The organism is Acinetobacter nematophilus, assembly GCF_026344175.1.
Lineage (GTDB): Bacteria > Pseudomonadota > Gammaproteobacteria > Pseudomonadales > Moraxellaceae > Acinetobacter > Acinetobacter nematophilus.
Genome location: NZ_JAPKMY010000010.1, coordinates 1 through 115,343, shown reverse-complemented (window position 1 = coordinate 115,343; position 115,343 = coordinate 1). Strand labels below are relative to the sequence as shown.

Here is a 115,343-nt window from a genome sequence, read left to right as displayed (position 1 = left end):
ACATGTTTCACTTCACCTTCAGTTGGCTTGCCCGGTAAGCGATCATTAGAGCCTAACACAGCTTTGTAGAAAGCTTCACCAAAAGTTTTACCTACACCCATAACTTCACCAGTAGATTTCATCTCTGGCCCAAGAATTGGATCAACACCTGGGAATTTGTTGAATGGGAATACCGCTTCTTTTACTGCAAAATGAGTTGGGATAATTTCTTTTGTGAATCCTTGAGATTCTAAAGATTGACCCGCCATACAACGTGCAGCAACTTTTGCTAAAGATTCACCAATACATTTCGAAACAAATGGTACTGTACGAGATGCACGTGGGTTAACTTCAAGAATATAAACATCGTTGCCTTTTACAGCAAACTGCACGTTCATCAAACCAATAACGCCAAGCTCTTTCGCCATAGCTACTGTTTGACGGCGCATCTCGTCCTGAATCTCTTGGGAAAGAGAATATGGTGGAATCGAACATGCTGAGTCACCAGAGTGAATACCCGCTTGTTCAATGTGTTGCATGATTCCGCCAATCACAACATCTTTACCATCAGATACACAGTCAACATCTACTTCTGTTGCATCATCAAGGAAGTGATCGAGTAATACAGGTGCTTCGTTAGATGCTTGAACTGCATCACGTAAGTAGCGCTTGAGTTCATCGTCATTGTAGACGATTTCCATAGCACGGCCACCAAGTACATAAGAAGGACGTACCACCAATGGATAACCCACTTTAGATGCTTCAGCCATGCCTTCTTCAGCAGATTTTACAATGCTGTTGCTTGGTTGACGAAGATTTAAACGTTGAATCATTTGTTGGAAACGTTCACGGTCTTCTGCACGGTCAATTGCGTCAGGAGATGTACCAATAATTGGTGCACCAGCTTCTTCCAAAGCACGTGCCAATTTCAATGGTGTTTGACCGCCGTACTGTACAATAATGCCTTTAGGCTTTTCAGTACGCACGATTTCAAGTACATCTTCAAGTGTGATTGGTTCGAAGTATAAACGGTCAGATGTGTCATAGTCTGTTGAAACAGTTTCTGGATTACAGTTGACCATGATGGTTTCATAACCATCTTCACGCATTGCAAGTGCAGCGTGTACGCAGCAGTAATCGAACTCAATCCCTTGACCAATTCGGTTAGGACCACCACCGATAACCATGATCTTGTCTTTGCTAGACGGATTAGATTCACATTCTTCATCATAAGTTGAATACATATATGCTGTATCTGATTCAAACTCAGCAGCACAGGTATCAACGCGTTTATAAACTGGATATACACCCAAGTTCCAACGATGCTTACGGAATTGCTTTTGCGAAATACCCATTAAGTTTGCAATACGCAAATCAGATAAACCTTTACGTTTAAATGAACGGATATTGTCAGCATTTAAGTCACCAAAACCTAAAGTTTTGATTTGTTCTTCAGTTTTGATGATGTCTTCGATTTGGATCAAGAACCAACGATCAATATTGGTTGCGGCGAAGACTTCTTCTAAAGTGAAGCCATGGCGGAAGGCATCAGCAACATACCAAATACGATCTGGACCAGGTACTTTTAGCTCAACCAAGATTTTATCTTTTGCGCCTTCCGTACCTATAGCGATTTGTTCGTCGAAACCACAAGTACCAACTTCAAGACCGCGTAACGCTTTCTGTACAGACTCTTGGAAGTTACGACCAATCGCCATCACTTCTCCCACAGACTTCATCTGTGTTGTCAATGTTGCATCAGCTTGTGGGAATTTCTCGAAATTGAAACGAGGAATTTTAGTCACTACATAGTCAATAGCTGGCTCAAATGATGCTGGTGTGGTACCGCCTGTGATGTCATTTTTCAATTCGTCAAGGGTATAACCCACCGCGAGTTTCGCAGCAATTTTTGCAATAGGGAAACCAGTTGCTTTGGATGCAAGCGCAGAAGAGCGAGATACGCGAGGATTCATCTCGATCACTACCATACGTCCATCTTTCGGGTTAATACCGAATTGAACGTTGGAACCGCCAGTTTCTACACCAATTTCACGAAGTACAGCCAAAGATGCATTACGCAATAATTGGAATTCTTTGTCTGTCAGCGTTTGTGCAGGTGCAACGGTGATTGAATCGCCTGTGTGTACACCCATCGGATCAAAGTTTTCAATGGTACATACAATGATACAGTTGTCGTTTTTGTCACGAACAACTTCCATCTCGTATTCTTTCCAACCAATCAATGATTCATCAATCAATAATTGTTTAGTTGGTGAAAGATCGAAACCACGTTCACAAATTTCAATAAATTCTTCTTTATTGTACGCGATACCACCGCCTGAACCACCCATCGTAAATGATGGACGAATGATGACCGGGAAGCCAAAACGCGCTTGAATTTCAAGTGCATGTTCCATGCTTTCCGCAACATCGGCACGAGGACATTCTAAACCGATCTTACGCATTGCAATGTCGAACAATTTACGGTCTTCAGCTTTTTCAATTGCTTCTTTGGTTGCACCGATTAATTCAACATTATATTTTTCCAAGATACCGTTGGCATCAAGTGCAAGTGCGCAGTTCAATGCCGTTTGTCCACCCATTGTAGGAAGAACTGCATCTGGGCGTTCTTTCTCAATGATGGCTGCTACGGTCTGCCACGTAATTGGTTCAATATACGTTGCGTCTGCCATCGTTGGGTCTGTCATAATGGTGGCTGGGTTAGAGTTCACCAAAATCACACGATAACCTTCTTCACGAAGCGCTTTACATGCTTGTGCACCTGAGTAATCGAACTCACATGCTTGTCCGATTACAATCGGACCCGCACCAATAATTAAGATACTTTTAATGTCTGTACGTTTAGCCATGATCGCTTCCTTAATTACTTCTTAGATGCTTCAATAAGTTCGATAAAATGATCGAACAATGGGGCACAGTCATGTGGACCAGGGCTTGCTTCTGGGTGACCCTGGAAGCTAAACGCAGGTTTATCTGTACGATGAATCCCTTGTAGGGTTTGATCGAATAAAGATTTATGTGTTGCTTTAAGATTTGCAGGCAATGTCTCTGCATCTACAGCGAAGCCATGGTTTTGAGAAGTAATCATCACTGTACCGTGATGTTGACTTTGTGCGTCAATATTTTGTACAGGATGGTTTGCACCATGGTGACCATGTGGCATTTTCACCGTTTTAGCACCAGAAGCGAGCGCTAGAATTTGATGACCTAAACAAATACCGAATACAGGCAGGTTTGTTGTTTCAACAATGGTCTTAACCGCTTCAATGGCATAATCACATGCCGCTGGATCGCCAGGACCATTTGACAGGAACACGCCATCTGGATTAAGTGCCAATACTTTTTCTGCAGGAGTTTGAGCAGGAACTACAGTCAACTTGCAACCGCGATCTGCAAGCATACGTAAGATGTTGGTTTTGACACCATAATCGTATGCAACCACATGAAATTTAGTTTCAGGTTGAGAGAAGCCTTTGCCTAGTGTCCATGAGCCTTCAGTCCATTCAAAACCTTCAGGGTCACAACATTCTTTAGCTAAGTCTAAACCGTTTAAGCCACCAAAGGCACGTGCTTGGGCAATTGCTTCTTCTTCAGTGATGTTTTCACCTGCAAGAATACAACCGTTCTGTGCGCCTTTGTCACGTAAGATACGTGTTAATTTTCGTGTATCGATATCTGCAATGGCAACGACATTATGTTGTTCTAAATATTCGCCAAGAGATTGATTTGCGCGGAAATTGCTGTGTAATAAAGGAAGGTCACGAATGATGAGACCATTCGCCCAGACTTTATGAATTCGACCTGACTCAGTGTCTTCTTCATTACAACCAGTATTACCGATATGAGGATAAGTTAAAGTTACAAGTTGCTGTGCATAACTAGGATCGGTCAAAATTTCTTGATAACCAGTCATGGCAGTGTTAAAAACGACTTCACCAGTCGTACTTCCCGTAGCGCCGATCGATGTACCTTTAAAAACAGTACCGTCAGCAAGGGCTAAAATGGCGGGGGTGCTCAAACCAAAGCTCCTGAACTAAAACCACAAAAATAGGGCTGTAAAAAAGCGAGTAGACGAAAAAAAAGGAAGGCTTACTAAATCCTACCCTCCTTATGTCTGCTCGCTTGTAACTTAACAGCGCATTATACGCATGAACCCCTCACAAGTCTATTCTATTTGCGCAAATAACCTAAGATAAATACCTTGTTATTTATTGTTAAATCTGTTTCTAAAAAAATGAATTGTGTGAAATTGTAAGTATATTCTAATTGTTAGACAAACCAAAAATTGAAATTTATCTTTTCAGGGTATCTTATTGGCTCACATTCCAGGGGGAATCAATATGACTATATCTAAAGAAAGTGTGACAGAAAAAGTAACAAAAGACACAGCTGCTTTGAAAGAGGTTGCTGCTGAAACTGTGGAAAATTTAGAAAAACTGGGCAAAGACGCACAGCAAAAAGTAACGCAAGCTGTGGCTGATACTCAGAAAAAACTGGAAGCTGAAACAGATCATCTGAATGAACAGGTACAAGATCAAGTCCAAAACTTCAAACAAGATTTAGTACAACGTCTTGATGTGATTAAAACACAATTTTCAACATCACAAAAAGATTTGGTGGAATTGGCTGATTTCTTAAAGTCAGAACTCAGTCTTTTAGTGAAAGAGTTGACTGAAGTGGGCAAGGAAATTCGTGAAGATGTATCGCAAATTTCAACAAAGCACAAAGTACAGTTGACTGAAACTTTAAAGCGTTCTAAAGAGCATACTTTAGAGGTATGGAATAAAGTAACCACTAAGCAATAAGTCTTTGTAGATTTTGTCTGTATTTAAAGATGTAAATTAGATAAATAAAAAAGTGAGGCAACATGCCTCACTTTTTTATTTAAATGACAACTGAATTGAACAGTGACCATTAGAAGGTATGTAGCCAGTCACGTTTGTTGTGAAAGTCTGCTTGCTGTCCGCTATGTTGCATTGCGAAGAAATGCTGACCTTGCGTGGTATTCAAAACAGCACTTAGTCCAATAAATAAATCAGACCACTTTAGTTTATGTGCCAACATAAACTCAGTCAGGTCTAAACTAACATTCAATCCATAATGTGTGCGCTTAAGCTGATTTAACTCAATATCATACGCAGCAACAGGAGGCATGTTTTCAGGATAACGATATTCTTCAAATTGATAGGCTTGCCAAGCTTGAGAAGGGGAGAGATTTACTTCTCGGTATTGGTCTTCACCCTGCACACCAATGAAAACTTCAAAACAGGTATTTTCCCATAGAAAATCTTGACGCGGATGTGCTGCAACAGGTTCAGGATACACAATAAATTGATTGGGATCTCTTAACCAATACCCTACGTTTAAGGTATAGGGATTGACCTGCTCAATTGCACCCACTAAAGAGATACTTTGAAAACGACGATCAAAAGCATTAAGTTCGTAACTTGCCATGAAAATAAATCTTAATTAGAAAGATGAGCGTGACGAACCAAATTGGAAAGTTTTTGATTTTGTTTGGCTGCTTTTTTGTAAAGCAAAGCAATTTTACCGATAGTTTGAACTACCTCTGCGCCAGTGGTATCCGCTATTTCAGTGATCGTTGCTGTGCGTGCTTCACGATCTTCACCCGCAATTTTAACTTTAATTAGCTCATGATCATTTAAAGCACGGTTTAATTCTTCAACGACACTTTCAGTCAAGCCTTTATCACCTAGCATTACAACTGGGTTTAATGCATGTCCGATTTGACGTAAACGCTTACGTTCTTGGATAGATAGAGTCGCCATAAAAAATAACCTGATTTTAAAAACGGCTTAGTATAACAAAAGCCATATCGCTGCGCTGTAAATTCTGTAGAAATATTCGATGAAGCTTATTCAAAAAAACATATCAATATCTATCATCTATCGATTTTAATCCATATGAATACTGCAATGAGAATATTTTTCACGTACAATCACAGGTTAGTTATCCGTTTAGATCAAGAGAGTTATGGCTACACGCATTACCAACCAGAAGTTATCCAAAAGTAGTCGTGCGTGGATGAGAGAGCATTTAGATGATCCTTTTGTGAAAAAAGCACAAAAAGAAGGATATCGCGCTCGCGCAGCATATAAACTTCTTGAAATTCAAGAAAAATATAAAATGATTAAACCCGGAATGACTGTGGTTGACTTGGGGGCTGCGCCAGGAAGCTGGTCGCAAATCGCAGGAAAACTGGTCGGTGACAAGGGTTTAGTGATTGCTTCCGATATTTTGGAAATGGATGCTTTGCCTGATGTTACTTTTTTACAAGGTGATTTCAGAGAAGAAGAAGTTTTCGAAAAATTGTTAAATATTTTAAATGGACGCACTGTAGACGTTGTAATTTCAGATATGGCCCCCAATACATCAGGTAATAGGGCTGTAGATCAACCTCGCCAGATTTATTTGTGTGAACTTGCGCTAGATTTTGCCAATAAAGTTTTAGGACCGAAGGGGCAGTTTGTAGTCAAGGTTTTCCAAGGTAGTGGATTTGATGAGTTTCGAAAGCAAGTCGTGGACAGTTTTGATGTATTGAAAACAGCAAAACCTGCTGCTTCACGTGCACGTTCAAAAGAAGTTTTTTTAATTGGACAGGGTCGTAAAAAAGTTTCGCAATAGCGGGCATTTTTAAGGTATGTTCGTAGTTCGTAATGAATTGCCAACAAATGCTTGCCAAGTTGTTAAAAATTGTGCATTTTGTACTTTTTTAATCTTTATTGCGAAATTCATTACTCGCTTTTTGTTACGATCAAGCATGATTGAGCCTGATCAAAATAGTTATATATGGGAATAAAGCTTTGAGCGATTACTTCAAAAATGCCGTATTGTGGCTGGTCATACTGGGTGTGCTGATCTTAATCTTCAGCAATCTCAGTGACCGCAGTAAGCCTTCTGCGATGAATTATTCTGAATTCGTCACAGCGGTGAATGCTGGTCAAATTAGTAAAGTCACAATTGATGGTGAAAGAATAAGCGGCGAAAAAAAGAATGGTTCGAACTTTGAAAGTATTCGCCCAGCAGTTCAAGATCCTGAACTGATGCCTACACTCATCAAAAATAACGTTGTTGTTGAAGGTACTGCACCTCAACGTCAAGGTTTATTGATGCAACTTCTCATTGCAAGTTTCCCTGTACTCTTAATTATTTTATTGTTCATGTTCTTTATGCGTAACATGGGCGGTGGTGCAGGCGGTAAAAATGGTCCAATGAGTTTTGGTAAATCCAAGGCAAAAATGCTTTCTGAAGACCAAATCAAAGTGACATTTACTGATGTCGCAGGTTGTGATGAAGCAAAACAAGAAGTTGTAGAAATTGTAGATTTCTTAAAAGACCCTGCAAAATTCAAACGTCTAGGAGCAACAATTCCAAAAGGCGTATTGATGGTTGGTCCTCCAGGTACAGGTAAAACTTTACTTGCGAAGGCGATTGCTGGTGAAGCAAAAGTTCCTTTCTTTAGCATTTCAGGTTCTGACTTCGTTGAAATGTTTGTAGGTGTGGGTGCTTCACGTGTACGTGACATGTTTGAACAAGCAAAACGTCATGCACCTTGTATCATCTTTATTGATGAGATCGATGCTGTTGGTCGTCATCGTGGTTCAGGTACTGGTGGTGGTCATGATGAGCGTGAGCAAACATTGAACCAGATGTTGGTTGAAATGGATGGTTTCGAAGGTAACGAAGGTATTATCGTTATTGCTGCGACCAACCGTGCCGACGTACTCGATAAAGCACTGTTACGTCCTGGACGTTTTGACCGTCAAGTGATGGTGGGTCTTCCTGACATCAAAGGTCGTGAGCAGATTTTGGCAGTGCATTTAAAGAAACTTCCATCTGTAACAGGTGTTGATCTTAAAGTGCTTGCACGTGGTACGCCGGGCTTCTCTGGTGCGCAATTGGCAAACCTTGTCAATGAGGCAGCACTGTTTGCTGCGCGTCGCAACAAGAACACGGTCGATATGCATGACTTTGAAGATGCAAAAGACAAGATCTATATGGGACCTGAGCGTAAGTCGATGGTGATCCGTGAAGAAGAGCGTCGTGCGACAGCTTACCATGAAGCAGGTCATGCGATTGTTGCTGAGATTCTTCCAGGTACTGATCCTGTGCATAAAGTAACCATTATGCCGCGTGGTTGGGCGCTGGGTGTGACTTGGCAATTGCCTGAACATGACCAAACCAGTCATTATAAGTCTAAGATGTTAAATGAACTTTCTATCTTATTCGGCGGTCGTATAGCAGAAGAAGTGTTTATGAACCAGATGTCGACAGGTGCTTCCAACGACTTTGAGCGTGCAACTAAAATGGCACGTGCAATGGTGACCAAGTACGGTATGTCTGACAAAATGGGTGTAATGGTTTACGAAGATGAAAACCAAAATGGTTTCTTTGGAAACGTTGGTAGCCGAACTATTTCTGAAGCAACCCAACAACAAGTTGACCAAGAAGTACGTCGTATTCTTGATGAGCAGTACAAAGTTGCCCGTGATATCCTTGAAAATAACAAGGATATTGCCCATGCAATGGTGAAAGCTTTGATGGAATGGGAAACCATTGATCGTGATCAAATCCGTGACATTATGGAAGGTCGTGAGCCGCAGCCACCTAAGGTTTATGTTGCTGAGAACCCTGTAATCGATGTGACACCTACAGATGGTCCATCAACTCCGCCGCCATTACCGGCAACCTGATTGAAGTTAGGTCAAAAAGAGTCTCATGTGAGGCTCTTTTTTTATGCAAATAGACTTTATTGTTAAAAGAATTTATCTTGAAATAGTGTGTAATTGGTAAACTAAAAGGAATTCATCATGGAGAAGCGACATGCAAATGGTGTCACTGCCGAATAAAATCTTGCGTTGTGGACGTTTGAGTTTGGATTTATCACAAGCACATGTCATGGGGATACTCAATGTAACTCCAGATTCTTTTAGTGATGGTGGGCAGCATAATCAAAAAGATCAAGCCATTGCTTATGCCAAACAAATGATTGAAGCAGGTGCAACTGTGATTGATGTAGGTGGTGAATCTACTCGTCCTGGCGCTTCGATTGTAGAAATTGCAGAAGAAATCCGACGAGTGATTCCTGTGGTGGCTGAACTTGCTCAATATGATGTAGTGATCTCTGTAGATACCTCTCAACCGGAAGTCATCCGTGCCGCAGTTGATGCAGGTGCGCACATTTGGAATGACGTACGTGCATTAACACGTCCAAATGCATTGCAAACGGCGGCAGAATTGGATATTCCTGTGATTATCATGCATATGCGTGGTGAGCCAACCACAATGAATCAATTGGATCACTATCAGGATGTGACATTAGAGGTGATCGAAGAGTTACAACAGCGTATTGATGCTACATTGCAGGCAGGGGTAAAGCCTGAGAATATTCTGATTGACCCTGGGTTTGGATTTGCAAAAAATGCCCAGCAGAATTTAAAGTTGCTCAATGAGTTTTATAAGCTTCATTGCTTGGGATATCCTATTTTATCCGCATTGTCACGCAAGCGTTTCATAGGGGAGACACTGGGTGGTGTGGATGCACAAAATCGCGCGGTGGGTAGTGTTGCTGCGCATTTGATAAGTATTCAGCAAGGGGCATGCATGGTACGTGCACATGATGTAAAAGCAATGTCGGATGCGATTAAAGTTTGGCAGGCAATGCGTACTGCGATTTAACCATAAGTACTTTAAATTGGATGTAATTGTGGTTTTAAGAATCTTTCTTAAATGCATAAGTTTGGTGATTGGCGTGTATTCCTCTATCCAATGAGCAAACGACTTAAAAAAATATAGCTTTAAGAGCGCAAGTAGATTTGGCGAATTGTAGGGTTTGTGTTATATAAGCGCGTGAATTGCTGTTTTATTTTAGGTTGCTATGTTTAACGATCTACTTCTCCCAATGTTCGATGATGAATATTATCCCGATATTCTGGTTGCCGAAATAAAGCAACTCATTGAACAATTTGCTAAAAAGGTGGCTAAAACCAGCTTTAGCGATGCTGAAATTTATTCTTTGGCAAATCTGACTGTGACTGAAATTAATGAAATGAAGCCTCAGTTTGAAGACTTGGACTCCTCGCTAGATGATACTGCAGCAGATTATATTGCTGAAGCATTGATGATGGTGGTACAAGACCAAGGCTATCTCGATATTGAAATGGAAGAGCTGGTTGCAAATAGAGAGTGGTAAAACATTCTCTATTTATTGCTGGATCTGAATATTTAAAACATTAAAACGCTATGATTGCCATATTGTTTAATGGTTATAGAATAGCTTTGGTTGCTTGATTGTTTAAGTGCCATTTTATTGAAACACCTTCCATTAAAAAATTAAATCCTTGATTTAGAAAATATTCACTTGTCAGAGCTTGCCAGATCATTTGATTGCTTGAATGTGTCAATTCTCTAATGAAAACACAAATATGTATTAATTTTAAACATTTAAATATCAATTGTTTAAAGTGTGATCATTGGTTTATTTAAATGCTTGACGTAAGGTGTATAACTTTAGATAATGCGCACACAGTTTACGGCTATGTAGCTCAGTTGGTTAGAGCACCGCACTCATAATGCGGGGGTCACAGGTTCAAGTCCCGTCATAGCCACCATTTTTATAGACCATGCTCACCGCATGGTCTCTTTTTTTGTATCGTCAAATATTTAAGTCAAAACCATGTCGATCATATGAACTAAAAATAAAGGCAGGCAATGGGGCTGAACTCAATCAAAAGTGAAATTTTGAGTGCCACATAGACAGACCATCAATCTGTAGAAAGCGTATAAATTAAAATATAATTTGTTTTTAACTCACCAAATCCGTGATATGTCAATGTTACTTGAGGGAGTTAAGCTTTTATTGGCGTGCTTTATCGTGACGGTTTAAATTGGTTTGGAGACATTGTTGCTAAAAAGGTGATCCACTTTACTTCAATGCTATCCTTTCTCAGCAAGAAAACTTTCTATAAAGCGATGTGTTTGTGAATCTAGATAGAAGGGTGCAATCAAAGATTGGATGATACTGTCTAATAGGCCATGTTGGTCTAATGCACCTAATGTATGCGGAATAAATCGCGCTGCTTCAATGTATAAGTCATTTTTATCTAGACCTACAGAGTGCAATAATTCCTGCAGGCTATATTCACCAAAGTATTCATAAAATGCTTCTACAACATTAAGAATAACCTGCTGCATATATTCTTTTTCGCGAAGCTCTTTCCATGTTTCGTAAACGAGAATAAAGAATTCCTCAAAATCTATCGACTGCAGTTGAGAAAATGTTTCTTTTAACGAACGCTGTTTGATTTCAGACCAGATGTGGGTCGCAATATCTGCCAAATCCTCATTGGGAAGCATAATGATATTACTGAGTTGTTTGCGTATTGCTGCCGCAAGCTGGTTTTCTAATTTTAATTCAATATTCTGTTGTTGGTCTTGGATAAAGCTCACGACTTTGGAAGCAAGACGATTTTGTTTAACTGTGTAGTGGCGAAGCTGATCAAGCCAAGGTGTATTGCTTTCAACAATCTGATTGGCAAGCTGTAGGCTGACTTGCTGGATCTGCGGATTGTGTTGTAAGTTTTCTTGAAGGTAGTTGCGGAGTTGTTCAAGTTCTAAAATCTTGAACATCCATAATTCAAACGACTCATCAGAAAGTAAATCATTGATAACGGTTTGGCTACCAATTGCATATTGATGAATTTTTTGCGCAACGACACCAATAAACTCAAGAATATCAGCGCCCAAATTCAGTTCAAATGCATATTTTTGAACAACTGAAGATAGTTGTTCGAGTTGTATCACGTTTTTTAAAAGAATATTGTCAGCATTCTGATAAGTTTGAGAAATAAAATTTTGAATAAATTGAGGATTTTTTTGATCGAGTAATTGTTGTTTGGTATAGCGAACTTGCTCAAGCAAAAGTGCTTGAGCAAGTTCCTGAGCAAAGCTCGCTGGGAGTGAATTATTCACATTCACGAGGCTTATACACCAGGTTTCCAGCCGTTTACAATCGGATAGCGGCGTTCCCGACTGAATGCACGTGAACTGATACGCGGTCCAATTGAACCTTGACGGCGTTTGTATTCATTACGGTCAACAAGACGAATTACTTTTTCAACAACTTCACGCTCAAAACCTTTGGCGATGATGTCTTCTTGGCTTTGTTCTTCTTCGATATAGGCGTATAGAATGCCATCGAGTATATCGTAAGCAGGGAGTGAATCTTGATCTTTTTGATCTGGACGGAGTTCAGCTGATGGCGGACGAGTAATCACACGTTCAGGAATCACAGGCGTTTCTGAAATGCTGTTACGGTATTTCGCCAATTCAAACACAATGGTTTTATAAACATCTTTCAGTACCGCAAAACCGCCCACCATGTCACCATATAAAGTACAGTAACCTACAGAAAGTTCTGATTTATTGCCTGTTGAAAGCACTAAATTACCGAATTTATTGGATAAACCCATCAATAATGTACCACGTGCACGTGCTTGAAGATTTTCTTCTGTTGCATCAGCAGGTGAGTTGCCAAAGAATGGGTATAGTGTTTGCATGAAACTATTTACAATCGGGTGAATTTCAGCGATACCAAATGTAACCCCCATACGCTTGGCTTGTTCAGTGGCGTCTTCAACACTGATTTGAGAGGTATAGGTATACGGCATCATCACTGCTTGAACTTTATCCGCACCAATTGCATCAACAGCAATCGCAAGCGTTAAAGCAGAGTCGATACCGCCGGATAATCCAAGAATTACACCAGGAAAGCCTGAGCGTTGAACATAATCACGTGTTGCTAAAACTAGACCTTGGTAAATCTCGGCCATCGTACTTAAAGCAGGTGCAGATTCGACAACTTGATAACTTTTATTTTCAACTTGGTATTCTGCAAAGTAAAGATCTTCAGTGAAACTTGGTGCCTGTAATGCAACCTCACCTGATTGGTTAATCACAAAACTTGTGCCATCAAAAATAAGATCGTCCTGTCCACCCACTTGATTGACATAGACCAAGTGCAGATTCAATTGTTTTGCTAATTCCTTGAGCGTTACGATACGGTGCTGAGGTTTGCCAACTTCATAAGGTGAAGCATTCAGTACCAGTACGCTTTCGACATTCAGTTGAGCCAGCTGCTGAACTGTATTGAGCGACCAAACATCTTCACAGATCAATACACCAAACTTATGTCCCAAGTATTCAAAAACGAGATGTTGATGACCTTCGTTAAAATAACGTTTTTCGTCAAACACACTATAATTAGGTAAATTTTGTTTATTATAAATACCCAGTACTTGACCATCTTTCATGACAGCAGCAGCATTATAGCGTTGACCGTCTTCCGTAAGATTCACAAAGCCAAAGACCAAAACGATATCTTTGATCGCAGCTAATTTTTCAAAAGCCTGTGCTGTACGTTTAGCTAAGCTTGGGCGTAGAAATAAATCTTCAGCCGGATAACCGACAATAGAAAGTTCAGGAAAAACAATAATTTCAGCATTCTGTTTTTTTGCTTCATTGGCTTGCTCAATCATCTTTTGAACATTTGAATCAAGATCACCAATGAATGGAGAGAATTGCGCAAGAGCAATTTTAAAACTTTTCATTTAAACCAAATCCTATTCCAATAGGGTAATTTATATACATTTTGTTGATTTTTAAAATGTAGTTATTCAACGTATGTATATATAGACACAACAAAAACTGCCAAAGGGCGAAGCTATAAAATCATCAAAAAATCATCAAAAATCTTTATTTTTTTGCAAGGCAAAAATTTCAGACATTGAGTATTTTAACTAAAAAAATGTCAGAAGCTAGTGATTCATCAAGTTTATTCAGTACAGCATCAATGACATCATGAATTTAGAGTATTTTTTTTGTAGAAACTAGTGATTTTTCATTATTTTTTGGTTTTTATATCGGAATTGATATTCTTTTTGAAGAAATTATGAAATAGATCACAAAAAAGTTCGAATGAAACTAAAAGTTTCAAATTTTAGTTTGGATTTACTGCAAAATGATATTTTTGATCCGATTTAAATAGATATCTTTAGCGATGTCGCCTTGCTGTTCGATATTATAGTCAAAATAAGATTTTCCCTGAACCAAGGTATAGCGGTAAGGATTATATCGTCCAAAACTAAGATACATTGCAGACTGTAAAATTGCGCCTTTTAGCAGTACCTTTTCATGACGTTGATATTGATAGACGTGTGCCATTTCATGAATGAACACAGCTTGATAGGCTAAACTCATGCAGGAAAAATCTTCACAATAATCAGCATCTTTTAAATGTATATAGCCATTCGGTGCCATTAAGATGCCGACAGGTTGCCATGGCAAGTAGGGATGATTCATGATTTTAACCTGATCATAATCAATCAGGTCACCAAACACAGTCTGGCTAATTCGGATTTCCCCATCCGTCAATGGTCGATATTTAAACTGATCAATTTTGAGTAGTTTTGCCAAGCGCCAAAAATAATTCAACATTGTTATTGGAGATGATTAAAATAAAGTGAGCATCAGTTTAGCATTGAATACAGAGTAGCCAAATAGGAATTGCTTGTGAATCGATTCAAAATGTTTAACGGATATTAATTAAAGAGTAAACTTTTAACATAAATAACTTATTATTTTTTATAAGTTTCTACTCAATGTATTTAGAAGATTTATCTTAGTATCAAATATAAATTTTTTATGAAAATACTCACAACCTGCATCTTTAATTTTGTGAAATTTCAAGTATTTTTTTTGCTTTATTTAATTGTATAATAATTTGATCCTCATCTAATAAAAAATCTCCTCCACCTGGAACATATAAAGCTATCATTAAAATTAAATCATCAATTACTTCATTATCAATACCTAGGTTATTCAACAAGAAATCAATTTCTTGAGCATTTTTTATTGAAATATCTTTTTTTTCAATAAAGTTTTGAATTCTATCATTCAGTGTAGTTAGTTTCATATTATTTAGCTCTTGGATTTATCACAGTGATAATTCTATTACCTGTTTGGGCATCAACTACAACTTGAGGACTTCCTAACATATTTTTATTTTGAATAGTTAAAGTATCTCCATAAATATTGTAAGTCATCTTTCTAATATTAGTCGCTCCATCAAGTACGGCATCTATCTCTTTTGGAGACATTGGTATTCTTCCTTTGGGTGGATAAACCATTCTTTCAGCAGCATGAAAATTAATAGAGCGACCAGCAGGAGTTGTAGTTGTACCTAAAATCTGTCTAGTTGCATAAGCGCCATCCCATAAAATAGGGCTCGCCCCTTGTAATGCTGATGGAGTCAACCACACTACAGGTGAAATTGATGCACTATTCTGTACTATATTATAATAGCTTAATTCTGCAGTCGACATTGAAGCTAATCTTGCTGAGAATAGTAAGGAAGCTCCTCCATAACCAGCTATAGCAGCATCACCAATACCGCTAGGTGGTAAATTGTTTGCATTAGGTGTATCGGATCTAAGATTGTCAGCAATCCATAATACTAGTGGAACAAAAGCAAGTTGAGCAGCCTGACCACTAGGATCTTTAAAGCTATAACTGTCATTCCAGCCATATTGATAACGATTGGTCTGTCCATGCCCATTTATAATGAAAGTCACAGGATCAGGCTGATAAAATCGACCTAATACTGGGTTATAGTAGCGTTGCTGCAAATAAAACCAATCATTTGTATCTTGAATTCCCCCAACAAAAGCATTTGGATTCTTTAAATTACTTGGTTTTTTGTATTGCAGTTGTTGACCAAAAGGTGTGTATTGATAAGACTGGCTTACAACCCCTTGTTCATTAATCACTTTTAAAGTCGAACCATCAAAGTTTTGAACATGGTATTGAATTCTATCTTTAGCAAAAGATAAGGAGCTGAATATTAAGGTAATACTTATTATGATCAAATTAAATAAGTATCGATAATAATTTTTCACCATAATTTGCCTATATATTTTAATACTCAGTCTAATTATTTTTTATTTAAGATATCATAAATAGTGAATTTATCAATATTAAAAAAACTAGGTCAAAATGAATGATTAAAAATGTCCTTGCGGGTCATTATTTATCCGCAAATACACTTATTTAAGGCACTTGTCGGACACTTTGCTGAATAGTCATAAATTGCCAATCAAATGACCGTAAATGCTAATGGTCTTTCGATCATTATGTCTTAATTTCGCCAGTATAAAAGCATGGTTTTGACTTGAAATGTGAATTTGTACTGAATTTTTAGACAAAGCTTTGCGTCATAGATAAATAGATGAGGTTTTATATGTTGCTTGCTAAACCAGTCAAAAAGGTCTTTGCAAAAGTTTTTCCAAGCCCGTTGGTGGATTTAACTGAGCAGGTCGCTAATATTCCCATTCGTCACTTTGATTTCAAATTCAGCCCTGATGAGCTGGATGTTAAATTTTTTATGCAAAAAGAATGGGCGACAGCTTATTTTGCTGCGCTTTCCATTTTTTTGACCTATGGTGAAGAGCTGGTGATTGAAACTGCACGCCACCATCGTGACCAAATCAAAGATCCGATATTAAAACAGCGCTTAACCAGTTTGATTGGTCAAGAGGCGATTCATTCTAAAGTCCATGAAGAATACAATGAAACCATGATTCCTAATCACTTGCCTGTGCAATTGTATCGCTTTCTTGCAGAGCAAGTATTCAACAACACTTTCCTGAAATTCCCGCAGCCCTTAAAGCTTTCAATGATGGCTGGAATCGAGCATTTCACTGCTGTTTTTGCTCAATATGCAATGACACACCAAGACATTTTCAATCATTCTCTTGATGAAAAAACGCGTGCCTTATGGTTGTGGCACATGCTTGAAGAGTCAGAGCACAAAGATATCGCATACGATACCTATCAAGTTCTTTCTGCAAACTACAGCTTACGTATTTTAGGATTTTTTATTGCGTTGATTACGCTTGGGTTGGGAGTAGGTGCCGGCGCATTATTTTTACCGTTTTTACGGCGTCCGCAAAATACATTGAGCCTAAGTTTTTGGAGAGAAGCCAAGGGGAGTTGGGATTTGCTGTTTGGCTTAAAAGAGGGAGTATTTGGAAGTAGTATAGGGCATATTTTTGACTATCTACGTCCAAGCTTTCACCCCAATGACCATGATACCAGTGAGTTATTGGATTATTTCAAGAAAGAGTTACTTGACCCTGAAACAGGAACGTTGAGCCCTTATTTTATCAAAGAGTTTACGCCAGCGATCCGCAGTTAACTTACACACTAAATTACATACCCGCTCAAGAAGAGTAACTGAATTGTTGCTCTTCTTTTTATCTTTTAAACGCCTTTTTGATTCATTGTGATTTCTCAAGAAATTATAGGAATTGTCTTCAAAGGACATTTTCTATCCTCAAGTACAATGCTCAAATGTGATTGTCTGACAATATGGTCAGGTTGTCATAATTTGCTAATCGAATGTTTGCATATGCCAATGGTAATTGACTATGCATGTCGTAATTTTTATCTATCAAATTAGAGTTTTTACTCAAAAGGTGATTTATATCGTGTCTTTTAAAAAGTACATCAGATTATGAATTTCCAGATTAAATGAATAAAGAGTATTTGCTATGTTCGTGAAGCCGCTAAAAAAAGCCGTCGCTAAAGTTTTTGCTGCAGCGCCATTCAGTTTGGAAAATCAAACACCCATTATTCCTATTCGGCATATGAAGTTTGATTTTGATCCAGAAAAACTCGATCACAAATTCTATATGGATGCCGAATTGGCTAGTGCCTATTTCGCTTCATTGTCGATTTTTTTGACACGTGGTGAAGATTTGGTCATTGATACTGCTCGTTATCACCGAGATTTCATCACTGATCCTCTGCTCAAGCAACGTGTTACATCGTTAATTGGTCAAGAAGCCATTCATTCCAAAATGCATGAAGAGCTAAACGAAGCCTATTTAATTCGTGATTTACCTGTAAAGCTTTTCCGTACTTGGGCAGGGTGGGCATTTGAATATGGATTTGAACGTCTTCCTCAGCCAATGAAACTGTCATTGATGGCAGGAATTGAGCATTTTACTGCCGTTCTCGCCGAATATATGATGAACCATGAAGAAATTTTCTTCCGTTCTCAAGATGAAAAACAACGTGCAATCTGGATGTGGCATATGCTTGAAGAATCCGAGCATAAAGACATTGCCTTTGATGTTTTTCAAGAGCTATCAAATAGCTATTTACTGAGAATCGCTGGATTTTTTCCTGCTTTGATCACAATTCTTGTTTTGATTTCAGCTGCTTCATTTTTGGTTCCTTTCTATCGTAATCCAAAGAATTTAATCAGCTTACGTTACTGGAGGGAGATTCCTTATAATTTCGGTCTGATTTTTGGTCTAAAAGATGGTGTTTATGGCAGCAGCTTTAAGCATATTTTTGATTATCTACGCCCAGATTTTCATCCCAATGATCATGATACATCGGAATTTTTGGAGTATTACAAAGAGAAGTTATTGAATCCGGAGACGGGTATTCTAACGCCTTATTTGACCAAAGAATTTTATCCGACATTGCGTTCGTAAAAATAAAAAAACATATGGATTGAAGAGATATGGGATTTTTTTCTAAAAAAGTAAAACCTAGTCAAAACGCTTACGCAGTGGTGACTGGTGCAGGTAGTGGAATCGGACGTAGTTTTGCCATGGAACTTGCCAAGCGTGGTGGAACGATTGTTTGTGCCGATATTAATTTAGATGCTGCTCAAGAAACGGTAAATTTGATTGAGTCACAGACTTCAGGGAAAGCCTTTGCTGTGCAATGTGATGTCGGACTGAAAGAGCAGGTAAAGGCACTCTCTGAGCAGGCTGAAAAATTAATGAACCATCCTGTGAGTCTGGTCATTAATAATGCGGGTGTCGGTTTAGGCGGTAAGTTTGATGAGGTTTCTTTAGAGGATTGGCAATGGTGTATGCATGTCAATCTTTGGGGGGTGATTCACGGCTGTCATTACTTTGTTCCGAAGTTTAAACAACAGGGTCGAGGCGCAATTATTAATGTGGCTTCAGCTGCTGGTTATACCGCAGCACCGGAAATGACGGCTTATAACGTGACCAAATCAAGTGTGTTGGCTTTGTCGGAAACTTTATCCGCAGAACTCCGCAAAGACAATATACGTGTCAATGTTTTATGTCCAACGCTGGTCCCGACCAATATCATGAAAAATGGTCGTTTACCGGGGCATTATGCAGGGCTTGCAGATGATTTGCTAATGAATCATGCATTTACCACCAGTGATCAAGTTGCCATCAAGACCTTAAATAATTTGGATGCAAATAAGCTTTATACCATTCCGCAACCTGATGCAAAGCTGTTCTGGATCATGAAACGTGCTTCACCAGCATTGTATGCCAAGGTGTTGGGCATTGGTTATCCACTATTTAATAAATATGTAAAATAAGATTTGAGTAGACGAATATGACAACAGAAACGACTCTAGATACGCTTCCAGAAGATAAAAGCGTTAAAAAGACCACAACGCAAACAACGCTTGAAGAGATGAAACATGTGACTCAACCGAATAAGGCACAATCACAAAGCTCACAAGGTAAACAGGATGCATTAAAACCTGCTCAACGCTCGTCTACAGTAAAAAACGAGATTCAAACACCAGCTAAAGTTGCGGTTAAGTCTGCTCAACAAAAAGTTGCAACTCAAACAACCGTAAAATCAGCAAAGTCTGAGCAGCCTGATGAGAAAAAAGTAACCGATGCCCAGAAAAAACAGCCTGTACATACCTATGACACAATTGTGGTAGGTGCTGGTATTTCCGGGATTGCTGCGGCTTATCAAATGAATCAAGTGGGCTATCATGACTATGTAGTACTGGAAAAAGCCAGTCGTGTGGGCGGGACTTGGCGTGATAACAATTATCCAGGTTGCGGTTGTGATGTGCCATCTGCACTTTATTCTTTTTCATTCTCTCCTAGCCATAAATGGAGCCATCTGTTTGCCAAACAGCCAGAAATATTAAGCTATTTAGAAGAGGTGGTGGAAAAATACGACCTTGGTGAGAAAATTGAATTTAATAATGAATTGATCAGTGCTAAATGGGATGAAGTACAACATATTTGGCATTTAGAAACGTCTAAAGCTCAATATCAAGCCAAGACAGTGATTTTTACTACAGGCCCAATTACTGAACCTTCAATGCCTAAATTAAAAGGTATTGAAACATTCAAGGGCGAAATGTTTCACTCTGCACGTTGGAACCATGAGTGCGACTTAACGGGTAAGCGTGTGGCTGTTATCGGTACGGGTGCATCCGCAATTCAATTTATTCCACAAGTACAACCTTTAGCAAAACAATTGATCGTGTTTCAGCGCACGGCACCTTGGGTACTTCCTAAGGCTGATATGGAATTAAATGAAACCGCGAAAGGAATTATTTCTAGGTTTCCGGTCATTCAACAGACTTGGCGTAATAGTATTGCGCAGATTTTAAACGGGATTAACTTTGGCTTACGCAATCCGAAAGTACTGGAACCTGTGAATTTTTTGAGTAAACAATTACTTAAATTACAGATTAAAGATGAAAAACTACGTAAAGACGTAACGCCTAATTTTACCATTGGCTGTAAGCGTTTATTGTTTGCGAACAACTATTATCCTGCTTTGCAGCAAGACAATGTGAACCTTATTCCTCACGGTTTGGTGGAAATAGACGGCAATACGGTGATCGCCGCCAATGGTGAGCGTCATGAAGTGGATGTGATCATTTGGGGAACAGGTTTTGAGGTTTCTCATCCACCGATTGGTAAGCGTGTTTATGATGCCAATGGTCAGGTTCTTGCAGAACGATGGAAAAACAGTTCTCCAGAAGCATATTTGGGAGCAAGCATAGAACATGTTCCAAATGCATTCTTGGTCTTGGGACCCAATATTCTGGTCTATGATTCATTTATAGGAATTGCAGAAGCGCAAGTCGGCTATATTGTCGATGGTTTACTCAAAATGCGTGATCAGAAGTTCACCCGTTTTGAAATTAAAGGTGATGTAATCACACAACATAATAGACGTTTACAAAAGCATCTAAAAACAACGGTATTTAATGCTGGCGGCTGTAAGTCCTATTATTTGGATGAAAATGGACGAAACTTTGCGGCATGGCCTTGGTCATTGCAAGAGCTTCGTAATCAGTTAAAGCAACTTGACTTAAATCATTACACGGTGACTCGAAAAGAATAAAATATTGGTTAAACTGTATATGGTTATTCGAAAGCCCTAAATTTATTTAGGGCTTTTTTTGTTGGCGTGTAGATTTTAGATGCAACCAAATGACTATGATTTCTGCAATAATTAAGTTGATTACCCAAGCTAACCAAGATTCTAATTGATAGATATGTATAGGTGTCAGCCAATCAAAATAGGGCTGTAAGGTGTACAACCCCATTTTCCATGTTCTTAAACTCAGTGCAGAAAGGCTGAGTGCGAAGCTGCGAATCATCCAGTCACGATGTAGCATCCAGCGTTTTTTTAATAAAAAATATAAAGCCGATAATGTGGTGATTGCCCACAATAAGCTTAATAAAACAAAGCTGATTTGTGTAGAAAGACCTCCGGCTGCTGAAAAAGCCAAAATCAAGCCACTCGGCAAGGAGAACCCTAAAATGGTAATCAAATAGAGCCAACCGCTAACCCGATGAATTTTAGGATAACGTGTGTGAAAAATGCGAAAGAACTGTGTAAATCCAGCAATCAGTACCAAGCTACTAGTGACCACATGGATTTTAAAAGCCGATTGCCAAGGTTGAGTATTAACAACATCCTGCTTAAGCAACAAAAAATGCTGGTCTGTACGCCATGGAAAATACTGTATACATATTGCCACCATGAGGTAGCATAAATAGGCATAAATCAGCAGTGAAATTGCAGCTAGACTTATATAGATAAAGCTGTTTTTTGCTTTGGTCATTATTTCTTGTAATACAATGGGATTGAGAAATTATAATCAAAGATTGATTCAAGCACAGTGATTATATTTGGAGAGAATTTGATTATTTTTACATGGTAGTCCACCACAAAGCGTATAATTTGATTTAAAATTACCATGAAAATGAATCAAATACTGTCATAACAATAGGAATAACAATGAATAAGCGATTAATATCATGCGTAGGGTTAGCTGCAATTTTCACTCAAAGTAGCTATGCGCTGGATATCCAGCAATTACCAAAATCTTGGTCAGGAAAATACGATGAGCAAAAAATTGGTGTATTTATCCAATCCATAGATCGTAATCAGGTCAAAGGATATAGTGTTCTGGGTAAAAATAAACAAAGCTTCTCTGGTAAGGTGCAGACCACAGCGCAAGGCTATAAAATTACTGCAACAGAAAGTGGTCCGCCATCAAGCAGTGGTGTATTTAATTTTGTTGTAAACCATAATCAACCCAATGTACTGGAGTCGAGTTGGGAATCTTCAACGGCGAAAGTTAAGCCCAAATATTTTGATTTGAAACCACAGCAATGTCGCTATCAAAAAGATGTGGGCGATTATCCTGTTGCTTCTCAGCGTTTATTGAAAGATCAAGATATACAAATTCCTGCTGAAGAGTTGGATTGGATGCGTAATGAAATTTATGCACGACATGGCTATTCATTTGCTAATCGAGAAATTGCCAATCAATTTGCCGATCAAAGCTGGTATATGCCATGTAGTACCAATGTAGAAAACCAGTTAACTCAGATAGAAAAAACCAATATTCAACGCATTAAAAAAATACGTCCCTATATGGCTAAAATGGAATGGGGGCGTTAAGCACCCAATGAACCATAAAATCTGAGAATTTATCTTATGCATCATTTTTCTTCAGTTCGATGGAGTAGTGCGTTTTTTGTTCTATGTTCATCTGCCATGAGTTTTGCAGCAGCACCTACAGATCAAGCAGTGATCAACAGTATTACGAATTTGAACGATTCACAGGCGACACCAGCCAAAGCGATAATGATTGATCAGATGAAAGAGATCCATTTGTTTTCGGGAGAGCTGGCTTATCTGTCTGGTGTGACATTTGAAAATGCAGGGCGAAATTTTTGGGGCGGCTACATATTGACTCGCCCGAAGCTGAAACAATCACGAATACTTGAGTTCGGTGGTCAAGCCAATGATTTCACGGTACATACTGTGCAGTATCGGGCAAAACCAATCGATTTGGTTAAAATAGAATCCGCAGGTTCGGGGCAGGGGGAGGTTTCCCAAACGACCGATTTGGTCTATTTTGACGGGTGGAAAGCGAAAATTATTGCAACTGCTGAATCCTCGAGTGATCTTGGACGATTTAGTGAGCAGCTAGGTGAGGAAGATTGTAAAACAGGTCAAGAAATTGTCTCAAAGTTAAAGATTTTATCTGCGAGCAATGAAATTATTAAAACCATTCAATCATCGAATGCATGTAAAAATGCAAAAGTTACAACCAAAACGGAAAAAATTAAAATTGTGTTATGAGCCATTTATTGCAAACAAAGATACTGTCAAAAAGTATACTTTCTTGCGTTAATTATTTTAAATCAATGATATATCACTTTTAAAAAGCCAAATGGGAAAAAGATTTCTGTTTTTTTTCAAAGCGCTCAAAATCAAAAATTTTGAGCGCTTTGTTTGATATAAAATGTTAAATTGCTTGGGTATGCTCATTCAACCAGTTTAAAACATCACCTTGTAAGTGAGGTGCTAATCGCGCTCGAACAGTTTGATGGTATTGATTGAGCCATGCTTTTTCATCATCATTTAACAGCTCTAAAATAATACAGCTCAGGTTAATCGGGCACAGTGTCAGTGTTTCGAATTCCAAAAAATGACCATAAGTCGTATCTTCAAAATGCTTAATTTTATTGACGACAAGATTTTCAATTCGAATGCCATACTTTCCTTGATGGTATAAGCCTGGTTCATTAGAGCTAATCATACCTTCATGCATCTTGGTAAAAGATGTCGCTGGCGCATAATAAGAGATGACTTGAGGTCCCTCATGTACATTCAATGCATAGCCTACACCGTGACCTGTACCATGACGATAATCCAAACCATATTTCCACAGGGTTTGACGTGTGATCGAATCTAGAAGGGGTGATGCAATGCCTTCTGGGAAAACAGTTTGAGCAAGTGCAATATGACATTTTAATACAAGGGTATAATCACGTTTTTGTTCAATACTTGTGTTGCCGATAGGAACAACTCGGGTGATATCTGTCGTACCATCTGCGTATTGCGCACCTGAGTCGATGAGCAATAAACCATTACCTGCAATGTCACTAAAACTTTCTTCTGTTGCTCGATAATGTGGTAGCGCACCATTGGCATTAAAACCTGCAATCGTGGAAAAACTTAGTCCTAGAAAGCCTTGTTGCTGTGCACGGAATCCAGTGATCATTATGTCGATCGTCAACTCATTGATGGATTCACCATTTGTTGAGGCTGTATCGAGCCAATGAAAAAAATGGCACAACGCAACCCCATCTTTGATCATGGCGTGACGTATATGATGAATTTCCGAGGGGTGTTTTTGGGATTTAAATAAAGTGCTGGGATTGATATCTTGAATGAGTTGATTATGCTGCTCGATCGCCTGTGCATGGGAAATAGATACTTTATTTGAATCAATGAGGATTATTTGCTGTTGCAGATTGCTTAAATACTCAATTGTTTGGGCATAGGGCAAGAGTTCAATTTGTTCACTTTTTAACTGGTTTTTAAGTTCATCTGAGAGTTTGTGAGCATCCACAAAAATAGTGGTACGCTTAGCACTGATATATAAATGTGCTAAAAATACTGGATTATATTCCACATCACTGCCTCTGCAATTCAATATCCAAGCAATATCATCGAGTGCAGAAATAAAATGCCCCGTTGCTTTTTTCTGAATCAGTTTGTGACGGATCGCAGCTATTTTTTCTAAGCGTGTTTGCGCATTTAAATCATCTGCCATTTGCCAAATGGGTTGTAGAGGCAGTGTTGGGCGTTCAGTCCAAATTTCATCAATTAAATCCAAGTCTGTTTGAATGAAGAAACTGTGTTTTATTGCAAGTTCTGATAAAGCGCTGTATTGCTGAGTGGAAATGGTATTTCCATTGACTGAAATTTTTGCATCTTTGGTTAAATGTTGGGAAAGCCAAGACAGATGTGTTGAAGCCGGATCGGGTGTCTGCTTTTGTAAAACGTAACCTGTATTTTCCAGTTGCTGTTCAGCTTGTACCCAATATCGACCATCTACCCATAAACCTGCAAAGTTTTGAGTGACTACAATTGTGCCGACTGAACCCGTAAAGCCTGTCAGCCATTCACGTATCTTCCAATAATCAGGTAGATACTCTGACATATGTGGATCGGCACTCATGGCGATAAAAGCATCCTGCTGATATTTCTTCATGATTGTACGAAGGTTTTCTAATTTGTTGGCAGGTGACAAAGCATTCATACTTTTTCCAATTGCATATCAAGAGATTTTTGAGAGGAGGGTGTCTGATTGAGTAATTTACGAATTGGTTTCTTCATTAACCATAGAACGAGTGCACCAAGAAGTAAAGCGATGACACATCGCATAAACAAGAGGGGTAATTGGTCAACTTCATGGATAGAAACATGACCACCGATTAAACCTGCCATCAGGTTTCCTAAAGCAGATGCTGTAAACCAGAGTCCCATCACTTGTCCACGAATGATGGTTGGAGAAAGCTTAGTCATTGTTGAAAGACCAACAGGGCTTAAGCATAATTCACCGAGTGTTAACAGCAGCAGACTGGATGTAATCCACAATGCAGAAACAGTTCCGCCATTTTGGGTGATCAAGTAACAGGCAATGCTCATCACGAGGAAACCACCCGCAGCGAGCAGTAAGGCAATAATGAATAGCGGGTTAATCGACTGAAACCAAACGGCGGGTATTTCAAAGCCAAAGAATTGGCGGTTTGTAAAGTCTTGGGCGAAAAGATTGAAAGATGTTGGTTTTTGTTCAAATGCAGACCAGAAAAGTGCAGCGGTGATCAGTAAAATAAAACAGATGATGATTTGCTTTTTCTCCGTATTATTCAAACCGGCAAAGAGCAATAGATAGCAGAAATATAAGGCAATACACATACAAATCGTGATCGTGAAATATGTGGCGATCTGAATTGGATCGATGTTAATTATGCCAAGAGAAACTAGACTGATAATCAAGCCAACAACTGCAATAAAACCTATGATGATTTGGGGGGGCTTTAGGATGGTAATGAACAGGACGAGCCCAGTTATTTTCACCGCCTTGCCCATGATTAAATTGTTTTAACTGAGGCACAGTGATTAACTTAAAAATCAGCAAGGCGATTAACATTCCGACGCCACCGATTCCAAATCCCCAGTGCCAACCGTGTTCTTTAACCAATAAACCAGTCAAGAGTGGGGCAATCAATGAGCCTAGATTAATTCCCATATAAAAAATGGAAAATCCTGCATCACGCCGTGAATCTTGAGCCTGATATAATGTGCCAACAATGACGGAAATACAGATTTTAAATAGACCAGAACCGATCACAATCAACACTAAACCAAAATAAAAAAAGAAATGTCCAAATAAGGCTGCCAATGCAATGGATAAATGTCCGAATGCGATGATCAGTGAACCGTACCACACTGCGCGTTCCTGACCGAGATAATTGTCAGCAACCCATCCACCCAATACGGTCATCAAATACATACTGCCTGCAAATAAGCCGACGATTGCTGATGCTGTTGGGCGATCTAAGCCGAGTCCGCCATCAGCAACTAAAGCCGCCATATAGAGGATTAGTAAAGGGCGAATACCATAATAGGAAAAACGTTCCCAAAGCTCAGTAAAAAATAAACCTTTTAAGGGTTTGGGATGACCAAAAAAAGCTTGATCTTGGCCGTTTACTTGTTTGGATAAATGTTGGGGCATCTTCAATTCCTTTGAAAATGTATGATAAAAAATTTTTAAACAATATATAAAATAAAGTTATATGTTGGGGATTTTATAAAGTAGTGATTTGTAAGTTTTATAGGAAAACTATAAATCTCAGTTCTCTAGGCTTATTATTGATATTGTTATAACCTGATTTTAAATGAATTTTAAAATAAATGGATACTATACTAATTGATATGAATAGCCAATAAAAAAACCACCCCAAAGGGTGGTCTCTTGTTCGATCTGAACGCGTAACGAATTAACGTTTGATATCACGTTGAGTTTCGCCAGTATAAAGCTGACGAGGACGACCGATCTTGTACGGACCGCTGTGCATTTCTAACCAGTGGCTGATCCAACCAACAGTACGTGCAAGCGCAAAGATCACAGTAAACATTTCTGTTGGGATACCAATCGCTTTAAGGATGATACCTGAGTAGAAGTCTACGTTCGGATAAAGTTTACGTTCGATGAAGTACGGGTCGCTGAGCGCAATACGTTCAAGTTCCATTGCAAGCGCAAGTTGTGGATCATTGATACCAAGTGCACTTAACACTTCGTCGCAAGTCTCTTTCATCACTTTCGCACGTGGATCGAAGTTTTTATAAACTCGGTGACCGAAGCCCATCAGTTTAACTTCTTTGGTTTTAACTTTTTCCATGAACGGCGCAACATTTTCTACAGTGCCGATGTCATCAAGCATCTTAAGAACAGCTTCGTTCGCACCACCGTGAGCAGGTCCCCAAAGGGCAGCAATACCTGCAGCGATACAAGCGTATGGGTTAGCACCAGTAGAACCCGCTAAACGTACTGTAGACGTAGATGCATTTTGTTCATGGTCAGCATGAAGCGTAAAGATACGGTCCATTGCTTTTGCAAGAATAGGGTTAACTTTATAGTCACGATCTGCTGGAGTAGCAAACATCATGTACAAGAAGTTTTCAGCATAGCTTAAATCGTTACGTGGATATACGAACGGTTGACCGATTGTATACTTGTACGTCCAAGCAGCTAAAGTAGGGATTTTAGCAACTAAACGAACTGCAGTGATTTCACGGTGATCTACGTTTTCAACGTCAAAACCATTGTGATAGAACGCAGATAACGCACCCACTACACCACACATCACAGCCATTGGATGAGCATCACGACGGAAACCATTGAAGAAACGGCTGACTTGATCATGAACCATAGTGTGGTTGCGGACTTTGTTTTCGAAGTCTGATTTTTGTTCAGCAGTAGGAAGTTCACCGCTTAACAATAAATAGCAAGTTTCTAAGTAAGAAGCTTGAGTCGCAAGTTGAGCAATAGGATAGCCACGGTGTAAAAGAACGCCTTTATCACCATCAATGAAAGTGATTTTAGACTCGCAAGAAGCTGTCGCCATAAAACCAGGATCAAAAGTAAAGTGACCTGAAGCCAACACATCCTTAACGTCGATTACATCTGGGCCCAATGTGCCGCTGTAAATTGGTAATTCAATTTTTTTGCCATCAAGCTCTAGAACGGCTTTCTTGCCAGTTGCTGCAGACATTCAATAGATCTCCTGTCCTGGTGGATATTTTATCTAACTTGCTTAGTCATCTTTTAATGCACAAGTCAGACGGATCAAAAATTGCTATTTAGCTTAGTGAGTACTGAAATTTTGTCAATTATACTTATGGATGAAAAAGTCATGTTTTCATCTACAGTTAGTCCAACTTTAACCAGTCAGATTTAACATCAAATTTCAGAGTCGGTCAGTATAATAAGGTAAATTCAGAGTCAGGTGCAGAAAAATAATTAGGATTGCTAGACAGGAAATGGCATTTTTGACCAATATTTTGATGCTTTTGTAAGTTGAATCCCTCAAATTTCATGTTTTAAAAACATCTAAATTTCATGACTTACATAGCTTTTAATGTAATGGCAGTATGAAAAACATCCAAATAAATTGATGAAATATTTATTTTCATTTTAGTGCTTAATTGATTAAAAAATAGTTTTTGCAATCTTATTTTGGGTATAAAAAATATCCAAAACAACTGTTAAATCAAGTTTTGCCTGCTGTTAAAACAAGCAAATATGCAGCATATTGATCAGTCAAAATTGAATTATTCACAAACTAAGTTGTTCTTTCTTATTGTAAAGCTTCAGTTCAAATCACAAAATAAAATGATCTACATCAAAAATCAAAATAGAGCGATATTTAGAATCGACATAATAGGTATCTAAATCACTATAAATAGATGATTCGAGGTTACGATGTTGGGGGGGAGAGAAGGAGAGGACGCTTTTGTCCGTATTGTTGTGCTTTAGTCTAAAATTATCAAAATAATATAAGTCGTTATGATCTCTAAAAGTATATTGTTTAAAAATGATAAAAAATAAAGAGATAGCGAAAAATGCATCAATAAAATCATGATCTTTGTTATATAAATGGATGTAAATGATTCTTATTTGAGTGTTTTTTAAAGAAAAAGCTATTTTCCACGGTTTGTAATTTGACAGTTCACGTTTTATAATTCAGTGTCGTTTAAAGTTCAGACAATTTTATTTGTCTGACAATGCTAGCTTTCCTTCGAATTAATTCCAACAAACTCCGGATGGAGTTTTTACTTACAGGATGCCCGCTGTGAAAAGCAACAGACCTGTCAATTTGTCCATGGGTCAAGTTTTAGATGTAAACTTAAAATCCCCTGTGGCTATTGCATCAATTCTACACCGTCTTTCAGGTGTCATCGTATTTTTACTCGTACCGGTACTTTTGTGGCTTTTAGACAAGTCTCTGTCTTCGCCTGAAGGTTTTGCTCAAGTTCAAGCAATCTTTGGTGGCTTCGTTGTACGCTTTGTCGTATGGGTATTTGTCGCTGGTTTATTATTCCATTTCATTATGGGTATTAAGCATCTACTTGCTGACCTAGGTTTTGCTGAAGAGTTGCAAAGTGGTCGCGTAGCAGCAACTATTGCATTAATCTTGGCTGTGATAGCAATTATCGCATCATTCGTATGGATTGTTCTCTAATGAAAAGTGCTACAGGTTTAACGGGGTCAGGTTCTCGTGATTGGTATATCCAACGCGTAAGTGCTGTTGTTCTAGCTGTTTATACTGTTGTGGTATTAGGTTGGATTCTGTGCAATGGCGGATTTAACTATGAGCAATGGTTCGGCTTTATGATGACACTTCCGATGAAGATTTTATCTTTATTGGCAGTCTTATCTCTTGTTGCGCATGCTTGGATTGGCATGTGGCAAGTATTCACTGACTATGTGACTACTCGTCAAATGGGGCCTTCAGCTTCAGGTTTACGCATCGTGTTAACTTCAGCAGTAATTATTGCTGTAATTGCATATGCGATCTGGGCAATCCAGATTTTTTGGGCGAATTGATAGGAAGATGTCATGGGCGCTTTAACCCCTAAAGAAGATTATTCAAATATTCCAAGCCAGTTCTTCGATGCAGTCATCGTTGGTGGTGGTGGTTCAGGTATGCGTGCTTCATATCAACTTGCTCAAGCAGGTTTGAAGGTTGCAGTGCTGACTAAAGTATTCCCAACACGTTCTCATACTGTTGCGGCACAAGGTGGTATCGGTGCATCACTTGGTAATATGCAAGATGATAACTGGCACTATCACTTTTATGACACGGTAAAAGGTTCTGACTGGTTAGGTGACCAAGATGCAATCGAGTTCATGTGTCGTGAGGCACCTAAAGTTGTTTATGAACTTGAACACTTGGGTATGCCATTTGACCGTAACGCAGATGGCACAATTTACCAACGTCCGTTTGGCGGTCACTCTGCGAACTACGGTGAAAAACCGGTACCTCGTGCCTGTGCTGCTGCTGACCGTACAGGTCATGCACTGCTTCATACGCTTTATCAAAGCAATGTGAAAATGGGTACTCAATTCTTCGTTGAATGGATTGCATTAGATTTAATCCGTAACGAAGCAGGTGATGTACTCGGTGTAACTGCAATCGACCAGGAAACAGGCAAGATTGCAGTATTCCAAGCCAAAGCAACGTTGTTCGCTACAGGTGGTGCGGGTCGTGTTTACCGTGCATCTACCAATGCTTATATCAATACGGGTGATGGTCTTGGTATGGCTGCACGTGCGGGTATTCCATTACAAGACATGGAATTCTGGCAATTCCACCCAACGGGTGTTGCGGGTGCGGGTGTATTGTTGACTGAAGGTTGTCGTGGTGAAGGTGCAATCCTTCGTAACAAAGACGGCGAACCGTTCATGGAACGCTATGCGCCAACTTTGAAAGACTTGGCACCGCGTGACTTCGTATCACGTTCAATGGACCAGGAAATCAAAGAAGGTCGTGGTTGTGGTCCTAAAGGTGATTATATTCTTCTTGATATGACGCACTTGGGTGCGGACACAATCATGAAGCGTTTACCTTCAGTGTTTGAAATTGGTAAGAAATTTGCCAACGTTGATATTACCAAAGAGCCAATTCCAGTAGTACCAACAATCCATTATCAAATGGGTGGTATTCCAACCAATATTCATGGTCAAGTGGTGATTCCTGAAGCAGCTAAAAATGAACCAGGCTTCTATGCTGGATTTGATAAAACAGCCAATGAATATACAACCAATGGCACAATGAATTACACAGTACCTGTAAAAGGGTTCTATGCAATTGGCGAATGTTCATGTGTATCTGTACATGGTGCAAACCGTCTGGGTACCAATTCACTTCTTGATTTGGTTGTATTTGGTAAAGCTGCGGGTGAGCACATCATTGATTATGTGACAAAACACCACGGTGATGATTATCAACCACTTCCAAATGATGTGCTTGAAAACACTTTGAAACGTATTCGTCATTTAGATGATTCAACTTCTGGTGAAAATGCTCAAGAAGTTGCCGATGCAATTCGTGACATTGTTCAGGACCATGCTGGTGTATTCCGTACTCAAGCCTTGCTTGATGAGGGTGTGAAGCAGATCCTTGCGATTGAACCGCGTGTTCGTAACATCCATTTGAAAGACAAATCTAAAGTATTTAATACTGCACGTATCGAAGCTTTAGAAGTTGAAAACTTATATGAAGTCGCAAAAGCAACCTTGATTTCTGCTGCTGCGCGTAAAGAATGTCGTGGTGCACATACGGTAGTTGATTATGAATTACCTGCTGATGATCCGCACTATTCATACGGTCGTCGTGATGATGAGTGGATGAAACATACATTATGGTATTCAGCGGATAATCATCTTGAATACAAACCTGTACGTTACAGCCCATTGTCTGTAGAACCAATTGAACCTAAACCACGTACATTCTAATCGGGAGAGATAAGATGAGTAGAGGTACTCGTACGTTCGAAATCTACCGCTATGATCCTGATAAGGATAAAGCGCCGTATATGCAAACTTTTAAACTGGAACTGACAGATAAGCACCGTATGTTGCTTGACGCACTTCTAGCATTGAAAGTACAGGACGAATCATTAACATTCCGTCGTTCTTGCCGTGAAGGTATTTGCGGTTCTGACGGTGTGAATATCAATGGTAAAAATGGTCTTGCTTGCTTGTGGAACCTGAACGATTTACCTGAAAAAATCGTCATTCGTCCATTGCCTGGTTTGCCAGTGGTTAAAGATTTGGTTGTGGATATGAATCAGTTCTACGATCAGTATGACAAAATTCAGCCGTTCCTGATCAATAATCAGCCTGCGCCACCTAAAGAGCGTTTACAGTCTCCAGAAGAGCGTGAACACTTAAATGGTTTGTATGAATGTATTCTTTGTGCATGTTGTTCAACTTCATGTCCATCATTCTGGTGGAACCCTGATAAATTCTTGGGTCCTTCGGCATTGCTGAATGCATATCGTTTTATTATCGATTCTCGTGATACAGCAACTCAAGAGCGTTTATCACGTCTTGATGACCCGTTTTCATTGTTCCGTTGCAAAGGAATCATGAACTGCGTATCTGTATGTCCTAAAGGTTTAAACCCAACAAAAGCAATCGGTCATATCCGTAGCATGTTGCTTGACCAAGCAGGTTAATACGACGTCAATAAAGAGCGTACATCTTTGGTGTGCGCTCTTTTTTTTATGCACATTACTCAAGGTGAGGGCATGCTATTTTTTATCGTGGAGAACTTGGTTGAGAGCGTTGAAAAAAGCAGAATTGACCCGATATAAATGGAGGGATAATAATTGATTATTTCTTGTATGTATTTCGCTAATTTATAGATGGTATGTGTCAAAAAAATCAATTGAAGTGGCAGATCATGTTACGATTTAACAAACCACTATATGTAAAAAAGTGACTTTGTTTTTGGTACATTTTTTCAACATAAGTGTGACTCAGAACGGTTTATAAATCTTTTTGATAGATGCCGTTTAGAACCGCTTTAGAAAAAGCAAAAAGCCTTTTGTTTTTTCTAAGTCGATTTGCAAAAAATTGCTCAGCCTCGGTTGAGTATATAAGTGAGTGATGATGCCAATGAGGGCGTTATGATTCATTGTATGCATTAGTAATAAGCTAATGTTTATAACGCCCCATGGTCATTAGTACCTGATGGGTGAATGTCAATTTACCGATTTGGCATTATCAATCATGGGAGTGCTTAAAAAGCACCCTCTAATGTTTTTGCAATAGGAAATGGGTCCACAAATGCAAGAAGTTGCTGACGCATTGCGTCTTGATACTGAACTTTCCGCTGACAGTGCAGCGTATATTGAAGAGCTTTACGAACAGTACCTTTCTTCTCCAACCTCAGTAGGTGAGGATTGGCGTCAATATTTCGATAAATTCCCTAAAGGCGACCAACCGCACGGAAATATTCGTGAGCAATTCTTATTATTAGGTCGTAATTCAAGTCGTGTTCAGCCAGTTGTTCAAAGTGAAGTAAGTACTGAGCATGAGCGTCGTCAAATTGGTGTATTGCAACTGATTGCAGCATACCGTAACCGTGGTCATCAAAAAGCAAAACTTGATCCACTTGGTTTGGCTAAACGTGAAGATGTGCCTGATTTAGACCTTGCTGCTCATGGGTTAACAAAATCTGATTTAGATACAGTGTTCAATGCGGGCAACTTGGCGATTGGTAAAACTGAAGCGACTTTGGGTGAAATGGTCAACGCAATGGAAGCAACTTACTGTGCTTCGATTGGTGCTGAATACATGCACATTGTTGATACCAAAGAAAAGCGTTGGATTCAACAGCGCCTTGAAAGTGCACGTGGTCAATTTGGTTTCTCAGCAGAACAAAAGAAACATGTACTTGAGCGTTTAACAGCGGCTGAAGGATTGGAAAAATATCTTGGTAACAAATATGTTGGTGCTAAGCGTTTCGGTGTAGAAGGTGGTGAGTCTTTCATTCCGATGGTGAACGAACTGATTCAGCGTGCTGGTTCAGTTGGTTGTAAAGAAGTCGTAATCGGTATGCCACACCGCGGCCGTTTGAACTTGCTTGTTAATATCATGGGTAAAAACCCTGCTGATTTGTTTGGTGAGTTTGAAGGTAAGGCGCTCAATAAAAAAGGTTCTGGTGACGTAAAATACCATCAAGGTTTCTCTTCGAATGTAATGACGCCAGGTGGCGAAGTACACTTGGCATTGGCATTTAACCCATCACATTTGGAAATCGTTGGACCTGTAGTTGAAGGTTCGGTACGTGCCCGTCAGGTTCGTCGTAAAGATATTGGCGGTGATGATGTATTACCAGTGATTGTTCACGGTGATGCGGCATTTGCAGGTCAAGGTGTGAACCAAGAAACTTTCCAAATGTCACAAACTCGTGGTTATACCGTAGGTGGTACAGTTCACATTGTGGTTAACAACCAAGTGGGCTTTACAACATCTGATCCACGTGATGCACGTTCTACAGAGTACTGTACTGATATCGCAAAAATGATTCAGGCTCCGATTTTCCATGTTAATGGTGATGATCCTGAAGCCGTATTGTTTGTTTCTCAGTTGGCGCATGACTTCCGTCATACATTCCGTAAAGATGTTGTGATTGACATGTTCTGTTATCGTCGTCGTGGACATAACGAAGCCGATGAGCCAGCAGCAACTCAACCAATGATGTATCAAGTGATCAATAAAAAAGCGACAACACGTACGCTTTATGCAGATCAGTTGGTACAGGAAAAAGTTTTAGATCGCGCTTCTGCTGATGCTTTAGTTGAAAAATACCGTGAAGATCTTGAAGCTGGTAACCACGTAGCAAATGCATTGGTACTTGAACCAAACAAAAAAATGTTTGTGGATTGGACACCATACCTAGGTCATGAATATACCGATGATTGGGATACGACATTCCCGATTGAGCGTTTAAAAGAACTGGGTACAAAAATGCGCGAGCTTCCAGAAGGCTTCGTGATGCAACGCCAAGTATCGAAAGTGATTGATGATCGCTTTAAGATGCAAACTGGTGAAATGCCACTTAACTGGGGTGCGGCAGAAACGCTAGCATATGCTTCTATTCTTGATGATGGCTACTTGGTTCGTTTGACGGGCGAAGACGTTGGTCGTGGTACATTCTCACATCGACACGCAAAACTGCATAACCAAGTTGATGGTTCAGTATATATTCCGCTGTGTCATATCAAAGAAAACCAGCCACGTACTGCAATTTATGACTCGCTATTGTCAGAAATGGCGGTACTTGCATTCGAATATGGCTATGCAACGACCTTACCAAAAAGTTTGGTAATCTGGGAAGCTCAGTTCGGTGACTTTGCAAACTGTGCCCAAGTGGTGATTGACCAGTTTATCTCTTCTGGCGAGACCAAATGGGAGCGTGTTTGTGGTTTGACACTTCTTCTTCCGCACGGTTTTGAAGGTCAAGGTCCAGAGCATTCATCTGCACGTCTAGAGCGTTTCTTACAGTTATGTGCTGAAGAAAATATGCAAGTGATTACACCTACGACACCTGCACAAATCTTCCATGCAATGCGTCGTCAAGCGGTACGTCCAATCCGTAAACCATTGATTGTGACTTCGCCTAAATCATTGCTTCGTCACAAACTTGCAACATCAACGCTTGATGAGCTTGCAACTGGTACATTCCAGACCGTGATTGATGAAATTGATCAAATCAATAAACAAGATGTAACACGTGTTGTACTTTGTGGTGGTAAAGTTTATTACGACTTACTCGAAAAACGTCGTGAAGAAAACTTGAACATTGCAGTAGTACGTGTTGAACAATTATATCCATACCCAGAAAAACGTCTTGCAGAAGTTCTTGCTACTTATCCAAACGTGAAAGAACTCGTTTGGTGTCAAGAAGAACCGAAAAACCAAGGCGCATGGTTATTCATTGCTCCTCGTCTATATGAAGGTGTAATGAAATCTGGTCAACAAATTCAAATTAGCTATGCAGGACGCGAAGCTTCAGCTGCACCTGCATGTGGCTCACCATATTTGCATGCAAAACAACAAGCTCAGCTCGTAAATGACGCTTTAGCGATCGTGGCTGATCAATCAGGAGAATCTAAATAATGGCAACCGAAATTAAAGCACCTGTGTTCCCAGAGTCAGTTGCTGACGGAACAATCGCAACTTGGCACAAACAACCAGGTGAAGCAGTATCACGTGATGAAGTGATCTGTGATATTGAAACGGATAAAGTTGTTTTAGAAGTTGTTGCTCCTGCTGATGGTTCTATTTCTGCAATCATCAAGAATGAAGGTGATACAGTTCTTTCTGCTGAAGTGATTGCAACATTTGAAGAAGGTGCAGTTTCTGGTGCAGCTCAAACTCAAGCAGTTCAATCTGAAGAGAAAGTTGAGCAAGCTGCTGCGCAAACTCAAGCAGGTAATGCACCTGTTGTTGAACGTGCTCAAGTGCAAGATCAAGCGCCAGCAGTACGTAAAGCACTGACTGAAACGGGTATTGCTGCTGCTGATGTTGATGGCACTGGTCGTGGTGGTCGTATCACTAAGGAAGATGTTGCAAATCATCAAGCCAAACCAGCTGCTGCTCCTGCAACACCACTGAGTGTTGCTGTAGGTGAGCGTATCGAGAAACGTGTTCCAATGACACGTTTACGTAAACGTGTTGCTGAACGTCTTCTTGCTGCAACTCAGCAAACTGCAATGTTGACAACGTTCAATGAAGTCAACATGAAGCCAATCATGGAAATGCGTAAGCAATATAAAGATGCTTTCGAAAAACGCCATGGTGCACGTCTAGGCTTTATGTCATTCTTCGTTAAAGCTTGTACTGAAGCGCTTAAACGTTATCCAGCTGTAAACGCATCAATTGATGGCGATGACATCATTTATCACGGTTACTATGATATCGGTGTAGCGGTTTCTTCTGACCGTGGTCTTGTTGTTCCTGTGCTTCGCGATACTGATCGCATGAACTATGCTGAAGTTGAATCTGGTATTGGTGCATATGCTGCAAAAGCACGTGAAGGTAAACTGTCTATCGAAGAAATGACTGGCGGTACGTTCACGATTACCAACGGTGGTACTTTCGGTTCATTGCTTTCAACACCGATTTTAAACCAACCACAAACTGCAATCTTGGGTATGCACAAAATCCAAGAACGTCCTATGGCAGTCAATGGTCAGGTTGAAATTCTTCCAATGATGTATTTAGCACTTTCTTATGACCATCGTATGATTGATGGTAAAGAAGCTGTTGGTTTCTTGGTAACTGTAAAAGAGTTACTTGAAGAACCAGCTAAACTTATCCTTGATCTTTAATTCTATAGAATAACATCACAAGCTTAGGGTGATCCTCTAGGCTTGTTCTTGGAGATAAGCATGTCTCAACAGTTTGATCTTGTTGTAATCGGCGGTGGACCAGGTGGTTATGAAGCGGCAATTCGTGCTGCACAACTTGGTTTTAAAGTTGCGTGTATCGAAAAACGCGTACACAAAGGTAAGCCATCTTTAGGTGGTACTTGCTTAAATGTTGGATGTATTCCTTCTAAAGCATTATTAGATTCTTCACATCATTATGAAGACACACTTCATGGTTTAGATGTACACGGAATCTCAGTTGAAAATGTACAACTTGATTTGCAAAAGCTACTGGCTCGTAAAGACAAAGTTGTTGATAACTTAACTGGCGGTGTTGCTCAGCTCCTTAAGGGAAATGGCATTGAATGGTTGCAAGGTACTGGTAAATTACTTGCGGGTAAAAAAGTTGAATTTACGCCATTAGAAGGTGGTGATGTTCAAGTTTTAGAGCCTAAATATGTGATTCTTGCTACAGGTTCTGTTCCTGTGAATATTCCAGTTGCAAAAGTAGATGAAGATTTAATTGTTGATTCTACTGGTGCTCTAGAATTCCAAGAAGTACCTAAGCGTTTAGGTGTGATTGGTGCAGGTGTTATTGGTCTTGAACTTGGTTCAGTATGGCGTCGTCTTGGTTCTGAAGTTGTGGTGTTTGAAGCATTAGATGCATTCTTACCAATGGCGGACAAAGCTTTGGCTAAAGATTATCAAAAACTTTTAACCAAACAAGGTTTAGATATTCGTATTGGTGCTAAAGTTTCTGGTACTGAAATCAATGGCCGTGAAGTAACTGTTCAGTATAGCCAGGGCGGTGAAGACAAAACTCAAACTTTCGATAAATTGATTGTTTGTGTAGGCCGTAAAGCGTATGCAGAAGGTTTATTGGCTGAAGATTCAGGCATTAAATTGACAGAGCGTGGTTTGGTTGAAGTCAACGATTGGTGTGCAACATCTGTTGATGGTGTATATGCGATTGGTGACTTGGTTCGTGGTCCAATGCTTGCACACAAAGCAATGGAAGAAGGTGTAATGGCTGTTGAGCGTATGCACGGTCATGCTGCACAAGTGAACTACGACACGATTATTTCTGTCATCTATACACATCCTGAAGCGGCATGGGTTGGTTTAACTGAAGAACAGGCTAAAGAAAAAGGCCATGAAGTTAAAACTGGTCAATTCCCATTTGCTGTGAATGGGCGCGCTTTAGCTGCAAATGAATCAGCAGGTTTTGTTAAATTTGTTGCCGATGCAAAAACTGATCGCTTATTGGGTATGCATATCATTGGCCCTGGCGCTTCTGATATCGTTCACCAAGGTATGATTGCACTTGAATTTGTATCTTCTGTTGAAGACTTACAATTGATGACTTTCGGTCATCCAACATATTCAGAAGTGGTTCACGAAGCTGCTCTGGCGGTCGATGGTCGTGCAATTCACGCCATCCAACGTAAACGTAAATAAAACAAAAAAGAGCGGTTTCGACCGCTCTTTTTTACTTCTGATGGTTGTTTTTAATTGAATAATCATCTAAGAATACAACAACAATTTTTAATAAATGCCAATAGTTATTGTGATGGAAGTCTAAGTATTGGTGTGTCATAACAACGTGAAAAGTAGTAAAAGGTAAAAGATGAATCTACATGAGTATCAAGCGAAAGCGCTGTTGAAAAAATATGGTATGCCAGTTCAAGAAGGCATTTTAGTGACCACACCAGAAGAGGCGTCAACAGCATTTGATCAAATTGGTGGCAAATTCGCTGTGATGAAAGCCCAGGTTCATGCTGGTGGCCGTGGTAAAGCGGGTGGTGTGAAAGTTGTTAAGTCAAAAGAAGAAGCCGCTGAATACGCAAAAAATTTATTGGGTACACGCTTAGTGACCTATCAAACAGATGCGAGTGGTCAGCCTGTAAATAGTATTCTTGTTTGTGAAGATGTATACCCAGTTGAGCGCGAATTGTATCTCGGTGCAGTTGTCGATCGTTCGAGCCGTCGTGTGACCTTTATGGCTTCGACAGAGGGTGGTGTGGAAATTGAAAAAGTTGCAGAAGAAACACCAGAAAAAATTATCAAAGTTGAAGTTGATCCGTTGGTTGGCTTATTGCCATTCCAAGCACGTGATGTTGGCTTCCAGTTAGGTCTTAAAGACAAACAAATTAATCAATTCGTGACCATCATGACAGGTGCTTATAAAGCATTTGTTGAAAATGATTTTGCACTGTTTGAAATTAATCCACTTTCAGTTCGTGAAAATGGCGAAATTTTATGTGTAGATGCAAAAGTCGGTATCGACTCAAATGCTCTATATCGTTTGCCTGAGATTGCAGCAATGCGTGATAAATCTCAAGAAAACGAACGTGAGCTAAAAGCATCTGAGTTTGATCTAAACTATGTTGCGCTAGAAGGTAACATTGGCTGTATGGTGAATGGTGCAGGTCTGGCAATGGCGACCATGGACATTATTAAACTGTATGGTGGTCAGCCTGCTAACTTCCTTGATGTTGGGGGTGGTGCAACCAAAGATCGTGTAATTGAAGCATTCAAAATCATTCTTTCAGATAGTTCAGTGCAGGGTGTGCTGATCAATATCTTTGGTGGTATTGTTCGTTGTGACATGATTGCTGAAGCGATTATTGCAGCGGTTCAAGAAGTAAATGTCACTGTACCTGTGGTTGTCCGTTTAGAGGGCAACAATGCAGAGTTGGGTGCAAAATTACTGGATGAATCAGGTTTAAAATTAATTTCTGCAAGCGGTTTAGCCGATGCGGCAGAAAAAGTTGTTGCTGCAGTGAAAGCGTAAGGAGTATCAATCATGAGCGTATTAGTAAACAAAGACACAAAAGTATTGGTACAAGGCTTTACGGGTAAAAATGGTACATTCCATTCAGAGCAGTCAATCGCATACGGCACAAAAGTTGTTGGTGGTGTAACACCGGGTAAAGGCGGTCAAACGCATATCGGTTTGCCTGTATTCAATACCATGCGAGAAGCAGTAAAAGAGACAGGTGCAAATGCAACCTCTATCTATGTGCCAGCGCCATTTGTATTGGACTCAATCGTTGAAGCGATTGATTCAGGTATCGAATTGATTGTTGTGATCACTGAGGGTGTACCAACTTTAGACATGCTGAAAGCAAAGCGTTATCTTGAAACTTATGGTAATAACGCGCGTTTAATTGGTCCTAACTGTCCAGGAATCATCACACCGGGTGAATGCAAGATCGGAATTATGCCAGGTCATATTCACCAACCAGGTAAAATCGGGATCATTTCACGCTCTGGTACATTGACTTATGAAGCTGTTGCCCAAACAACCAAGCTTGGTCTAGGTCAGTCAACTTGTATTGGTATCGGTGGTGACCCAATTCCGGGTATGAACCAAATTGATTGCTTAAAACTTTTCCAAGAAGATCCACAGACTGAAGCGATCATTATGATTGGTGAGATTGGCGGTACTGCAGAAGAAGAAGCTGCGGAATACATCCAATCCAATGTGACCAAGCCTGTGGTCGGCTATATCGCGGGTGTTACGGCGCCTAAAGGTAAACGTATGGGGCATGCAGGTGCGATTATCTCAGGTGGTAAAGGTACTGCTGAAGAGAAATTTGCTGCATTTGAAAAGGCAGGCATGGCTTATACACGTAGCCCTGCTGAACTAGGTTCAACCATGCTTGATGTGTTGAAAAAGAAAGGATTGGTTTAATCCCAATATTTTAAGACGATTCAAAAAATGAGAGCCTCGAAGCTCTCATTTTTTATTAGATGGTTTAAGCAGTTTGATTGACTGTCGGCTTGATCGTTAGCCCTTGACTAGACCGCCATCAACGATGAGGTTTTGTCCTGTCACAGCCCTAGACCAAGGCGATAAAAATAACAATATTGCATCAGCAAATTGTTCCGGAGTAGTAACTTCCTGTAATGGCGTTGATGCAGCAATCAAGTCAAAGACTTGATCAGGTGTGGCACTGCTGGCATCAGTCTTACGTAACAGACCGCCTGAAAGCATATTGACATTAATCCCATACTGTCCGAGGTCATGTGATGTTGTACGGGTAAATGCCAAAAGTGCTGCTTTCGCTGCAGTATAGTCATGATACGGAACCACAGGATTTTGTACCAGATTTGTTCCAATATTAATGATACGGCCAAATTGATCTTTCTTCATATCTTCTAGAGCAGCTTGTGTTGTATTTAAAGCTGCTTTAACAGCACTATCTAATTGCTGTTGCATGCTATGCCAACTCAGCGCTTCGACTTTAGGACGTAAGTCTCCATCAAATTTAAAAGATAAAAGCGCATTATTAATGACTGAAGTAATGGCATGCCCATAATGCAATTTGGCTTTTTTGAACATCAAGTTCACTTGTTCTTCATCAGTCACATCGGCTTTATAGATAAAAACCTGTTCAGCATGCGCGTTGGCAAGTTGCTGCGCTGATTCTTCACTGTTGAAATAATTGACAACAACTCTTGCACCTTCTCGGATTAAAGCATAGGTAATTGCAAGACCTAAGCCACGTGCACCCCCCGTAACGAGAATAATTTGATCACGTATTTCCATGCGAATCATCCATTGAATTGAAATAAGTTAAATTTTAACTTCACTTTAAATATGATACATTTAATATAATCTATCACATATTTTCCGCATTGATATAAGCCATAAAATTCTTCATAAATTGACCATCTTACTTATGCGATTTTTCTGCAATTTTTACTTCAAGCTGATTCTTCTATTTGGATTTAATTCACAGCTCTACGCTTTCGATCAAATGATCGTGATACCTGAATCTGTTACTATGGAAAAACTGGAGTATCAGCAAGATGCTCAAGAATCAGATATTGAACTGGAACAAGATGCTTTATTTCATATTGAAAATCCAGAAAATCGCCTAAGTTCTATTGATGAAGCAACAGATCAAAATGAAGATTTTTTACAGCAAAGTGAAATCCAGAAAAAATTAGCGGAGGAGCATGATCAGCAATTGGCAGATTACTCAATCTTGAGCAACCCATTTTATGAAAATGATCGAATTCGGATTTTTAATTATACGGCTTATAATGTACAACAGCTAAAAACTTCGTTGATCAATCCAAACTCTAACAGTGCTTCTGTAAATGAACTTTATCTGTCCTTTGGTTATGGCATGGAGTTTAAGATCAATGCGTTGAATAAAGTCGGATATGAATATATTTCCAGTTTTCCATATGATCGCGGGCAACTCATACGACTGTTTTGGATTCGAACATTAACTTATTAATTTAAATAATCTTTTTTAAGAAATTGAGTAATGTGAATAAATCATGTTGAAATAACTACACGTTGATACATAAGCTTGCATTGGACTTCACAATGCATGGTTAAGCTAAAGCCAATAAGGTGAATAGGTATCAAGACCATGATGAAGAAAATTATTGTGCTCAGTGTTTTAGGTATTTCCTTAACGGGCTGTATTGTTGCGCCATATGATGATGATCATCGTGGCGGACATGGTCGATATGATCACCGTGATCGTGACCGTTGGGATCATCGCCATGACCGTGATCGCTATGATCGAGATCGAAATGATCGTGATTGGAATTGGAGTAAACGTTAATCTTTAAATCGATCACAGTCGTATTATGTTGAATGGATATTCATTTAATGCGTTGAGACTGAACCGCAATTACGGCTACATCAGAGAGCTCAGATGGCAACGAGAAAGGGTATTTTCCATCATTGAGAATCCAACCATGTCTTAGTGTTATTAACTCAACGGCTTATTTAATGACTCATGTATAAATTTAGACCGAAATTTTTTTAAATAAGCCTGCTTGTACCACACCGGCTTTGGTTTGTTTTTGCAGTTGCCAAGTTGAAGGTAAATTGAGTTGGCTGAGGGCACGATCTGCTTCAACATAAATCAATGCTTGATCCGCTAGATATGGGTCAGCCTTTTGAGCCAATTCTTCCCATAAATTCAAACTATAAGGTGGATCTAAAAATATCAAATCAAATTGTTCATTCAGGTTTGACAATGCTTGTTGGGCAGTCTGAACCTTAAGTTGGCAATTTTCAACTTTAAGCTGTTGGATATTTTCTTTTAAAAATTTTGCCTGTGCTGTATTGGGCTCAATCATCAATACATGGCGAGCGCCACGAGATAAGGCTTCAAAACTCAAAGCCCCAGAACCTGCACAAAGGTCAAGAACTTTGGTATTTTGAATATCCCACATCAACCAATTAAACAAAGTTTCTCTAACACGATCTGGTGTAGGACGCAGTCCATCGATATCCGCAAAAGAAAGTACTCGGCGTTTCCATTCCCCACCAATAATACGTAATTGGTTTTTCACTTTATTATTCACTGATATCAGCCTCATTAGATGGTGGAGCAGGTGGTGGAGTTGAGGTGTTTCTTTGTCTTTGTGTATTGCTGTGGCTCTGACCTGAATTGGCTGTTGAGTTTGGCTTTGGTTTCGGCATAGCATTTGGATCTGCTGCAAGTGAAACATCACCACTTGGTAGTTCACCCGGTTTGATACCGGCAGTCATCAAACCGCCGCTGACCTGATGGTTGAGTGGAGCGATTGGATTTTTCTTGCGGGTTAATAACCAATAGTCAAAAACTGGACGGGCAATTTTTGCAGCAGAGCCACCATGACGACCATTTTCCCAAATGACGGCTATGGCAATTTCAGGATTTTCAGCAGGGGCAAAGCCGACAAATAAACCGTGGTCCAGTTGTCTTGACGTGAGAGCAGCCTCATTATAGCGTTTACCTTGGGCAATACTCTTCACCTGCGCAGTTCCTGTTTTACCCGCGATTTGATACATAGGTGTACGAATACCACGTCCTGTACCAGACTGAATAACATCGACCATGGCGTCACGCATTTTGATCCAGTCTTCGTCTGTGCCGCTAAAATTGATTTTTCCTGTAGGCGCATTATGGACAGGATGTTTTTTTGCACCTTTCGATTCACGTAAAACATGAGGGGTAACATGTGCACCATGATTGGCGGTAATTGCTGTTGCCATGGCAAGTTGAAGCGGTGTCGCAGTAAATGCACCTTGACCAATACTGACAGAAATCGTTTCACCCTTGAGCCATTTGCTTTTACGGGTACGCATTTTCCATTCTGGACTTGGATAAAGCCCCGTGCTTTCACTCGGTAGATCTACACCTGTTTTTTCACCAAAACCAAATTGACGCATCCACTCGTTCATACGGTCGATACCCATTTGATAGGACAAAATGTAGAAATAGGTATCACAAGAAACCACGATGGATTTATGTAAGTTGACCGAACCATGTCCAGTTTTTTTCCAGTCACGGAATTTATGTGAATCGCCAGGCAAATGGAAATAACCCGGATCAGAAATTGCAGTGCCCCAATCTACTGTTTTAAAGTGGATACCTCCTAAACCTTCCATTGGTTTGATCGTTGAACCTGGTGGATAGGTACCTTGAACAGCACGGTTATAAAGGGGCTGATCGAGATTATCACGCAAGGCGGTATAGTCATCATGACCAATCCCGGTCACAAATAAATTTGGATTGAAGCTTGGACTGGAGACGAGTGCTAAAATTTCACCTGTGCGTGGATCAATGGCAACAATCGCACCGCGACGATCTTTAAGTTGTTCGGCGGCTACGGTCTGTAAGCCATAATCAAGTGAAAGGTAGAGATCATTGCCACGCGTCGATTCTTTACGACCTAAATGACGTAGTACATTGCCATGGGCATCTGCCTCGATAGACTCATAACCCGGCACACCGTGTAATAGGTCCTCATAAGATTTTTCAACACCAATTTTTCCAATCAAGTTGGTACCGGCATAACTGTCTTTATCAATTGCTTTAAGTTCTTTGTCATTGATACGTCCAACATAACCAATCACGTGTGCAAATAACTCACCATGTGGGTAATAACGTGTCATTTGGGTTTCAATATCTACCCCAGGAAATTGAAATTTGACTTCACTGAAGCGTGCAATATCTTGTTCTGTGAGGTTAAGTTTTAAGGTAACCCGTTCAGTTTTTTTAGACGTTTTAATTCGGCTATTAAAACGATCTATATCTTCTTGAGAGAGGTTTAAAATCGGAATTAAACGTTGAACGGTACCTTCAATATCTTCGACATCAGCCTTACTCAAGGTTGCAGTAAAAACTGGATAATTGTCTGCCAATAAAATACCATTGCGGTCATAGATATAACCACGTGCCGGGGCAATAGGCTGTAAACGGATACGGTTTTTATCCGATGCTTCGCTAAACTCTTGGTGATGGAAAATCTGCAGATAAGCATAACGTGCAATCAGCAAACACATAAAAAATGAAACAATACCAATCGCAAAAAAAACACGACTGCGAAAGATGCGTTTTTCTTGTTGGACATTTTTTAAAGGAAACTGCTGCTTCATACGTCGTCGGCTTTAGATACTGAAAATTGGTGAATGCGAGGGCGAAACATTTTACCCTAGATTGAGGATTAAAAAGTAAAAAACACAAATAACTCGTAAAAATTTATGTTAACTAAAAATTTGGACAAATCATGTTGTAGATCAGGGTATGGATTTGACCTTAGCGACATTAAATTTATAGCGTTTTGTATATGAGTGCTAAAATAATTCTGTTAAAGTCGAGCATTAAGGATAAAGAACTCGACCTAAGTTAAAGTTAGGGGTAATGGAGAAAATAATGAGAAAAATATTTCCCTTATTAATGTTAGTTGCTGTAGGAAACTTCGCACATGCTGATGTTAAAGAATATTTGCCAGATTTGAAGGGAATTTTACCAGAGGCGAAGATTAAGCCAGAGGATGCATCTAAATGGAATTTTGGTGCAGGTGTGACTCAGCAGATGGTTCACTTCAATGCTGAGTGGGTCAATCCTTATGGAATTGCCTATACGAAATTAGGTGCTTTTTATAACGGTGATCATGAGTTTGCTGGACAGGTCGGTTATCGAATTCCTGTTGCATTAAATGGCACTGACAAAAATGGATTCTATGTGGGACTTTATGGTGGTTCGCTTAAAAGCAAAAAAGTAGACGGAAGCGATGAAGTTCAATATGGTGGTGGTGCCGATATTGCTTATGTTTTGTTGAATAAAGAACGTATAAGCACATTTAGTGTGGGAATGGGTGCAGGAAGTGAACTTCATAATAAAAATGGAGATATGATCTTGGAAACTCGCCCTCAGATACAATTCGCTTATACTTTAAGTGTAGGTTTTTAAAATTTTATGATTTTATACAGATCCTTCGACCGCCAATAGAAATAAATACGAGAGTCATGCATGTTGGAATACGTTAATGGTTTGTGGCACGCTTTTACAGCTAGACCCGATCATCTTGCTATCTTAAGTATCATTCCTGTGACAGCCTTTGTAACTTGGGCACACGTTTGGATGGCACTGAAAATGGTATTCTATCCAATTACGTTTTGGGGATTTCATTTAGGTCCTTTACCCGTAGGTTGGCAAGGTATTGTGCCGCGTAAAGCTGGACGGATTTCTGGCATTATCACAGACAATACTTTATCGAAACTCGGTTCTTTGCGTGAATTTTTAGATGCCATGGATCCAGAGGATATGGCGCGTATCATCGGAGAACAGGTTGGCTTTGAACTTGAGCATCTGATTGATGAAGTGATGTTGGATCGCAATGCTGTCTTGTGGGAAAATTTACCTTATTCCATCAAACGTCGTATTTATGGACAAGCACATAAGCAATTACCAGGTATCTTAAAAGAACTTGTGACCGAACTGACCATGAACGTTGAGTCACTGGTCAATATGCGTGATATGGTGGTCAATCAAATGGAAGGTGACCGCCGTTTGATGGTGCGTATGTTTTTGAAAGTCGGTCAAAAAGAAATTAATTTTATTTGGCATATCAGCGCTGTTATTGGAAGTTTTTTCGGTATTTTTCAAATGTTTGTGTATGTTTTTGTGCCACAGCATTGGACTGTTCCATTCTTTGCAGCCGTGTGGGGCTTCCTCACCAACTGGATTGCAATCTGGATGGTATTTAATCCCGTTGAACCACATTACATTCGTTATCCACAATTTTTTGAACGAACAAAAAATCGAAAATTTCCATGGATTAAACCTGTTATTCCTCGAATAGGCACATATAATGTTCAGGGCGCGTTTATGAAACGCCAAGAAGAAGTGTCAGAAGTCTTTGCAAGTGTAGTGACTGAAGACCTCATTACGTTAAAATCGATCATGACAGAAATGATGTATGGTCCAAAGAAAGACAAAACGCGCCGTATTGTAAAGCGTCATATTAACGAAATTATGGAAACTCCATTGGTTCGTACGTCTTTACAATTGTCTTTGGGACCAAAAGAGTATGCAAAACTCAAGACAGACTTGATTGATCGTTCAATTGAAATTACGATGGTGCCTGTTTGCGACCCAGCGTTTAATGCGAGCCGTGCACAGAAAATCTTTCAAATGTTTAGAGAGCGGATTAGAGAGTTAACCCCGAAAGAGTTTCAAAATTTATTACGTCCTGCATTTCAGGAAGACGAATGGATTTTGATTGTACTGGGTGGTGTTACTGGATTTTTTGCGGGTCTAATACATTTATTTGTGGCTTTCTTATAAAATTGATGCCATTACGATGATAAGTTTTAATTTGTCATGGCAAACGGTATCATAAATATTGTTTTAAATGAGGATGTTTTTTTATGCGCATTATATTACTCGGACCACCTGGAGCAGGTAAAGGTACACAAGCTCAGTTGATCTGTAAGCGCTACAATATCCCACAAATTTCAACCGGTGATATGCTCCGTGCTGCGATTCGTGAAGGTACTGAATTAGGTCTTAAAGCTAAAAGTGTAATGGAGTCAGGCGGTCTAGTATCTGATGAGCTTATTATCGGTTTGGTGAAAGAACGTATTGCACAACCTGATTGTGTGAATGGTTGTATTTTTGACGGTTTCCCGCGTACGATTCCTCAAGCTGAAGCTTTGGAAAATGAAGGTATTACGATTGATCATGTGATTGAAATTGAAGTGCCTGATGAAGAAATCGTGAAACGCCTTTCTGGTCGTCGCCAACACCCAGCTTCGGGTCGTGTTTATCATATGATTTACAATCCACCAAAAGTGGAAGGTAAGGATGATGAAACGGGTGAAGATCTTGTGCAGCGTCCAGACGATGAAGAAGCAACGATTCGTAAGCGTTTGGGTTCTTATCACAACGAAACTGAACAATTGGTCGGTTTCTATCAAGGTCGTGCAGCTTCTGGGGAAAATGCACCGACTTATAATAAATTAAACGGTTTACGTCCAATCGAAGATGTTCAAAAAGACTTATTTGCAGTTTTAGATAAATAATTCTGCGGGTTGAAACCTGATTTTTAAAGTTTTGACAATCGAAGAGACCTGATTCATATTAGGTCTCTTTTTTATTAGGGTGACGTTTAGCATGAAGCTTGTATTAATTGTCTTGGTCATTATCAGTGTCTTGGTTTTATTGGGATTGTTGTATATGAGCTTTAAATTATTACGTAAAGCACAAAAAGAAGAGCTTCAGCAACGCCGTGAAATGAGAAAATCAGGTCAATATCAAGTTCATCCTCAAGTGGCTGAAGAATGGAAACGACTTGAAAAAATGAAGAAAGATTTGGAAAATAAAAAGTAAATCATTAACAGCACAATTAGCTGAATTAAGCCGATTTGATTTCTTTTGTAGCTCCAAACTCATATTTGTCAGGCCAATTACACACGTCTGATACTACACATTCATGACATTTTGGCTTACGCGCGATGCAGCAATAGCGTCCATGTAAAATGAGCCAATGATGTGAGTCGATGATAAATTCTTTTGGAATGACTTTGATCAGGCGATGTTCAACCTCAAGTACATTTTTACCAACAGCAAGACCTGTGCGGTTACCGACACGGAAAATATGTGTGTCTACAGCCATAGTCGGTTGACCAAAAGCAGTATTCAAGACAACGTTTGCTGTTTTACGACCTACGCCCGGTAAGGCCTCTAAATCGGCACGATTATCAGGAACCTGACTGTTGTGTTTCTCAATTAAAATTTTACATGCCTTAATCACATTTTCTGCTTTGGCATTATATAAACCAATGGTTTTGATATATTCTTTTAATCCCTCTACACCCAATGTATAAATCTGTTCAGGGGTATTGGCAACAGGGAATAATTTATCGGTGGCTTTGTTTACACTGACATCGGTCGCTTGAGCCGATAATGTGACTGCAACCAAAAGTTCAAATGGTGTTGAATAATTCAGTTCAGTTTTTGGATCTGGACGCTGTTCACGAAGCCTTTCAAAGAAAGTCTGAATCTGTTTTTTTGTCATATTTTTTACAGTCATTCAGTTTCTCCTTGTAAATCAGATAATTTTACCAAAAGTTGATCAAGCTGAAGCTGCTTGTTTTGATCTGCCCGTACACTAAGCTGCTTTTCTAGTTTTTTAATTTGGGTACGTAGTTTAGCCAGTTCAATGGTGGTTTTTGCATCTGTAACTATTGGTTTTTTTTGAGGTGCTTCTACCATTTCAATCGTCGGTAAAGACTGACTGTTTTGAGTAATCTGTGCAAATAATTCTGTATCAATTTCAGCACGAACCACGGGTCCTTTTCGATGAATACGCTGTTTTTCTTCGCGTTGGATATGTGCATAGTAGCGACTGCGTAAATCGTTTTGTTCTCGTATGCGTTGTTCATTATTTGGGATGGGATGAATATCTTCTACTAAGTCGATGCAGTCTACAGGGCAGGGAGCAATGCATAATTCACAGCCAGTACAAAGATCAGTCAATACAGTATGCATTAATTTTCCTGAACCAATAATGGCATCTACAGGACACGCACTTATACATTTTGTACATCCGATACATTCATCTTCACGAATCACCGCTTTCATCCGTTGTGGGCGACCATCACTTTGAATTGGCCAGACACTCGGTTCTGCAATAAGTTTATTTCGATGAAGTAATTCTGCCAAAGCATCAGCAACTGGTTGTCCTCCAGGAACGCATTTATTGGCATCTTCACCTTCTACAATAGCCTTGGCGTAGGGTAAACATCCATCACGGTGACCGCAGAGTCCACATTGTGTCTGCGGCAAAATTGCGTCTATTTGCTGAATGATGGAGAGAGATGGATTCATGTGAATAAAGACTTTAAGCAAAAAACAAAAGTTGTGTAAAACGTTGCGATGATGTGGATTCTAGCATGTTTTGTGCTGAAAATCTTTGCTCTAAATTGGCGCTAGAAATGCGCTAATTTAGATCAATATGGTGATGTTTTTTGTGGTATAAAATGCCAATAATTAGACAGTTTTTTATGCCTTGATTAGAAATTATCATATTGAATTTAAATATTATTTGAAAAAACATTTGAAAAAAGGTTGTGGATTGCCCACAAAAGCGATTAAATACTTTGCGCCAAAATTTATCATTTTATTGAAAAGTTTGACCTTTTTTGTATCATTTTCTGCTGAGGAATGAACGTTGAAATATAGTAGCCTGAATGACTTTTTAAATTACGTAAAAGCACGTGATCCAAATCAACCAGAGTTTTTGCAAGCTGTGGAAGAAGTGATGACCAGTTTATGGCCATTTATTGAAAAGAACCCAGAGTATGCTGAACAAGGTTTGCTTGAACGTCTTGTAGAGCCTGAACGCGCTATTCAATTTCGTGTTTCTTGGGTCGACGACAAAGGTCAAACACAAGTTAACCGCGCTTTCCGTGTCCAATATAATTCTGCAATTGGTCCATTCAAAGGCGGTATGCGTTTTCACCCATCTGTAAACCTATCGATTTTGAAGTTTCTGGGTTTTGAACAAACGTTTAAAAATGCTTTAACCACATTACCCATGGGTGGTGGCAAGGGTGGTTCTGACTTTGATCCTAAAGGCAAGTCAGAGGGTGAAATTATGCGTTTCTGCCAAGCATTAATGATCGAACTTTATCGTCATTTAGGTTCAAACACAGATATTCCAGCGGGTGATATTGGGGTGGGTGGACGTGAAGTCGGTTATATGGCTGGGATGATGAAAAAACTCAGCAATGACACTTCATGTGTATTTACGGGTAAGGGCTTGTCTTTTGGCGGTTCATTGGCTCGTCCAGAAGCGACAGGCTTCGGTACAGTTTATTTTGCTGAAGAGATGCTTAAAACTCGTGGTGATAGCTTTAAAGGTAAAACGGTCGCTATTTCAGGTTCAGGAAATGTGGCGCAATTTGCAGCAGAAAAAGCGATGTATCTGGGTGCAAAAGTAGTTTCTCTTTCTGACTCGAATGGTACAGTCCATGTAAAAAATGGTTTTAGTAACGAACTCCTTGCTGAAGTGATGGAGCTTAAAAACGTAAAACGTGGACGTATTTCCGAATTTGCTTCGAAACATGGCTTCGAATATTTAGAAGGTCAACGTCCATGGTCTATTCCATGTGATATTGCTTTGCCTTGTGCAACTCAAAACGAATTAAATGAAGAAGATGCAGCAGTCTTACTTCAAAATGGTGTGATCTGTGTTGCTGAGGGGGCAAATATGCCTTCGACATTAGAAGCTGTTGAAAAATTCGTTGAAGCTAAAATTCTTTATGCGCCAGGAAAAGCATCAAATGCGGGGGGGGTGGCAACTTCTGGTCTTGAAATGTCTCAGAACTCGATCCGTTTGGGATGGACTTTTGAAGAAGTGGATGAGCGTTTGCATGCCATTATGAAAGAAATTCATCGTAACTGTGTCAAATACGGTATGCAAGAAGACGGTACAGTCAACTATGTAAATGGTGCAAATATTGCTGGTTTTGTGAAAGTTGCTGATGCAATGTTGGCGCAGGGCGTATTCTGATTTAAAGAAGCAATTTTTATATTCGATCGAACGTTTTTATTCTACCGAGTTAAGTGATTAGCTCGGTTTTTTTTGCTCGAGATACAATACGTGTTTAAGGCTTGGCTGTAGTTTCAATAATTGAATCAAGTGTATACTGAAATTGAGATTGATCTGCTGCTGGATGCAAAATTTCGCTACGTTTTACTTTAATAATTTGTGTTGATTGAGGATCGTGTATAAAACCATCAATACTGTCATAGAAATAGCTTGGTTGTTTTTCGATATATATTTTTTCTCCAGCTGGATTTAGGATTAATTCACGCACTAATAGACAGGTTTGAGGTGCGACGCCTTCACATGGCTTGGTCTCCGGAGCAACTTCTAAAACAATGATCTTGGGTTGACTCGGAACACGATGCACTTGCAAAGTTTGAGTTTTAATGGAAGTTGTTGATTGCGTTGAGGGGGCTTTGGTGCATGCAGACATCAAGAATGGGCAAAGCAGCACAAGACTTAATTTATAATTCATCGTATTTACCAAATATTGGGTTTAACAGTAGATATCTAACACGAAGCTAGATCTGCTGAACCCTGAATAAGTCATTGGTTTGTCAGTTGATCTATCTATTAAAATGGTGAGAAATTTTAGATTTTTTTAATAACTTATCAGACAGTTGAATAGTTTTAAATCATCCACAAAGCTGGATATTAAGTCAAAACGTTTTACGCAAAAAGAAAAGCTGAAGTTAAACTTCAGCTTTTGATCGAATCAAATTATTTTACAGTTTCACGCTCAATGATCATGTCCTGTACATAAGCATATTTAGACTGATCAGCAGCAGGATTTTTAATTTCATAACGCTTTAAACGTACAACTTGACGTTCACCTGGGTTATGTGTAAAGCCTTCGATTTGGTCATAGAAATATGTCCAATCTTTGTCTACTTGAGTTTTTACACCGTTGTCAGCATATTTGATTTCACGCACTTGAAGACATTGCATTTTCATCACGCCAGCAGAACACTCTTTAGTTTCCGGAGCAATTTCTAAGAAAATGGTTTCGCCTTGGCTTTGATATTTGGTTTCAGGTGTCATTTTACCAGTAAACACAACCTTACCACCTGTAGCATTGACTAAAGTTAAAGTTGGGCTTTCAGTATTGGCTGTATCCAGTACAAATGCTGTTTTACCTGCTTGGAACAATGAAGCAGCAAAGCTTTCTTGCTTCATTAATTCAGGTGAACACATCATATTGGTTGATGCAATATTACCTGTAACAAGCAAACCATTTTCAACTTTTGCACTTGTCATCAAACGGTTACAGCCAGTCGCAACACTTAAACGTTGATCAGCAAAGTTAAGCACGATTGGTTGTTTAGTTTCAGCTGGTTGGTATGACCACTGATAAGCATTTAAAGTTTGTTGTGCAGTACCTTGTTGTTGTAATACTTTCACAGCAGTATCACCTAATTTTTGAATATCACCCGATTGACAAGCAGCAAGCGCTAAAGGAAGTACGGCTAAAGCTAAATATTTGAATTTCATATTCTATTCACGTTATTAAAACTAGGCACAGGATAAAGCATTGTCCATAAAAAGATATGGAGACAGTTTATTAGTTCAGTTTCAAAATGTATCTATATAACTAAAAATTAAACAATACTTAACAAATTGTTATTAATTGTAGTCAATTTGAGCCCATTCAGCAATTTAGTCGAAGCGATAAATGTCCATACCTAATGCGCCCATGGAGAAACTGCTGTGTACAATGCTAAACCGATGCCCAGTTCCCATTGCAAAAAATAAAGGTGCAAAATGCTCAAGTGTTGGATGATTTTTCTGGATATAGGGCAAAGAATCCCATTGCAAGACTGCATCATAATCACTGTGATTTAATTTACTGACCACATAGTTCCTAAAGCTTGAAGCCCATTCAGGAACATGATGATCTTTTTCATGCCATGACAATTCTCTTAAATTGTGGGTAATGCTACCTGAGCCGATCAGTAAAATTTGCTTTTCACGTAATGGAAGAAGTGACTGACCAATCGCATAAATTTGGTCAGCATTCATAGTCATTGGTAAGGAAATTTCAATCACGGCAATGTTAGCATCCGGATACATATGTAACAGAGGCATCCATACCCCATGATCACGAGGACGAGTACTATTTGCATGCGCTGGGATCTGTGCCTCAGCAAGTAAATGCAAAATTTCTTCGGCGAGTTCAGGATTTCCCGGTGCAGGGTAACGCATCTCATAGAGTGCTTGAGGAAAACCTCTAAAATCATGCCATGTTTCAGGTCGTACACCTGTATTTACTTCCAGTGCATCACTTTCCCAATGTGCTGACATCACAACGATCGCTTGTGGTACGGGAAGATTTAGCCCAAGTCGATGTAAAGCAGGACCAACTTGTTCGGGATCTAGTGCAAGCATGGGTGAGCCATGTGAGATAAATAAACCGGGAAGTGTTTGTAAATTCATATCTTTGCGCCTAAATGATCGTTGAATAAATCAAAAAACCATTCTAACTCAATGAATCATTGGGCGTCAGTGTTCTACTTCAATATCCTGTTGCATGAATACAACATATTCTTTAAAGCTGAAATTATCGATGACAAGATATTGAGGCGTGTAAATCGATATTCCTAAAATTAACCTGCACGATGATAAGGGTGGTTATGATTGATACTCATCGCACGATACAGTTGTTCGATTAACATGACACGCACCAATGGATGAGGAAGTGTTAGTTTAGAAAGCGACCAGTGCCACGCCGCTGCTTTGCGAACGGCTTCTGAATGACCATCGGGTCCACCAATTGCAAGCACGACATCATTACCTTCGAGCATCCAACTTTTCATGGTTTCAGCCAGTTTTTCTGTACTGAATTCACGACCACCTACCTCAAGCGCAATTAATGTTTCACCTTGTTTGAGTTGACCAAGAATACTGTCACCTTCGATTTGACGGTATTTTAAAATATCTGCTTCTGAATCATTTTTGCCACGTTTAGCCATGGGTAATTCAATAATTTGAGTTTGTACAAAAGGCTGAATTCTTTTGAAATAATCTTCAAAACCAGTCAGTACCCATGCAGGCATTTTTTGACCAATAGTCAGAATACGGATTTTCATATTAACAATTTCAAACGCTGGAATTACGCCATTATAACGTGATATTGGTTATCCTCAGGCATACAACAAAAACTGTTTTTCGATTGCTGTTTTTTTAATGATGTTTATTGCATAACTTTTATTGAGTTTATCTATGTTGATGCATTGTCTAATGAGTAGAATTTTAAAACAAATGATCCTGATGCTTGTACTGAGCTTTACACTCCCAATATGGGCTATGGCAGCTCAGCCTCTCAATATTCAGCAAGCTGAACCTGATCGGCTTAATAGCTACCTAAAACAAGTGATTCATCCTCAAGCTTTTAGAAATTATCAAAATATACAAGAGCTGGATCGCGTTGCTGCCTTTATTAAACAACAAGTCGAACAGTTTTCTATCCCATGTGAATATCAAACTTACGCGGTTGATGGAAAAAACTATCGTAATGTGGTGTGTCATTTGCAAATGGGACATGCCAAAAAAGTGATTCTTGGGGCGCATTATGATGTTTATGGTGATTTCAAAGGTGCAGATGATAACGCCTCTGGCGTTGTTGGACTGATAGAGACGGCTCGAATTTTGGCAACAAATCGACGCCAGTTAAAGCAAAATATTGATTTTGTGTTTTATACCTTGGAAGAGCCGCCTTACTTCCGTACAGAACACATGGGCAGTTTTATCCACGCCCAGTCAATATTAAAACAAAATGATCAAATTCAAGCGGTCTATATTTTAGAAATGATTGGATATTTTGACCATAAAAATGTGCAAGATTACCCATCAGGATTGGCTGCATTTTATCCCAAACATGCAAATTTTATTGGTGCTGTGAGTAATTTTAGCTCACGCGCGATAGGTGAAAAATATTGTTCGGCTATGAAAAATCTAAAGCGTTTGGATTGTCAAAGACTCATTGCACCATCATTTGTCAAAGGTGTGGATTTTTCTGATCATTTGAATTATTGGCGTTTCGATATTCCTGCTATTATGATTACCGACACGGCATTTTTTAGAAATAAGCATTACCATACTTCAGAGGATACGGTTGAAAAGCTTAATTTAAATAAAATGGCTGATGTGGTTGATGGTCTAGTCAATACTTTGTTAAAAGACTAATTCTAGGTATGTTTTTCATCAGTAAAAACTACTTTAAATAAGGAGAGTTTATGCAATACGGTGCAATGCAATTGCTCTCCATGTGGATGAAAGATCGCAAAATTCAAAATCAGTCTGAGCATACCTTGGATGCTTACTTTCGAGATGTATCGAATTTTATTGATTTCTGCTATGACAAACAGCTTGAATTAAAACAAGTAGAAGCATCAGACTTACGTGAATATGTGGCTTATCGTGTTGAAAGTGATCAGCTTTCCACCAGTAGTCTACAGCGCCATTTGACTTCGATCCGTCAATTTATGAAATGGGCAAAACAAGGCGGTTACTTGGAAATCAATGCTGCTGATGATTTTCAATTGAAACGTCAACCTCGACCATTACCTGGGATGATTGATATAGAAACGATCAATCAAATCATGGATCAAGCAGAACCCGAAAAACCAGTAGAAAAGCAATTATGGGTGAGAGATAAAGCGATACTTGAGTTGCTCTATTCCAGTGGTTTACGGCTTGCAGAAATTCAGCGTTTAACGATTCGTGATATTGATTTCACTCGGCATTTATTACGAATTACAGGGAAAGGCAATAAAACTCGAATTGTTCCTTTTGGCTCTAAGGCGCGTGAGAGTCTAGTTGAATGGTTGAAAGTTTATCGAATTTGGCAAGGCGAATTTAGTCCAGATGCTTTTGTTTTTATTACGCAACGTGGCAATAGTATTACACCTCGACAAATTGAAAATCGTGTGAAGTATCAAGCCTTACGAGCAGGAGTAAATGTTGATTTACACCCTCACTTACTGAGACATTGTTTTGCCAGTCATATGTTGTCTAATAGTGGTGATTTAAGAGCGGTTCAAGAAATGTTAGGGCATAGTAATTTAACCACGACTCAAATTTATACGCATGTCGATTTCGATCGTTTGGCACAAGTCTATGATCAAGCACACCCAAGAGCATCAGCTGCAAAAATAAAATAAAAATGAGTAAAACAACGTTGAATAGTTTTTAATTCATGTGAAAGTTGGTCTATTGGTAAGAATAACTAAACATTTTGTGAATATATTTAGCTTGATAGAAAATAAGAATATCGAGTATTTAAGTATATAGTTGATGTAAATAATACTCATTAACTTTTATAGGTGTTAATTTATACTTAAAACTAAACAGGAAAAATTATATGCAGGCGTTTATAACAAGAGGTTGCTCAACTGATCATGGGGGTAAAATTATAGAAGGCGAAGATTCTTGGTTGGTTGAGGGAAGGGCGGTACATCTAGAAGGAATGACTCATTATTGTCCAGAATGTAAAATATTATCTAAAGCGATTGGAACTGAACGTGGATTTATATTGATTCAAGGTAAAAACCCGATTGTTCATGGCGATCGTTCAAGTTGTGGTTCAAAATATATCAAAATTTCAGATTTAGCTGGGCGTGATGCATGGAAAGATCATACATCTTCTCAGCTAAAATTGAGTCAACAAAAAAATGGATATTCTGCACAATATCAACTTATAAATCAGCTGGATGGTACAGTGTATAAAAATGTTAAATATAAAATTACTTATGACGATGATCATATTGTAGAGGGTATTACTGACAATGATGGAATGACTGAAAAATTAAACAGCCGTGATCAGTCTAATCAAATTAGTATCGAAACTTTTGAGAATGACTCATGGTAGATATTTATCGAGGTCAAACAAAACAAAATGCCAAAGTAGAGCAAATCAAAATAAAGCTTCCTGTGCGATTAATCATTTATGGTGGGGCGAAGTCTGTGAGTGACAATAGTGCATTTTTTGCATGCTTCAAAAAATGTCATCAAAGATTATAGGAATGATCTACCTATCAAATCTTATTTTATGTCGCAGGGAATAAAACAATTGATCAATGCGGTGAATAAGGAAGCAGAAAATTCGGTACAATCTTTAGATATTTTTTCACATGGATCTGAGCTTGGACTTTATACAGTAATAGGAGCTTCCCTTAAAAATTTCATAACTCATGAATATGCTCAGGTAAATAATTTAGCTTCCAATTTATATCGAAATAGATTAACCAAAATTAATCAGTATGAGATATTTGGAGGAGCAAATTGGCGAAACTCTTTTGTTATTTCTGAAATTAATTTTAAAGTATTTACTATCGAATCCAAAATAGAAATACATGGATGCCACTCTGCATTTGATGGTGAAAGTGATACCTTATGTGCCTTAATGTCTAAAGCTTTATATCAGGCAGGGAAAAAAAGAAGTGTCGTCATCGGGCATGCTGATTTTGCAACACCGAATAGAGGTGGGACAAAGATAATTAGTCAACAGGACTATCGTCATGAAGAGCGAGTAATTTATAACAATGGTAATGTTATTGCTAGAACCCGTGCAGATGGTCGAATTTCGTCGTCTTTTATCAAAAGGGCATTAGGTGGTTAAATGGATGAATATAACTATTGGGTTAGCTTATACTCGATAATTTTTACATTGCTAATTATATCATTGAGCCTTAATTCTATTATTTTTTTTAAAGGTAAAATTAATAAAATTTTAGCTTTTTTTGTTTTTACAGGGATATATTCTTTAATTTTAAGTTATTTTTTTGAAAGATCATCCATACGATATACACAGCAAGAGTTTTTATCTACATTTATTTATAAAGGGTATAACTCTCATATTTTTCAAGGGAATATGTATCTAATCATAACTTGTATACTATTCTGTATTCTAATAATTAGATTGTCGAGGAAAAGAAGAGCAGCTGCATGCTCTTGAGCGCATTTAACTGATGAAGAAAGTCCATCTAAGTTGTTGAAAACTTCTCATCATTGAGCACATGCACACAGATTAGACACATTTAGCACAGAAAAAAGTCGAATAGATAATTGTTTTTAAAAATGCTCTCATGTATATCTAAGTTTCGTATTTATCAAATACATTTTTATTGATTCAATTTTGCAAAAAATTTAGGTCTTTCAATGATCCCCGAACTTGAACAAAAATATAAGCAACTGACTGAAGCTCAAAAAGAGATTTTTAAGGGCTATGGCTTACGTCAAATTAAGCATTTTGTAGAATTTAGCTTACCCAAAATTGAGGCGACATTGCCTGAAGCGGGGAAAGTCTTGGGAATTAATGCTGAAGGAAAAGTCCAAGCAATCAATACCCAAACCAATCAAACCTATCTATGGATATCAGATCAGCAATGGCAAGCGGCTCATACTGCTTCAAGCCATATTGATTTAAAAGAAGATTTTATTGAAATTTGGCAGGTTTTGGAGCTTGAAAAGCAAGATTTGATTGATTTAAGTCATATCCATCGTGATTTTTTAGAGAGCATTGCCAAGTAAGAACTCTTAGTCTTGAAAATCCTGTTTTTTAATTCGATATAACTTTTCCTCTCGTAGTGGATGATGATCATCAAAATCAGGATGCAAGAAGTCATGTGAAAAACGCATTCCGATTTTTTCCATGACTTTTTGTGAAGCAAGATTATGTTTTGCAGTAAAAGCAACAATTTCTTCAAAACCCAATTCTTCAAAAGCAAATCGTAAACAGGCATGAGCACCTTCAGTTGCATAACCTCGATTCCAAAATTTAGGATCAAGTCGCCAGCCAATTTCGATACACGGTGAAAAATCAAATTTTGATGGTTGTGGATGCATTCCAATACAGCCAATAAACTCTTGAGTTTCTAAGAGCTCAACAGCCCAAAGCCCCCAGCCTTTGATTTCAATCAGGTATTTGATTTGATTGGCTAATTCATCACTTTGCTGGCGATTTAATATTTTGGGGAAAAACTGCATCACTTCAGGATTGGAGGTTATTTTTGCAAAAGCTTCTAAATCAGAAGGTTGCCATTGTCGAAGTAAGAGTCGATCCGTACATAATTCATAAATCATCGTTGATGGGCATCCTTACTTGTTTATTATTTGCTGATGTTTGAATCTTAGCATGTTTACTTTTTAAAGGTTTGGGTTGTCTATACGATAAAGTAAATGTTCTGCTAGCGCATGTTGCGCATCTAAAGCAGAGTGTTTAAACAAACAGACATAATGCATTCCCAATCGCTGCATTACTTTTTCAGAAGCTTGATTTGACACAGCAGTAAAGGCAACAATTTGCTCTAAAGCCAATTGCTCAAAAGCAAACTTTAAGCATGCTTGGGCTGCTTCTGTCGCGTAACCTTTATTCCAATAGCAGCGATCAAGACGCCAGCCAATTTCAACACAAGGTGAGAAGCTGAATTTTTCTGGTTGGTCAGCTAAACCAACAAAACCAATAAATTGTTGATTTTCCTTTAGCTCAACAGCCCACATCCCCCACCCATAACAGCTAATCAAATCTTGAAATTTTTCAGCTAAAAGATCACTTTGCTGTGTCGATAACGTTGATGGAAAATACAGCATGACTTCTGGGTCAGTATTTAAATGTGCAAAAGCTTTTAAATCGCTTGGTTTCCATTGTCTCAGAATTAATCTTGATGTTTCTAGCTGAATTGGAGAATTAAATTTTTTCATGATGGCGTTTAATAAATTAACAATGATTTATTGATGGATAATCCACTATAAATCTTCTAAAGGAAGTTGGAAGCTTTGCTTGATGATTTGGCTGGGGACGTCTGTTTTGACACTGGTAATTCCATTTTTTTTGGTCAGATGGGTCGATTGAAATTTACGGTAACTTTCCAGATCAGGGACAACAACCTTTAACATCGCGTCACACTCTCCCAAGATGATATAGCACTCCATGACTTGTGGAAGCTCTTTCATTGCTTCAATAAACGTATCAATGGTTTCGGCATCTTGTCCCAACAGCCAAATGCGTGAAAATAAAATCAATTGAAAACCAATTTTTTGTGGATCAACTACAGTGGTGTAATTCTGAATAACTCTAGCATCTTCCAACAAGCGAACTCGTCTTAGGCAAGAAGAAGGCGATAAGCCAATTTCACGGGCTAAATCGTTATTTTGGATTCGACCATTGGCCTGTAAAGCCCTGATGATATTTTTATCAATACGATCTAGCTTTATTAGAATTGTCTTTGATGAAATTTTCATAAAATAGAATTTAATTCGAAAAATAATGATGATTATAGAATATTTGAAATCCTATTTTAAACGTTTTCGAAGATACTATTTTCTTCTCTCATCCAGACACAAAGGAAAATTGAGATGTCTGTATTTGTACTTTTTGCCTTGACGGTACTTCCGTTAATTTTCACACCAGGACCCGATATGTTATTTATCCTGTCACAAGTGATAGGTAAAGATGCAAAATCAGGCATGATGGCGACACTTGGCGTTTGTTCAGGATATCTGGTTCATTCAATATTGGTCGCACTCGGTATTGCAGCAATCATTGTGTCATTTCCGATTCTGTTTGAAACTATTCGTTACTTGGGAATCGCTTACTTGTTATATCTGGCTTTTCATTTAATGAAGTCTGTATTTAACACGAAACAAATACAGATTGAGCAAAAAGTGGTATCGAATCCCATTCATAAAGGTTTTTTTACCGCCTTGCTGAATCCCAAAGGAATGTTGATTTATTTTGCAATTTTGCCTCAGTTTATTGATAAGTCAGGAAATACGGTTACTCAGGGTTTAGTATTGTCCTTTATTTTCATCGCTTTGATTTTTGTGGTGTATTGCAGTTTGAGTTTTGTTGTTGCAAAAATGACGCAAAAACAAGAGATCAATCAACGTAATCAAAAATGGATTGATGGGGGTTCTGGAACATTATTGACCCTTGCTGCGGCTTGGTTAATCGTCAATTCATAAAGCCACAAAGATAAGACGGGATTCAAAAGGATGCCCGTTTTATCTTTTTTGTATTTTGTTACAAGTTTAATGTCAAAATAATCACAAATTTAATGAATAAACATAGTGAGTAAAATTGCTGAATCTGTCTGAAATGACAAAGCTAACATTTGTAGATTTATTTATGTCGGCATCCCGTTGATTGATTGATAATTTATCTTAATCATTTTGGTTATTTATACAGAATTTATACAAATAATGTTATTTATCAATATATAAATATTGTCGAAATAGTATTCTTATACGTCTTAATCAAACCATTTAGAAAAAATGTGAACTGTACGTTCAGGCTTTTTTAAGACTTTTTAGCGCTGTTTTGCGAATTGTGACTTGACCGAAATGCCAATCACATTGCAAGATAGGACACCTAAATAATTTTAAATGAAGCGTTATTATAACGCTTCTTAACATTTACTTTTGCTAAAACAGCCGAGGATTACATGAAGGCTCTTGTTGCTGTAAAACGTGTGGTTGATGCCAACGTTAAAGTTCGCGTTAAACCGGACAATAGTGGGGTAGACCTTACTAACGTTAAAATGTCAATTAACCCATTTTGTGAAATCGCAGTGGAAGAAGCGGTTCGCTTAAAAGAAAAAGGAACAGTTTCAGAAATCGTTGTTGTTTCTGTGGGTCCTAAAGAAGCGCAAGAACAAATCCGTTCTGCAATGGCTTTGGGTGCAGACCGCGGTATCTTAGTTGAAACTACGGATGAAATTGGTGCTTTAGAAGTTGCTAAAATTCTGAAAGGTGTCGTTGAACAAGAACAGCCACAACTGATCCTTTTAGGTAAACAGGCGATTGATGATGACTCAAACCAAGTGGGTCAAATGCTTGGGGCACTTCTTGGTGCAGGTCAAGGGACATTCGCTTCTGTAGTGACCGTAAATGGTGACAAAGTTCAAGTGACGCGTGAAGTAGATGGTGGTTTACAAACTGTAGAGTTAAATACACCTGCGATCGTGACCACTGACTTACGTTTGAATGAGCCTCGTTACGCTGCACTTCCAAACATCATGAAAGCCCGTAAAAAACCGCTTGATACAAAATCTCCTGCAGATTATGGCGTTACAGCAGCTTCTAAACTTAAAACAGTTAAAGTTGAACCGCCTGCAGAGCGTAAAGCTGGTGTGCAAGTGAAGTCAGTAGATGAGCTTGTTGAAAAACTTAAAAATGAAGCGAAAGTGATCTAATACAGAAGGATAAAATCATGAGTATTTTAGTTATCGCTGAGCACGACAATAAGACACTTAACGGTGCAACTTTAAACGTTGTTGCTGCGGCTCAAAAAATCGGTGGTGATGTCACTGTATTGGTTGCAGGTTCTGGTGCTCAAGCCGTTGCAGATGCTGCTGCAAAAGTTGCTGGCGTAAGCAAAGTTTTACTTGCTGATGATGCAGCTTATGCAAATCAATTGGCTGAGAATGTTGCGAAACTTGTTGCTGAATTGGGTAAAGGTTATACACACATCCTTGCTGCTTCTACAACAACAGGGAAAAATATTCTGCCACGTGCTGCTGCACTTTTAGACGTCAGCATGATTACAGACATCATTGCTGTTGAAGGTCCAAAAACGTTCAAACGTCCAATCTATGCAGGTAATGCAATTGCAACAGTTCAATCTGATGAAGCAATTGTTGTGGCGACTGTACGTGGTACTGCATTTGATCCAGTTGCTGCTGAAGGTGGTTCTGCTGCTGTTGAAACAGTCGCTTCTACAGGTGATGCGGGTATTTCTAAGTTTGTTTCTGAAGAAATTGTGAAATCAGAACGTCCGGAATTAACTGCAGCACGTATCGTCGTTTCTGGTGGGCGTGGTGTTGGTTCTGGTGAGAACTATCATAAAGTACTTGATCCACTTGCTGACAAGCTTGGTGCTGCTCAAGGTGCTTCACGTGCAGCCGTTGATGCTGGTTTCGTTCCAAACGACATGCAGGTGGGTCAAACAGGTAAGATTGTTGCACCAGACCTTTATGTTGCAGTGGGTATCTCAGGTGCAATTCAGCACTTGGCAGGTATGAAGGATTCTAAAGTGATCGTTGCGATTAACAAAGATGAAGAAGCACCGATCAATGCAGTTGCTGATTACTGGTTAGTGGGTGATTTAAATACTGTAGTTCCAGAATTAGTGTCTAAGCTTTAATTTTAGAATTAATTTTAAAAACGCTCCAATTGGAGCGTTTTTTATTTTTAAATAATGAGAATAATAATTGTTATTATTTGTGGTGTGTATTATATTAAAAAACTAAACATAATTTTACATATAACTAAATAATTGGGGAAAACCAAATGACTACATTTACATATATTGGACTGTTTGTTTTTAGTTTAACTTCAACTGTTCTTTGGGCTAAGCCTTGCGCTTCATCTGGAGGGAATTTTACTAATGTTTTGCCTGTCAGGGTCCCTATTACTGCTGCTGATCTTGTAGGTACCGTTGTTTCTAAAAATACATTAAGCGATATGGCTTTTGAAAAGGCAGCAGAGATCACGCAGAAAAGTTTTGGCGGTAGTGTAAACAAAGATCAGATTGTTTTTCAGCCAACCTTTATATTACGTGGTATGCCATATCAGATGAATTTACCTATGCATTTTGATGGGCAGAAATCTATTGGAAGAGCCATACAAACACAATTCATGAAAAACCCTCCACCATTAAATCCTGATTGGAATTGTGACCCAAGAGAAAATACTCGTTGGGAACCGTGTTGCCAAGAGTGTGCTGATCAAGGGATTGCACAGTGGTATGAAGTTAAATTTATGTTTAATAGAGGGTTTATTTTGCATGAACAAGAGAAAGCTGCTAGGAAGAAAGTTGTACGCCATATTGTTTACCTCTAAGAGATGGAGTTGAAGATGAAGAAAATTCCAAAAAAAGCCTTAATATTTTCCCTGAGTATATTTTTTGGGGGGATTTTTGTTTTAAGCGTAAAAGGTAATGGCCCCTCAGAATCGTTCAAAGCTACTTCTAATGTAAAAAGTGAAATGCTATTAAGCAAATATCAAGAAGTCAGCGTTAATAATCATGCGCCACAAAATACTCAGGAAACCAACACAAATCTTTTTTCAGATAAAGAATTAGAGGTAATTAATCAATGGGCAAATGATAGAAAATGGGGGGGGAGATATCTTATTGATTCATCGGGACAACTTGTTTTTCAAGAAGATGAGCTAATTGTGAAATATCGAGATCTGAGTATTGATAAGTTGAGGGAGATTGTAAAAAATGACCGTTCGTATCAAGCTGAAAAAGTATTAGTAGAAAAGCTTTTGCAAGAAAATTTTTTGACATTTGATCGTCAAAACCCCGATGTTACGACAGAAGTTACAGCATTGGTTTTAGATTTAACAACCTATGGTGAAGTAAACAGCTTACAAGCTTTAATTGATACTTATATGGCGAATGGATATAAAGCTGCTGAGATGAATGGAAGGAAATTATGGCTAGCTGATCAAAGCGCATACAAGAATGCGATGAAATACTTGTATGTATTAGAGCAGAGAGGTCAGGTCGGCTTTTCAAGATATAAGCAAATTGTTTTAGATAATCCCGCATTAAAAAAAATGCCAGAATATAACCAAATTATTCATCAGGGATATATTGAGGGGCAACAGTTATATCAACAATTGGAATTAGCAAGACAACAAAAAGCGTTACCAGCATTTGATAATCAGATACCTAAAGAGGTAGATAAATTATATGATCAAATCACAGCTCCGTTACGTGAGATGGAGCAAGAACTAAGATGACAACAAAATTACTTCCAATTACTTTAATTTCCGGTTATTTGGGTGCGGGAAAAACTACTTTATTAACAGAATTATTGTTAAATAATCAAGCAAAGAAAGTTGCTGTAATCGTCAATGATATGAGTCAAATTAATATTGATGTTGAATTACTAAATTTGCTTTTACCAATACAGAAAATTGAGAACATGATAGAGTTTTCAAATGGTTGTATCTGTTGTACGTTACGAGAAGATTTATTTCGGTCAATTAAAGTACTTGCTGACAGTGGGAAATATGATTATTTAATAATTGAATCGACTGGGATATCTGAACCAAGTCATATTGCTGTTAATTTTGAAAGTGATACGGACACTGGTTTTTCACTTTCAGATAGTGGATATTTAGACAATCTAATTACGGTAGTTGATGGTGTTAATTTTTTAACAGATTTTTACTCAAGTATTGAAATTGATGCCGGAGATGAGTTTGATGACCGTTGTTTATCGGAAATTCTTGTAGAGCAAATTGAGTTTGCAAGTCACATTCTTATTACTAAGGTTGATCTAATCTCACAGCAGCAATTAGAAGAAATCGTTTCAGTTATCCGCTCCTTAAACACAGTTGCCAAGGTTGATCATATTGTTAATGGTGAAATTGAAATTGGTAAAGTTCTTGATACAAAATTGTACGATAAAAAATTATTAATGGATTCACCACGTTGGTTAAAGGCTATACTAAATGAGAGTGATGAGTCTGAAATTGAAAAATATGGAATTAGTAGTCATGTTTGGAGAGCGCGAATACCTTTGCATCCTGAGCGATTGTGGCAGTTATTTAACTCTGGATTAAAGTTTGGGGAATTGATCAGAGCAAAAGGTTTTTTTTGGCTTGCAACTAGACCTAGAGAAATTGGAATATGGCATTTGAGTGGTAGGGTGCTTTCTACTCGTTATGGCGGTTTATGGTGGAAATATGTGCCACAACAAAGTTGGCCACAACATTCTAAACACAAGGAAGCTATCTTATCTCGCTGGGATAATCAAGTTGGAGATTGTCGTCAAGAAATAGTTTTTATTGGACGATATCTGGATACTGAGTTAATTGATAAAACCTTAGATCAATGTCTTTTGCAAAGCACAGAGATAGGGAAAGTGCATTTATTAACAGATCCTTTTCCTCAATGGACTTAAGACTACTATCTGAATTTTATCAAATCGTAGATCATTCATCCTGTAATTTTTGAATTTACAAACTTTCCCTGAGATAGCATTTATAAATAAAAATAAGTGACTTCGATGAAAAACTGTTAATGGAAATACTTAGTTTTTGTAATAAAATGGTTTGATTTAAATCTTTCTAATGATCCTTTATATAAAATATTGAAGTCCGATTTTAAACGCTATAGTATCAAACTCGATATATGGCTAAACTTAAAGCTGATATTGGCGATAGAGTGAAAATATCTGTGTCAATTTACGACACAGAAGACAACAATTATTTAGGGGCTTAGGAAGTTAAGCATATCAAAAAATCTGAACTTAAAGCTTTATCGCAGATTAAATAATTTAACTTTAAATAGAAAAAACATGAAATGTCCTAAATGCAATGCTGAAAATATCAACGAAGCCGTGAAATGTGGGATTTGCGGTACACGGTTAAAACATGCCAAGCAGAGTAATATCTTTACTGATAGTGCACATGTGGAAGCATCTGTACGCCGGGAAAATAAAAAAACGCCGAATCAATTAAAACCAATCCCTCAGTCTCAGTCGAAATCATTGACAGAAACCCTTATGGACAAAAATGTTTCTGCCGAAGAGAAGGCTAGGATTTTCTTGGACTCATGGCAAGACAAAGCCAAAGATACTTGGGAGGGTACACAGAATCCGAAGAAAAAGAAAAATTTAAAAATTGTATGGATACTTTTAGCAGTCTTTATGTTTGGTCCAGCTGTTTTAGGTGTAGTGGCAAGTGTAGTGATTCCCGCCGTGATGTCAGTGATTGGTATTGCAAATGTCGATCATTCTGATGCAGATGAAGCTGCTGAGGCGACGGATGTTGCAACGGCAGCTGCTGAAGGCGTAAATGTTGATAATGAAATAGATAGCATAAAAAATCAGTTATTTTCTCGCTACAGTGCCGTACAGGAGTTTCAGAAAGATATAGAGAAGTATTATCGGAAAACTGGAAAACTCCCTACGCAGTTGAAACAATTAGAACCCTATACTGAAACAGGCTTTAGTGATTATACTTATCAATATTTTGCAGTTGGTCAAAATGGATCAATCATTGGTTTATTTCGACTGGAACCAGAAAAAAAGATCTATGCTGTACCCGAAATTCGACAAAAAAAGATTGTAGGGTGGAAGTGTTATAGTATTGGAATTGATGATGATTTGCTCAAAGACTGCCAATACTTAGATCATGATCCATTTAAATCGTAGTTTATTATGAGCACAATCAAAAATACTGAACATCCAATGTTTGGCAGAATTTACATTTTTATTGTCTGCCTTTTTGCTTTAGTGATCGGTTTACCGTTATTTTTTAAAATGCAACATTCTATGTGGATGCAGGGCTTGCTGGCATATGGTTTTTTATTGCTCTTGATTGGATTTGTTCTCTATCATCTGGCATTTATCTATCGTGCAGAAGATACCGATGTTCAAATGTGGATGGATCAATATGTTTTAAATGAGCCGACTTATTTACATCATGTGATTTTTCATTTTGTATTTTTTATGAGTTTAATGGTCATTACACAGTTTGTGTTTGTATTTTATAAATTATTTAGAACGACAGATTAAATGATGATGGATCAGGTCACCTGTCACATCAATTCACTTGAAAATTAGTTGAATGAGAGATAGGTTTTAGACGGGTTCCGCTACAAGTGATTTGATCTTCATACAGCAAATATAACTGAGATCAGTGATTTAAATATCGAAGTATCTGATGGTAAGTGTTTTGTTGTTCTACTGCCGATTTTATTGGCTTTTCAAATCTCAAAAAAAACTGAAATTTGCTTAAAAATACTACAAAAAATCATGATTATAGTAGGGATGGATTGGCACAAAAGCAATAGAATTTATGCTATACTGTACGACTGAATTTTACCTTTTGGCTCAACTTTTTTTGAGCTAAATTTTGACTAGCTAGATGATATAAATGAACAGTAGCAATGAGTGCTGTTCGTAATAAGGAGTATGCATGAGCGTATCGGAAACTAGACCGATTGCCATTGAGGATGAACTAAAAAGCTCATATCTCGATTATGCCATGAGTGTTATTGTATCTCGTGCATTACCAGACGTGAGAGACGGCTTAAAGCCCGTTCATCGTCGTGTGCTGTTCGCTATGCACGAGTTAGGCAATGATTATAACAAAGCTTATAAAAAATCGGCACGTGTTGTTGGTGATGTAATCGGTAAATATCACCCACATGGTGACTCCGCTGTATATGAAACCATTGTTCGTATGGCGCAAGACTTTAGCTTACGTTATCAATTGGTTGATGGTCAGGGGAACTTCGGTTCTGTCGACGGTGACAGTGCAGCAGCAATGCGTTATACCGAAGTACGTATGCGCAAATTAACCCATGAAATGCTGGCTGACCTAGAGAAAGATACAGTTGAATGGGAAGATAACTATGATGGATCTGAGCGTATCCCTCAAGTTATGCCTACCCGTATTCCCAACTTATTGATCAATGGTGTAACAGGGATTGCTGTGGGTATGGCAACCAATATGGCGCCACACAACATAACAGAAGTTATCAATGCTTGTTTGGCATATGCGAACAATCCCAATATCTCTGTTGAAGGCTTAATGGAACATGTGACTGGTCCAGACTTTCCTACGGGAGGGATTATTTATGGTAAATCAGGAATTGTAGACGCTTACCGTACAGGTAAGGGGCGTTTACATATTCGTGGTAAATATCATTTTGAAGAAGATCAGAAAACAGGTCGCACCACAATCGTATTTACTGAAATTCCTTATCAGGTCAATAAAGCAAAAACCATTGAGCGTATTGCTGAATTGGTTAAAGAGAAAAAACTTGAAGGAATTTCAGAACTCCGTGATGAATCGGATAAAGAAGGGATGCGTATCGCGATTGATTTAAAGCGTGGAGAAAATGCTGAAGTCATCGTCAATAATTTATTCCTTAATACGCAATTAGAAAACTCATTCAGCATCAACATGGTCTGCCTCGATAATGGTCAGCCTAAGTTGATGAACTTAAAGGATATTGTTGCGGCGTTTATTCGTCACCGTCAAGAAGTAGTGACCCGCCGCACCATGTTTGAATTACGCAAAGCACGTGAACGTGGTCATATCTTGGAAGGTTTGACAGTTGCTTTAGCCAATATTGATGAAATTATTGAAACCATTAAAACTTCTGCAAATCCTACAGAAGCACGTGAACGTTTACTTGCCGGTGAATGGGCAGGTGGCAATGTTGTTGCGTTGCTGGAAAAAGCGGGAGCAATTTCGGTTCGCCCCGATGAGATTGAAGGTGAAGATCCAAGTCGTCCATTTGGTTTAGAGGGTTTGGTTTACCGTTTGTCTCCAGCTCAGGTTGGTGCAATTCTAGAATTGCGCTTGCATCGTTTAACAGGTCTTGAACAAGACAAATTGCAAGCAGAATATTCTGAGATTTTGGCTCAAATTGCTGAACTTACCGCAATTTTAAATGACTTCAATTTATTGATGGGTGTGATCAAAGAAGAGTTGGCTTTGATTCTTCAACAATATGGTGATGGTCGTCGTACTGAGATTGTTGAATCCCGTATCGATTTCTCACGCGAAGATTTGATTCCTGAAGAACAAGTGGTATTGACTGTTTCTAAGTCTGGCTATGCAAAAACTCAACCTTTGTCTGACTATGCGGCGCAACGCCGTGGTGGACGTGGTAAGTCTGCTACGACGATGAAAGAAGACGATTATATTCAGCACTTAATTGTAACTTCAAACCATGCAACAGTGCTGTGCTTTACCAATGTTGGTAAAGTATATCGCTTAAAAGTATTTGAAGTACCGCAAGCGTCTCGTGGTGCAAAAGGTCGCCCAATGGTGAACTTATTGCCATTGGATGCTGATGAAACGATTACAGCTATTCTTCCAGTGATTGATGCACCGAAGAAATTTACAGAACGCTTAACTGAATTTAGAAACTTCGTGCGTACAAATGTAGCGAAGCTTCGTGAAAATACCATTATCGATTCGCACTATGAAGCTCTAAAATCTGCATTTGCTGAATTGGGTGAAAATCCAGATGATTTATCAGATGCATTACGTAAGCAACTGAAAGAAATTGGCTTGGAGTTATCTGCTTCGGATCTGGATGATGAGTTGATTGCTGAGTTCGCTGAACGTGTGGAAAGTGTGCGTAAAAACTTCTATGTATTTATGGCAACAGCATCAGGTACAGTAAAACGTGTAGAACTAGAACAGTTTAGTAATGTCCGTTCAAATGGCTTGCGTGCGATTGAGTTGAAAGAAGAAGATACACTTATTGGTGTCGCAATTACCGATGGTGAACAGCAAATTATGTTGTTCTCAAATGAAGGTAAGGCAATTCGTTTCTCGGAAACTGATGCACGTGTAATGGGACGTACTGCGAAAGGTGTTCGTGGTATGCGCGTTACCCTGGCGGCAGCTCAGGTTGAAGATGATACCGAAACTGATGTGGATTCAGATGATGAAGATTCTTCAGACTCTAATATTGTCAGTCGTATTGTTTCGCTAGTTGTTGTTCCTGAAACTGGTGAAGTACTCTGCGCATCTGAAAATGGTTATGGTAAACGTACACCAGTAGATGATTTCCCAACCAAGAAACGTGGTGGTAAGGGGGTTATTGCCATCAAGACATCTGAGCGTAATGGTGAATTGGTTGGAGCGGTTGCAATTGATGAATCTAAAGAATTAATGCTGATTTCCGATGGTGGTACTTTGGTTCGTACACGTGCCTCAGAAGTCGCAAGAACAGGGCGTAATGCACAAGGCGTACGTTTGATTCGTTTAGGTAATGAAGAAGTCTTGGTCGGTGTGGTTGCTGTTGAAGCTGTCGAAGCCGATGACGAAATTGTTGGGCAATTGGACGCGATCGAGGGTGACACCGTTTTAGAGTCGGTGGATTTAATTGACTCTGAAAAATTAGTCGATGATGAAACCATCATGGATGAGGGTGAAACTGCATCTGATGAAGGCTCTTCTGAAGAATAATTTTTTGTGTAAATAAAAGGGCGCTTAGGCGTCCTTTTTATCAGATAAAAATTAAGAAAAGTTATTGTTGAGTCCATTGAATAATGAAAAATCTATATAAACTTCTTTTGATGAGCATTGTTGTGCTGTTGGGTGCATGTGATCAAATTAAAAAACTTGGCGATGAAAAAAAGCAGGAATTTCTAGAGAAGCTTGAACAGCAAATGCAAGAAAAAACACGCGATTTAACCGAGCAAGAAGAACTGAATGCTGAGGCGCTTTATATTGCGATTCGGGACAAAGATTTTGCAACAATAGAAAAATTACTCGAACCTAAAGCTTATCAGGAGATACAGAACGATGAGACAATTCTTTTAGAGCTATCCAGTTATATTCCCTATTATGATCCTTTATTGAAAAAAGAGCGGATTTCATTTGGCAATCAGTATTATTTGGGAGAGGGTCATTTTGTTATAGCCACTTATCTCTATGATTATGGTAAATCTCAAAATCGCTATACGGTTACTTTTAGAGCAGATCAGACCCAACAGAATATTGCTGGTATCAATATACATAAGACTGTTTATTGATTCAGAATAAAATTCAAATGGTTATTTTAATTATATTTTCAATTAAATTTATAGAAATTTAACAATAAAGGTCACAGGTTTGGAAAACTTAACAATGCGTTGTGTTGAAGGAACGGTAGAGGCAACATTATATGATAAAAATACTCAACAATTACGCTTGGTAATAGATCAAATTAATTATACATTCCCATTAAAAAGTTATTTCTATTTTAAGGTAGGTGATCATGTCAGAATTATCTTTCATGGAAAATATGATGAAATAGATGCAGTGCTTAAATTAGATAATGGGTTGCTGTATTTGAATCATGCAATCTATCAGGTTAATTCTAAAAAATTATCAAATCAGGTGTATAAAATATGGTTTTCTACGTTTTGGATCATCTTAATTTTAGTTTTGGAATTGGGGATTTATCAATTGGTGATGGACAGTACAGTCTATTATTTTGATATTTTCCAATACGTTTTCGGTATGTGTTGCTTATCTATACTGCTGACTTGCTTTTATATTGTTCATCGTCTAAGTAATCCTCCATATCAATATGCAGTTCAAGTATTTAAATTGCTGCAACTACCTCATTTAGAACAACAACAACTCCAATATTTCAGGATGACAAACTCGTATTTTGAAGTTATTCCAGATCTTTATTTTATGGAATTTGTACTGAATATTTCTAAAAAGCATAATTTAATTCAATCCCAAGCATTGCTTGAAAGAATGTGCAATGAGCGAAACAGTGAAAATTTGACAGAATTTCAAGTGCTCAAGTTTAAATTACAAGCTCAAAAAGGCACGATTGGAAATATTCAATCCCAAAAAATTCCTCTGTCAGCAAAAGATACTGATCCATTGTTTGAGATTAGGGCAACATTAAATGGCTTGCCGATTTATGGTTATTTTGATGAGTTTTATGTCAAGAATGGGCAAAATGTTGATGTGGTTTTAACAGAATTTCCAGATGAAAAAGGCTATTATATTTGGTATTTATATGACCAAAAGCGGTATTTATACTTAGATGAAGATCAACCTACAATCCTCAGTCAACATCATGGATGGGCTGAATGTGTCATCATGATCATTGTGATGGCTGCAGTCTTATTTTTTATCTGGTTGTTTTTTGCTTTGATTGTTGACTTTGTATTTTTTAGCTATTTATATTTTGCAATCATGCTGTTGATCATCCTATATCAAGTGGCTTTAGTCTTTTATAAACGCAAATTTGATACTGAGGCTAAAATGGAGTTTTATATTTATAATCAGATCACAGCATTGATCAAGCCTCCTAAAAATATTTATTTATCAAACTTAATTTTATACAAAATTGATCGAGATGAAGCGTTTGAAACCAAGAGTAGAACTGGATATGACCTTACACTTAAACCATAGTCTCATGATCTATTAAAGACAAACAAATCAGTTTTGATATGGAGTGTGCCTATGCTTAAACTTATTTATTATGTTCCAGAATCGCATTTGGAGATCACCAAGCAAGCAATTTTTGATGCGGGTGCAGGAGAGATCGGAGACTATGAGCATTGCGCATGGCAAGTTTTAGGTATAGGGCAATTTAAACCAGTAAAGGGCGCAACGCCATTTATAGGTGAGTTAGATCATTTAGAGCAACTGCCTGAATGGCGTGTAGAAACCATCGTTCCAGAACTAAAAGCAAGATCTGTTGCAAAAGTTTTGAAAGCCAGCCATCCTTATGAAGAACCTGCTTTTGAATTTATCCAAATGATTGATATTGAAATATAAGTAAAATGCATCCGCTCTTTGAAAAAGCGGATAATTAGACATTTAAAATCAAACTTTTTGAATGAATAAATCACGATCGAAACGGTATTGCGGGAAAAAAACACCATCTTCAGCGCGTTCGCCCGCACTGATGACCATGATTGGAAATTCTTTATGACCTAAGTTGAGAATTTTACGGACTAAAGGCTCATCAAAGCCTTCCATCATACAACTATCAAAACCATAAGCGCGTAAAGCAAGTACCAGATTTTCACATGCCAAAGCTGTAGTTTTACTCGCCCAAAGTTGTGCATCCGCAGGGTTGAATGCTGTGACAGGAAGCTGTTTATCTAAAGTTCGTGCAACTTTAAAAGCCACTTTTTTAAAGTTACCGAGTGCGTTGAGATATCCTGTTTTATAGTTATAGGCGATAAACTTATAATATTGCTTTACTGCTCTTGGCGCTTCTGGGAACGGGAAATCGCTTAGATTTTTTTTCGCCATTTCATCAATACGGTCTATTCGAGCTACACAGACGATTAATTCAGCCGCAGTTTTAGCTGACAATTGATTCAGGCATGCTTTAACCAGCTGTTTCTTTTTTGATTCAGATTGAACCACATAGAAAGTCCAAGGCTGTAAGTTAGATGAATTTGGTGCAAGAAGTGCCAAATCTAAACATGCATCTAAAACTTCCGCGGGGATCTGCTTTTCAGTGAATTTACGAACCGAACGACGGCTTTCGATGACTTTACGAAAATTTTCAATATCGATATCTTGTGGAGCAGGTTCGTAATAACGTTTTTTTGAGGTTGATGAATCTTGAGACATAATATTTTTACTTCACGTTGAATGGCACAATTTTAGTGAATCAGAAATAAAAAAAACCACTGAATATTTGTAATGCAGTGGTTTTTGAACGAAATTAATTAGTTAAACTGTGAAAAGTTTGGCTTCCGCTTTTGCATAAATGCGGCAACAGCTTCCGCCATTTCTGGTGATTTTACACGTTGCATAAAGATGACAGCCTCATCATCTACACATTGAATAATTTCTTCAAGATTGTGTTTCATTAATGCTTTGGTTTGTTTGATTGAAGCTAATGGAAGTGCGGCAAGCGTTTGAGCTTGATGCAATGCATGACCATAAACATCGTCTTCAATACTGTTGATTAGCCCAGCATTTAAAGCTTTTTCACTGTTAAATTTTTGTGCAGTTAACAAGAGTTCAGCTGCCTTGTGGTAGCCTGCTTGCTGAATTAAAAGTTTGCTGGAAGCACCTTCAGGTGATAGCCCTAAGCTAACAAACGGAATCTGGAACAAAGCAGTATTGTCTGCATAGACCAAATCTGCATGTAAAAGAATCGTTACGCCAATCCCGATTGCAACACCGCGTACTGCACAAATTAAGGGTTTGGATAAGCGTGCAGCGGATTTAAGTAAAATAAAAGGGGGACCATCTCCTTCTTTACCTTCTAGGGGTTGTTGAATGAAAGCCATAAAGTCTTTCATGTCATTCCCAGCACTAAAGTCAGCATCGGCACCACGTAAAATGACCACACGTACATCGCTGTCTTGATCTGCATCATCGAGTGCTTTGGCAATCCAAAGATAGAGTTCTCCATACAGGGCATTTTTAGCTTCTGGTCGATTAATAGCTAAAGTCAGTACACCATTTTCTAAATTTGCGTTTAAATGTTGATGCGGTTGTTGAATACAACTGAGTGTCATCGTACTATCCTTGCTTTAAAATTTAATTGGATTTTATGCCCTCATTATGTCGCATATTTGAATTTATGTTGCAACTGATGAGTTCATAAAAAATTTGCTTTATGACTTATAAATTTGATTATCTGGTTTATATTGGACGTTTCCAGCCTTTTCATTTAGCGCACATGCAAACTATTAAAATTGCATTACAACAAAGTCACTTCGTGATTTTGGCGTTGGGATCGGCACAAAATGAGCGGAACACCAAAAATCCTTTTCTGGCTTCAGAGAGGGAACAGATGATTTTGTCAAATTTCTCGGCTGTAGATCAAAAGCGAATTAAATTTGTTCATGTGATTGATGTTTATAATGATACCAAGTGGGTTGAGTTGGTTAAGACATTGGTCAATGGCGTGGTCTTAGACCATGATAAAATTGGTCTGATCGGGCATTTTAAAGATGATTCTTCTTACTATTTAAAGCTCTTTCCAGAATGGGAAATGGTCGAGTTGGACAGCTTGGTGGGTTCTATTTCCGCAACGCCGCTACGTGAGGCGTATTACCGTGGTGAAATTTATCAAGCTGAATTTCCACTAGGTACGGCAGAGTTTTTAGAAAAATTTCAAAAAACCGAAATTTACCAACAATTAAAATACAAATACCAAACCGAAGACAAATCAAATCTTTAATCTATTTTGCTGCGGGTGCAATAGACTATAAAGCAGGATAAAAATCGCAAAATAGGATTTGGAAAGGTATATGAATTTTAAATCAGCAGCAATAAAGAGTATTGCTTTGTGTAGTTGTTCGATATTTGCACTATCCACATCTGCAACAACTTGGTCTTTGGGTGCAAATAGTCAGGTCGGTTTTCATATTGACTCATTGGGTGTCAATATTGTTAAAGGACAATTTCAAAAGTTTCAGTCGCAATTGGATTTTGATGTTGACCGCCCACAAGTTGCATCGACCCAATTTGTGATGGATGTTAATAGCCTAAGCATTAGTAAATCTTCTTTAAAAAATATGATGATGGGGCAAGATTTATTCTATGCAGAAAAATATCCCACCGCGAGTTTCAAAAGTACTTCTTTTAAACCCTTAGCCAATCATCAGTATTTAATTTTAGGTCAGTTAACACTGCGGAATGTAACCAAACCGGTGACATTTAATGCGACGATTAAGTCTCATTCCAATGATTCAAGATTATTGGACTTTAACGCTTCAACAGTCATCAAGCGAAGTGATTTTGGTATGAAAAAGGCGCTTGGTGGGATAGGAGAGAAAGTCAATATTCAGGTTTCAGGACAATGGAAGGCAAAATAAAAATGTAAAGCTGGACGCTGAACTCATTGAGTATCTGTACGGGATAATAAATATCAAATATATATTGATCATGCTAAAAGCCTGAAATATTTGAGGTGATGTCTTTTGTATTTAAGTGTTTTTGTCGCAACAATAACTAGATCAGCATTTGCTAAACGACGCAGTATAAGATTTTGATTCACAAATATTTTAAATATTGAGATGAATTTTCTGTCCACAATAATATTTAGGATCAATATTCAAAAAAGTAAAGAATTTAATGTTAGAGAGGATAGAATTAAGGATAAAAGTTATTATTATTTTTATCGTAATCTATCTTGATGATTTCCAAATTAAAATAAATATTAAACCAAAATAGATTGTGTATGGGAAATCAATGTAGACGTTAACTGATCCAATTGTGCGGATTGCTGTTTCCAATGATGCCAATAGAGATGTAAATCTGTTCTGGCTTTAGGCAAAATTTCTACCAATTTCCCCGCTGATAATTCTTTGTGTATCTGCATTTCAGGTACCATACCATAACCGAGATCTAGCAAAATGGCATCAACAAATGAATTGGTTGAGGGAATAAAATGGCAAGGATAACTGTTGGGCATTAAGCCAAAAAGCTGTTGTAACACCTCACCATGGACATGATCTTTATCATTAAAAATAACAGCTGGCGTATGTCTGAGCACTTCTCGATGTAAACCTTGACTAAGATACTTTTGTACAAAAGAGGGTGTGGCTACCATTTGGTAATTCATTTTGCCTAAATGAATAGCTTCACAACCTTTCATCGCTTGCGCTTCTGTAGAGATACAGGCATTGACCAATCCCGCTTCAAGTAAATGATGTGTTTGGGTTTGGTCATCAATTTTAAAATCAATCACAATTTTTTCTTTGATTAAGGTGTGTTGAATGAGGGGAAGAAGCCAAGTGGTGAGTGAATCGGCATTCGAGGCAATATTTAATTTAAAAAATTGTGATTGTGCAGATTGCCCTTGTAAACGCTGGATTAGATTCTGTTCCATCAGGCGGTGATGTTGCAGAAAGAGTAAAACATCTTGTCCTGCTTGTGTAACCTTACAGGGTCTTTCTCGAATAATCAGCATTTGTCCAAGTTGCTTTTCCAAGGTTTGTACACGAAGTGTGACAGCTGAAGCTGTAATATTAAGACGTATTGCAGCTTGTTCAAAACTACCTGTCTCTGCAACAGCCAGAAAAGCTTCACTGTGTTTACTTTGTAGCATGATAATCCTGTAAATACGTAGCTGTCGTCTTGCTTTGCTGAATCGGATTTAAATTATACCGATAAAGTTAAAATAAGAAAAATTTAGTTAAATTGAAATTTATTTAGAAATACTCATTTTAATGCTGAAGTTTGGATAATAGCACCATTCATTAAATACGTTAAAAGTGTAGTTCGAGATGTTGCAAAGTTATATGCAGGGGTTGGCAGTTGGGTTGAGTTTGATTATTGCAATTGGCGCACAAAATGCATTTGTACTTAAACAAGGTTTAAAAAAACAGTATGTATTTTGGATTTGCGTGGTTTGCGCTGCATCTGATTCAATTTTAATTTTATTGGGCGTGCTGGGTTTTGCAAAAATTATCCAAACCCATCCTGAATTTGTCGATTGGGCAAAGTATTTTGGTGCGACATTTTTATTGGTCTATGGTGCACAGCATTTCATTCAGGCTTTCAAAGCATCTAGCGGTCTTACTCCAAGTGAAAACAATGAGTCTCAGCTGTTTAAAATGATCATGATTTGTCTTGCCTTAACTTGGCTTAACCCGCATGTGTATTTAGATACTGTGGTGTTGATTGGTTCGATCTCGACCAAGTTTGAATCGAGTGCAGTTTATTTTGCGGGAGGTGCTGTGACAGCATCATGGTTGTTCTTTTTTTGCTTGGGTTTTGGCGCACGTTTTTTATTGCCAATTTTTCAAAATCAACGATCATGGCAAATTTTAGATTTTATGATTGGACTGGTGATGTGGGCAATTGCATTATCGTTAGTGCTTTGATCCATATGTTTCAATTGTTAAAAAATATTTGATTGAAAATACTAATGATTGTTGAGTATTTAAAATATCCATGCTTGAGAATATTTTAAATCCCCCTACAAGCCTAAAAATATTTCAACTTTAGCGCGAGTAGGGGGATAACCATCATTAAGTTTTTTGCAAGGTTTTTAAATCTTCTAAAACTTGTTCAGCGTGTCCCGCAGCTTTTACTTTGCGATATTCCTTGACCAACTTGCCTTGATGATAGATAAATGTTGAGCGTTCTATTCCCATCACTATTTTACCATACATATTTTTTTCTTTGATCACGTCAAAGTGTTTGCATAACGTTTCATCTTTGTCACTGATCAGATTAATGGTTAATGATTGTTTTTCAGTAAAGTTTTGATGTGCTTTGACTGAATCACGAGAAACACCAATAATCGTTGTGTTCAATGCATCAAATTGATCTTTGATGCATGAAAAACCAACCGCTTGAGTTGTACAACCCGGTGTAGAGTCCTTCGGATAAAAATATAGAACCAACCAATCTGTACTGAGTTCAGAAAGGTTAATTTCACCAGTTGTTGTTGGAAACTTTTGATTTGGAAGTTTGATTTGTTCAGTCATAGGTTATCCTTCAAGATGATTTTGTTTAAGTTGTAGTGTTAAAAAGGCATAATTTTCATGATAGAGAATACCACCTTTATCAAGCAAAAGTGGTGCTTTAAAAATAGGACCATCAATAAGGGTCGTATGAAATTCACCCGCTTCACCACAAGGATCAATTCCACGTGCAATCAATTCTTTTATAAACTCAACGGTTAGTGTTTTACCCAGATCTTCAACTCGCATACCTAGATTTAAGTTGATCGTGACAATTATGCTGACAAAACCTAATTCAATAAATTCGCAAACAATGTCAAGCCGTGGTTTCTGCCATAAAGGCATGACCAAATTTAATTGGCTTTGATCACACATGGATTGATTCCATTGTGCATGTTGAATCAGATCAATATCTCCAGTTACAAGCGTTTCAGCACCTAATCGTTTGGCTTGCTTTAGCAGGCTTAAAAACTGTTGTTCGTAGTCATTCCAAGTTGCTGATGCTTTTAATATCGGTAAACCAATCAACTCAGCCTGTGCATCTATAATATCAAGTGGCATTGCGTGAGAACGAGATTTAAGTCCTTGTTCTTCAAGCATGACAATCAGAACAATAGCTTCTCCAGTTTGCAATGCGTGATATAAGGCGAGACTACTATCTTTACCACCACTATAGGATGCAACAAACTTTTGCTGTTGTATTACAGTTCTGTTCCATGAATTATGCATCGTATTTATACCATTTACATATAAAAAGAGCCTGCATAGGCAGGCTCTTGGACACAACAAGAATTATTTCTTCGCTTGTGCAGCTTTCATTGCTTCTTCAGTTAAGGTTTTTAATTTACCTGTTAACTGAGGACCAAAACAAGTTTGAAGGTCTTGGTTATTTTTTTGAACGAAAGCTAAAGTTGCTGGGCTTTTCTTTTGGTTAATGGCACTTTGAATTTGCCATTTTTGATCATTGGTCAATTTACCGTCAGATTCAACAGCACATGTACAGTATTTGCTCACTTCAGCGGCAGTAAGCTTTCCACCTTTCGCAGTTTCTGTTTTACATACACCAATCAGTGCAGATTTAACATTGGCACTTTTATAGGCTTGTTGAATTGCATTTGACTCAGCAGCGAAAGCCGTCGATCCCATTAAAGCCGAAGCTGAAAATAAAGCAGAAAGAATAAGACTTGATTTTAAATTTTTCATAAACAGTACCTTGTTATTGCGGTATATAACGTGTTGGGTCTGCAACACCTGCATCTTTGAAGCCTTCTTTACGAAGTCGGCAGCTATCACATTTGCCACAAGCACGTCCTTGGTCATCTGCTTGGTAGCATGAAACCGTTTGACTATAGTCTACGCCATGTTCGATCCCTAAGCGTATTATATTCGCTTTGGATAAATGTAACAGAGGTGTTTCAAATTTAAGAGGTTTTCCTTCAACACCTACTTTAGTTGCCAAACGTGCCATATTCGCAAATGCTTCAATAAATTCAGGGCGACAGTCAGGATATCCTGAATAATCAACAGCATTGATACCGATCACAATGGCTTGGGCATCAAAAACTTCCGCTGCTGCGAGTGCATAAGACAAGAAAATAGTGTTACGTGCTGGAACATAAGTTACAGGAATACCATCAGTTTCATGATCAGGCACATCAATGTTATGGTCTGTAAGTGCAGAACCACCTAAGTTGCCCAAATCAATATTGATCACACGATGTTCGACACCTGCACGTTGCGCTAAAGCACGTGCAGCATCAAGTTCGGTAGTTGAGCGTTGACCATACATAAAACTTAATGCAATACAGTCATAATTGGCTTGAGCCCAAGCTAAGCAAGTTGTTGAGTCTAAGCCGCCAGATAGCAAAACTATGGCACGAGGGCGCATATCCAATTCTCCAAATATTAATAAATAACGGTAGATTAACGACCAGTTTCATCATTCCAAAGCAATTTATGTAACTGCAATTGGAAACGAACAGGGAGATGGTCTTCTAAAATCCATTGGGCTAAATCACGAGCCAGTTGTGGTAAACGTGTAGCACCTTTTTCGACTGCGAAAGCAGGTGAAAACCAAACAGTACTGACTTTCTTGTTTAAAGCATACAGTTCTACTTGCTGTTTTGACCATTCATAGTCTTCACGATTACAAATCACAAATTTGATTTGGTCGTGTGGGGTTAAATGCTCAAAGTTACTGATTAAATTTCGAGTTACTTCACCTGAAGTTGGTGTTTTTAAATCTAAAACTTTTGAAACACGAGGGTCAACTTTGGAAACATCCAGTGCACCACTGGTTTCTAAAGAAACTTCACAGCCCAAATCAGCAAGACGTTGCATTAATGGCAGTGCATTGGGTTGAGCAAGTGGCTCTCCACCCGTAACACAAATATAGGGAGTTTTATAATCTAAAGCAGTTTGAATAATTTGATCAAGTGATTGACGTTCGCCACCTTCAAAAGAATAAGTGGTATCACAATAGGTGCAACGTAGTGGGCAACCTGTTAATCGAATAAAAACAGTAGGTAAACCTAAAGTATTAGCTTCACCTTGTAATGAATAGAAAATCTCCGTGATACGCAACCCCGCAGATGGATCAGAAACAGGAATAGTTGAAGAACGAAGAGAACTCATGAGATTTACCACAGATTACAAAATGAAAAATCTCTACGATCATTGTTGACCGTAGAGATGGGAGTATTAATGACTCCGCTTGATAACTTCAAATCTATAGTAAATTTAAAGTCAACCAAGAATGAATAAAGCTTAGTCTTCGCGAAGTAATTCGTTCAAGCTAGTTTTTGCACGAGTTTTCGCATCTACTTTCTTGACAATAATTGCTGCATATAAGCTATATGTACCACATTTAGATGGTAGGCTGCCTGAAACAACAACAGAACCTGCTGGTACACGTCCATAATGGATTTCACCAGTTTCACGATCATAAATCTTGGTTGATTGACCGATGAAAACGCCCATTGAAATCACAGAACCTTCTTCAACAATCACACCTTCAACAATTTCAGAACGTGCACCGATAAAGCAATTGTCTTCAATGATTGTTGGGTTCGCTTGAAGTGGCTCAAGTACACCACCAATACCTACACCGCCTGAAAGATGAACATTTTTACCAATTTGAGCACATGAACCTACAGTCGCCCAAGTGTCAACCATCGTACCTTCATCTACATAAGCACCAATGTTGACATATGATGGCATCAATACAACATTTTTAGCTTGGAATGAACCTTTACGTGCTACAGCAGGAGGTACAACACGCACACCAGAAGCTTTAAATTGCTCTTCTGTCCAACCTTTAAACTTAGTCTCTACTTTGTCATAGAAACGAAGGTCACAAGACTCAATCGGCTTGTTATCATTTAATTTAAAAGATAATAAAACAGCTTTTTTCAACCATTGGTGAACCACCCATTCACCGTCAATTTTTTCAGCTACGCGAAGTGTGCCGTTATCCAAACCAGCAATAGCTTCTTCAACAGCTTGACGTACTTCAGCAGGGCAATCGACTGCTGTAAAGTTGGCACGGTTTTCAAACGCTTGTTCAATGATCGTTGAAAGCTGAGACATAATCATCCTTCCCAAAAAAATTTTAAAGATTCTACACCAAATTAGCCTGGGATTAGAGATAAAATCGGCTCTAATCGAAAAAACTCATCCCATAATTTAAAATAATATAACTGGAATCGGTGATTATTAAGATTTCATTAATTTTTTATCTTTTTAAAACAACAATTAATATTCATTTGTATCAAAAAATAACAAAAAGCAATCAATTTCTCTATTAATTGTGTAGATCGAATCACATATTATCATTTCGAACCAAACACATTAATGATTAAAGAACAAACTCTATTTTTTTGAGGAGACATAAATGAAAGTGTTAAAACTATTAGCGGTAACAGCTGCATTATCTGCTTCTGGTCTAGCAATGGCTGATGGGTCAGTTGTTGATCAAGGTTATGCTTTTGAAGCTAATCAATTAATCCCGACAGGTGCTCGTCTTGAAGTAGGTACAACTGGTTACGGCGGTGCTTTACTTTGGACTGCTAACCCATATGTTGGTTTAGCATTGGGTTATAATGGTGGTGATATTTCCTGGTCTGATGACTTGAAAATCAATGGCTCTAAGTATGACTTAGATATGGACAACAAATTAGCATATTTAAATGCTGAAATTCGTCCTTGGGGTGCAAGCCAGAATGTTTGGGCACAAGGTCTTTATGTAGCTGCTGGTGTTGGCTATGTAGATAATGAATATGGATTGGAACGCCGTATTTCTCAAGGGCGTAACTTTACTGTGAATAATACTGATTTTAATGCAGAATCAGATGTTCAGATTAAAGGTAAGCAAAAATACGATAACCAATTTGCACCGTATGTAGGTTTTGGTTTTGCTCCTAAAATCAACAAAAACTTTGGTGTGTTTGGTGAAGTAGGTGCATACTACACTGGTAACCCTAACGTTTCACTTCAGCAAATAGCTGGTAATGATCAAGTAAATGGTAGTGGCGATCGTTTAAGTGATGCTATCCGTGGGGAAGCATATAAAATTTCAAATGATGACAAATACAAATGGCTTCCAGTAGGTAAAGTCGGTGTGAGCTATCACTGGTAATCCATTGCGAATTTGTATATAAAAAACGAGCTTCGGCTCGTTTTTTATTGATTGAGGCGATCAAAATAATTTAAACAGTCGAAGTAATTTAAATATCAAAATGATCTAAAAGCGGTACCCCATTCGAATTCCGTGTGCAAATGCAACGTTTCGACCGACTTCGGCTAAAGTTGAATTTTGAGTAATTGGATTGTTTGCATCCAGATCTGCAACTTTTGCTTTCTCAAATCGAAAATACTTTATGCCATAGGAAATAAAACTGTTTTTATTAAAGTTGTACATACCGCCTAAGCCTAATGCATAAAAGCCATCGGAGGGATTGAGCGTTCCGGCGGGATTATCATTGCCCGAATCCCAAGACAAATCAGCTGTGGTCAACCATTGATCTGAAAACATATGGGCAATACCGAGTTTTGCAGACCATTGATTTTTTTTATAATCAATCAAATTGAACGGTTTGATGAATTCAGGATATTGTTGTACTGCATAATCAACCACAGCAGAAAATTGTCTGGGTTGAATTTCAAAGTCTTTCCAATTGACCCAACGAAGCTGACTATAAAGAATATTGTTTGCTGTTAATCCAGACTGAATTTCTAGATTTACGGATTGTGGTGTGGAAATTTGAGTTTTTTCAAAAGGCACTACAGCTAAACTTTGACCTGAGATGTATTCTGCAACTGTTGCTTGATGATTGATTTTAGATCGATAAGTCAATGAGCTTTTTAAGGCATATTCTGGAATTTGATAGCTTAAACCTGCTAACCATCCATGATTTGCACTTTGCTTAAATTTTGCCTGATAACCACTCATTGCTGAATAGTTTGCACCAAAAATATTTAATTCACCTTCAAATTGTTGGTAAACCGCTCCAGTGTAGATGTTCCAGTGTGAAGTAGGTTGATAACCCAAGAGCATGGTCAGATTTTGACTGTCAAAATTAAACTGTCCGGACTCTAGAACTGCTTTCCCATGATTACTCTGCGGACGGTATTGATAGGCAATGTCAACGCCATAAGGTTGGTCGTAGATAAAACCCAATGACCACTGTGCTGCGATTTGTAACTTTGCTGCTGCATTGACAAAATGATAAGTATTAATCAAATTGCCTGTAGAAAAATCATGAATGCCTTGTTGTTTCAATTCCTCTCGTTGAGGTAATTGTCCAGATACATTGGCATAAAGTTCAGCATAAGACAGTTCTAGATAATGTTTAGGCTCAAGAAAAGTACGGATGGATTGATCAGATTTCTCCATAGCTGCGGCATGACTAAATAGAGGAAGCACGCCTCCAATAGCTAAACTCCAGATCCGATGATTCATCCTTGTCCCCAAAATGACAATATTAAAGTATGATTTAGGTTAAATTTTATACTAAAAAACTGTGCTTTTGAAAAATATTAAATAAATCAATAATTTTAGTTTTTCTTAAAAGTTTTTACTGTGTATTTGAATGGTTGAATTAAAATAATGACAGAGAACACTTTTGTACCCTGTCTTATCTTTTGATTGATGCAAACTTAATCTTCAGGATAGGCAATTTTCTTTAATGCTTTAATATCAGCTTCTGGCGAACAGAGTGAAATAAACTCATAACCATAACCCCGCAGTAAATGGCCTTTACGTACCGCAATCCAAGTGGTGTTTAAGCCAAAAATGTCCGTATCAATCTGTTTTAACCGATGATCGCGTTCTGTATCGTATGCCACATCATTGACAATACCGACCCCCATTCCAAGCTCAACATAGGTTTTGATTACATCGGCATCGAGTGCTGACATGACGATATCGACATCAATATTGGCATCTTCAAAGGCTTTATCGATTTTAGAACGACCCGTGAAACCACCGTGATAGGTGATAATAGGGTATTCAGCCAATTTTTCTAAAGTGATGTCTTTGGGATTGAGTTTGGTTAGAGGGTGGTCTTGTGGAGTAATAATGCTGTGTTTCCAATTATAGAATGATACGCTTCCCAAATTATCTTCTGTTGTGAGTGATTCAGTTGCAATACCAATATCTGCAAGACCCAGAAGTAGCATTTCAGAAATTTCAACAGGGCTGGCTTGTTGCAAAATCAAATGTACTTTAGGAAAAGCTTTTTTAAACAAATTCACGATTGGAGGCAACACATAACGAGCTTGGGTGTGTGTTGTTGCAATGGTTAATGTGCCCTCATCGACTTTATTGAAGTCATCAGCAAGACGTTTAATGTTGTCAGCATCAATCAACATACGTTCAACAATACTGAGCAAGGCTTGCCCGGGTTCGGTTAAGCCCAATAAACGTTTGCCTTTACGAACAAACAATTGTACACCCAATTCATCTTCTAAATCTTTGATGTGTTTACTGACACCTGATTGAGATGTGTAAAGTGCTGCTGAAGCTTCAGTTAAATTGTAGTTTTGACGAACCGTTTCTCGGATAATTCGTAATTGTTGAAAGTTCATGATGTTCTATACCTCAGATGTGGATGAGTAGGGTGAATACTCATCCTGTCGACGATTACGCGACTTGATTTTCAAATAGGTGAAGTGTAGAAGCACTTACCCAAACTGTTTGATTTGGTCTGTATTGATGTAATTTTGCTTCTTCTGGATTTAAAGCAATTTCAATCAGTTGTCCCTGACGATCCTGTAATTCCGCCATGACTTTACCTGCAATCCATAATTCACGTAAGAAGGTTGCTTGAATTGCATTTTCAGTTGGCTGTGCGTGAATTCTCAATTCGTTTGGTCGAGCAAAAGCAATCACTTTACCATCAGCAGTCTTCTGTGCTGAAGGCAGTTGGATTCGATCATCACCGATTTGAATGATACCTTGATGATTTTCACCTTCAAAACGATTTGCCTGACCTAAAAAGTCAAACACAAATGGGGTTGCAGGCTTTTCATAGACCTCACGCGGTGAGCCAATCTGTTCGATATCACCTTTATTCATCACCACGATTTGATCCGCCACTTCCAATGCTTCTTCTTGGTCATGGGTAACAAAAATTGAGGTGATATGCAATTCATCATGCAAGGTTCTGAGCCAACGACGCAATTCTTTACGAACCTTGGCATCGAGTGCACCGAAGGGTTCATCGAGTAATAATACGCGAGGTTCAACGGCTAAAGCACGTGCCAAAGCAATACGTTGGCGTTGCCCCCCAGACAGTTGCGCAGGATAGCGGTCTGCCAAGAAACCTAACTGAACCAAATCCAGCAAACGTGTGACACGTTTTTTAATTTCGTTTTCATTTGGACGCGTAGATTTAGGGCGAACGCGTAAACCAAAGGCGATATTGTCATATACCGTCATATGGCGAAATAAAGCGTAGTGCTGAAATACAAAGCCCACTTGACGTTCACGTACATGAATATTGGTTGCGTCCGTACCTTCAAGAATCACTTGACCGCGATCTGCTGATTCTAGACCGGCGATAATACGAAGCAGTGTGGTTTTACCGCAGCCTGAAGGTCCAAGTAAGGCCACCAGTTGACCTTCTGGAAAATCCAGTGAGATGTTTTTAAGTGCATGGAATGCACCAAAGTTTTTTTCAATATTTTTAACTTGAATACTCATGTGCAATTCCTTAAGAAACAGTAGATTCTTTACTTTCACGATCTTGTTTTTCTTGGCGATATTCAACCCATGTTTTTAAAATTAAGGTAATAATTGCCAAAAATGCCAACAAGGTCGAAACCGCAAAAGCAGCACTAATCGAATTTGGTTCGTTATATAAAATTTCAATATGTAGAGGCAATGTATTGGTTTCGCCACGAATATGACCTGACACAACCGAAACTGCACCGAACTCGCCCATGGCACGGGCATTACACAAAATCACACCGTAGATCAGACCCCATTTAATATTGGGAATGGTAATTTTCCAAAAAGTCTGCCAACCAGAAGCGCCCAATACAATTGCCGCCTCTTCTTCCTCTGTCCCTTGTGCTTCCATTAACGGAATCAACTCACGTGCAACAAAAGGAACTGTAATAAATACGGTGGCAATGATGATTGCAGGTGTGGCGTACAGGATTTTAATATCATGTTCAATTAGCCATGCCCCCATCCAGCCTTGCGAACCAAAGATCAGAACCAGCATCAAACCTGCAATGACAGGTGATACAGAAAATGGCGTATCGATAATCGTGGTGAGTATAGACTTTCCACGGAAATTAAACTTTGCTACACACCATGCTGCCGTGACACCAAAAATAACATTCAGTGGAACGGCAATTGCCGCTGTCAGCAAAGTGAGTTTCACGGCAGACAATGTATAGGGATCGATCAATGAGGCGAAATAAACCTGAACGCCTTGTTTAAACGCCTCAACAAAAATCAGCACTAATGGAAGAACTAAACAGCCCAGAAAGAAAATCAATCCAATGATGAGTAAAGTATAACGTACCCATGTAGGTTCACGGGTTGCATCACGAGATTGCAGCTTTTCAGCCAAAGCATTGCTGTTGGTGTTTAAGCTCATCGTGCAGTTCTCCCTGTACGGCGACTTGCCCATGCCTGAACCAAATTAATCAGGAACAAAATAAAGAATGAAATAATGAGCATTACAACTGCAATGGTCGTTGCCCCTGCATAGTCATATTCTTCTAAGCGGGTAATGATCATTAAAGGTGCGATTTCAGTTTCGTAAGGTATGTTCCCTGCGATAAAAATAACGGAACCATATTCACCCACACCACGTGCAAATGCTAAGGCAAAACCAGTTAACAATGCGGGGAACAGAATCGGTAAAATGATTTTAGTCACGATCTGAAAACGATTTGCCCCAAGTGCTGAAGCGGCTTCTTCCAGTTCTGTTTCAAGATCACTCAACACAGGTTGTACTGTACGCACAACGAAAGGAATACCGATAAAAATCAGGGCTAAAGTAATACCCAAAGATGTATAGGCGATTTTAATCCCTAATGGTTCAAGCAATTGCCCAATCCAACCTGTCGAAGCATATAAAGAGGTCAGGGCAATACCTGCAACGGCTGTAGGTAAAGCAAAAGGTAAGTCGACAAGCGCATCGACTATACGTTTGCCAGGAAACGAATAACGGACTAAGCACCAAGCCAATAAAAAACCAAAAATCACATTGATCAAGGCTGCAATGAGGGCGGTGGTAAAACTGAGCTGTAATGATTTTAAAATACGTTCAGAGCTCAAGATTTCCCATAAACCATCCCAACCTACGCCTAATGATTTTATGAATACGGCAGAAAGTGGTATCAGTACGATTAAAGATAGATACGCTAGGGTGAAGCCTAGTGAAAGACCAAAACCTGGCAGCACTCGGGATCGCTGCGACATGATGACTCCTCAAAAGAGAGAAAGCTTATTGAAATCAATAAGCAAATTTAAATGATTTTTGCAAGCTTAAAAGGCAATGGTTAAATTGCAAATTTAAAAAACAACTTGGTATCATCAGTATTACTCATAAAGATTTTTTGTTGCTCTATGATTAAGTGGTCATAAATTTCTGGAAAATGTCCAAAACCTGAAGCAACATTGATATGACCCACTTGACCTAAATTTCTGGGTTTGATTTTCCAAGCGCGTGCCAATTTTTGTGCATCTTCAAAGTCTAACCAAGGATCATTTTCAGAAATAATCATTTCAGTCGGAACAGCAATATTTAATGTTTGAAAGTAATTTTCATAATCACCCATACTGTTTCGAGCAAAACCAGCTTCACCAAAACGTGCAGGATTTGCTGGAGCAACTAAAATCATTTTTCTTACTTTAGCAGTAATTTCGGGATGTTGTGCCAAAGCCGCAACACTCGTCAAGCATCCGAAGCTATGTGCGACAATTTGAACAGGCTGAGGCGTATTCAATACAGTTCTGACAAATTCATTTACCCAGTCTTTCAATATGGGCAAATTCCAATCCTGTTGCTGCACACGAGAGCATGACATGAGTTCACGTTGTAATTTGGACTGCCAGTGATCGTAATCGCTTCCACCAACGCCGGGAACAATAATGGTGTGAATCATGTCGGTGCTCCTGTTTTAGCTTAAGTTGATTGAGAACAGTTATTTACTGCTCGCATTGGCTTTGACAATTTGATCAAAGACACCATTGTTGTCAAAGTGTTGTTTTTGAACTTTAGTCCAACCACCAAACTCTTTATCAATGGTTACCAATTTCAGTGGTTTGAATGTGCTGGCATATTTTTGTAATGTTGCCGCATTACGTGGGCGATAGAAGTTTTTAGCCGCAATTTCCTGACCGGCAGGTGAATACAAATAATTCAAATAGGCTTTTGCTAAATTTAAATTACCGTCTTTTTCAGCATTCTTTTCTACAATTGCCACTGGTGGCTCTGCCAAAATTGACAATGACGGGGTAATGATCTCAAACTTGCCTGGTTGCTCACGGGTAGACAGATAAGCTTCATTTTCCCAAGCCAGTAACACATCACCAATGCCACGTTCAGCAAATGTCGTAGTTGCACCACGTGCACCAGAGTCGAGGACTTTCGTTTGTTTATAGATTTGACGGACAAAATCTTGCGCTTTAGCATCTGAACCATATTTATGCTTTGCCCAAGCCCAAGCTGCCAAATAGTTCCAACGTGCACCACCCGAGGTTTTTGGATTTGGTGTAACAATTTCCACACCCGGTTTTACCAAATCGCCCCAATCTTTAATACCTTTTGGATTGCCTTTGCGGACAAGGAATACGATGGTAGACGTGTAAGGTGTTGAGTTCTGCGGAAACTTCTTTTGCCAGTCTTTAGGCAATAAATTAGTACTTTGTGCAATTGCATCGATATCTGCTGCCAGTGCAAGTGTGACAACATCAGCCTGTAAACCGTCAATGACTGCACGAGCTTGTTTACCTGAACCGCCATGAGATTGCTTGAACTGAATGTCTTGACCTGTTTTAGACTTCCAAAATGCTGAAAATTGTTTGTTGAAGTTATCGTACAATTCTCGGGTCGGATCATAAGATACGTTTAAAAAGTCTTTTGCTGCTACGCTCAAAGAAGTGGTTGAAATCAGTGCTGCTGCTACAGCAAATTTAAGTTTAGAGAACTGCATTTTTTGCCCCATTTATTTCTGAAGTTCGGTAAGATGGAGTAAGCATAATGCGAGTCTTTATTCATAAAAAATAATAAAAAACGAATTTTATATGAATAAAAGAGAAATAGAAGTTATGCATGTTTCAAAATGTAATTGAGTAAAGCCACGGGAAAAATGCGTAATGATCTGTTTTAAAAATGCTCAAAAAATTGATTCTATTCCACTTTTGGATCGAGCATTTCATTATGGTGATGGTTGCTTTACCACAGCCAGATTTCATCAAGGGAATTTTGAACTAGAGTCTTTACATCGTGCACGATTAAAATTGGCGACAGAACGGCTTTATCTAAATTTTGATTTTGAGCTGTTAGATCAAAGTTTGGCATTATTAAAACAACAATTCAGTCGGTTAAATGGAACGCTCAAGCTTGTTTTGAGTCGTGGTGAGGGTGACCGTGGTTATGCCATGCCTGATCATCCTGCAGATTTCTATCTGATGTTTTATCCAAAAGAGACCAGCCAATTTCAACCTGAATTTATCCAAAGTGGTGTTTTAAATCAGGCGATCGGTTTATTAATGCCAAATTTAGTGGGTTTGAAAACATTGAATCGTTTAGAACAGGTGATGCTAAAAAAAGAAGCACAACAACATGGCTGGATAGAAGCATTGGTGACAGATGTACAGGGTTCTATTGTCGAAGGGATCAGCAGTAATTGCTTTTTTCAAATAAACAATACATGGATTACTCCTGAACTTCGCTATAATGGCGTACATGGGGTGATGCGTGCTGAAATATTGTCACGAATGCAACATTATGGTGTTTCCTGTGAACAACGTTTTATTGATATGGATCAAATTAAGCATATTCAGAGTTTATTTTTCTGTAATGCATTAAGTCCAATGAAAGCGGCGACAACATTGGATCATCTGAATTTGGACACTCAACCTTGTGTTGATTTATTTAACACTTTAAATTTAAGTCAGTTTAATTCTCATGCCTAAAGCGAAATCCAAGCCCAAATCTAAAAAGAAGACTCAAGCCAAAGCCAGTACTCACATCTATAAAGGCATTGCTATTTTTGTGATGGTTTTCCTGATCATTATTGCGATTGTTTTAAAAATGAGTCTTTTTAAAAGCTACCCAGTTTCTGGTGCGAAACAGAAGCTTTCCATTACCAATGGGGAAACCTATACGGGTTTCATTGATGATTTGGCCAAAGAAGATAAAGTCAGTTTTCCAATTATTCTAAAGTTGTATCGTAAGATTTTCATTCACGACACTATGAAAGCTGGCGTCTATGAAGTCAGTAAAGGCATGAGTGTACGCCAAGTTTTAGAAATGGTGTCCAATATTGAAAATGCTCAAATGAGCCGACTTTTAGTAATCGAAGGTACAACGACTAAGCAATTGATCCAATCTTTAAATAAAGATCCACTGATTGAAAAATCAGTCATTCAGCTTCCTCGTGCTGAAATGCTAAAAGTATTGGGTATTCCTTATGCACATCCTGAAGGATTGTTTGCACCAGATACATATTTCTTTGATAAAGGGGCAACAGACAAACAGATTTTGACAGATTTGTATCAACGTCAAATGAAAATTTTAGATGATGCCTGGGAAAAGCGCGCACCTAATTTACCTTATAAAACAAAATATGAAGCCTTGATTATGGCGTCGATCATAGAGAAAGAAACCAGTGTCGACAGTGAGTTAAGACAGGTTTCAGGAGTATTTTGTCGCCGTTTAAAATTAGGCATGCGTCTACAAACGGATCCAACTGTGATTTACGGCATGGGTGATAAATATACGGGTAAGATTTCAAAACAAGATTTGCGTACACCAACCGCATATAATACCTATACGATAAATGGTTTACCGCCTACACCGATTGCTTTGCCAAGTAAAAAAGCGATAGAAGCGACGATGCATCCTGACGATTCTGAAAATATCTATTTTGTTGCAACTGGAAATGGCGGGCATAAATTTAGCTCGAATTTAAATGATCACAATCGTGCGGTACAACAATATATTGAAGTTATGCGCTCTAAAGTTAAGGAATGAGTATGTTTATAAGTTTTGAAGGAACTGAAGGGGTCGGAAAAACCACACTCATCCAAAAAATGTTTGAACATTTTCAAAAGCAGGATCAACAAGTTGTTCTCACGCGTGAACCTGGTGGTACACCTTTAGCTGAACAAATACGTTCATTACTGTTGTCTGTGAATCATGAAGAGCAGATGAGTCATGATACCGAGTTATTGCTGATGTATGCAGCACGCGCACAACATTTGGCAGGTGTGATTTTACCTGCCTTAGATGCCGGTAAGATTGTGCTTTGTGATCGTTTTGTGGATTCAAGTTTTGCTTATCAGTGTGCCGGTCGTGGTCTAAGCCGTGAAAAACTACAAATATTAAATACTAACTTTGTCTCCAGAATGCCGGATATTACCTTTTGGTTGGATGCACCGATTGAACTTGGGATGGATCGAGCACGGGCACGTGGTGCTTTAGACCGTTTTGAACAAGAAAAAGTGGTATTTTTTGAGTCTGTACGTAGTGGTTTTTCTGAAATTCATTTGCGTGATGCGCAAAGAATGAAACGTTTAGATGCTACTCAAACAGCAGAACAAGTCTTTGCAGAGGCCTTGCGCTATCTAAAAGAACTGTAATAGATTGATTTATTCTGATGTTTTCAGTCTTAAAAGCCTTTATATTGTTTTAGGTCAAGGATATAAAGACGTGAATGATGAAAAGCACTAAAACTGAAATCGTTAATTTTTTACAGCAATTTTTTTCACCAAGCTTGGAACGTTGTGAAATTGAAGAAGTGACTGAAAAAGGCGCTTCTCTGGTTTGGCATGTCAGTGATCAGGATATTCGGCCAGGTGGAACTGTGTCTGGACCGACCATGATGGCACTGGCAGATTTTGCCTTATATGTTGCGATTTTGGGAGAAATCGGTTTAGTCGGTTTGACGGTGACCACAAACATGAACATCAATTTTTTGCGTAAGCCTACTGGTGGTGTAGATATTCGCGGGGTCTGTAAATTGATGAAGGTGGGTAAAGCTTTAGTCGTCGGTGAAGTATGGATTTACTCGTTGGGTTCAGATGATCCTGTTGCACATGTCACAGGAACCTATTCAATTCCTCCACAAAAATAAGCAGCGTGTATAAAAAGCACAAATACTTCATTAAATTAGATGAAATATATCATTTAACCTAGCTGTACTTTACTGTTGAATGCTATATTGAGTTATCTAGGGGATAATGCTAATTTATTCATAATAAATAGATTATTTTTAAAAATTAAATCATTTTATAAAATGGAATAGAGAATATGTCATCAGATCATGAAGTCGTTCGTTTGTTTAAGGAAAATGTTTTTCCCTTATCAAATAAATTGACAGAGATGTTAAATGAACACTATTCACATCAGACTGAACGCCGAGGTTGTGGATATACACAAGCGACTCGAGTATTGGCTGAGTATATCAACTTTCCTCGTGACAGTGTTGAAGCAACAGATTTGAAAATATTTCAAGACTATGATTTTAAAAAGTTAAAGAAAATTATTGATCAGAAAAAAATCTATGGTTTTGAGATTGAGGATTGGCATAATCTGGATCAAAACCGCTCAATTGAAAACTTTTTGGCCGAATCGCATCAACAAAAAAATGATGATTTTAGAGTCCTCGTTGAGCAAGAGGTCGCTACCCAAGCAAGTTTAAGAAAATTATCACAGCAGGCTGAACTTGAGGAAAGTCGAGTCATTTGCTGTATGTTGGAAGATGTGATTTTACCTAAAACAGCAAATGAAACAGGCTATGTTGAAATCGAGACATTAGCCGGGAAACCTAAAGTAGGTTCTTGCCCAATGGCTGAAAATTTTTTCCTAAAAATTGCGCACCGTTCAATGCTGAGACAAGGTTCAATCAATATTTTTGTCGATGAACAAAACCGCCCGTTATTGATTGAAAAAATGAATATGGGAGATGATCATTCCTGTATCAACTTACAACCCTTGATCATGAATGGTATTCGCATTCCCGTTGGTTCTTTATTTTCGGTAGAATATGATATTGAACAAATTGACAATAAAGTGCCTAATCAAGAATTCAAAGGTTATATCATTCCATATAAAGAAATTCAGGGTTTCTGGTTTTTACGATTGACTACTTTAGCCATCTCACCTGAGAATCGCAAAAGAGCCTTTACTACCCATTTTGAACAACAAGTGAACAATGGATTGTTTAGTCCTGGTACAACCTTAATTAAACAACTAAATGACGTTGCACTGTCACAATTGAGAATCGCCAGTCTCGGATAACTTTATGTTAAATGTTTGTTTTTCATCGCGCTATTTTGCTCAAACACATACCAATAGCATGGAAAAACTTGTTGCAGTTGCCGAGCAATTACAACAATTTAATCATTTTAAATTTCATGAACCCCAACCCATAGATCCAGAAATTCTAAAGGCCTTGCATTCTCCCAAATATGTTGAGGCATTTTTAACCGGACAACCTACTAAACTTGCAACATTTGCTGGTTTTAAACCTTGGAACGAACAATTACGTGATGCAGTTTTGTCCATCAATGGTGGACAAATACTGGCGACAGAGCTGGCTTTTCAACATGGTATTGCAGCCAACATTGCACAAGGTTTTCATCATGCCAATTATGACTATGGAGGTTCATACTGTACCTTCAATGGTTTGGCACTGATTGCACAGCATTTTTCCAATAAACGGATTTTTATTCTGGATTGTGATCAACATGGTGGTGATGGAACTGCCGAATTTACCCGAAGATTAGACAATTTATATAATTTTAGTATTTATGGTTTGGCATTTGGCTATCCCACGTATGAACGTGCCGAAAGTCGTCATGTGCATACGAAACATGGCAGTTTTGCACAATATACCATGGCGATACACGAGGCTTTTCAACGTGCCAATGAGTGGAAAGCCGATATTATTATTTATCAGGCAGGCATGGATTGTCATCAAGCAGATCCTTACGGTTCAGCATGGTTGAGTACAGAATTAATTCAAAAGCGCGATGAAATGGTATTTAACCTTGCTAAGCGAGAGGGGATTCCACTGATGTTTGTACTTGCAGGTGGTTATCAGAATCTTGAGGATCTGGTCAATTTGCATGCTCAGACTTTTCATACAGCCCATCAAATTTATTATAAAAAACCTAAAGACTGAATTTGTCATAATTTGGCTGGATTTCCATGTTTTTTGGCTTAATTGGGTGATGCGTAATAAAGCGCGCACAATAAAATGATAATAATTCTTATTTGTGGAGCCATCCCATGTTTATCCAAAATTTAGAAAATTTTCCAATCATACCGATCAGTTTCCAACCAGCTGATGCCGTTTCAGTCACAGAAACCATAGCCATATATGAATCATTACTCAACCGTAAAGAAATATTCGTGTTTCTCAGTGAGGGCGCCTTTTCTGAACCACAGGCAGATCATGAAGCACGTAAACAGGTTGCTGCTTGGGTGAAGTCAAAACGTGAGATTTTGGCACAATACGTGAAAGCTTTTATTCATATTGAGCCGGATGCAAATATTCGTTTAGAAACACAAAAGTTTGCCAATAATTTTATTAAGTTCTCCGGTTATCCGATGTTTGTTGTCGATAACCAACAGCAAGCAAATAAAATAATTGATGCTTTGCTAAGGAGACAAATCGGTTAATGATGCATCTGTCACCCAAAAGTTATTTACGGCAATCATGAGAAAAAATCAATAAAACTTAAGTCAGCTATGATGCAAAAAATGAATAATAGCCAGAATGCTCTGGCTATTTTATTGTTCTCTTTAAACTTCAGCATTGACCAAAGGGGTTTCGACCGTAAAGTTTGGTGGAGTCAAAACGGTTTTTCTCAATTCTTCAGAAAGCTCCGGATAGTCCAGTGTGTAATGTAAACCACGTGATTCTTTACGTTGCATAGCACAACGCACGATCATTTCTGAAACCATGACCAAATTACGCAATTCAATCAAGTTCTTACTGACGTGGTAGTCTTGATAGTATTCGGTGATTTCTTTTTTAAGCATTTCAATACGATGTAAGGCACGTTGTAAACGCTTGGTGGTACGAACAATCCCAACATAATTCCACATGGTTTGACGCAGCTCGTCCCAGTTCTGTAAGATGACGACATCCTCATCTGGGTTGGTGGACTGAGAAGCATCCCATTCTGGAACATCAGGACTTTCAAAAGGTTGGTCAAGTTTGGCTTCAATATCTTTTGCCGCACTCATGCCATATACGAAACATTCCAAAAGAGAATTACTCGCCATACGGTTTGCACCATGTAAACCTGTATAGGATGTTTCACCGATCGCATACAAACCTGCAATGTCCGTCTGGCTGTTTTCGTTTACAACCACACCACCACAAGTATAATGTGCGGCTGGAACGACTGGAATCATATCCTGGGTAATATCGATTCCCAACTCGAGCAGTCGTGCGTAAAGCGTAGGGAAGTGTTCTTTGACGAAGTGTTTAGGTTTGTGGGTAATATCCAACCAGACATGGCGAATACCCAGACGTTTGATTTCATAATCGATTGCTCTAGCCACAATATCGCGTGGAGCAAGTTCAGCACGTTCATCAAAGCGCAACATGAAACGCTCTCCATCAGGGAGACGTAAATATGCACCTTCGCCCCGCATCGCTTCTGTGATTAAGAAAGAGCGTGCCTGAGGATGATATAAACAGGTTGGATGAAATTGGTTGAATTCCATATTTGCGACACGGCACCCGGCACGATATGCCATGGCAATACCATCACCAGTCGCAATATCAGGGTTTGAAGTGTACAAATAAGCTTTCATTGCCCCACCACAAGCAAGTGCGGTAAATGGTGCTAAAAATGTATGTACTTTTTCATTGCTTTCATCTAATGCATACAGACCCACCGCTCGGTTCGGCTGCTGTTTATGTCCAAGCTTATGGGTCGTGATCAAATCAATCGCAATGTAATTCTCAAAAATAACAATATTTTTCTTTTCGCGTGCTCTTTCAACCAATGTGGTTGAAATCGCTTTTCCTGTGGCATCTGCTGAATGGATGATACGTCTTTGAGAGTGTCCACCTTCACGGGTCAAGTGAAGCTGCTCATCTTCATCTAAGGTAAACTGAACACCATGGTTCAAAAGGAAATCGACTGAAGGTCGCCCCCCTTCAACAGTATGTTTCACTGCATCAAGTTCACACAAATGTGCACCTGCAATCATAGTGTCATCAATATGCTGTTGAATAGAATCTGTTTCATCGAGCACAGCAGCAACGCCACCTTGAGCATAATATGTGCTTGCATCTGTCAATGTAGATTTTGCTAAAACAGCAATATTTAAATGTTCAGGTAAGGATAAGGCTAAACTTAAGCCTGCACCGCCACTACCCACAATAATCACATCGAATTGATGAGTTGTGTTTAAATTAGGCATGTCCATCAGCTAATTTGAAAAATGTTTGCTAATAACACTCTTTTTTTTAACAAATTACAATAGTTAGATGCGTCAGATTTTAGTATAAATAAGCGATTCTCAGTCTCTTAATATGATTTTAAGTAAAGTATTGTTTTATAAAAAAATGTAAACATATTATTACGCAAAGACATCAAATAATATGTTACAAATATTTTTTAAGCACAATCATCAGATGTAGGTTCGTGATAAATGAGTAATGGTCTAATGCAAAAAGGTATGTATGCAGCAGTATTCACTGTCGCTGCGGCTACATCACAAGTTCAAGCTTCAACACCTGTCGATTTTTCTAATTTGGTGGAACAGGTGAGTCCGGCAGTTGTCAGTGTAAACGTGGTTAAAAAATTATCTCAGGAAGAATTGCTACAGCAGCAGGTGCCTGAAATTTTAAAACGTTTCTTTGGTAATCAGATCATTATTCCACAACAGCGGGCACCACAAGAAAAAACAGCTTATGGCAGTGCATTCTTTATCAGTAAAGATGGTTATCTACTCACCAACCATCACGTGGTTGAAGATGCTTCTAAAGTGACCATCATGCTCAATGACCGTCGTGAAATCGATGCTAAAGTCGTGGGCAGTGATGAACGTACAGATGTGGCTTTACTTAAAGTCGAAGGAAATAATTTTCCATCATTGTCAGTAGGAAATGTAGATCAACTTAAAGTGGGACAGCCAGTACTTGCGATTGGTTCACCCTTTGGTTTTGACTATTCTGCATCAGCAGGAATTGTCAGTGCTAAATCAAGAAATATGATGGGTGAAACCTCTGTACCTTTTATTCAGACCGACGTTGCGTTGAATCCGGGTAACTCAGGCGGTCCGTTATTCAATCAACAAGGTCAAGTGGTTGGGGTAAATTCACGTATCTTCAGTGGTACGGGGGGGTATATGGGGCTGTCATTCTCCATCCCAATCGATGTGGCAATGGATGTTGTTGATCAACTGAAAAAGAATGGTAAGGTGACACGTTCTTATCTCGGCGTGATGTTACAGGATATCGATCGAAATCTTGCTGAAGCATATAAATTGGATAAACCGGAAGGTTCATTGATTACTCAGGTGGCGCCAAACTCACCAGCTGAAAAAGCGGGCTTTAGAGCAGGGGATGTGATTCTAAAATATAATGGTTCGCCTATTTCAAGAACATCGGAATTATTAAATTATCTCAACCGCACTCAACCTAATCAATCCGTGAAACTTGAAGTGTTGCGTGATGATAAGCCGCGAGTGATTACGGCGACATTAACTGTTGCACCTGATGATACCCCTGCAAAAGTTGATAATACTACGGCATCAGCCAAGCCTCACAAAGGTCCAGTTATTGGTGTTGCGATTCGTGCATTGACTGAACAGGAAAAGAATCGTTTAAATGTGAAAGGTGGTGTGTTAATTCAAGATGTAACACGGGGTGGTTTGGCTGCTCAGTCAAGAATTATGCCGGGCGATGTAATTACTCAAGTGAATAATAAGAAAATCAATACACCGAATGACTTTGTGGATGCTATAGCTGAATTGCAGAAAAATAGCGTTGCACGTGTGGCCATTGTGCGTGAAGGACAACATGCAATGATTGGATTACGTATTCAATAAATCCAATTGATGTAAATCAGCCACTCTAGGAGTGGCTTTTTTATGTCAAAATGCAGCAATTTTTTTAAACATGATGAAGAGTAGGAAAGTTCATATGAGCTCAGTATTTGATTTGGTTATTCACGTTAAACCAGAACATATTGATGTTTTGGGTCATGTGAATAATGTCGTCTATGTACAATGGATGCAGGATGTGGCATCGGCACATATTGAAAATTTAGGTGTGGGCTTAAAGCAATATTTAGAAATGAAGCATGCTATGGTGGCTGTGGAACATCATGTACAGTATCGAAAAGCAGCGATGTTAGATGATGAAATCATTTTACGAACATGGCTCTATGATATTAATGCATTGTATTCTTTCCGCCAGTATGCTTTTTTCAATGCCAAAGATCAGACTTTGCTATTTACAGGCAATACCAAATGGGCATGCATAGAAATTGCCACAGGTCGTCCAAAGCGTATGTCACCAACATTCATACAGGCTTATCAACCGATCGATAAAGATCTGGATCCGTATGATTTGAGCTTGAATAAAGAAGTTTAAATTGCATTTCAATTTATGTTGATCAAGTGCAATGAAAATAACTTAAATGGCGAAATAATATAAATTATCACTACCCAAGCTATTGCTAATATGATGAACAGATCATTTTTTAGATCAGACAACTGAGTACTTGAGGTATGTACTTTAGATAACAACGACTTTATATGTTGTTTCTAAATACGCTCAACAATATATTTCTTTCTCTATAACAGCATTCTGCTATAATCCGTGCCAATTTCATAAACTACTTTTGCTATGTTGTTTTAAGTTTCATACATAGCGCTATTCATTGTTCAAGGTAGCCCATGGCGCAAGCTAAAAAATCTGTTGATATTAAAAATATCCGTAATTTTTCGATTATCGCTCACATCGACCACGGCAAGTCGACTCTTGCTGACCGATTTATTCAAATGTGTGGTGGATTACAAGATCGTGAAATGCAGGCCCAAGTTTTAGACTCTATGGAGCTTGAACGTGAGCGTGGAATTACCATCAAAGCGGCTTCTGTAACATTGTATTACACGCATCCGAATGGTCAAGAATATCAGTTAAACTTTATTGATACTCCGGGACACGTCGACTTCTCTTATGAAGTTTCTCGATCATTGGCTGCCTGTGAGGGTGCACTGTTGGTTGTGGATGCTGCACAGGGTGTTGAAGCCCAATCTGTTGCAAACTGTTATACCGCCATTGAACAAGGCTTAGAAGTACTGCCAATTCTTAACAAAATTGATTTGCCTCAAGCTGAACCTGAACGTGTAATCCATGAAATCGAAGAAATTATTGGAATCGAAGCAACCCATGCACCTACTTGTTCAGCAAAAACAGGTTTAGGAGTAGAGTCAGTTCTTGAAACTTTGGTGGATGTCATTCCTGCGCCCCAAGGTGATCGTGATGCACCGCTTCAAGCACTGATTATTGACTCATGGTTTGATAACTACTTAGGCGTGGTTTCATTGGTTCGTATCAAACAAGGTCGTGTGCGTAAAGGTGATAAGATGTTGATGAAATCAACAGGCCAGTCACATATCATTACCTCGGTAGGTATTTTTAATCCAAAACATACTGAAACAGGCATTTTAGAAGCAGGTGAAGTCGGTTTTGTGATTGCTGGGATCAAAGATATTTTTGGTGCGCCAGTGGGTGATACGATTACACTTGCAGCAACACCAGAAGTTGAAACGTTACCGGGCTTTAAAAAGGTAAAACCACAGGTCTATGCAGGTTTGTTTCCTATTGATGCCAGTGATTTTGAACCGTTCCGTGAAGCCTTGCACAAACTGCAAATCAATGACTCTGCTTTATTCTTTGAACCTGAAAGTTCAGATGCACTTGGTTTTGGTTTCCGTTGTGGCTTCTTGGGTATGCTGCACATGGAGATCGTACAAGAGCGTTTAGAACGTGAGTATGATTTGGATCTCATCAGCTCAGCACCAACAGTGATCTATGAAGCATTGATGAAAAATGGTCAAACGGTTTATATCGATAGTCCATCTAAAATGCCAGACGGTTCAACCGTAGAAGATTTACGCGAGCCAATTGCAGAATGTCATATTCTTGTTCCGCAAGAATACCTAGGCAATGTGATGACGCTGTGTATTGAGCGTCGTGGTGTGCAAAAAGATATGAAGTTCTTGGGTAACCAAGTGTCGATTAGTTTTGAAATTCCAATGGCAGAAGTGGTCATGGATTTCTTTGATAAATTGAAATCATGTTCACGTGGTTTTGCTTCTTTGGATTATAACTTTGTCCGTTTTGAAAGTTCATCTCTGGTTAAGGTTGATGTACTAATTAATGGTGATAAGGTGGATGCCTTAGCAATGATTTGCCATCGTAATGATGCCCGTCACCGTGGTATTGCTTTGGTTGAAAAAATGAAGGACTTGATTCCACGCCAAATGTTTGATGTCGCGATTCAAGCCGCGATTGGTGCACAAATCATTGCACGTTCAACTGTAAAAGCTATGCGTAAAAACGTATTGGCTAAATGTTATGGTGGTGACGTTTCTCGTAAAAAGAAATTGTTATCTAAGCAAAAAGAAGGTAAGAAACGTATGAAACAAGTGGGTAGTGTTGAAATTCCACAAGAAGCGTTCCTTGCTGTGTTAAAAGTAGAAAGATAAAAACTAGAGGTCTGATTGCTCATGGATTTTGATTTTAATTTAATTCTCGTTCCTGTAACGCTGGTTTTTTTTGCGCTGTGGTTACTTGATAAGTTTGTGTTGAAACAGCGTGCAACCAAAGGAAAGGGGAATGAAAATGTCGTTATTTCATGGGCATATGATTTCTGGCCTGTTCTTGCTGTAGTTCTTGTTTTACGCTCTTTCTTCTTTGAGCCATTCAATATTCCTTCTGACTCTATGGTCCCGACCTTAGAAACAGGAGATTATATCTTGGTGAATAAGTTCCAGTATGGCGTGCGTTTACCGATTACCAACACCAAGATTCTGGATATTGGTGAACCGCAACGTGGTGATGTTGCTGTATTCCGTTATCCTGAAAATCCAAAAATTAGCTATATCAAGCGTATTATTGGATTACCCGGTGATCATATTGAATTCAATCAAGGTCAGTTGACCATTAATGGTAAAAATGTTGAGCAAGTTCCAACTCAGTTTAGTCGTGAAAAGGATATTTTAGATACACCAAAATCGATTTACTACTATGAAACAATGGGTACCCATAAACATTTGGTTCGTTTATTGGAGGGGCAAAATCCTCTGATTGCTGCATTTAATTATGCGCAAAACAAACAGGATTTACCTTATGTGGCGACTGCAAACGATCGTTTCGTAAAGTCAAATGGACAGAGCTGGGAAGTTACTGTACCTAAGGGTCAATATTTTGCGATGGGTGATAACCGTGATCAAAGTGCTGACAGTCGTTTCTGGGGCTTTGTACCTGAAGAGAATTTAACAGGTCATGCAATTTATGTTTGGATGCATAAAGAGCCGGGTCTAAAAATTCCATCATTTAGCCGTAATGGTGCAATTCAATAAACGCAATCCCTGCAAATGCTAAAAATAAAGAAAGGTCAATGTTTATTGACCTTTCTTTTTGATCTGCTAAAACTATGAAGTTATATTGATTTATAAGAAAAATAAAACAGAACAAATGATTTGAACTAGCAACTTGACGCAGTTTAAAGGATAATAGTGTCGATAAATTTTTTATCACAGTATTGTTTTCCAGTGTATAAGAAGTTTATAAACAATTGAAAATGATGAGTTTGCCTAAATCATAATTCTTGATCTAAGCAATAACTCTTTTTTGATTGGGATTAGGGATTATTAATTCTCACCTGTTGGATAAGAAAATGCGTAAAAATCAACAAGGCGCTTCATATATTGGAATTTTATTGGGGATAATTGCTTTAGCTTTTATGTTGAAAATCATAGTAGCTGTATGGCCATTATACTGGGATGATCGTGTGATTAACGGTCAAATTGTAGAGCAAATCAAAAATAGCTCTGCTGAAATCACACCATTGAAATTTGCAACAGAAGTTGACAAAAGGTTAGAAATGAACAATATCCGAGATACCAAATTCGAGGATATTGCGACTGTTTCAACTAAAGATGGTTTACAAGTGACTAAAAAATATGAAGTACGAAAAAATTTCATGCTGAATATTGATTTAGTCCTCACTTTCGAGAAGAGTTTTGATCAAAGGTCAGTTGAAAGTAAGTGATCTTCGCTTACAAAGTAGAATCGGTTACCAGTTTAAACAACACGAGTTACTACAACTCGCGCTGACTCACCGTTCGGTGAGTCACAAACACAACTATGAGCGTCTAGAGTTTCTGGGTGACTCATTGTTGGGGATGATCATCGCAAATTACTTATACAATGCCTATCCTCATGAAAATGAAGGGCGTTTAACCCGTATGCGTGCAACTTTAGTACGTCAGGAAGCATTGGGTAAAATTGCCAATGATTTAAAATTAAGCCAAAGTTTAATTTTAAGTACCGGTGAATTGAAATCAGGCGGTCATCATCGTGAGTCAATATTAGCGGATACGGTTGAAGCGATTATCGGCGCAATTTATACAGAAAGTCAGGATTTACCTTTGTTGGAATCCATTGTTCTCAAATGGTATGCCCCTTATCTGGATCATATTGAGCCGACAGATCAGTTAAAAGATCCAAAATCGCGCTTACAAGAGTATCTACAAGCCCGTAAAAAACATCTCCCTGTTTATGAGGTGGTTGATATTCAGGGTGATGCACCAAATCAACATTTTAAAGTAGAATGTACTATAGATGGCTTACCTAAAATGATGGGTGAGGGATCGAGTCGCCGTTTTGCAGAACAGGCAGTCGCGGCGGATTTTTTAAAGCTATTGGAGCAGTAAACTGCATGAATACACATTCCGATCACAATGATGCTGATCACGAGTCGTCTGAAAACGGCAATGATTTAATTAATCAATTTTTTAGTTCACAAGGCACTGAAATTCCATCTGATTATCGCAGTGGTTTTGTTGCAATCGTTGGACGTCCAAATGTAGGTAAATCTACTTTGATGAACCATTTGTTGGGTCAAAAGTTATCGATTACTTCACGTAAACCACAAACCACCCGCCATAAAATCATTGGCATTGATAGTCGTGAAAAATCTCAGGCAGTTTTTGTGGATACCCCAGGTATGCATAAAAAAGAAGTGCGTGCCATCAATAAGATGATGAATAAAGCGGCACATTCGGCTTTGCGTGATGTCAATCTGGTTTTATTTGTGCTTGATGCGCAGAAATGGACGCAGAATGATGAGTTGGTTTTAGAGAAGCTTAAAAACGCAGAAATGCCAGTGGTTCTCATCATCAACAAGATTGATACTTTAGAAAACAAGCGTATGGTGTTGCCGTTGATTCAAGAACGTGCAAAGTTAATGAATTTTGCTGAAATTGTTCCAGTGTCCGCATTACGTGGTGCCAACTTGGATCATTTACGTGACGCAATTGAAAAATATCTTCCTTTCCAACCACCATTGTACTCTTTGGATCAGTTGACTGACCGTTCTGAGCGTTTTCTTGCGAGCGAAATCATTCGTGAGAAAATCATGCGTCAGTTAGGTGAAGAACTTCCTTATGATTTAACGGTTCAAATTGAGTCATTTAAAACAGAAGAAGCAACAATCAATGAAAAGACAGGCCGTCCAAAAGCAGCATGTACATATATTGATGCTACAATTTTTGTTGATCGCCCTGGACAGAAAGCCATCGTAATTGGTGAAAAAGGTGCTAAGCTGAAGAAAATCGGTATGGATGCTCGTGTCGACATGGAAAAAATGTTCGAGCAGAAAATCATGTTAACGCTTTGGGTCAAAGTCAAAGGCGGTTGGTCTGATGATGAACGTGCTTTAAAAAGCCTAGGCTATAGCGATATTTAAGTCATTTTGTTGGGAACTGTCATGATCCGAGTTATTTCCATTCTTGCATGCGTCATAATGCTACAAGGTTGTATTACCAAAATTGTGACGGTTCCTGTCAAAGTTGCTTATAAAACCACTAAAGGTGTAGTCAAAGGGACTGCGGCTGTTGTTGGCGCTGTAATCCCTGATGGGGATGACGATGAAGACAAGAAAAAAGAGAAGGATGAATAAGATAAAGCAAGATGCGCAATGAAATCTTGCATGGTTATTTGATCCATCATCGAAAATACCGCGAACGCAGTCATATTGTGCACTTGTTTACACAAGAGCATGGTCGTGTCGATGGTATTCTTCGACAAACACCACCGCCTCAGTATCAACCGATTACCTTGCAAGCTTCAGGAAAGTCTGAGCTTAAGAATTTTTCTAAACTGGAAATTTTAAATCAGCCAATTTTCTTTTATGGTGATGCTTTTTTTTCAGGTTTTTATTTGAATGAAATCATTCTTAGACTTTGTCCACTTGAAGAAATGATGCCTGAAACTTTTCAGCAATATCATATAACCTTGCAACATTTACAGAACTTAGCGGAACATCCGCAAGCGGATTTATTTCTTCGACAAATTTTACGCCAGTTTGAACATGCACTTTTAGAGGAATTAGGCTTTCCACTAGACTATGAGCATGATTCAAATCAGCAAATGATCACTACTGCACAACGCTATCAGTTTCAACTGTCTGAAGGCTTTATGCCAGTCGCACATACCTCCTCATCCACTTTGCTTGGACAACAAATTTTGAGTATGGCAAGTTATGAAAAGGGTAGGGATTTTAGTCCAGAACAGTTACAATTATTGACCAAGCTTTACCGACAAATGATCACATCACTTTTAGGTGATCGACCATTGAAGAGTCGTCAGCTTTGGATTCAAAATGCTCAATCTAAATCTTTGAGCCGTTAATTTCATTTTATTGGTTAATTAGGAAAATGTTATGGCTGCATTGCTGGGTGTAAACATTGATCATGTTGCAACACTAAGACAAGCGCGTGGAACAACTTATCCTGATCCTGTGAAAGCAGCATTGATCTGTGAACAAGCAGGGGCGGAAGGCATTACTTTACACTTGCGTGAAGATCGTCGTCATATTCAGGATGATGATGTGCGCCGTATGCGACCAGTACTGAAAACCAGAATGAATTTAGAAATTGCGGTAACTGATGAAATGGTTGCATTTGCAACTGAGATTAAACCGCATCATGTTTGTTTTGTGCCGGAAAAACGTCAGGAAGTAACCACTGAAGGTGGCTTGGATGTTGTTGGACATTTTGCAGATGTCAAAGCGGCTACACAGGCACTCACAGCGATTGGTTGCGATGTTTCTTTATTTATTGATCCTGACTTTGCACAGATTGATGCAGCAATTGCCTGTGGTGCGCCAACGATTGAGTTGCACACAGGTGCATATGCAGATGCTACCACAGGTGCAGAACAACAGGCAGAACTTGAGCGTATTGTGAAAGGCGTAGAATATGCTGCGGCTCAGGGTTTGGTGGTCAATGCAGGTCATGGTTTGAACTTGGAAAATGTTGCTGCGATTGCTGCTATTCCTCAGATCCATGAATTGAATATTGGGCACTCTATTATTGCTGAAAGTGTATTTGTAGGTTTGACGCAAGCTGTAAAAGACATGAAAGCTGCTATTCAAGCTGCAGTTTAATTTACTTTTTTGATTTACTTTATTGAATATTGATCATGTCGAATATGAATTATGATGAACTCATGCAGCCAGTGATAGCCTTTTTGGGTTGTGAAACCCCAAAAGCTTGGTTGGATGAAGCATTAAACAATCTCCCCTTGTTGATGCAAGATCATGCAAATTGTGAAAAGAAAGCAGCCGGAACAGCAATGAACCTGATGTTTCGCTATAGCTTTTTTACTGATTTGCAAGTCAAACTGGCACAGCTCGTACGTGAAGAAATGTTGCACTACGAGCAGGTTTTAGAATTTATGCAAAAGCGTGGTCAAGCATGGCAGGGGCTAAGTGCAGGTCGTTATGCTGGTAGTTTGCGTAAGGAAATTCGAACCTATGAACCTGAAGCATTGATTGATGTTTTAGTCATTGGTGCTTTTGTAGAGGCACGCTCATGCGAGCGTTTTTATGCGTTGGCGCCATTGGTTGATGACGAACTTGGACGTTATTACCGTTATTTGTTGAAATCAGAGTCACGACACTACGAAGACTATTTGGCGTTGGCTTTGGATGTCGCTCAAACTGCAAAATTAAAAGATCCTGAAGAAGATATTCAACAACGTATTGAATTGATTCGTGAAGTGGAAAAAGCGTTGATTTTAACTCCCGACAAAACTTTTCGTTTTCATAGCGGAGTACCCCTTAAGGGAAGTGCTTAAGTCAAGATCCACAGAAAAGACCAAAGCACTGCTTTGGTCTTTTCTATTTAAGATTTAAAAATCTATAAAAACAGTCGTTTATATTTTTCTATAGGCACTCAATCTGCTTCAGGGTTGTATTGTCCTTGTATTTGCTCAAGACTAAACAGTTCATCCAATTGATAAAGAGAATAGAATTTGTATTGTATACTTCTATGACTTTTTGCTGACGAGGCAAAAGGGAAAATTGGAAGTTATACTTTTAAAGTACAGCAACTGCTTCACAATTTTAACCCAATATTTTTTAACTCTTTAATAGTTTAATAAAATCAATACGTTATATTTATAAGTATAAACTTGGGTCATTTGATGATTTTCTGGCTTAACTTATTGTAATCATTTTATTTTTTGATTTAAAATTAGTGTTCACTACCGTATAGGTAGCTTAGAAAATAAACAGTCGGGCAACGATTTGAAATGGTGTGTTCACTACCGTATAGGTAGCTTAGAAATTTGAAAGCTATATAACAGGTGTGGTGGGTGATGTTCACTACCGTATAGGTAGCTTAGAAACAATGCAATCAGCAACGCAACCGCGAAATGGGGTTCACTACCGTATAGGTAGCTTAGAAAGTCACAAGCAATTCAAAGTATGTTAGAAAAAAGTTCACTACCGTATAGGTAGCTTAGAAAAAATGTTCTTACCGCATGATAAATTAAATACTGTTCACTACCGTATAGGTAGCTTAGAAAAATGAGGTTGTAGGTCGTACAAGGAAGAATTAGTTCACTACCGCATAGGTAGCTTAGAAATTATGAACGAGGGGTTGCGCCCAATCGCCTTGGTTCACTACCGCATAGGTAGCTTAGAAAGCATCAACTTGTTGTTGATCTTCGCCTGAATAGTTCACTACCGCATAGGTAGCTTAGAAATAAAGAACAGGGCATCTCACAAGGATATCTGCGTTCACTACCGCATAGGTAGCTTAGAAACTGTACAGGATAAATAGAGGCTATCAGAAAATGTTCACTACCGTATAGGTAGCTTAGAAACAACGACGGTACCATACCTCTGCAACATTGATGTTCACTACCGTATAGGTAGCTTAGAAAACAACTTGAATAGCCATTGCATCTTTTGTACTGTTCACTACCGCATAGGTAGCTTAGGGAGGTTGTATCGTTTCTCGGATGATTTAAATAATTATAGTGATATAACCTATTATTTCTTTGAAAAATAAAAAAAGCCCACATTAAATAATGTGGGCTTTTAGAATCTGGCTCTCCAACCTGGGCTCGAACCAGGGACCTGCGGATTAACAGTCCGTCGCTCTACCGACTGAGCTATTGGAGAATCTGCATGCGATTATAAGGATATATCACGAGTGGTCAAGCCTTTGATGTCATCTTTTCTTCATTTTTGACTTGTATGCTTTTTATTTGAACAAACACGGACAAAATTAAAAAAATGGATTTGAGTGGTTGCAAAGCCAGAGCTGACTTGTTAGATTAAAAACATAAAGAGCGTTTAAGTTTGACTTAAACCGTGTGGATTTAACCAACTTGCCAGCACTAAAATGGCTAAATAGGAGATAGCGCAATGACGACGCTTACTATTTCTCAAATTTTTGAAAAATTTTCTTTTTATCAAGAAAACTATCTTTCTATCCTTCAAAATCCTGAACAATATCATATTGAAGTTGAGCAAGCATATTTAGATGTTTGGCCCTTTTCTGAAAAAAAACTGTACTTGGGTGATTTGTTACAACTTTGGTTTAGTGAAAAATGGCTGATTAATTCAACATGTCGGTTGTTGCTTGATTCGTCGAGACTAGATTCATCAAACTCAACGATTCAATCGACTCAAAAGCAGATTCAAAGAACACAGGATTTATACCTGTTTCAATTAAGTGGCAGTACATTATCAGGCTCAAATCATGCACAGGTCTGGTCTGTTTCAGAGCAAAAAGTGCTGTATGTTTCTTTAAACAGCATTTTTAAATACTACTGCTATTTTGAATCAATTGAACGTCCAAAAAACTATTCAGATCATCAGTTTAAAACTTTTGGACAAGTGATCTAGTCACTGGTTTGTGAAGCTTTTAAGTTGAGTATTTTAAATTTGCTTAAAAGCTTCAATTGCCCGGATACGGCTTTGTTTTAAATCAACAATAGGTAGAGGATAATTCAACTGTATATTCGGATTTTTGGCATAAGGTTCATGAATAGTTTTTGCATCCAAACCTGCCAGTTCAGGGACCCATTTTCGGATATATTCACCTTCAGCATCAAACTTTTGTGATTGACTGACTGGATTGAAGATTCGAAAATATGGGACTGAATCAGTACCTGTAGAGGCGCACCATTGCCAACCGCCATTATTCGCAGCCAAGTCGCCGTCAACCAAATGTTGCATAAACCATCGCTCACCTAAACGCCAATCGATCAAAAGATTTTTGCTCAAGAACATGGCGACAATCATTCGCACACGGTTATGCATCCAACCTGTCTGTAACAACTGGCGCATTCCTGCATCAACAATCGGGATACCTGTTTGACCCATTTGCCATGCAGCCAGTTCCTCAGGTACATCACGCCATGCTAACTTTTGTGTTGTTTGTTTAAAGGGTAAATGCTTTGAGACACGTGGGAAGTCAAAGAGGATATGCTGATAAAATTCTCGCCAAAGTAACTCATCCATCCAGATTTGTTGACCAATATGATCTATAGAAAACTGTCCCTGTTGTTTTCTAAATAAAGCATTGATACATTGGCGAATGGAAATAATACCGATATTTAAATATGCGGAGAGTTGGCTGGTAGCTTCAAGATTTGGAAAATCTCGATCTCGTTGATAATGTTCAATATGGTTGTCTAAAAAATCATCTAAAAGATGCCATGCGTGTGCTTCGCCGACTTGCCATTGTGCTTCGGCATTTCTCTCAGTGAACTCAAATCCAAGAGTTTTATATGTTGGAGGTGGATTTATATGATCTTTATAAATATCCAAATCCAAAGATTGAATTTCAGGTGCAGGATAACATTGAGGCACTGAAATACTTAATTGTTCATAACAATATTTCTTAAATGCGCCAAAGACCTGATAGGGTTGATTTGACTTATTACGAACCGAGCCTAAAGGAAATAATGTACGGTCATGATATAAAATTAAATCATGCCCACTTTTATTTAAACGCTTTTGAACTTCAAAGTCTCTATTTAACTCATTGACACCACATTCAATATTGGCATGAATATTTTCAATATTTAATTTTTGACACAGTTGAGTCAGTTCTGTAGCGATATCTTTCCACAGCGGAATGGTTTGAATAATCAGGGGAATATTTAATGCAGTTAATGTGTGTTGTAATGCTTCAATTTGACATAAATAAAAGTCGATTTTAATTGGTGCATCATCATGCTTCTGCCATTGTTCAGGAGAAAGGATAACCAGCGCAATCACTGTGCCAGACTGACGGGCATGCCAAAGGGCAGTATGGTCATGGATACGTAAATCTTGTCTAAACCAAATGAGCTGTTTCTGCATAAAATTTTCACAATTCGTTTTGTTGCCACATGATCCAAATCACTTTAACCCGACACCCATAAAAAAGGCAAAGTAAAAACTCTGCCTTTTCAGATCAGATCATCAGATCTTAGTGGTGATGACCACCCGCGCCATGTACATGACCATGTTCTAATTCTTCTGGAGAAGCGTCACGTACTTCTACGATTTCAACTTCAAAAGTAAGATCTTGACCAGCCAATGGGAAGTTTGCATCAACGATTACGTTTTCGCCTTCAACTGCTTTAACTGTAACGATTTGAACACCATCATCAGTTTGTGCTTGGAACTGCATACCAGCTTCAATGTTTTCTACACCTTGAAACATTTGAGCAGGAACTTCTTGAACGAGGTCAGGATTGTATTCACCATAACCTTCAGCAGCAGGAATGGTCACTGTAAACTTGTCACCTACAGTTTTACCTTCTAAAGCTTTTTCTAAACCAGGAATGATGTTACCTGCGCCATGTAAATATGCAAGTGGTTCACCTTGTGATTTATCAAGAGTTTCACCCTCAGCGTTAGTCAACGTATAGTGGAAAGAAACCACGTTGTTATTTGCAATAGCAGTCATGTTATTGATCCATTCGGTAATCGATAATTTTAAGGCTACATCATAAAGTGAAAAGCAGTTTTTGTAGACTAAATTTACTAAAAAAATGCATTTTCAGCTGTATTTTGACCATTTTTTCATAGATTGGGGCTAAAAACTAAATTTCAATGCAATTTAATTTTGGGTGCAATTTTTCGTGTAACAAAATCTTTAGCTGTTAATAGCCCTGCATGTGCATAACCGTAAATAGTGGCCTGATGGATACGGTATAAAGAGACATACATTGATTTTGCAACAAAACCTTGTACATTGACTTGCCCCAACAATTCACCGACGGCCTTATTTTCACTGAGGGATACCAATGAACCTTTGTCTGCGAATTGGAACATCGGCTGTTGGCGTCCTTTGATACGGGCATGCATGGCATCCACAAGAAACGTGGCTTGCTGACTCGCTACTTGCGCACGTGGTCCAAGCGGGGCTTCTCGTGCATCTAAAATACAGTGTGCGCAATCTCCAAAAGCAAAGATGTTCGGATCTGCTTGAGTTTGTAATGTTGCATATACTTTCAGACGTCCCATGCGGTCTTTTTCAAAACCTTCCAGATTTGCAATCACTTCAGGGGTTTTGATACCTGCAGCCCAAACTTTTAATTGTGCTTCTACAGATGTGCCGTCATTAAAATAGACCCGTTCAGCGTCGACTTTTTCAACACGTTTTCCTGTTAATACATCAATTTTCATGCGTTTTAGCTGCTGAGTTGCATGTTCAGCCATTTTTTCAGATAGGGCAGGCAAGATCCGGTCGGCACCTTCAACCAAGGTGATTTTGACATGATTTGGATTGATTTTATTTAAGCCGTATTTATAAAAATTTTGTTTGGCTTGAACCAGCTCTGCGGAAAGTTCTACACCTGTTGCACCCGCACCAATGACAGCAATATGCAGTTCACGATCAATATTTTTATTTTGTGCGTCTAAGTACAAGTGGAGCAAGTCTTGTTGGAAAATTTCCGCTTGCTGACGGCTATCCAAATAGTGACAGAATTCTTTAACGCCCGATGTATTAAAATCATTGGACACAGACCCCACAGCAAGAATCAAAGTGTCATAGCTGACTACGATTTTTTCTTGATTGGATTCATACTTACTGGTTTGCGTTTTACTTAGCACTATGGTTTTATGCTCACGGTCGAGTTGTTCAAATCGGCCAAGAACAAATTCATAATGATGTTTAGCGGCATGTGCATAGTAATTGGTTTCTTCATCGCTTGGGTTCATGGTTCCTGCAGCGATTTCGTGGAGTAGTGGTTTCCAAATATGAGTGAGTTTTTGATCAACCAGGGTGATCTTGGCTTTCTTGTTTTTACCAAGTGTATCACCCAGTTGAGTCACCAGTTCTAAACCACCAGCGCCACCACCAACAACCACGATATGATGTAGATCAGACATAAAAAACCTAAATTGTTGTTATGAAAAGTAGAATGGCTTAAATATGCCATCCTATTTAATTGTTTAGGTTTTTTTTGTATTACAGGTTACATAATTACAATAAATCTAAGTAAATTGGTTGGTTTTAATGAGGGTCTGTTGATATTTCATAAATGGTTTGCGTTGTAGGTTAAAATTGAGCAGGCATGAGGAGTATGCTCCGCAAGGAAACGAAGAGAATAGCGAGACCATTTTCAAGTTTCATAACATAGGCTGAGATAATTTTAACCACCACCTTGCGCTGC

At 38.6% G+C, this 115,343-nt stretch carries 111 protein-coding genes, 2 tRNA genes, 1 pseudogene and 1 CRISPR repeat array (1 of these 115 running past the window's edge); of the genes and pseudogenes, 68 read left to right on the top strand and 46 right to left on the bottom strand.

Going from position 1 to position 115,343, the window contains the following annotated elements:
- A protein-coding gene (gene carB / locus OSH00_RS16570) for a carbamoyl-phosphate synthase large subunit (protein WP_266131351.1) crosses the window boundary here: on the bottom strand, positions 1–2,849 show its 5' portion. Its footprint begins 385 nt before the window's first position; only the first 2,849 of its 3,234 coding nucleotides appear in the window; the start codon lies at positions 2,847–2,849; its stop codon lies off the left edge, out of view.
- A 14-nt stretch (positions 2,850–2,863) separates the two neighbouring features.
- Complete coding sequence (gene carA / locus OSH00_RS16565) at positions 2,864–4,018, bottom strand: glutamine-hydrolyzing carbamoyl-phosphate synthase small subunit (RefSeq protein WP_266131350.1); 1,155 nt, start codon at positions 4,016–4,018, stop codon at positions 2,864–2,866.
- Positions 4,019–4,340: 322 nt separating this feature from the next.
- Here carA and OSH00_RS16560 point away from each other — a divergent pair, with 322 nt between their 5' ends.
- A complete protein-coding gene (locus OSH00_RS16560) occupies positions 4,341–4,805 on the top strand; it encodes a hypothetical protein (protein WP_266131349.1) in 465 nt (154 codons plus the stop codon).
- Between the two features lie 109 nt (positions 4,806–4,914).
- On the opposite strand, the gene OSH00_RS16555 is transcribed toward OSH00_RS16560, so the two are convergent.
- Together OSH00_RS16555 and yhbY are read right to left on the bottom strand one after the other, a co-directional pair.
- The gene (locus tag OSH00_RS16555) at positions 4,915–5,454 is read right to left on the bottom strand and encodes a DOMON-like domain-containing protein (RefSeq protein WP_266131348.1); all 540 of its coding nucleotides are present in this window, start codon (positions 5,452–5,454) and stop codon (positions 4,915–4,917) included.
- An 11-nt stretch (positions 5,455–5,465) separates the two neighbouring features.
- Positions 5,466–5,789, bottom strand: a complete 324-nt coding sequence (gene yhbY / locus OSH00_RS16550; RefSeq protein WP_196076286.1) for a ribosome assembly RNA-binding protein YhbY — start codon at positions 5,787–5,789, stop codon at positions 5,466–5,468.
- Between the two features lie 205 nt (positions 5,790–5,994).
- Between yhbY and rlmE the strand changes: the two genes are divergently transcribed.
- From rlmE to OSH00_RS16525, 5 genes are all read left to right on the top strand, one after another.
- Entirely contained in the window at positions 5,995–6,645 is a 651-nt protein-coding gene (rlmE, locus tag OSH00_RS16545) for a 23S rRNA (uridine(2552)-2'-O)-methyltransferase RlmE (protein WP_004829459.1), read from the top strand.
- 179 nt (positions 6,646–6,824) lie between these two features.
- Complete coding sequence (gene ftsH / locus OSH00_RS16540) at positions 6,825–8,714, top strand: ATP-dependent zinc metalloprotease FtsH (protein ID WP_196076287.1); 1,890 nt, start codon at positions 6,825–6,827, stop codon at positions 8,712–8,714.
- 130 nt (positions 8,715–8,844) lie between these two features.
- Positions 8,845–9,699 carry a dihydropteroate synthase gene (gene folP / locus OSH00_RS16535; RefSeq protein WP_266131347.1) on the top strand — a complete coding sequence of 285 codons (855 nt, stop codon included), beginning with the start codon at positions 8,845–8,847 and terminating at the stop codon, positions 9,697–9,699.
- A 199-nt stretch (positions 9,700–9,898) separates the two neighbouring features.
- Positions 9,899–10,213, top strand: coding sequence for a DUF5713 family protein (locus OSH00_RS16530; RefSeq protein ID WP_196076288.1), 315 nt, complete (start codon positions 9,899–9,901; stop codon positions 10,211–10,213).
- Positions 10,214–10,554: 341 nt separating this feature from the next.
- Positions 10,555–10,631: transfer RNA gene (locus OSH00_RS16525), tRNA-Met, on the top strand.
- Positions 10,632–10,956: 325 nt separating this feature from the next.
- Here the strand turns inward: OSH00_RS16525 and OSH00_RS16520 are convergent.
- From OSH00_RS16520 to OSH00_RS16500, 5 genes are all read right to left on the bottom strand, one after another.
- Positions 10,957–11,997 (bottom strand): hypothetical protein, encoded by a 1,041-nt coding sequence (locus tag OSH00_RS16520; protein WP_266131346.1) that lies wholly within the window; start codon positions 11,995–11,997, stop codon positions 10,957–10,959.
- A 5-nt stretch (positions 11,998–12,002) separates the two neighbouring features.
- Complete coding sequence (locus OSH00_RS16515) at positions 12,003–13,628, bottom strand: NAD+ synthase (RefSeq protein WP_266131345.1); 1,626 nt, start codon at positions 13,626–13,628, stop codon at positions 12,003–12,005.
- A gap of 400 nt (positions 13,629–14,028) precedes the next feature.
- Complete coding sequence (locus tag OSH00_RS16510; RefSeq protein WP_266131344.1) at positions 14,029–14,514, bottom strand: hypothetical protein; 486 nt, start codon at positions 14,512–14,514, stop codon at positions 14,029–14,031.
- Positions 14,515–14,746: 232 nt separating this feature from the next.
- Complete coding sequence (locus OSH00_RS16505) at positions 14,747–14,992, bottom strand: hypothetical protein (protein ID WP_266131343.1); 246 nt, start codon at positions 14,990–14,992, stop codon at positions 14,747–14,749.
- A gap of 1 nt (position 14,993) precedes the next feature.
- Positions 14,994–15,977: an RHS repeat-associated core domain-containing protein gene (locus OSH00_RS16500; RefSeq protein WP_266131342.1), complete on the bottom strand. Its 984-nt coding sequence runs from the start codon at positions 15,975–15,977 to the stop codon at positions 14,994–14,996.
- 338 nt (positions 15,978–16,315) lie between these two features.
- Here OSH00_RS16500 and OSH00_RS16495 point away from each other — a divergent pair, with 338 nt between their 5' ends.
- From OSH00_RS16495 to OSH00_RS16480, 4 genes are all read left to right on the top strand, one after another.
- Positions 16,316–17,272 (top strand): metal-dependent hydrolase, encoded by a 957-nt coding sequence (locus OSH00_RS16495; RefSeq protein WP_266131341.1) that lies wholly within the window; start codon positions 16,316–16,318, stop codon positions 17,270–17,272.
- Positions 17,273–17,627: 355 nt separating this feature from the next.
- Complete coding sequence (locus OSH00_RS16490; protein WP_266131340.1) at positions 17,628–18,581, top strand: metal-dependent hydrolase; 954 nt, start codon at positions 17,628–17,630, stop codon at positions 18,579–18,581.
- Between the two features lie 29 nt (positions 18,582–18,610).
- Entirely contained in the window at positions 18,611–19,456 is an 846-nt protein-coding gene (locus OSH00_RS16485) for an SDR family NAD(P)-dependent oxidoreductase (RefSeq protein ID WP_266131339.1), read from the top strand.
- A 17-nt stretch (positions 19,457–19,473) separates the two neighbouring features.
- The gene (locus OSH00_RS16480) at positions 19,474–21,243 is read left to right on the top strand and encodes an NAD(P)-binding domain-containing protein (protein WP_266131338.1); all 1,770 of its coding nucleotides are present in this window, start codon (positions 19,474–19,476) and stop codon (positions 21,241–21,243) included.
- A gap of 46 nt (positions 21,244–21,289) precedes the next feature.
- Here OSH00_RS16480 and OSH00_RS16475 read toward each other — a convergent pair whose 3' ends face one another.
- Complete coding sequence (locus tag OSH00_RS16475) at positions 21,290–21,970, bottom strand: DUF2306 domain-containing protein (RefSeq protein WP_420909538.1); 681 nt, start codon at positions 21,968–21,970, stop codon at positions 21,290–21,292.
- A 176-nt stretch (positions 21,971–22,146) separates the two neighbouring features.
- On the opposite strand from OSH00_RS16475, the gene OSH00_RS16470 reads away from it, so the two are divergent.
- Together OSH00_RS16470 and OSH00_RS16465 are read left to right on the top strand one after the other, a co-directional pair.
- The gene (locus OSH00_RS16470) at positions 22,147–22,815 is read left to right on the top strand and encodes a YARHG domain-containing protein (RefSeq protein WP_266131337.1); all 669 of its coding nucleotides are present in this window, start codon (positions 22,147–22,149) and stop codon (positions 22,813–22,815) included.
- 36 nt (positions 22,816–22,851) lie between these two features.
- Positions 22,852–23,502, top strand: coding sequence for a hypothetical protein (locus tag OSH00_RS16465; protein ID WP_266131336.1), 651 nt, complete (start codon positions 22,852–22,854; stop codon positions 23,500–23,502).
- A gap of 166 nt (positions 23,503–23,668) precedes the next feature.
- Here OSH00_RS16465 and OSH00_RS16460 read toward each other — a convergent pair whose 3' ends face one another.
- The 3 genes and pseudogenes from OSH00_RS16460 to gltA form a co-directional block, all read right to left on the bottom strand.
- Positions 23,669–25,471 (bottom strand): aminopeptidase P family protein, encoded by a 1,803-nt coding sequence (locus OSH00_RS16460; protein WP_266131335.1) that lies wholly within the window; start codon positions 25,469–25,471, stop codon positions 23,669–23,671.
- Positions 25,468–26,950: pseudogene (locus OSH00_RS16455) on the bottom strand (peptide MFS transporter). The gene OSH00_RS16460 and the pseudogene OSH00_RS16455 overlap by 4 nt, the downstream one beginning before the upstream one ends.
- Positions 26,951–27,215: 265 nt before the next feature.
- Positions 27,216–28,490 (bottom strand): citrate synthase, encoded by a 1,275-nt coding sequence (gene gltA, locus OSH00_RS16450; protein ID WP_266131334.1) that lies wholly within the window; start codon positions 28,488–28,490, stop codon positions 27,216–27,218.
- Between the two features lie 1,080 nt (positions 28,491–29,570).
- Here gltA and sdhC point away from each other — a divergent pair.
- The 9 genes from sdhC (at position 29,571) to sucD (ending at position 41,362) form a co-directional block, all read left to right on the top strand.
- On the top strand, positions 29,571–29,960 hold the full coding sequence (sdhC, locus tag OSH00_RS16445; protein WP_198426924.1) for a succinate dehydrogenase, cytochrome b556 subunit: 390 nt from the start codon (positions 29,571–29,573) through the stop codon (positions 29,958–29,960).
- A complete protein-coding gene (sdhD, locus tag OSH00_RS16440; RefSeq protein ID WP_004717289.1) occupies positions 29,960–30,325 on the top strand; it encodes a succinate dehydrogenase, hydrophobic membrane anchor protein in 366 nt (121 codons plus the stop codon). Before sdhC ends, sdhD begins: the two co-directional genes overlap by 1 nt.
- 12 nt (positions 30,326–30,337) lie before the next feature.
- Positions 30,338–32,236, top strand: coding sequence for a succinate dehydrogenase flavoprotein subunit (gene sdhA, locus OSH00_RS16435; protein ID WP_266131333.1), 1,899 nt, complete (start codon positions 30,338–30,340; stop codon positions 32,234–32,236).
- 14 nt (positions 32,237–32,250) lie between these two features.
- A complete protein-coding gene (locus OSH00_RS16430) occupies positions 32,251–32,961 on the top strand; it encodes a succinate dehydrogenase iron-sulfur subunit (RefSeq protein ID WP_266131332.1) in 711 nt (236 codons plus the stop codon).
- A gap of 613 nt (positions 32,962–33,574) precedes the next feature.
- Positions 33,575–36,412: a 2-oxoglutarate dehydrogenase E1 component gene (locus OSH00_RS16425; RefSeq protein ID WP_196075685.1), complete on the top strand. Its 2,838-nt coding sequence runs from the start codon at positions 33,575–33,577 to the stop codon at positions 36,410–36,412.
- On the top strand, positions 36,412–37,626 hold the full coding sequence (odhB, locus tag OSH00_RS16420) for a 2-oxoglutarate dehydrogenase complex dihydrolipoyllysine-residue succinyltransferase (protein WP_196075663.1): 1,215 nt from the start codon (positions 36,412–36,414) through the stop codon (positions 37,624–37,626). Before OSH00_RS16425 ends, odhB begins: the two co-directional genes overlap by 1 nt.
- A 60-nt stretch (positions 37,627–37,686) precedes the next feature.
- Positions 37,687–39,123, top strand: a complete 1,437-nt coding sequence (gene lpdA / locus OSH00_RS16415; RefSeq protein WP_266131331.1) for a dihydrolipoyl dehydrogenase — start codon at positions 37,687–37,689, stop codon at positions 39,121–39,123.
- A gap of 169 nt (positions 39,124–39,292) precedes the next feature.
- A complete protein-coding gene (gene sucC / locus OSH00_RS16410) occupies positions 39,293–40,459 on the top strand; it encodes an ADP-forming succinate--CoA ligase subunit beta (protein ID WP_266131330.1) in 1,167 nt (388 codons plus the stop codon).
- Positions 40,460–40,471: 12 nt separating this feature from the next.
- Complete coding sequence (gene sucD / locus OSH00_RS16405; RefSeq protein WP_196075666.1) at positions 40,472–41,362, top strand: succinate--CoA ligase subunit alpha; 891 nt, start codon at positions 40,472–40,474, stop codon at positions 41,360–41,362.
- Between the two features lie 96 nt (positions 41,363–41,458).
- On the opposite strand, the gene OSH00_RS16400 is transcribed toward sucD, so the two are convergent.
- Positions 41,459–42,220, bottom strand: coding sequence for a 3-oxoacyl-ACP reductase (locus OSH00_RS16400; protein ID WP_266131329.1), 762 nt, complete (start codon positions 42,218–42,220; stop codon positions 41,459–41,461).
- A 238-nt stretch (positions 42,221–42,458) separates the two neighbouring features.
- Here OSH00_RS16400 and OSH00_RS16395 point away from each other — a divergent pair, with 238 nt between their 5' ends.
- Positions 42,459–42,920: a hypothetical protein gene (locus OSH00_RS16395; RefSeq protein ID WP_266131328.1), complete on the top strand. Its 462-nt coding sequence runs from the start codon at positions 42,459–42,461 to the stop codon at positions 42,918–42,920.
- Positions 42,921–43,058: 138 nt separating this feature from the next.
- Positions 43,059–43,256 carry a hypothetical protein gene (locus OSH00_RS16390; protein WP_266131327.1) on the top strand — a complete coding sequence of 66 codons (198 nt, stop codon included), beginning with the start codon at positions 43,059–43,061 and terminating at the stop codon, positions 43,254–43,256.
- 187 nt (positions 43,257–43,443) lie between these two features.
- Here OSH00_RS16390 and rsmD read toward each other — a convergent pair whose 3' ends face one another.
- Both rsmD and mrdA read right to left on the bottom strand, forming a co-directional pair.
- Entirely contained in the window at positions 43,444–43,995 is a 552-nt protein-coding gene (rsmD, locus tag OSH00_RS16385; protein ID WP_266131405.1) for a 16S rRNA (guanine(966)-N(2))-methyltransferase RsmD, read from the bottom strand.
- A 4-nt stretch (positions 43,996–43,999) separates the two neighbouring features.
- Complete coding sequence (mrdA, locus tag OSH00_RS16380; RefSeq protein WP_266131326.1) at positions 44,000–46,066, bottom strand: penicillin-binding protein 2; 2,067 nt, start codon at positions 46,064–46,066, stop codon at positions 44,000–44,002.
- A gap of 277 nt (positions 46,067–46,343) precedes the next feature.
- On the opposite strand from mrdA, the gene OSH00_RS16375 reads away from it, so the two are divergent.
- The 4 genes from OSH00_RS16375 (at position 46,344) to OSH00_RS16360 (ending at position 49,304) form a co-directional block, all read left to right on the top strand.
- Positions 46,344–46,883 carry a hypothetical protein gene (locus OSH00_RS16375; protein WP_196075672.1) on the top strand — a complete coding sequence of 180 codons (540 nt, stop codon included), beginning with the start codon at positions 46,344–46,346 and terminating at the stop codon, positions 46,881–46,883.
- 60 nt (positions 46,884–46,943) lie between these two features.
- A complete protein-coding gene (locus tag OSH00_RS16370; RefSeq protein WP_196075673.1) occupies positions 46,944–48,260 on the top strand; it encodes a DUF445 domain-containing protein in 1,317 nt (438 codons plus the stop codon).
- 83 nt (positions 48,261–48,343) lie between these two features.
- Entirely contained in the window at positions 48,344–48,997 is a 654-nt protein-coding gene (adk, locus tag OSH00_RS16365) for an adenylate kinase (protein WP_266131325.1), read from the top strand.
- A gap of 91 nt (positions 48,998–49,088) precedes the next feature.
- Complete coding sequence (locus tag OSH00_RS16360; RefSeq protein WP_196075675.1) at positions 49,089–49,304, top strand: hypothetical protein; 216 nt, start codon at positions 49,089–49,091, stop codon at positions 49,302–49,304.
- Positions 49,305–49,329: 25 nt separating this feature from the next.
- On the opposite strand, the gene nth is transcribed toward OSH00_RS16360, so the two are convergent.
- The gene (nth, locus tag OSH00_RS16355) at positions 49,330–50,007 is read right to left on the bottom strand and encodes an endonuclease III (protein WP_266131324.1); all 678 of its coding nucleotides are present in this window, start codon (positions 50,005–50,007) and stop codon (positions 49,330–49,332) included.
- Positions 50,004–50,804 (bottom strand): RnfABCDGE type electron transport complex subunit B, encoded by an 801-nt coding sequence (locus tag OSH00_RS16350; protein ID WP_266131323.1) that lies wholly within the window; start codon positions 50,802–50,804, stop codon positions 50,004–50,006. Before OSH00_RS16350 ends, nth begins: the two co-directional genes overlap by 4 nt.
- 343 nt (positions 50,805–51,147) lie before the next feature.
- Between OSH00_RS16350 and gdhA the strand changes: the two genes are divergently transcribed.
- On the top strand, positions 51,148–52,491 hold the full coding sequence (gene gdhA, locus OSH00_RS16345) for an NADP-specific glutamate dehydrogenase (protein WP_266131322.1): 1,344 nt from the start codon (positions 51,148–51,150) through the stop codon (positions 52,489–52,491).
- 94 nt (positions 52,492–52,585) lie between these two features.
- On the opposite strand, the gene OSH00_RS16340 is transcribed toward gdhA, so the two are convergent.
- The 4 genes from OSH00_RS16340 to rlmH form a co-directional block, all read right to left on the bottom strand.
- Entirely contained in the window at positions 52,586–53,002 is a 417-nt protein-coding gene (locus tag OSH00_RS16340) for a DUF4377 domain-containing protein (RefSeq protein WP_266131321.1), read from the bottom strand.
- A 245-nt stretch (positions 53,003–53,247) separates the two neighbouring features.
- Positions 53,248–54,018: an META and DUF4377 domain-containing protein gene (locus tag OSH00_RS16335; RefSeq protein WP_266131320.1), complete on the bottom strand. Its 771-nt coding sequence runs from the start codon at positions 54,016–54,018 to the stop codon at positions 53,248–53,250.
- 165 nt (positions 54,019–54,183) lie between these two features.
- Positions 54,184–54,960, bottom strand: coding sequence for a dioxygenase family protein (locus OSH00_RS16330; RefSeq protein WP_266131319.1), 777 nt, complete (start codon positions 54,958–54,960; stop codon positions 54,184–54,186).
- A 170-nt stretch (positions 54,961–55,130) separates the two neighbouring features.
- Entirely contained in the window at positions 55,131–55,613 is a 483-nt protein-coding gene (gene rlmH / locus OSH00_RS16325; RefSeq protein WP_004829391.1) for a 23S rRNA (pseudouridine(1915)-N(3))-methyltransferase RlmH, read from the bottom strand.
- 181 nt (positions 55,614–55,794) lie between these two features.
- On the opposite strand from rlmH, the gene OSH00_RS16320 reads away from it, so the two are divergent.
- The 5 genes from OSH00_RS16320 (at position 55,795) to OSH00_RS16300 (ending at position 60,054) form a co-directional block, all read left to right on the top strand.
- Positions 55,795–56,709, top strand: coding sequence for a M28 family peptidase (locus OSH00_RS16320; RefSeq protein WP_420909540.1), 915 nt, complete (start codon positions 55,795–55,797; stop codon positions 56,707–56,709).
- A gap of 80 nt (positions 56,710–56,789) precedes the next feature.
- Positions 56,790–57,686 (top strand): tyrosine recombinase XerC, encoded by an 897-nt coding sequence (locus OSH00_RS16315; protein ID WP_266131404.1) that lies wholly within the window; start codon positions 56,790–56,792, stop codon positions 57,684–57,686.
- Positions 57,687–57,886: 200 nt separating this feature from the next.
- Complete coding sequence (locus OSH00_RS16310; RefSeq protein ID WP_266131317.1) at positions 57,887–58,393, top strand: PAAR domain-containing protein; 507 nt, start codon at positions 57,887–57,889, stop codon at positions 58,391–58,393.
- Between the two features lie 99 nt (positions 58,394–58,492).
- Entirely contained in the window at positions 58,493–59,143 is a 651-nt protein-coding gene (locus OSH00_RS16305) for a hypothetical protein (protein WP_266131316.1), read from the top strand.
- A gap of 539 nt (positions 59,144–59,682) precedes the next feature.
- The gene (locus OSH00_RS16300) at positions 59,683–60,054 is read left to right on the top strand and encodes a hypothetical protein (protein WP_266131315.1); all 372 of its coding nucleotides are present in this window, start codon (positions 59,683–59,685) and stop codon (positions 60,052–60,054) included.
- A gap of 6 nt (positions 60,055–60,060) precedes the next feature.
- On the opposite strand, the gene OSH00_RS16295 is transcribed toward OSH00_RS16300, so the two are convergent.
- The 3 genes from OSH00_RS16295 to OSH00_RS16285 form a co-directional block, all read right to left on the bottom strand.
- Positions 60,061–60,606, bottom strand: coding sequence for a GNAT family N-acetyltransferase (locus OSH00_RS16295; RefSeq protein WP_266131314.1), 546 nt, complete (start codon positions 60,604–60,606; stop codon positions 60,061–60,063).
- Between the two features lie 63 nt (positions 60,607–60,669).
- On the bottom strand, positions 60,670–61,224 hold the full coding sequence (locus OSH00_RS16290; protein WP_266131313.1) for a GNAT family N-acetyltransferase: 555 nt from the start codon (positions 61,222–61,224) through the stop codon (positions 60,670–60,672).
- Between the two features lie 45 nt (positions 61,225–61,269).
- On the bottom strand, positions 61,270–61,764 hold the full coding sequence (locus OSH00_RS16285; RefSeq protein ID WP_196076573.1) for an Lrp/AsnC family transcriptional regulator: 495 nt from the start codon (positions 61,762–61,764) through the stop codon (positions 61,270–61,272).
- Positions 61,765–61,878: 114 nt separating this feature from the next.
- Between OSH00_RS16285 and OSH00_RS16280 the strand changes: the two genes are divergently transcribed.
- From OSH00_RS16280 to OSH00_RS16225, 12 genes are all read left to right on the top strand, one after another.
- Positions 61,879–62,487 carry a LysE family translocator gene (locus OSH00_RS16280; RefSeq protein ID WP_266131312.1) on the top strand — a complete coding sequence of 203 codons (609 nt, stop codon included), beginning with the start codon at positions 61,879–61,881 and terminating at the stop codon, positions 62,485–62,487.
- 479 nt (positions 62,488–62,966) lie between these two features.
- Positions 62,967–63,716, top strand: coding sequence for an electron transfer flavoprotein subunit beta/FixA family protein (locus OSH00_RS16275; RefSeq protein WP_266131311.1), 750 nt, complete (start codon positions 62,967–62,969; stop codon positions 63,714–63,716).
- Between the two features lie 17 nt (positions 63,717–63,733).
- The gene (locus OSH00_RS16270) at positions 63,734–64,666 is read left to right on the top strand and encodes an FAD-binding protein (RefSeq protein ID WP_196075007.1); all 933 of its coding nucleotides are present in this window, start codon (positions 63,734–63,736) and stop codon (positions 64,664–64,666) included.
- A gap of 146 nt (positions 64,667–64,812) precedes the next feature.
- Entirely contained in the window at positions 64,813–65,364 is a 552-nt protein-coding gene (locus OSH00_RS16265) for a hypothetical protein (protein ID WP_266131310.1), read from the top strand.
- A gap of 15 nt (positions 65,365–65,379) precedes the next feature.
- Positions 65,380–66,273, top strand: a complete 894-nt coding sequence (locus OSH00_RS16260) for a hypothetical protein (protein ID WP_266131309.1) — start codon at positions 65,380–65,382, stop codon at positions 66,271–66,273.
- Positions 66,270–67,442 (top strand): GTP-binding protein, encoded by a 1,173-nt coding sequence (locus tag OSH00_RS16255; RefSeq protein ID WP_266131308.1) that lies wholly within the window; start codon positions 66,270–66,272, stop codon positions 67,440–67,442. The genes OSH00_RS16260 and OSH00_RS16255 overlap by 4 nt, the downstream gene beginning before the upstream one ends.
- A 396-nt stretch (positions 67,443–67,838) precedes the next feature.
- Entirely contained in the window at positions 67,839–68,696 is an 858-nt protein-coding gene (locus tag OSH00_RS16250) for a zinc ribbon domain-containing protein (RefSeq protein WP_266131307.1), read from the top strand.
- A 6-nt stretch (positions 68,697–68,702) separates the two neighbouring features.
- On the top strand, positions 68,703–69,059 hold the full coding sequence (locus OSH00_RS16245; RefSeq protein ID WP_266131306.1) for a hypothetical protein: 357 nt from the start codon (positions 68,703–68,705) through the stop codon (positions 69,057–69,059).
- Between the two features lie 403 nt (positions 69,060–69,462).
- Entirely contained in the window at positions 69,463–72,480 is a 3,018-nt protein-coding gene (gene gyrA, locus OSH00_RS16240) for a DNA gyrase subunit A (protein ID WP_266131305.1), read from the top strand.
- 83 nt (positions 72,481–72,563) lie between these two features.
- Complete coding sequence (locus OSH00_RS16235; protein ID WP_266131304.1) at positions 72,564–73,049, top strand: hypothetical protein; 486 nt, start codon at positions 72,564–72,566, stop codon at positions 73,047–73,049.
- A gap of 79 nt (positions 73,050–73,128) precedes the next feature.
- Positions 73,129–74,433: a KOW domain-containing RNA-binding protein gene (locus tag OSH00_RS16230; protein ID WP_266131303.1), complete on the top strand. Its 1,305-nt coding sequence runs from the start codon at positions 73,129–73,131 to the stop codon at positions 74,431–74,433.
- Positions 74,434–74,484: 51 nt separating this feature from the next.
- Positions 74,485–74,802 carry a YqfO family protein gene (locus OSH00_RS16225; protein ID WP_266131302.1) on the top strand — a complete coding sequence of 106 codons (318 nt, stop codon included), beginning with the start codon at positions 74,485–74,487 and terminating at the stop codon, positions 74,800–74,802.
- A 48-nt stretch (positions 74,803–74,850) separates the two neighbouring features.
- Here OSH00_RS16225 and OSH00_RS16220 read toward each other — a convergent pair whose 3' ends face one another.
- Both OSH00_RS16220 and OSH00_RS16215 read right to left on the bottom strand, forming a co-directional pair.
- Positions 74,851–75,612, bottom strand: a complete 762-nt coding sequence (locus tag OSH00_RS16220) for a nitroreductase family protein (protein ID WP_266131301.1) — start codon at positions 75,610–75,612, stop codon at positions 74,851–74,853.
- A gap of 98 nt (positions 75,613–75,710) precedes the next feature.
- Positions 75,711–76,511 (bottom strand): enoyl-CoA hydratase, encoded by an 801-nt coding sequence (locus OSH00_RS16215; protein ID WP_266131300.1) that lies wholly within the window; start codon positions 76,509–76,511, stop codon positions 75,711–75,713.
- Between the two features lie 101 nt (positions 76,512–76,612).
- Between OSH00_RS16215 and OSH00_RS16210 the strand changes: the two genes are divergently transcribed.
- The gene (locus OSH00_RS16210) at positions 76,613–77,179 is read left to right on the top strand and encodes a nicotinate-nicotinamide nucleotide adenylyltransferase (RefSeq protein ID WP_420909537.1); all 567 of its coding nucleotides are present in this window, start codon (positions 76,613–76,615) and stop codon (positions 77,177–77,179) included.
- A 70-nt stretch (positions 77,180–77,249) separates the two neighbouring features.
- Positions 77,250–77,816, top strand: coding sequence for a YceI family protein (locus OSH00_RS16205; RefSeq protein WP_266131299.1), 567 nt, complete (start codon positions 77,250–77,252; stop codon positions 77,814–77,816).
- Positions 77,817–78,160: 344 nt separating this feature from the next.
- Here the strand turns inward: OSH00_RS16205 and OSH00_RS16200 are convergent, their stop codons facing one another.
- Positions 78,161–79,051: a LysR family transcriptional regulator ArgP gene (locus OSH00_RS16200; RefSeq protein ID WP_266131298.1), complete on the bottom strand. Its 891-nt coding sequence runs from the start codon at positions 79,049–79,051 to the stop codon at positions 78,161–78,163.
- Between the two features lie 178 nt (positions 79,052–79,229).
- On the opposite strand from OSH00_RS16200, the gene OSH00_RS16195 reads away from it, so the two are divergent.
- The gene (locus tag OSH00_RS16195; protein ID WP_266131297.1) at positions 79,230–79,829 is read left to right on the top strand and encodes a LysE/ArgO family amino acid transporter; all 600 of its coding nucleotides are present in this window, start codon (positions 79,230–79,232) and stop codon (positions 79,827–79,829) included.
- A gap of 147 nt (positions 79,830–79,976) precedes the next feature.
- Here the strand turns inward: OSH00_RS16195 and OSH00_RS16190 are convergent, their stop codons facing one another.
- The 6 genes from OSH00_RS16190 to dapD form a co-directional block, all read right to left on the bottom strand.
- Positions 79,977–80,438 carry a peroxiredoxin gene (locus OSH00_RS16190; RefSeq protein ID WP_266131296.1) on the bottom strand — a complete coding sequence of 154 codons (462 nt, stop codon included), beginning with the start codon at positions 80,436–80,438 and terminating at the stop codon, positions 79,977–79,979.
- A gap of 3 nt (positions 80,439–80,441) precedes the next feature.
- On the bottom strand, positions 80,442–81,143 hold the full coding sequence (locus OSH00_RS16185) for a Dph6-related ATP pyrophosphatase (RefSeq protein WP_266131295.1): 702 nt from the start codon (positions 81,141–81,143) through the stop codon (positions 80,442–80,444).
- Positions 81,144–81,206: 63 nt separating this feature from the next.
- A complete protein-coding gene (locus OSH00_RS16180) occupies positions 81,207–81,617 on the bottom strand; it encodes a hypothetical protein (protein WP_004829333.1) in 411 nt (136 codons plus the stop codon).
- A 13-nt stretch (positions 81,618–81,630) separates the two neighbouring features.
- Positions 81,631–82,302, bottom strand: a complete 672-nt coding sequence (queC, locus tag OSH00_RS16175) for a 7-cyano-7-deazaguanine synthase QueC (RefSeq protein WP_266131294.1) — start codon at positions 82,300–82,302, stop codon at positions 81,631–81,633.
- Positions 82,303–82,337: 35 nt separating this feature from the next.
- A complete protein-coding gene (gene queE, locus OSH00_RS16170; RefSeq protein WP_266131293.1) occupies positions 82,338–83,048 on the bottom strand; it encodes a 7-carboxy-7-deazaguanine synthase QueE in 711 nt (236 codons plus the stop codon).
- A gap of 132 nt (positions 83,049–83,180) precedes the next feature.
- Entirely contained in the window at positions 83,181–84,002 is an 822-nt protein-coding gene (gene dapD / locus OSH00_RS16165; protein ID WP_266131292.1) for a 2,3,4,5-tetrahydropyridine-2,6-dicarboxylate N-succinyltransferase, read from the bottom strand.
- A 304-nt stretch (positions 84,003–84,306) separates the two neighbouring features.
- Between dapD and carO the strand changes: the two genes are divergently transcribed.
- The gene (gene carO, locus OSH00_RS16160; protein WP_266131291.1) at positions 84,307–85,050 is read left to right on the top strand and encodes an ornithine uptake porin CarO; all 744 of its coding nucleotides are present in this window, start codon (positions 84,307–84,309) and stop codon (positions 85,048–85,050) included.
- A 105-nt stretch (positions 85,051–85,155) separates the two neighbouring features.
- On the opposite strand, the gene OSH00_RS16155 is transcribed toward carO, so the two are convergent.
- The 7 genes from OSH00_RS16155 to OSH00_RS16125 form a co-directional block, all read right to left on the bottom strand.
- Entirely contained in the window at positions 85,156–86,373 is a 1,218-nt protein-coding gene (locus OSH00_RS16155; protein WP_266131290.1) for an outer membrane protein transport protein, read from the bottom strand.
- 197 nt (positions 86,374–86,570) lie between these two features.
- Positions 86,571–87,500, bottom strand: a complete 930-nt coding sequence (locus tag OSH00_RS16150) for a CysB family HTH-type transcriptional regulator (protein ID WP_266131289.1) — start codon at positions 87,498–87,500, stop codon at positions 86,571–86,573.
- 55 nt (positions 87,501–87,555) lie between these two features.
- Positions 87,556–88,617 (bottom strand): sulfate/molybdate ABC transporter ATP-binding protein, encoded by a 1,062-nt coding sequence (locus OSH00_RS16145; protein WP_196075890.1) that lies wholly within the window; start codon positions 88,615–88,617, stop codon positions 87,556–87,558.
- 10 nt (positions 88,618–88,627) lie between these two features.
- Entirely contained in the window at positions 88,628–89,524 is an 897-nt protein-coding gene (gene cysW, locus OSH00_RS16140) for a sulfate ABC transporter permease subunit CysW (RefSeq protein WP_266131288.1), read from the bottom strand.
- Positions 89,521–90,354, bottom strand: a complete 834-nt coding sequence (gene cysT / locus OSH00_RS16135; RefSeq protein ID WP_004829315.1) for a sulfate ABC transporter permease subunit CysT — start codon at positions 90,352–90,354, stop codon at positions 89,521–89,523. Before cysT ends, cysW begins: the two co-directional genes overlap by 4 nt.
- An 80-nt stretch (positions 90,355–90,434) precedes the next feature.
- Positions 90,435–91,040: an RBBP9/YdeN family alpha/beta hydrolase gene (locus OSH00_RS16130; protein ID WP_266131287.1), complete on the bottom strand. Its 606-nt coding sequence runs from the start codon at positions 91,038–91,040 to the stop codon at positions 90,435–90,437.
- Between the two features lie 39 nt (positions 91,041–91,079).
- On the bottom strand, positions 91,080–92,090 hold the full coding sequence (locus tag OSH00_RS16125; RefSeq protein WP_266131286.1) for a sulfate ABC transporter substrate-binding protein: 1,011 nt from the start codon (positions 92,088–92,090) through the stop codon (positions 91,080–91,082).
- Between the two features lie 163 nt (positions 92,091–92,253).
- Here OSH00_RS16125 and pabC point away from each other — a divergent pair, with 163 nt between their 5' ends.
- The 7 genes from pabC to OSH00_RS16090 all read left to right on the top strand — a co-directional run bounded on the left by pabC (position 92,254) and on the right by OSH00_RS16090 (position 97,789).
- Positions 92,254–93,075 carry an aminodeoxychorismate lyase gene (pabC, locus tag OSH00_RS16120; RefSeq protein WP_266131285.1) on the top strand — a complete coding sequence of 274 codons (822 nt, stop codon included), beginning with the start codon at positions 92,254–92,256 and terminating at the stop codon, positions 93,073–93,075.
- Complete coding sequence (gene mltG, locus OSH00_RS16115) at positions 93,068–94,135, top strand: endolytic transglycosylase MltG (RefSeq protein ID WP_266131284.1); 1,068 nt, start codon at positions 93,068–93,070, stop codon at positions 94,133–94,135. The genes pabC and mltG overlap by 8 nt, the downstream gene beginning before the upstream one ends.
- 2 nt (positions 94,136–94,137) lie before the next feature.
- On the top strand, positions 94,138–94,743 hold the full coding sequence (tmk, locus tag OSH00_RS16110; RefSeq protein ID WP_266131283.1) for a dTMP kinase: 606 nt from the start codon (positions 94,138–94,140) through the stop codon (positions 94,741–94,743).
- Between the two features lie 77 nt (positions 94,744–94,820).
- Positions 94,821–95,237, top strand: coding sequence for a PaaI family thioesterase (locus OSH00_RS16105; protein WP_266131282.1), 417 nt, complete (start codon positions 94,821–94,823; stop codon positions 95,235–95,237).
- A 176-nt stretch (positions 95,238–95,413) separates the two neighbouring features.
- On the top strand, positions 95,414–96,403 hold the full coding sequence (locus OSH00_RS16100; protein WP_266131281.1) for a hypothetical protein: 990 nt from the start codon (positions 95,414–95,416) through the stop codon (positions 96,401–96,403).
- Between the two features lie 4 nt (positions 96,404–96,407).
- Positions 96,408–97,289: an arginase family protein gene (locus OSH00_RS16095; protein ID WP_266131280.1), complete on the top strand. Its 882-nt coding sequence runs from the start codon at positions 96,408–96,410 to the stop codon at positions 97,287–97,289.
- A gap of 107 nt (positions 97,290–97,396) precedes the next feature.
- Positions 97,397–97,789 (top strand): hypothetical protein, encoded by a 393-nt coding sequence (locus OSH00_RS16090; protein ID WP_266131279.1) that lies wholly within the window; start codon positions 97,397–97,399, stop codon positions 97,787–97,789.
- A gap of 123 nt (positions 97,790–97,912) precedes the next feature.
- On the opposite strand, the gene nadB is transcribed toward OSH00_RS16090, so the two are convergent.
- Entirely contained in the window at positions 97,913–99,556 is a 1,644-nt protein-coding gene (gene nadB / locus OSH00_RS16085) for an L-aspartate oxidase (protein ID WP_266131278.1), read from the bottom strand.
- A 225-nt stretch (positions 99,557–99,781) separates the two neighbouring features.
- On the opposite strand from nadB, the gene OSH00_RS16080 reads away from it, so the two are divergent.
- The 11 genes from OSH00_RS16080 (at position 99,782) to OSH00_RS16030 (ending at position 109,511) form a co-directional block, all read left to right on the top strand.
- A complete protein-coding gene (locus tag OSH00_RS16080) occupies positions 99,782–101,182 on the top strand; it encodes a Do family serine endopeptidase (protein WP_266131277.1) in 1,401 nt (466 codons plus the stop codon).
- Positions 101,183–101,276: 94 nt separating this feature from the next.
- Positions 101,277–101,729 (top strand): acyl-CoA thioesterase, encoded by a 453-nt coding sequence (locus OSH00_RS16075; protein WP_266131276.1) that lies wholly within the window; start codon positions 101,277–101,279, stop codon positions 101,727–101,729.
- 305 nt (positions 101,730–102,034) lie between these two features.
- Complete coding sequence (lepA, locus tag OSH00_RS16070; RefSeq protein WP_266131275.1) at positions 102,035–103,852, top strand: translation elongation factor 4; 1,818 nt, start codon at positions 102,035–102,037, stop codon at positions 103,850–103,852.
- 21 nt (positions 103,853–103,873) lie between these two features.
- Positions 103,874–104,728: a signal peptidase I gene (lepB, locus tag OSH00_RS16065; RefSeq protein ID WP_196076981.1), complete on the top strand. Its 855-nt coding sequence runs from the start codon at positions 103,874–103,876 to the stop codon at positions 104,726–104,728.
- Between the two features lie 317 nt (positions 104,729–105,045).
- Positions 105,046–105,420, top strand: coding sequence for a DUF4845 domain-containing protein (locus OSH00_RS16060; protein ID WP_004829270.1), 375 nt, complete (start codon positions 105,046–105,048; stop codon positions 105,418–105,420).
- A complete protein-coding gene (gene rnc / locus OSH00_RS16055; protein ID WP_196076980.1) occupies positions 105,392–106,084 on the top strand; it encodes a ribonuclease III in 693 nt (230 codons plus the stop codon). The genes OSH00_RS16060 and rnc overlap by 29 nt, the downstream gene beginning before the upstream one ends.
- Before the next feature lie 5 nt (positions 106,085–106,089).
- Positions 106,090–107,118 (top strand): GTPase Era, encoded by a 1,029-nt coding sequence (gene era / locus OSH00_RS16050; RefSeq protein WP_196076979.1) that lies wholly within the window; start codon positions 106,090–106,092, stop codon positions 107,116–107,118.
- Between the two features lie 21 nt (positions 107,119–107,139).
- On the top strand, positions 107,140–107,331 hold the full coding sequence (locus OSH00_RS16045; protein WP_266131274.1) for an NF038104 family lipoprotein: 192 nt from the start codon (positions 107,140–107,142) through the stop codon (positions 107,329–107,331).
- 11 nt (positions 107,332–107,342) lie between these two features.
- The gene (gene recO, locus OSH00_RS16040) at positions 107,343–108,062 is read left to right on the top strand and encodes a DNA repair protein RecO (RefSeq protein ID WP_266131273.1); all 720 of its coding nucleotides are present in this window, start codon (positions 107,343–107,345) and stop codon (positions 108,060–108,062) included.
- Positions 108,063–108,093: 31 nt separating this feature from the next.
- Positions 108,094–108,819, top strand: a complete 726-nt coding sequence (pdxJ, locus tag OSH00_RS16035; RefSeq protein ID WP_196076976.1) for a pyridoxine 5'-phosphate synthase — start codon at positions 108,094–108,096, stop codon at positions 108,817–108,819.
- Between the two features lie 35 nt (positions 108,820–108,854).
- Complete coding sequence (locus OSH00_RS16030; RefSeq protein ID WP_266131272.1) at positions 108,855–109,511, top strand: MiaE family protein; 657 nt, start codon at positions 108,855–108,857, stop codon at positions 109,509–109,511.
- Positions 109,512–109,914: 403 nt separating this feature from the next.
- Positions 109,915–110,663: direct repeats of the CRISPR family, unit length 28 nt; unit sequence GTTCACTACCGCATAGGTAGCTTAGAAA.
- A gap of 105 nt (positions 110,664–110,768) precedes the next feature.
- Here OSH00_RS16030 and OSH00_RS16025 read toward each other — a convergent pair.
- Positions 110,769–110,844, bottom strand: a tRNA-Asn gene (locus OSH00_RS16025).
- A gap of 246 nt (positions 110,845–111,090) precedes the next feature.
- Here OSH00_RS16025 and OSH00_RS16020 point away from each other — a divergent pair.
- Positions 111,091–111,573: a hypothetical protein gene (locus OSH00_RS16020; protein ID WP_196076711.1), complete on the top strand. Its 483-nt coding sequence runs from the start codon at positions 111,091–111,093 to the stop codon at positions 111,571–111,573.
- A gap of 33 nt (positions 111,574–111,606) precedes the next feature.
- Here the strand turns inward: OSH00_RS16020 and OSH00_RS16015 are convergent, their stop codons facing one another.
- From OSH00_RS16015 to OSH00_RS16005, 3 genes are all read right to left on the bottom strand, one after another.
- Positions 111,607–113,037: a cryptochrome/photolyase family protein gene (locus OSH00_RS16015; RefSeq protein ID WP_266131271.1), complete on the bottom strand. Its 1,431-nt coding sequence runs from the start codon at positions 113,035–113,037 to the stop codon at positions 111,607–111,609.
- A 109-nt stretch (positions 113,038–113,146) separates the two neighbouring features.
- Positions 113,147–113,629, bottom strand: a complete 483-nt coding sequence (locus OSH00_RS16010) for an FKBP-type peptidyl-prolyl cis-trans isomerase (protein ID WP_004829245.1) — start codon at positions 113,627–113,629, stop codon at positions 113,147–113,149.
- 143 nt (positions 113,630–113,772) lie between these two features.
- Positions 113,773–115,059 (bottom strand): NAD(P)/FAD-dependent oxidoreductase, encoded by a 1,287-nt coding sequence (locus OSH00_RS16005; protein ID WP_266131270.1) that lies wholly within the window; start codon positions 115,057–115,059, stop codon positions 113,773–113,775.
- Positions 115,060–115,343 lie beyond the last annotated feature (284 nt).

Bases quoted from the DNA above. Each gene is read 5' to 3' on its own strand.
- OSH00_RS16560 (WP_266131349.1), top strand. From the start codon at position 4,341: ATGACTATATCTAAAGAAAGTGTGACAGAAAAAGTAACAAAAGACACA.
- OSH00_RS16555 (WP_266131348.1), bottom strand. From the start codon at position 5,454: ATGGCAAGTTACGAACTTAATGCTTTTGATCGTCGTTTTCAAAGTATC.
- yhbY (WP_196076286.1), bottom strand. From the start codon at position 5,789: ATGGCGACTCTATCTATCCAAGAACGTAAGCGTTTACGTCAAATCGGA.
- rlmE (WP_004829459.1), top strand. From the start codon at position 5,995: ATGGCTACACGCATTACCAACCAGAAGTTATCCAAAAGTAGTCGTGCG.
- folP (WP_266131347.1), top strand. From the start codon at position 8,845: ATGCAAATGGTGTCACTGCCGAATAAAATCTTGCGTTGTGGACGTTTG.
- OSH00_RS16530 (WP_196076288.1), top strand. From the start codon at position 9,899: ATGTTTAACGATCTACTTCTCCCAATGTTCGATGATGAATATTATCCC.
- OSH00_RS16515 (WP_266131345.1), bottom strand. From the start codon at position 13,628: ATGAAAAGTTTTAAAATTGCTCTTGCGCAATTCTCTCCATTCATTGGT.
- OSH00_RS16510 (WP_266131344.1), bottom strand. From the start codon at position 14,514: ATGTTGAATTATTTTTGGCGCTTGGCAAAACTACTCAAAATTGATCAG.
- OSH00_RS16505 (WP_266131343.1), bottom strand. From the start codon at position 14,992: ATGAAACTAACTACACTGAATGATAGAATTCAAAACTTTATTGAAAAA.
- OSH00_RS16500 (WP_266131342.1), bottom strand. From the start codon at position 15,977: ATGGTGAAAAATTATTATCGATACTTATTTAATTTGATCATAATAAGT.
- OSH00_RS16495 (WP_266131341.1), top strand. From the start codon at position 16,316: ATGTTGCTTGCTAAACCAGTCAAAAAGGTCTTTGCAAAAGTTTTTCCA.
- OSH00_RS16490 (WP_266131340.1), top strand. From the start codon at position 17,628: ATGTTCGTGAAGCCGCTAAAAAAAGCCGTCGCTAAAGTTTTTGCTGCA.
- OSH00_RS16485 (WP_266131339.1), top strand. From the start codon at position 18,611: ATGGGATTTTTTTCTAAAAAAGTAAAACCTAGTCAAAACGCTTACGCA.
- OSH00_RS16480 (WP_266131338.1), top strand. From the start codon at position 19,474: ATGACAACAGAAACGACTCTAGATACGCTTCCAGAAGATAAAAGCGTT.
- OSH00_RS16475 (WP_420909538.1), bottom strand. From the start codon at position 21,970: ATGACCAAAGCAAAAAACAGCTTTATCTATATAAGTCTAGCTGCAATT.
- OSH00_RS16470 (WP_266131337.1), top strand. From the start codon at position 22,147: ATGAATAAGCGATTAATATCATGCGTAGGGTTAGCTGCAATTTTCACT.
- OSH00_RS16465 (WP_266131336.1), top strand. From the start codon at position 22,852: ATGCATCATTTTTCTTCAGTTCGATGGAGTAGTGCGTTTTTTGTTCTA.
- OSH00_RS16460 (WP_266131335.1), bottom strand. From the start codon at position 25,471: ATGAATGCTTTGTCACCTGCCAACAAATTAGAAAACCTTCGTACAATC.
- gltA (WP_266131334.1), bottom strand. From the start codon at position 28,490: ATGTCTGCAGCAACTGGCAAGAAAGCCGTTCTAGAGCTTGATGGCAAA.
- sdhD (WP_004717289.1), top strand. From the start codon at position 29,960: ATGAAAAGTGCTACAGGTTTAACGGGGTCAGGTTCTCGTGATTGGTAT.
- sdhA (WP_266131333.1), top strand. From the start codon at position 30,338: ATGGGCGCTTTAACCCCTAAAGAAGATTATTCAAATATTCCAAGCCAG.
- OSH00_RS16430 (WP_266131332.1), top strand. From the start codon at position 32,251: ATGAGTAGAGGTACTCGTACGTTCGAAATCTACCGCTATGATCCTGAT.
- OSH00_RS16425 (WP_196075685.1), top strand. From the start codon at position 33,575: ATGCAAGAAGTTGCTGACGCATTGCGTCTTGATACTGAACTTTCCGCT.
- odhB (WP_196075663.1), top strand. From the start codon at position 36,412: ATGGCAACCGAAATTAAAGCACCTGTGTTCCCAGAGTCAGTTGCTGAC.
- lpdA (WP_266131331.1), top strand. From the start codon at position 37,687: ATGTCTCAACAGTTTGATCTTGTTGTAATCGGCGGTGGACCAGGTGGT.
- sucC (WP_266131330.1), top strand. From the start codon at position 39,293: ATGAATCTACATGAGTATCAAGCGAAAGCGCTGTTGAAAAAATATGGT.
- sucD (WP_196075666.1), top strand. From the start codon at position 40,472: ATGAGCGTATTAGTAAACAAAGACACAAAAGTATTGGTACAAGGCTTT.
- OSH00_RS16400 (WP_266131329.1), bottom strand. From the start codon at position 42,220: ATGGAAATACGTGATCAAATTATTCTCGTTACGGGGGGTGCACGTGGC.
- OSH00_RS16395 (WP_266131328.1), top strand. From the start codon at position 42,459: ATGGAAAAACTGGAGTATCAGCAAGATGCTCAAGAATCAGATATTGAA.
- OSH00_RS16390 (WP_266131327.1), top strand. From the start codon at position 43,059: ATGATGAAGAAAATTATTGTGCTCAGTGTTTTAGGTATTTCCTTAACG.
- mrdA (WP_266131326.1), bottom strand. From the start codon at position 46,066: ATGAAGCAGCAGTTTCCTTTAAAAAATGTCCAACAAGAAAAACGCATC.
- OSH00_RS16375 (WP_196075672.1), top strand. From the start codon at position 46,344: ATGAGAAAAATATTTCCCTTATTAATGTTAGTTGCTGTAGGAAACTTC.
- OSH00_RS16370 (WP_196075673.1), top strand. From the start codon at position 46,944: ATGTTGGAATACGTTAATGGTTTGTGGCACGCTTTTACAGCTAGACCC.
- adk (WP_266131325.1), top strand. From the start codon at position 48,344: ATGCGCATTATATTACTCGGACCACCTGGAGCAGGTAAAGGTACACAA.
- OSH00_RS16360 (WP_196075675.1), top strand. From the start codon at position 49,089: ATGAAGCTTGTATTAATTGTCTTGGTCATTATCAGTGTCTTGGTTTTA.
- nth (WP_266131324.1), bottom strand. From the start codon at position 50,007: ATGACTGTAAAAAATATGACAAAAAAACAGATTCAGACTTTCTTTGAA.
- OSH00_RS16350 (WP_266131323.1), bottom strand. From the start codon at position 50,804: ATGAATCCATCTCTCTCCATCATTCAGCAAATAGACGCAATTTTGCCG.
- OSH00_RS16340 (WP_266131321.1), bottom strand. From the start codon at position 53,002: ATGAATTATAAATTAAGTCTTGTGCTGCTTTGCCCATTCTTGATGTCT.
- OSH00_RS16335 (WP_266131320.1), bottom strand. From the start codon at position 54,018: ATGAAATTCAAATATTTAGCTTTAGCCGTACTTCCTTTAGCGCTTGCT.
- OSH00_RS16330 (WP_266131319.1), bottom strand. From the start codon at position 54,960: ATGAATTTACAAACACTTCCCGGTTTATTTATCTCACATGGCTCACCC.
- rlmH (WP_004829391.1), bottom strand. From the start codon at position 55,613: ATGAAAATCCGTATTCTGACTATTGGTCAAAAAATGCCTGCATGGGTA.
- OSH00_RS16320 (WP_420909540.1), top strand. From the start codon at position 55,795: ATGCTTGTACTGAGCTTTACACTCCCAATATGGGCTATGGCAGCTCAG.
- OSH00_RS16315 (WP_266131404.1), top strand. From the start codon at position 56,790: ATGTGGATGAAAGATCGCAAAATTCAAAATCAGTCTGAGCATACCTTG.
- OSH00_RS16310 (WP_266131317.1), top strand. From the start codon at position 57,887: ATGCAGGCGTTTATAACAAGAGGTTGCTCAACTGATCATGGGGGTAAA.
- OSH00_RS16300 (WP_266131315.1), top strand. From the start codon at position 59,683: ATGATCCCCGAACTTGAACAAAAATATAAGCAACTGACTGAAGCTCAA.
- OSH00_RS16295 (WP_266131314.1), bottom strand. From the start codon at position 60,606: ATGATTTATGAATTATGTACGGATCGACTCTTACTTCGACAATGGCAA.
- OSH00_RS16290 (WP_266131313.1), bottom strand. From the start codon at position 61,224: ATGAAAAAATTTAATTCTCCAATTCAGCTAGAAACATCAAGATTAATT.
- OSH00_RS16285 (WP_196076573.1), bottom strand. From the start codon at position 61,764: ATGAAAATTTCATCAAAGACAATTCTAATAAAGCTAGATCGTATTGAT.
- OSH00_RS16280 (WP_266131312.1), top strand. From the start codon at position 61,879: ATGTCTGTATTTGTACTTTTTGCCTTGACGGTACTTCCGTTAATTTTC.
- OSH00_RS16275 (WP_266131311.1), top strand. From the start codon at position 62,967: ATGAAGGCTCTTGTTGCTGTAAAACGTGTGGTTGATGCCAACGTTAAA.
- OSH00_RS16270 (WP_196075007.1), top strand. From the start codon at position 63,734: ATGAGTATTTTAGTTATCGCTGAGCACGACAATAAGACACTTAACGGT.
- OSH00_RS16265 (WP_266131310.1), top strand. From the start codon at position 64,813: ATGACTACATTTACATATATTGGACTGTTTGTTTTTAGTTTAACTTCA.
- OSH00_RS16260 (WP_266131309.1), top strand. From the start codon at position 65,380: ATGAAGAAAATTCCAAAAAAAGCCTTAATATTTTCCCTGAGTATATTT.
- OSH00_RS16255 (WP_266131308.1), top strand. From the start codon at position 66,270: ATGACAACAAAATTACTTCCAATTACTTTAATTTCCGGTTATTTGGGT.
- OSH00_RS16250 (WP_266131307.1), top strand. From the start codon at position 67,839: ATGAAATGTCCTAAATGCAATGCTGAAAATATCAACGAAGCCGTGAAA.
- OSH00_RS16245 (WP_266131306.1), top strand. From the start codon at position 68,703: ATGAGCACAATCAAAAATACTGAACATCCAATGTTTGGCAGAATTTAC.
- gyrA (WP_266131305.1), top strand. From the start codon at position 69,463: ATGAGCGTATCGGAAACTAGACCGATTGCCATTGAGGATGAACTAAAA.
- OSH00_RS16235 (WP_266131304.1), top strand. From the start codon at position 72,564: ATGAAAAATCTATATAAACTTCTTTTGATGAGCATTGTTGTGCTGTTG.
- OSH00_RS16225 (WP_266131302.1), top strand. From the start codon at position 74,485: ATGCTTAAACTTATTTATTATGTTCCAGAATCGCATTTGGAGATCACC.
- OSH00_RS16220 (WP_266131301.1), bottom strand. From the start codon at position 75,612: ATGTCTCAAGATTCATCAACCTCAAAAAAACGTTATTACGAACCTGCT.
- OSH00_RS16215 (WP_266131300.1), bottom strand. From the start codon at position 76,511: ATGACACTCAGTTGTATTCAACAACCGCATCAACATTTAAACGCAAAT.
- OSH00_RS16210 (WP_420909537.1), top strand. From the start codon at position 76,613: ATGACTTATAAATTTGATTATCTGGTTTATATTGGACGTTTCCAGCCT.
- OSH00_RS16205 (WP_266131299.1), top strand. From the start codon at position 77,250: ATGAATTTTAAATCAGCAGCAATAAAGAGTATTGCTTTGTGTAGTTGT.
- OSH00_RS16200 (WP_266131298.1), bottom strand. From the start codon at position 79,051: ATGCTACAAAGTAAACACAGTGAAGCTTTTCTGGCTGTTGCAGAGACA.
- OSH00_RS16195 (WP_266131297.1), top strand. From the start codon at position 79,230: ATGTTGCAAAGTTATATGCAGGGGTTGGCAGTTGGGTTGAGTTTGATT.
- OSH00_RS16190 (WP_266131296.1), bottom strand. From the start codon at position 80,438: ATGACTGAACAAATCAAACTTCCAAATCAAAAGTTTCCAACAACAACT.
- OSH00_RS16185 (WP_266131295.1), bottom strand. From the start codon at position 81,143: ATGCATAATTCATGGAACAGAACTGTAATACAACAGCAAAAGTTTGTT.
- OSH00_RS16180 (WP_004829333.1), bottom strand. From the start codon at position 81,617: ATGAAAAATTTAAAATCAAGTCTTATTCTTTCTGCTTTATTTTCAGCT.
- queC (WP_266131294.1), bottom strand. From the start codon at position 82,302: ATGCGCCCTCGTGCCATAGTTTTGCTATCTGGCGGCTTAGACTCAACA.
- queE (WP_266131293.1), bottom strand. From the start codon at position 83,048: ATGAGTTCTCTTCGTTCTTCAACTATTCCTGTTTCTGATCCATCTGCG.
- dapD (WP_266131292.1), bottom strand. From the start codon at position 84,002: ATGTCTCAGCTTTCAACGATCATTGAACAAGCGTTTGAAAACCGTGCC.
- carO (WP_266131291.1), top strand. From the start codon at position 84,307: ATGAAAGTGTTAAAACTATTAGCGGTAACAGCTGCATTATCTGCTTCT.
- OSH00_RS16155 (WP_266131290.1), bottom strand. From the start codon at position 86,373: ATGAATCATCGGATCTGGAGTTTAGCTATTGGAGGCGTGCTTCCTCTA.
- OSH00_RS16150 (WP_266131289.1), bottom strand. From the start codon at position 87,500: ATGAACTTTCAACAATTACGAATTATCCGAGAAACGGTTCGTCAAAAC.
- OSH00_RS16145 (WP_196075890.1), bottom strand. From the start codon at position 88,617: ATGAGTATTCAAGTTAAAAATATTGAAAAAAACTTTGGTGCATTCCAT.
- cysW (WP_266131288.1), bottom strand. From the start codon at position 89,524: ATGAGCTTAAACACCAACAGCAATGCTTTGGCTGAAAAGCTGCAATCT.
- cysT (WP_004829315.1), bottom strand. From the start codon at position 90,354: ATGTCGCAGCGATCCCGAGTGCTGCCAGGTTTTGGTCTTTCACTAGGC.
- OSH00_RS16130 (WP_266131287.1), bottom strand. From the start codon at position 91,040: ATGATTCACACCATTATTGTTCCCGGCGTTGGTGGAAGCGATTACGAT.
- OSH00_RS16125 (WP_266131286.1), bottom strand. From the start codon at position 92,090: ATGCAGTTCTCTAAACTTAAATTTGCTGTAGCAGCAGCACTGATTTCA.
- pabC (WP_266131285.1), top strand. From the start codon at position 92,254: ATGATCTGTTTTAAAAATGCTCAAAAAATTGATTCTATTCCACTTTTG.
- mltG (WP_266131284.1), top strand. From the start codon at position 93,068: ATGCCTAAAGCGAAATCCAAGCCCAAATCTAAAAAGAAGACTCAAGCC.
- tmk (WP_266131283.1), top strand. From the start codon at position 94,138: ATGTTTATAAGTTTTGAAGGAACTGAAGGGGTCGGAAAAACCACACTC.
- OSH00_RS16105 (WP_266131282.1), top strand. From the start codon at position 94,821: ATGAAAAGCACTAAAACTGAAATCGTTAATTTTTTACAGCAATTTTTT.
- OSH00_RS16100 (WP_266131281.1), top strand. From the start codon at position 95,414: ATGTCATCAGATCATGAAGTCGTTCGTTTGTTTAAGGAAAATGTTTTT.
- OSH00_RS16095 (WP_266131280.1), top strand. From the start codon at position 96,408: ATGTTAAATGTTTGTTTTTCATCGCGCTATTTTGCTCAAACACATACC.
- OSH00_RS16090 (WP_266131279.1), top strand. From the start codon at position 97,397: ATGTTTATCCAAAATTTAGAAAATTTTCCAATCATACCGATCAGTTTC.
- nadB (WP_266131278.1), bottom strand. From the start codon at position 99,556: ATGGACATGCCTAATTTAAACACAACTCATCAATTCGATGTGATTATT.
- OSH00_RS16080 (WP_266131277.1), top strand. From the start codon at position 99,782: ATGAGTAATGGTCTAATGCAAAAAGGTATGTATGCAGCAGTATTCACT.
- OSH00_RS16075 (WP_266131276.1), top strand. From the start codon at position 101,277: ATGAGCTCAGTATTTGATTTGGTTATTCACGTTAAACCAGAACATATT.
- lepA (WP_266131275.1), top strand. From the start codon at position 102,035: ATGGCGCAAGCTAAAAAATCTGTTGATATTAAAAATATCCGTAATTTT.
- lepB (WP_196076981.1), top strand. From the start codon at position 103,874: ATGGATTTTGATTTTAATTTAATTCTCGTTCCTGTAACGCTGGTTTTT.
- OSH00_RS16060 (WP_004829270.1), top strand. From the start codon at position 105,046: ATGCGTAAAAATCAACAAGGCGCTTCATATATTGGAATTTTATTGGGG.
- era (WP_196076979.1), top strand. From the start codon at position 106,090: ATGAATACACATTCCGATCACAATGATGCTGATCACGAGTCGTCTGAA.
- OSH00_RS16045 (WP_266131274.1), top strand. From the start codon at position 107,140: ATGATCCGAGTTATTTCCATTCTTGCATGCGTCATAATGCTACAAGGT.
- recO (WP_266131273.1), top strand. From the start codon at position 107,343: ATGCGCAATGAAATCTTGCATGGTTATTTGATCCATCATCGAAAATAC.
- pdxJ (WP_196076976.1), top strand. From the start codon at position 108,094: ATGGCTGCATTGCTGGGTGTAAACATTGATCATGTTGCAACACTAAGA.
- OSH00_RS16030 (WP_266131272.1), top strand. From the start codon at position 108,855: ATGTCGAATATGAATTATGATGAACTCATGCAGCCAGTGATAGCCTTT.
- OSH00_RS16020 (WP_196076711.1), top strand. From the start codon at position 111,091: ATGACGACGCTTACTATTTCTCAAATTTTTGAAAAATTTTCTTTTTAT.
- OSH00_RS16015 (WP_266131271.1), bottom strand. From the start codon at position 113,037: ATGCAGAAACAGCTCATTTGGTTTAGACAAGATTTACGTATCCATGAC.
- OSH00_RS16010 (WP_004829245.1), bottom strand. From the start codon at position 113,629: ATGACTGCTATTGCAAATAACAACGTGGTTTCTTTCCACTATACGTTG.
- OSH00_RS16005 (WP_266131270.1), bottom strand. From the start codon at position 115,059: ATGTCTGATCTACATCATATCGTGGTTGTTGGTGGTGGCGCTGGTGGT.